The 112,365-nt window shown below is 68.7% G+C and carries 108 protein-coding genes, 4 tRNA genes, 1 rRNA gene and 1 pseudogene (1 of these 114 only partly in view); 49 read left to right on the plus strand and 65 right to left on the minus strand.

Annotated elements, in window-relative coordinates; translation table 11 throughout:
• A 16S ribosomal RNA gene (locus J2744_RS15615) occupies nt 1-62 on the minus strand; the annotation flags it as partial.
• Between the two features lie 662 nt (nt 63-724).
• On the opposite strand from J2744_RS15615, the gene J2744_RS02325 reads away from it, so the two are divergent.
• On the plus strand, nt 725-1,285 hold the full coding sequence (locus J2744_RS02325; RefSeq protein ID WP_015910251.1) for a TATA-box-binding protein: 561 nt from the start codon (nt 725-727) through the stop codon (nt 1,283-1,285).
• A 124-nt stretch (nt 1,286-1,409) separates the two neighbouring features.
• Here the strand turns inward: J2744_RS02325 and J2744_RS02330 are convergent, their stop codons facing one another.
• The 4 genes from J2744_RS02330 to J2744_RS02345 form a co-directional block, all read right to left on the minus strand.
• Nucleotides 1,410-2,615, minus strand: coding sequence for a Cdc6/Cdc18 family protein (locus J2744_RS02330; protein WP_209544010.1), 1,206 nt, complete (start codon nt 2,613-2,615; stop codon nt 1,410-1,412).
• Nucleotides 2,616-3,280: 665 nt separating this feature from the next.
• Nucleotides 3,281-4,093, minus strand: a complete 813-nt coding sequence (locus J2744_RS02335) for a DUF7839 domain-containing protein (protein ID WP_209544013.1) — start codon at nt 4,091-4,093, stop codon at nt 3,281-3,283.
• A 192-nt stretch (nt 4,094-4,285) separates the two neighbouring features.
• Complete coding sequence (locus J2744_RS02340; RefSeq protein WP_209544015.1) at nt 4,286-6,538, minus strand: NADP-dependent malic enzyme; 2,253 nt, start codon at nt 6,536-6,538, stop codon at nt 4,286-4,288.
• Between the two features lie 152 nt (nt 6,539-6,690).
• Nucleotides 6,691-7,791, minus strand: a complete 1,101-nt coding sequence (locus tag J2744_RS02345) for a DUF7544 domain-containing protein (protein ID WP_209544017.1) — start codon at nt 7,789-7,791, stop codon at nt 6,691-6,693.
• A 126-nt stretch (nt 7,792-7,917) separates the two neighbouring features.
• Here J2744_RS02345 and J2744_RS02350 point away from each other — a divergent pair, with 126 nt between their 5' ends.
• Nucleotides 7,918-8,751, plus strand: coding sequence for a DUF7117 family protein (locus tag J2744_RS02350; protein ID WP_209544020.1), 834 nt, complete (start codon nt 7,918-7,920; stop codon nt 8,749-8,751).
• Nucleotides 8,752-8,762: 11 nt separating this feature from the next.
• Here J2744_RS02350 and J2744_RS02355 read toward each other — a convergent pair whose 3' ends face one another.
• The 10 genes and pseudogenes from J2744_RS02355 to J2744_RS02395 form a co-directional block, all read right to left on the minus strand.
• The gene (locus tag J2744_RS02355) at nt 8,763-9,521 is read right to left on the minus strand and encodes a fumarylacetoacetate hydrolase family protein (RefSeq protein ID WP_209544022.1); all 759 of its coding nucleotides are present in this window, start codon (nt 9,519-9,521) and stop codon (nt 8,763-8,765) included.
• A gap of 75 nt (nt 9,522-9,596) precedes the next feature.
• Entirely contained in the window at nt 9,597-10,034 is a 438-nt protein-coding gene (locus J2744_RS02360; RefSeq protein ID WP_209544024.1) for a hypothetical protein, read from the minus strand.
• Nucleotides 10,034-10,420 (minus strand): hypothetical protein, encoded by a 387-nt coding sequence (locus tag J2744_RS02365; protein WP_321169783.1) that lies wholly within the window; start codon nt 10,418-10,420, stop codon nt 10,034-10,036. The genes J2744_RS02360 and J2744_RS02365 overlap by 1 nt, the downstream gene beginning before the upstream one ends.
• Nucleotides 10,394-10,672, minus strand: a pseudogene (locus J2744_RS15280) (ubiquitin-like small modifier protein 1); the annotation flags it as partial. The gene J2744_RS02365 and the pseudogene J2744_RS15280, both read right to left, overlap by 27 nt.
• 92 nt (nt 10,673-10,764) lie before the next feature.
• Nucleotides 10,765-11,148, minus strand: a complete 384-nt coding sequence (locus J2744_RS02370) for a hypothetical protein (RefSeq protein ID WP_209544027.1) — start codon at nt 11,146-11,148, stop codon at nt 10,765-10,767.
• Nucleotides 11,149-11,222: 74 nt separating this feature from the next.
• Complete coding sequence (locus tag J2744_RS02375; RefSeq protein WP_209544029.1) at nt 11,223-12,221, minus strand: phosphate signaling complex PhoU family protein; 999 nt, start codon at nt 12,219-12,221, stop codon at nt 11,223-11,225.
• Nucleotides 12,222-12,413: 192 nt separating this feature from the next.
• Nucleotides 12,414-13,361: a D-2-hydroxyacid dehydrogenase gene (locus J2744_RS02380; protein WP_209544031.1), complete on the minus strand. Its 948-nt coding sequence runs from the start codon at nt 13,359-13,361 to the stop codon at nt 12,414-12,416.
• A 78-nt stretch (nt 13,362-13,439) separates the two neighbouring features.
• Nucleotides 13,440-14,633: a cystathionine gamma-synthase gene (locus J2744_RS02385; RefSeq protein WP_209544033.1), complete on the minus strand. Its 1,194-nt coding sequence runs from the start codon at nt 14,631-14,633 to the stop codon at nt 13,440-13,442.
• 129 nt (nt 14,634-14,762) lie between these two features.
• Nucleotides 14,763-14,872: transfer RNA gene (locus J2744_RS02390), tRNA-Glu, on the minus strand.
• A gap of 105 nt (nt 14,873-14,977) precedes the next feature.
• The gene (locus J2744_RS02395; RefSeq protein ID WP_209544036.1) at nt 14,978-15,544 is read right to left on the minus strand and encodes a peptidylprolyl isomerase; all 567 of its coding nucleotides are present in this window, start codon (nt 15,542-15,544) and stop codon (nt 14,978-14,980) included.
• 103 nt (nt 15,545-15,647) lie between these two features.
• Between J2744_RS02395 and J2744_RS02400 the strand changes: the two genes are divergently transcribed.
• The 3 genes from J2744_RS02400 to truA all read left to right on the plus strand — a co-directional run bounded on the left by J2744_RS02400 (nt 15,648) and on the right by truA (nt 17,366).
• On the plus strand, nt 15,648-15,848 hold the full coding sequence (locus J2744_RS02400) for a XapX domain-containing protein (protein WP_209544038.1): 201 nt from the start codon (nt 15,648-15,650) through the stop codon (nt 15,846-15,848).
• A 106-nt stretch (nt 15,849-15,954) separates the two neighbouring features.
• Entirely contained in the window at nt 15,955-16,452 is a 498-nt protein-coding gene (locus tag J2744_RS02405; RefSeq protein WP_209544040.1) for a universal stress protein, read from the plus strand.
• Nucleotides 16,449-17,366, plus strand: a complete 918-nt coding sequence (gene truA, locus J2744_RS02410; protein WP_209544042.1) for a tRNA pseudouridine(38-40) synthase TruA — start codon at nt 16,449-16,451, stop codon at nt 17,364-17,366. Before J2744_RS02405 ends, truA begins: the two co-directional genes overlap by 4 nt.
• A 30-nt stretch (nt 17,367-17,396) precedes the next feature.
• On the opposite strand, the gene J2744_RS02415 is transcribed toward truA, so the two are convergent.
• On the minus strand, nt 17,397-17,930 hold the full coding sequence (locus tag J2744_RS02415; RefSeq protein WP_209544044.1) for an Rrf2 family transcriptional regulator: 534 nt from the start codon (nt 17,928-17,930) through the stop codon (nt 17,397-17,399).
• 484 nt (nt 17,931-18,414) lie between these two features.
• On the opposite strand from J2744_RS02415, the gene nadE reads away from it, so the two are divergent.
• Nucleotides 18,415-19,413: an NAD(+) synthase gene (gene nadE, locus J2744_RS02420; protein ID WP_209544046.1), complete on the plus strand. Its 999-nt coding sequence runs from the start codon at nt 18,415-18,417 to the stop codon at nt 19,411-19,413.
• Between the two features lie 49 nt (nt 19,414-19,462).
• On the opposite strand, the gene J2744_RS02425 is transcribed toward nadE, so the two are convergent.
• The gene (locus J2744_RS02425; RefSeq protein ID WP_209544048.1) at nt 19,463-20,896 is read right to left on the minus strand and encodes a M28 family peptidase; all 1,434 of its coding nucleotides are present in this window, start codon (nt 20,894-20,896) and stop codon (nt 19,463-19,465) included.
• Between the two features lie 111 nt (nt 20,897-21,007).
• A complete protein-coding gene (locus J2744_RS02430) occupies nt 21,008-22,264 on the minus strand; it encodes an RNA-guided endonuclease InsQ/TnpB family protein (protein ID WP_209544050.1) in 1,257 nt (418 codons plus the stop codon).
• A gap of 530 nt (nt 22,265-22,794) precedes the next feature.
• On the opposite strand from J2744_RS02430, the gene J2744_RS02435 reads away from it, so the two are divergent.
• The 8 genes from J2744_RS02435 (at nt 22,795) to J2744_RS02470 (ending at nt 28,710) form a co-directional block, all read left to right on the plus strand.
• Nucleotides 22,795-22,865: transfer RNA gene (locus J2744_RS02435), tRNA-Gly, on the plus strand.
• Nucleotides 22,866-23,156: 291 nt separating this feature from the next.
• Nucleotides 23,157-24,443, plus strand: coding sequence for an ornithine cyclodeaminase (locus tag J2744_RS02440; RefSeq protein ID WP_209544051.1), 1,287 nt, complete (start codon nt 23,157-23,159; stop codon nt 24,441-24,443).
• The gene (locus J2744_RS02445; protein WP_209544054.1) at nt 24,440-24,973 is read left to right on the plus strand and encodes a GNAT family N-acetyltransferase; all 534 of its coding nucleotides are present in this window, start codon (nt 24,440-24,442) and stop codon (nt 24,971-24,973) included. The genes J2744_RS02440 and J2744_RS02445 overlap by 4 nt, the downstream gene beginning before the upstream one ends.
• A 71-nt stretch (nt 24,974-25,044) precedes the next feature.
• Nucleotides 25,045-26,070 carry a Gfo/Idh/MocA family protein gene (locus J2744_RS02450; protein ID WP_209544056.1) on the plus strand — a complete coding sequence of 342 codons (1,026 nt, stop codon included), beginning with the start codon at nt 25,045-25,047 and terminating at the stop codon, nt 26,068-26,070.
• Nucleotides 26,071-26,139: 69 nt separating this feature from the next.
• Nucleotides 26,140-26,565: a universal stress protein gene (locus J2744_RS02455; RefSeq protein ID WP_209544058.1), complete on the plus strand. Its 426-nt coding sequence runs from the start codon at nt 26,140-26,142 to the stop codon at nt 26,563-26,565.
• Between the two features lie 143 nt (nt 26,566-26,708).
• On the plus strand, nt 26,709-27,581 hold the full coding sequence (locus J2744_RS02460) for a sulfurtransferase (RefSeq protein WP_209544060.1): 873 nt from the start codon (nt 26,709-26,711) through the stop codon (nt 27,579-27,581).
• Between the two features lie 369 nt (nt 27,582-27,950).
• Nucleotides 27,951-28,184: a YgaP-like transmembrane domain gene (locus tag J2744_RS02465; RefSeq protein ID WP_209544062.1), complete on the plus strand. Its 234-nt coding sequence runs from the start codon at nt 27,951-27,953 to the stop codon at nt 28,182-28,184.
• Between the two features lie 115 nt (nt 28,185-28,299).
• A complete protein-coding gene (locus J2744_RS02470) occupies nt 28,300-28,710 on the plus strand; it encodes a MaoC family dehydratase (RefSeq protein ID WP_209544064.1) in 411 nt (136 codons plus the stop codon).
• Between the two features lie 444 nt (nt 28,711-29,154).
• Here the strand turns inward: J2744_RS02470 and J2744_RS02475 are convergent, their stop codons facing one another.
• The 9 genes from J2744_RS02475 to J2744_RS02515 all read right to left on the minus strand — a co-directional run bounded on the left by J2744_RS02475 (nt 29,155) and on the right by J2744_RS02515 (nt 39,153).
• Complete coding sequence (locus tag J2744_RS02475) at nt 29,155-30,216, minus strand: 3-oxoacyl-ACP synthase (protein ID WP_209544073.1); 1,062 nt, start codon at nt 30,214-30,216, stop codon at nt 29,155-29,157.
• A gap of 161 nt (nt 30,217-30,377) precedes the next feature.
• Nucleotides 30,378-31,463: a branched-chain amino acid ABC transporter permease gene (locus J2744_RS02480; RefSeq protein WP_245203153.1), complete on the minus strand. Its 1,086-nt coding sequence runs from the start codon at nt 31,461-31,463 to the stop codon at nt 30,378-30,380.
• 253 nt (nt 31,464-31,716) lie between these two features.
• Nucleotides 31,717-32,775 (minus strand): branched-chain amino acid ABC transporter permease, encoded by a 1,059-nt coding sequence (locus J2744_RS02485; protein WP_209544075.1) that lies wholly within the window; start codon nt 32,773-32,775, stop codon nt 31,717-31,719.
• A complete protein-coding gene (locus tag J2744_RS02490; protein ID WP_209544077.1) occupies nt 32,772-33,470 on the minus strand; it encodes an ABC transporter ATP-binding protein in 699 nt (232 codons plus the stop codon). Before J2744_RS02490 ends, J2744_RS02485 begins: the two co-directional genes overlap by 4 nt.
• Nucleotides 33,467-34,387, minus strand: a complete 921-nt coding sequence (locus tag J2744_RS02495; RefSeq protein ID WP_209544079.1) for an ABC transporter ATP-binding protein — start codon at nt 34,385-34,387, stop codon at nt 33,467-33,469. The genes J2744_RS02490 and J2744_RS02495 overlap by 4 nt, the downstream gene beginning before the upstream one ends.
• Nucleotides 34,387-35,808, minus strand: coding sequence for an ABC transporter substrate-binding protein (locus J2744_RS02500; RefSeq protein ID WP_209544081.1), 1,422 nt, complete (start codon nt 35,806-35,808; stop codon nt 34,387-34,389). Before J2744_RS02500 ends, J2744_RS02495 begins: the two co-directional genes overlap by 1 nt.
• Nucleotides 35,809-35,977: 169 nt before the next feature.
• Nucleotides 35,978-36,679 (minus strand): helix-turn-helix domain-containing protein, encoded by a 702-nt coding sequence (locus J2744_RS02505; protein WP_209544084.1) that lies wholly within the window; start codon nt 36,677-36,679, stop codon nt 35,978-35,980.
• 55 nt (nt 36,680-36,734) lie between these two features.
• Nucleotides 36,735-38,345 carry a class I adenylate-forming enzyme family protein gene (locus J2744_RS02510; RefSeq protein WP_209544086.1) on the minus strand — a complete coding sequence of 537 codons (1,611 nt, stop codon included), beginning with the start codon at nt 38,343-38,345 and terminating at the stop codon, nt 36,735-36,737.
• A 1-nt stretch (nt 38,346) separates the two neighbouring features.
• On the minus strand, nt 38,347-39,153 hold the full coding sequence (locus J2744_RS02515) for an alpha/beta fold hydrolase (RefSeq protein ID WP_245203154.1): 807 nt from the start codon (nt 39,151-39,153) through the stop codon (nt 38,347-38,349).
• Between the two features lie 117 nt (nt 39,154-39,270).
• Here J2744_RS02515 and J2744_RS02520 point away from each other — a divergent pair, with 117 nt between their 5' ends.
• The 3 genes from J2744_RS02520 (at nt 39,271) to J2744_RS02530 (ending at nt 42,534) form a co-directional block, all read left to right on the plus strand.
• The gene (locus tag J2744_RS02520) at nt 39,271-40,581 is read left to right on the plus strand and encodes a phosphoribosylglycinamide synthetase C domain-containing protein (protein WP_209544090.1); all 1,311 of its coding nucleotides are present in this window, start codon (nt 39,271-39,273) and stop codon (nt 40,579-40,581) included.
• 119 nt (nt 40,582-40,700) lie between these two features.
• Complete coding sequence (locus tag J2744_RS02525) at nt 40,701-41,267, plus strand: helix-turn-helix domain-containing protein (RefSeq protein ID WP_209544092.1); 567 nt, start codon at nt 40,701-40,703, stop codon at nt 41,265-41,267.
• A 64-nt stretch (nt 41,268-41,331) separates the two neighbouring features.
• Nucleotides 41,332-42,534, plus strand: a complete 1,203-nt coding sequence (locus J2744_RS02530; RefSeq protein WP_209544094.1) for an HD domain-containing protein — start codon at nt 41,332-41,334, stop codon at nt 42,532-42,534.
• Between the two features lie 46 nt (nt 42,535-42,580).
• Here J2744_RS02530 and J2744_RS02535 read toward each other — a convergent pair whose 3' ends face one another.
• A complete protein-coding gene (locus J2744_RS02535; protein WP_209544096.1) occupies nt 42,581-42,985 on the minus strand; it encodes a universal stress protein in 405 nt (134 codons plus the stop codon).
• Between the two features lie 150 nt (nt 42,986-43,135).
• Between J2744_RS02535 and J2744_RS02540 the strand changes: the two genes are divergently transcribed.
• From J2744_RS02540 to J2744_RS02550, 3 genes are all read left to right on the plus strand, one after another.
• Nucleotides 43,136-44,428: an HD domain-containing protein gene (locus tag J2744_RS02540; RefSeq protein WP_209544099.1), complete on the plus strand. Its 1,293-nt coding sequence runs from the start codon at nt 43,136-43,138 to the stop codon at nt 44,426-44,428.
• 66 nt (nt 44,429-44,494) lie between these two features.
• Nucleotides 44,495-45,559 carry an amidohydrolase family protein gene (locus J2744_RS02545; RefSeq protein ID WP_209544107.1) on the plus strand — a complete coding sequence of 355 codons (1,065 nt, stop codon included), beginning with the start codon at nt 44,495-44,497 and terminating at the stop codon, nt 45,557-45,559.
• An 89-nt stretch (nt 45,560-45,648) separates the two neighbouring features.
• On the plus strand, nt 45,649-46,290 hold the full coding sequence (locus J2744_RS02550; RefSeq protein WP_209544109.1) for a thymidine kinase: 642 nt from the start codon (nt 45,649-45,651) through the stop codon (nt 46,288-46,290).
• A gap of 45 nt (nt 46,291-46,335) precedes the next feature.
• On the opposite strand, the gene J2744_RS02555 is transcribed toward J2744_RS02550, so the two are convergent.
• From J2744_RS02555 to J2744_RS02570, 4 genes are all read right to left on the minus strand, one after another.
• Complete coding sequence (locus J2744_RS02555) at nt 46,336-47,517, minus strand: PAS domain-containing response regulator (RefSeq protein WP_209544111.1); 1,182 nt, start codon at nt 47,515-47,517, stop codon at nt 46,336-46,338.
• A 70-nt stretch (nt 47,518-47,587) separates the two neighbouring features.
• The gene (locus J2744_RS02560; RefSeq protein ID WP_209544113.1) at nt 47,588-47,860 is read right to left on the minus strand and encodes a hypothetical protein; all 273 of its coding nucleotides are present in this window, start codon (nt 47,858-47,860) and stop codon (nt 47,588-47,590) included.
• Between the two features lie 65 nt (nt 47,861-47,925).
• Nucleotides 47,926-48,525: a transcriptional regulator FilR1 domain-containing protein gene (locus J2744_RS02565; RefSeq protein WP_209544115.1), complete on the minus strand. Its 600-nt coding sequence runs from the start codon at nt 48,523-48,525 to the stop codon at nt 47,926-47,928.
• On the minus strand, nt 48,522-49,193 hold the full coding sequence (locus J2744_RS02570; protein ID WP_209544117.1) for a class I SAM-dependent methyltransferase: 672 nt from the start codon (nt 49,191-49,193) through the stop codon (nt 48,522-48,524). Before J2744_RS02570 ends, J2744_RS02565 begins: the two co-directional genes overlap by 4 nt.
• A 60-nt stretch (nt 49,194-49,253) precedes the next feature.
• On the opposite strand from J2744_RS02570, the gene J2744_RS02575 reads away from it, so the two are divergent.
• Both J2744_RS02575 and J2744_RS02580 read left to right on the plus strand, forming a co-directional pair.
• A complete protein-coding gene (locus J2744_RS02575; protein ID WP_209544119.1) occupies nt 49,254-49,763 on the plus strand; it encodes a CinA family protein in 510 nt (169 codons plus the stop codon).
• Nucleotides 49,764-49,860: 97 nt separating this feature from the next.
• Nucleotides 49,861-50,280: a universal stress protein gene (locus J2744_RS02580; RefSeq protein ID WP_209544121.1), complete on the plus strand. Its 420-nt coding sequence runs from the start codon at nt 49,861-49,863 to the stop codon at nt 50,278-50,280.
• A 59-nt stretch (nt 50,281-50,339) separates the two neighbouring features.
• Here the strand turns inward: J2744_RS02580 and J2744_RS02585 are convergent, their stop codons facing one another.
• From J2744_RS02585 to J2744_RS02600, 4 genes are all read right to left on the minus strand, one after another.
• Nucleotides 50,340-50,543, minus strand: a complete 204-nt coding sequence (locus tag J2744_RS02585; RefSeq protein ID WP_209544123.1) for a hypothetical protein — start codon at nt 50,541-50,543, stop codon at nt 50,340-50,342.
• 911 nt (nt 50,544-51,454) lie between these two features.
• A tRNA-Thr gene (locus tag J2744_RS02590) sits at nt 51,455-51,528 on the minus strand.
• Between the two features lie 61 nt (nt 51,529-51,589).
• A complete protein-coding gene (locus J2744_RS02595; RefSeq protein ID WP_209544125.1) occupies nt 51,590-52,168 on the minus strand; it encodes a GNAT family N-acetyltransferase in 579 nt (192 codons plus the stop codon).
• Between the two features lie 66 nt (nt 52,169-52,234).
• Complete coding sequence (locus J2744_RS02600) at nt 52,235-53,056, minus strand: CBS domain-containing protein (RefSeq protein ID WP_209544134.1); 822 nt, start codon at nt 53,054-53,056, stop codon at nt 52,235-52,237.
• Between the two features lie 247 nt (nt 53,057-53,303).
• On the opposite strand from J2744_RS02600, the gene udk reads away from it, so the two are divergent.
• Nucleotides 53,304-54,002 (plus strand): uridine kinase, encoded by a 699-nt coding sequence (gene udk, locus J2744_RS02605; protein WP_209544136.1) that lies wholly within the window; start codon nt 53,304-53,306, stop codon nt 54,000-54,002.
• Between the two features lie 929 nt (nt 54,003-54,931).
• Here the strand turns inward: udk and J2744_RS02610 are convergent.
• Nucleotides 54,932-56,314: a DEAD/DEAH box helicase family protein gene (locus J2744_RS02610; protein WP_209544138.1), complete on the minus strand. Its 1,383-nt coding sequence runs from the start codon at nt 56,312-56,314 to the stop codon at nt 54,932-54,934.
• A 49-nt stretch (nt 56,315-56,363) separates the two neighbouring features.
• Between J2744_RS02610 and J2744_RS02615 the strand changes: the two genes are divergently transcribed.
• Nucleotides 56,364-57,341, plus strand: coding sequence for an alpha/beta hydrolase (locus J2744_RS02615; RefSeq protein WP_209544140.1), 978 nt, complete (start codon nt 56,364-56,366; stop codon nt 57,339-57,341).
• A 12-nt stretch (nt 57,342-57,353) separates the two neighbouring features.
• Here J2744_RS02615 and J2744_RS02620 read toward each other — a convergent pair whose 3' ends face one another.
• A complete protein-coding gene (locus J2744_RS02620; protein ID WP_209544142.1) occupies nt 57,354-57,803 on the minus strand; it encodes a universal stress protein in 450 nt (149 codons plus the stop codon).
• An 81-nt stretch (nt 57,804-57,884) separates the two neighbouring features.
• Between J2744_RS02620 and J2744_RS02625 the strand changes: the two genes are divergently transcribed.
• Nucleotides 57,885-59,516 carry an amidohydrolase gene (locus tag J2744_RS02625; protein WP_209544145.1) on the plus strand — a complete coding sequence of 544 codons (1,632 nt, stop codon included), beginning with the start codon at nt 57,885-57,887 and terminating at the stop codon, nt 59,514-59,516.
• 98 nt (nt 59,517-59,614) lie between these two features.
• Nucleotides 59,615-59,866, plus strand: a complete 252-nt coding sequence (locus tag J2744_RS02630) for a SelT/SelW/SelH family protein (protein ID WP_209544147.1) — start codon at nt 59,615-59,617, stop codon at nt 59,864-59,866.
• Between the two features lie 42 nt (nt 59,867-59,908).
• Here J2744_RS02630 and J2744_RS02635 read toward each other — a convergent pair whose 3' ends face one another.
• Together J2744_RS02635 and J2744_RS02640 are read right to left on the minus strand one after the other, a co-directional pair.
• Nucleotides 59,909-60,787, minus strand: a complete 879-nt coding sequence (locus J2744_RS02635; RefSeq protein WP_209544149.1) for an agmatinase family protein — start codon at nt 60,785-60,787, stop codon at nt 59,909-59,911.
• 5 nt (nt 60,788-60,792) lie between these two features.
• Nucleotides 60,793-61,170, minus strand: coding sequence for a translation initiation factor IF-5A (locus tag J2744_RS02640; RefSeq protein ID WP_049932521.1), 378 nt, complete (start codon nt 61,168-61,170; stop codon nt 60,793-60,795).
• A 234-nt stretch (nt 61,171-61,404) separates the two neighbouring features.
• On the opposite strand from J2744_RS02640, the gene J2744_RS02645 reads away from it, so the two are divergent.
• A complete protein-coding gene (locus J2744_RS02645; protein ID WP_321169779.1) occupies nt 61,405-62,052 on the plus strand; it encodes a hypothetical protein in 648 nt (215 codons plus the stop codon).
• 31 nt (nt 62,053-62,083) lie between these two features.
• Here the strand turns inward: J2744_RS02645 and J2744_RS02650 are convergent, their stop codons facing one another.
• Together J2744_RS02650 and J2744_RS02655 are read right to left on the minus strand one after the other, a co-directional pair.
• Entirely contained in the window at nt 62,084-62,368 is a 285-nt protein-coding gene (locus J2744_RS02650) for a hypothetical protein (RefSeq protein ID WP_209544151.1), read from the minus strand.
• Complete coding sequence (locus tag J2744_RS02655; protein ID WP_209544153.1) at nt 62,368-63,522, minus strand: aminotransferase class I/II-fold pyridoxal phosphate-dependent enzyme; 1,155 nt, start codon at nt 63,520-63,522, stop codon at nt 62,368-62,370. The genes J2744_RS02650 and J2744_RS02655 overlap by 1 nt, the downstream gene beginning before the upstream one ends.
• 676 nt (nt 63,523-64,198) lie before the next feature.
• Here J2744_RS02655 and J2744_RS02660 point away from each other — a divergent pair.
• Nucleotides 64,199-65,227, plus strand: coding sequence for an AI-2E family transporter (locus J2744_RS02660; protein ID WP_209544156.1), 1,029 nt, complete (start codon nt 64,199-64,201; stop codon nt 65,225-65,227).
• 89 nt (nt 65,228-65,316) lie between these two features.
• A complete protein-coding gene (locus tag J2744_RS02665) occupies nt 65,317-66,963 on the plus strand; it encodes a succinic semialdehyde dehydrogenase (protein ID WP_209544158.1) in 1,647 nt (548 codons plus the stop codon).
• Between the two features lie 35 nt (nt 66,964-66,998).
• Here J2744_RS02665 and J2744_RS02670 read toward each other — a convergent pair whose 3' ends face one another.
• A complete protein-coding gene (locus tag J2744_RS02670; RefSeq protein ID WP_209544160.1) occupies nt 66,999-67,925 on the minus strand; it encodes a DUF3267 domain-containing protein in 927 nt (308 codons plus the stop codon).
• A 119-nt stretch (nt 67,926-68,044) separates the two neighbouring features.
• Nucleotides 68,045-68,635 carry an FAD-dependent oxidoreductase gene (locus tag J2744_RS02675; protein WP_209544169.1) on the minus strand — a complete coding sequence of 197 codons (591 nt, stop codon included), beginning with the start codon at nt 68,633-68,635 and terminating at the stop codon, nt 68,045-68,047.
• 221 nt (nt 68,636-68,856) lie between these two features.
• Here J2744_RS02675 and J2744_RS02680 point away from each other — a divergent pair, with 221 nt between their 5' ends.
• Nucleotides 68,857-70,575 (plus strand): S8 family serine peptidase, encoded by a 1,719-nt coding sequence (locus J2744_RS02680; protein ID WP_209544170.1) that lies wholly within the window; start codon nt 68,857-68,859, stop codon nt 70,573-70,575.
• On the opposite strand, the gene J2744_RS02685 is transcribed toward J2744_RS02680, so the two are convergent.
• Nucleotides 70,556-71,407, minus strand: coding sequence for a hypothetical protein (locus tag J2744_RS02685; protein ID WP_209544172.1), 852 nt, complete (start codon nt 71,405-71,407; stop codon nt 70,556-70,558). The two genes, J2744_RS02680 and J2744_RS02685, sit on opposite strands and share 20 nt — an antisense overlap.
• A gap of 158 nt (nt 71,408-71,565) precedes the next feature.
• Here J2744_RS02685 and J2744_RS02690 point away from each other — a divergent pair.
• Nucleotides 71,566-71,639 (plus strand) — tRNA-Tyr (locus J2744_RS02690).
• 380 nt (nt 71,640-72,019) lie between these two features.
• Nucleotides 72,020-72,475, plus strand: a complete 456-nt coding sequence (locus J2744_RS02695) for a hypothetical protein (protein ID WP_209544174.1) — start codon at nt 72,020-72,022, stop codon at nt 72,473-72,475.
• A gap of 2 nt (nt 72,476-72,477) precedes the next feature.
• On the opposite strand, the gene J2744_RS02700 is transcribed toward J2744_RS02695, so the two are convergent.
• The 4 genes from J2744_RS02700 to J2744_RS02715 form a co-directional block, all read right to left on the minus strand.
• The gene (locus J2744_RS02700) at nt 72,478-73,182 is read right to left on the minus strand and encodes a hypothetical protein (protein ID WP_209544176.1); all 705 of its coding nucleotides are present in this window, start codon (nt 73,180-73,182) and stop codon (nt 72,478-72,480) included.
• A complete protein-coding gene (locus J2744_RS02705) occupies nt 73,175-74,143 on the minus strand; it encodes a hypothetical protein (protein ID WP_209544178.1) in 969 nt (322 codons plus the stop codon). The genes J2744_RS02700 and J2744_RS02705 overlap by 8 nt, the downstream gene beginning before the upstream one ends.
• A gap of 284 nt (nt 74,144-74,427) precedes the next feature.
• Complete coding sequence (locus J2744_RS02710) at nt 74,428-74,787, minus strand: PIN domain-containing protein (protein WP_245203155.1); 360 nt, start codon at nt 74,785-74,787, stop codon at nt 74,428-74,430.
• Between the two features lie 22 nt (nt 74,788-74,809).
• Complete coding sequence (locus J2744_RS02715; RefSeq protein WP_209544182.1) at nt 74,810-75,058, minus strand: antitoxin VapB family protein; 249 nt, start codon at nt 75,056-75,058, stop codon at nt 74,810-74,812.
• A gap of 119 nt (nt 75,059-75,177) precedes the next feature.
• On the opposite strand from J2744_RS02715, the gene J2744_RS02720 reads away from it, so the two are divergent.
• The 7 genes from J2744_RS02720 (at nt 75,178) to J2744_RS02765 (ending at nt 84,916) form a co-directional block, all read left to right on the plus strand.
• Complete coding sequence (locus J2744_RS02720) at nt 75,178-75,927, plus strand: hypothetical protein (RefSeq protein ID WP_209544184.1); 750 nt, start codon at nt 75,178-75,180, stop codon at nt 75,925-75,927.
• A 478-nt stretch (nt 75,928-76,405) separates the two neighbouring features.
• On the plus strand, nt 76,406-79,741 hold the full coding sequence (locus tag J2744_RS15285; RefSeq protein ID WP_245203156.1) for an LAGLIDADG family homing endonuclease: 3,336 nt from the start codon (nt 76,406-76,408) through the stop codon (nt 79,739-79,741).
• A 105-nt stretch (nt 79,742-79,846) separates the two neighbouring features.
• The gene (locus J2744_RS02745; protein WP_209544186.1) at nt 79,847-81,616 is read left to right on the plus strand and encodes a thiamine pyrophosphate-binding protein; all 1,770 of its coding nucleotides are present in this window, start codon (nt 79,847-79,849) and stop codon (nt 81,614-81,616) included.
• A gap of 90 nt (nt 81,617-81,706) precedes the next feature.
• Nucleotides 81,707-82,213 carry a hypothetical protein gene (locus J2744_RS02750; RefSeq protein ID WP_209544188.1) on the plus strand — a complete coding sequence of 169 codons (507 nt, stop codon included), beginning with the start codon at nt 81,707-81,709 and terminating at the stop codon, nt 82,211-82,213.
• Nucleotides 82,214-82,298: 85 nt separating this feature from the next.
• Nucleotides 82,299-83,363 (plus strand): Gfo/Idh/MocA family protein, encoded by a 1,065-nt coding sequence (locus J2744_RS02755; RefSeq protein ID WP_209544190.1) that lies wholly within the window; start codon nt 82,299-82,301, stop codon nt 83,361-83,363.
• A gap of 57 nt (nt 83,364-83,420) precedes the next feature.
• Nucleotides 83,421-84,623 (plus strand): DUF418 domain-containing protein, encoded by a 1,203-nt coding sequence (locus J2744_RS02760; protein WP_209544192.1) that lies wholly within the window; start codon nt 83,421-83,423, stop codon nt 84,621-84,623.
• A gap of 65 nt (nt 84,624-84,688) precedes the next feature.
• Nucleotides 84,689-84,916, plus strand: coding sequence for a DUF7385 family protein (locus J2744_RS02765; protein ID WP_209544194.1), 228 nt, complete (start codon nt 84,689-84,691; stop codon nt 84,914-84,916).
• Nucleotides 84,917-85,051: 135 nt separating this feature from the next.
• Here J2744_RS02765 and J2744_RS02770 read toward each other — a convergent pair whose 3' ends face one another.
• The 4 genes from J2744_RS02770 to J2744_RS02785 form a co-directional block, all read right to left on the minus strand.
• Nucleotides 85,052-85,459, minus strand: coding sequence for an HVO_A0114 family putative DNA-binding protein (locus J2744_RS02770; RefSeq protein ID WP_209544196.1), 408 nt, complete (start codon nt 85,457-85,459; stop codon nt 85,052-85,054).
• A 33-nt stretch (nt 85,460-85,492) separates the two neighbouring features.
• Nucleotides 85,493-85,810, minus strand: coding sequence for a toxin-antitoxin system TumE family protein (locus tag J2744_RS02775; protein ID WP_209544198.1), 318 nt, complete (start codon nt 85,808-85,810; stop codon nt 85,493-85,495).
• Between the two features lie 1,073 nt (nt 85,811-86,883).
• Nucleotides 86,884-88,485, minus strand: coding sequence for an MATE family efflux transporter (locus J2744_RS02780; RefSeq protein WP_209544200.1), 1,602 nt, complete (start codon nt 88,483-88,485; stop codon nt 86,884-86,886).
• A gap of 44 nt (nt 88,486-88,529) precedes the next feature.
• Nucleotides 88,530-89,612: a mechanosensitive ion channel family protein gene (locus J2744_RS02785; protein ID WP_209544202.1), complete on the minus strand. Its 1,083-nt coding sequence runs from the start codon at nt 89,610-89,612 to the stop codon at nt 88,530-88,532.
• 121 nt (nt 89,613-89,733) lie between these two features.
• On the opposite strand from J2744_RS02785, the gene J2744_RS02790 reads away from it, so the two are divergent.
• The 3 genes from J2744_RS02790 (at nt 89,734) to J2744_RS02800 (ending at nt 92,190) form a co-directional block, all read left to right on the plus strand.
• On the plus strand, nt 89,734-90,483 hold the full coding sequence (locus J2744_RS02790; RefSeq protein ID WP_209544204.1) for a proteasome assembly chaperone family protein: 750 nt from the start codon (nt 89,734-89,736) through the stop codon (nt 90,481-90,483).
• 98 nt (nt 90,484-90,581) lie between these two features.
• Nucleotides 90,582-91,634, plus strand: a complete 1,053-nt coding sequence (trmB, locus tag J2744_RS02795; protein WP_209544206.1) for an HTH-type sugar sensing transcriptional regulator TrmB — start codon at nt 90,582-90,584, stop codon at nt 91,632-91,634.
• An 82-nt stretch (nt 91,635-91,716) separates the two neighbouring features.
• Entirely contained in the window at nt 91,717-92,190 is a 474-nt protein-coding gene (locus J2744_RS02800) for a universal stress protein (RefSeq protein WP_209544208.1), read from the plus strand.
• A gap of 44 nt (nt 92,191-92,234) precedes the next feature.
• Here J2744_RS02800 and J2744_RS02805 read toward each other — a convergent pair whose 3' ends face one another.
• The 3 genes from J2744_RS02805 to J2744_RS02815 form a co-directional block, all read right to left on the minus strand.
• Nucleotides 92,235-92,885 carry a DJ-1/PfpI family protein gene (locus J2744_RS02805; protein ID WP_209544210.1) on the minus strand — a complete coding sequence of 217 codons (651 nt, stop codon included), beginning with the start codon at nt 92,883-92,885 and terminating at the stop codon, nt 92,235-92,237.
• A gap of 91 nt (nt 92,886-92,976) precedes the next feature.
• Nucleotides 92,977-93,666, minus strand: a complete 690-nt coding sequence (locus J2744_RS02810) for an SCO family protein (RefSeq protein WP_209544212.1) — start codon at nt 93,664-93,666, stop codon at nt 92,977-92,979.
• A 157-nt stretch (nt 93,667-93,823) separates the two neighbouring features.
• Nucleotides 93,824-94,336 carry a winged helix-turn-helix transcriptional regulator gene (locus tag J2744_RS02815; RefSeq protein WP_209544214.1) on the minus strand — a complete coding sequence of 171 codons (513 nt, stop codon included), beginning with the start codon at nt 94,334-94,336 and terminating at the stop codon, nt 93,824-93,826.
• Nucleotides 94,337-94,528: 192 nt separating this feature from the next.
• Here J2744_RS02815 and J2744_RS02820 point away from each other — a divergent pair, with 192 nt between their 5' ends.
• Complete coding sequence (locus J2744_RS02820; protein WP_209544223.1) at nt 94,529-94,879, plus strand: DUF7471 family protein; 351 nt, start codon at nt 94,529-94,531, stop codon at nt 94,877-94,879.
• 6 nt (nt 94,880-94,885) lie between these two features.
• On the opposite strand, the gene J2744_RS02825 is transcribed toward J2744_RS02820, so the two are convergent.
• From J2744_RS02825 to J2744_RS02835, 3 genes are read right to left on the minus strand one after another with little or no spacing between them, the layout of a single operon-like run.
• Nucleotides 94,886-95,749: a copper ABC transporter permease gene (locus J2744_RS02825; protein ID WP_209544225.1), complete on the minus strand. Its 864-nt coding sequence runs from the start codon at nt 95,747-95,749 to the stop codon at nt 94,886-94,888.
• Complete coding sequence (locus J2744_RS02830; protein WP_209544227.1) at nt 95,746-96,543, minus strand: ATP-binding cassette domain-containing protein; 798 nt, start codon at nt 96,541-96,543, stop codon at nt 95,746-95,748. Before J2744_RS02830 ends, J2744_RS02825 begins: the two co-directional genes overlap by 4 nt.
• Nucleotides 96,540-98,609, minus strand: coding sequence for a NosD domain-containing protein (locus tag J2744_RS02835; protein WP_209544229.1), 2,070 nt, complete (start codon nt 98,607-98,609; stop codon nt 96,540-96,542). The genes J2744_RS02830 and J2744_RS02835 overlap by 4 nt, the downstream gene beginning before the upstream one ends.
• A 104-nt stretch (nt 98,610-98,713) precedes the next feature.
• On the opposite strand from J2744_RS02835, the gene J2744_RS02840 reads away from it, so the two are divergent.
• A complete protein-coding gene (locus J2744_RS02840; RefSeq protein WP_209544231.1) occupies nt 98,714-99,316 on the plus strand; it encodes a nitrous oxide reductase accessory protein NosL in 603 nt (200 codons plus the stop codon).
• Between the two features lie 12 nt (nt 99,317-99,328).
• On the opposite strand, the gene carB is transcribed toward J2744_RS02840, so the two are convergent.
• On the minus strand, nt 99,329-102,556 hold the full coding sequence (gene carB, locus J2744_RS02845; protein WP_209544241.1) for a carbamoyl-phosphate synthase large subunit: 3,228 nt from the start codon (nt 102,554-102,556) through the stop codon (nt 99,329-99,331).
• Between the two features lie 243 nt (nt 102,557-102,799).
• Between carB and J2744_RS02850 the strand changes: the two genes are divergently transcribed.
• Complete coding sequence (locus J2744_RS02850) at nt 102,800-103,810, plus strand: hypothetical protein (protein ID WP_209544243.1); 1,011 nt, start codon at nt 102,800-102,802, stop codon at nt 103,808-103,810.
• 73 nt (nt 103,811-103,883) lie between these two features.
• On the opposite strand, the gene J2744_RS02855 is transcribed toward J2744_RS02850, so the two are convergent.
• From J2744_RS02855 to J2744_RS02870, 4 genes are all read right to left on the minus strand, one after another.
• Nucleotides 103,884-104,108, minus strand: a complete 225-nt coding sequence (locus J2744_RS02855) for a hypothetical protein (protein ID WP_209544246.1) — start codon at nt 104,106-104,108, stop codon at nt 103,884-103,886.
• Between the two features lie 139 nt (nt 104,109-104,247).
• Nucleotides 104,248-104,781 (minus strand): DUF5815 family protein, encoded by a 534-nt coding sequence (locus tag J2744_RS02860; RefSeq protein ID WP_209544248.1) that lies wholly within the window; start codon nt 104,779-104,781, stop codon nt 104,248-104,250.
• 82 nt (nt 104,782-104,863) lie between these two features.
• Nucleotides 104,864-105,112, minus strand: a complete 249-nt coding sequence (locus J2744_RS02865; RefSeq protein WP_209544250.1) for a hypothetical protein — start codon at nt 105,110-105,112, stop codon at nt 104,864-104,866.
• Nucleotides 105,113-105,172: 60 nt separating this feature from the next.
• Nucleotides 105,173-107,395 (minus strand): CDC48 family AAA ATPase, encoded by a 2,223-nt coding sequence (locus J2744_RS02870; protein ID WP_209544252.1) that lies wholly within the window; start codon nt 107,393-107,395, stop codon nt 105,173-105,175.
• Between the two features lie 227 nt (nt 107,396-107,622).
• Between J2744_RS02870 and larC the strand changes: the two genes are divergently transcribed.
• Nucleotides 107,623-109,014 carry a nickel pincer cofactor biosynthesis protein LarC gene (gene larC / locus J2744_RS02875; RefSeq protein ID WP_209544254.1) on the plus strand — a complete coding sequence of 464 codons (1,392 nt, stop codon included), beginning with the start codon at nt 107,623-107,625 and terminating at the stop codon, nt 109,012-109,014.
• 23 nt (nt 109,015-109,037) lie between these two features.
• Here larC and J2744_RS02880 read toward each other — a convergent pair whose 3' ends face one another.
• A complete protein-coding gene (locus J2744_RS02880; protein ID WP_209544256.1) occupies nt 109,038-109,385 on the minus strand; it encodes a hypothetical protein in 348 nt (115 codons plus the stop codon).
• A gap of 580 nt (nt 109,386-109,965) precedes the next feature.
• On the opposite strand from J2744_RS02880, the gene aspS reads away from it, so the two are divergent.
• The 3 genes from aspS to J2744_RS02895 form a co-directional block, all read left to right on the plus strand.
• Complete coding sequence (gene aspS, locus J2744_RS02885) at nt 109,966-111,270, plus strand: aspartate--tRNA(Asn) ligase (RefSeq protein WP_209544264.1); 1,305 nt, start codon at nt 109,966-109,968, stop codon at nt 111,268-111,270.
• Between the two features lie 228 nt (nt 111,271-111,498).
• Complete coding sequence (locus J2744_RS02890) at nt 111,499-111,807, plus strand: hypothetical protein (RefSeq protein WP_209544266.1); 309 nt, start codon at nt 111,499-111,501, stop codon at nt 111,805-111,807.
• A 1-nt stretch (nt 111,808) separates the two neighbouring features.
• Nucleotides 111,809-112,365: the 5' portion of a DUF4382 domain-containing protein gene (locus J2744_RS02895; RefSeq protein WP_209544268.1), read on the plus strand. It continues 187 nt past the right edge of the window; only the first 557 of its 744 coding nucleotides appear in the window; the start codon lies at nt 111,809-111,811; the stop codon falls past the right edge of the window.

Raw genomic sequence — 112,365 nt, forward strand, 5'->3', positions numbered from 1 at the left:
TGCGACTAGCATGGCTAAATCGGATCCCAATAGCAATGGCCTCCGGCAGGATCAACCGGAATGAATATCCTTCAGGCCTGATTCCCGGCCTGAAGGGGGTGTTGGCGGGTGTCAACGTAGTGTTGACACACCATTGCATTGGTCTGTGTGGTGTCCGGAACCAACCAGCGACTTGGATGGCACCGAACGACCACGGCTCACATCAGATCGCCGCTTACGCCGGAGCGCAGGGGGCGCGATCCTCATCAACTGAGTCGGACAGGCCGACTCTGCGAAACCGGGCCGAGTTGAACGGCCCGAGTCCGCGGTGCGTTCTTCGCGTATTGACCGAACGGGCTTATACACTTAAGCACGTCGGAACGCTTCGACCGGCCGCGTCTGCGGCTGGTCGGTGCCCCTTCGTCGGGGGCGCCTCGCATTTCTTCGAATGCTCGGGTTGTATTTAACCCCGTCGAACCATCTCCGCCACGTCATGCGGTTTCATGGAACAACTTTCGAGGATCAGATCCAGCGGGGAGAGTTGACACCGGCAGAGAATGGCAGTCGCCGAGCAGTCAGACAGAGACCTGCCGCCGGCAGATATGTCTGAAATATATCATAAGTTGTCGGCCGCGTTCTGGTGTCTCACGCGCGTGTAGAATCGAACGAAAACGCACTCTGGGGAGAGCCGGTCGTTTATACCACGGGCGTTTATAAGGGAGGGGGACACATATAAAAGCGAACGATGACGAACCCTGCAGACTCGATCGAGATTCAGAACGTTGTTGCATCGACGGGTATCGGCCAGGAGCTCGATTTGGAGGCGCTCGCAGAGGACCTTCCGGGCGCAGATTTCAACCCCGACAACTTCCCCGGACTCGTGTACCGTACTCAGGAGCCGAAGGCCGCCGCGCTCATTTTCCGCTCGGGAAAGATCGTCTGTACGGGGGCGAAAAGCATCGACGACGTCCACGAAGCGCTCGGCATCATCTTCGAAAAGCTCCGCGGCCTCCAGATCCCCGTTGAGGAAGACCCGGAGATAACCGTTCAGAACATTGTGTCGAGCGCGGATCTCGGACACAACCTCAATCTCAACGCCCTCGCGATCGGTCTCGGTCTCGAAGACGTGGAGTACGAACCGGAGCAGTTCCCCGGACTCGTCTACCGGATGGATGAACCCGAAGTCGTCATCCTCCTCTTCGGGAGCGGAAAGATCGTTATCACGGGCGGCAAGCGCACCGACGACGCCGAAGAGGCGGTCGAAGAGATCGTCGAACGTATCGAAGGGCTCGGGCTGCTCGGCTGACGCGGTCTCGTATCGATCGGTCTGTTCGGAGCCTCGTCTGGGCGAAGAAGTGGTAGCACGGTCGATAGTCAGTATCGATCGGCCGGAGATCAGTGTGTCGATCGGGTGATTGCGTGCGGTCCGGCTACGTTTCCTCGTCGTCCTCGGTGAGGACCTCTTTCACGACGCCCGGGTCCTCGAGCAGTTGGTGTTTCGTGTAACTTCCCTCGGCGCTACCGCCGCTGTGTTTCGACTGTTCGATGATGTCGAGAAACGCGTGTTCTTTCAGGAGGTCGCGGACGCGCCGCAGCGAGAGACTGTCGGAGCCCTCCTGTCGACAGATGTTCTCGTATATCTCGTACACGCGGCTGGTTCGGAACCCGTCCTGCCGACCGTTCGAGAGCGATAACAGTGCGAGCGCTTGGAGGACGTACCGTGAGTGAGGGGTAGATCCCCGGATGAGTTCCCGGAATCGATCGGTCTCCGCCCGCTCGCGTGCCTGCGTGACGAACTCCTCGCGGACTGTGGGTTCGGCGTTCGACTGTGCGATCTCGCCGGCGTACCGGAGGATATCGATCGCCTTCCGCGCGTCGCCGTGTTCACGTGCGGCGAGCGCTGCGGCGCGGGGGATCGTCGACGGTTCGAGCACGTCGTCGTGGAACGCGTCCGCACGCGCCTGCATGATCTCCCGGAGTTGGTTCGCGTCGTACGGCGGGAAGACGAACTCGCGTTCACAGAGACTCGATTTGACGCGCTCGTCCATTCGGTCCTTGTACTGAATTTTGTTGCTGATCCCGACGACTCCGAGCTTACAGTCGGTGATCTTCCCGGCCTCACCGGCACGAGACAGTTGCATTAGGATGGCGTCGTCGTCGAGCTTATCGATCTCGTCGAGGAGGATCAAGACGACGTCGTATCGCTGATCGAGGATCCGCCAGAGGCGTTTGTAGTACGTGGAAGTCGAGAGCCCCTTGTCGGGGACGTTGATGCCGGTCTCTTCGGGGTCGTTGACGCCTTCGGCGATCGTCTGAACCGCCTGCGTCTCCGTGGTGTCTTGGGCACAGTCGACGTAAGCGAACGTCGCCGTGACGCCTTCCTCGCTGGCGGTCGAGACGAGTCGCTTCGAGACGTACTTCGCACACAGCGATTTCCCCGTGCCCGTCTTTCCGTAGATGAGTACGTTGCTCGGACTCTGTCCGAAGATCGCCGGATTGACCGCCGTCGCCAGGTCGGCGATCTCGTCGTCTCGGCCGACGATGCGTCCTTCACCCGGCAGATGGCTGATCTCGAGGAGCTCCTTGTTCGCGAAGATGGGGTCCTCCCTCGTGAAGAGGTCGTCCGCTGCGTCCATGAGGGAGACACCGGGTTTCCGGTGAAATGCGTTCTGTTTCGTGACCGCGCGCGGCGCGATCGAAGCAGCTGATTGGTAGTCGAGACACACACCGTGTTTCCGGTGAAATGGGGGAGGCGGGTGGGGGACGTAGTGAGTGGGGTAAGCTCGCGGGCAAGCCAAGAGAGGCAATAGTCTGAGAACAAGCGGGACAAGCGTCTGAAGACGGGCAGGCCGCCGATCCGAGAGTGAGTACAGCTGCGACCCGAGAGTGAGTACAGCTGCGACCCGAGAGTATGATGGTCCGCTTGAGACTCAGAATTCGGATCTAATAGACGAAGACCGAATTCTAACGGAAACCTGGAAGCGGGCGCGAGGAAGAATCGACGAGAAAACGCCTAACCGCCTCATTTCACCGGAAACACGGTGTTCGATGTGATAGTCGAGCCAAGCGGTCGAGGGGAGACCGGGTTTCCGGTGAAACTCTAAGTATCGCTCAGCGAGCTGTCGCTCAATCCGCTTGACGAGCTTTACTCCGGAATAAGTGATAAAACCTGTTGTTTCAGATCGGTCACAAAGATCGAGCCAGCACTCCGACGACACCAACCCCACCCCACTACAGCCCAATTTCACCGGAAACACGGTGTGTCCCTCCAATCAGAGATCGACTCCGACCGCTCTTCGGGTCACCGTTCGAGAGAGTCTCGAACCTCGTACCGCACGCCGTCCTCGCGGAGTCGCGTCGTGTGCCGAGAGAGCTCGTCGGTCGACACAAGCAACAGCACGTCCAAGCCGCGAAGAGCGGCCTGCGAGACGCCCGCAGCCGAACCGAACCGCACGTCCGGCCGAACTCCCGCTCGGGTCGCGAGCGCGTACGCCTCCGTTCCGCCGACCGCGATCAAGTCCGCCCCCGCAGCACGATCCGTAATGACGTCGGCGGACGGCGGCTCTCCTTCAGTCACCGCCGGGACGGGAACGACCGTCACCACGCCCGGATCGTATTCCACGACCCCCTCGAAGTCGGTGACGCCGACCGCCTCTCCCGACTCACCGCCGGTGACTGCGACGGCGGTCGCCGATCCCCCCTCGGGAACGGCGTGTAACACGCCGTCGCGCATCGCGAGACCGACCTCGTCTCCCTCTTGGACCGTGTCGGTCGCCACCGCGGCGTCGACGTCGACGCTACCCAGAACGTCGTCGGACACGCGAGCGACGAACTCCGAGAGGGCGTCGGTCCGCGTGATGATCCAGTCGACCCCTTCTTTCGTCACCTCGTACCGGCCGCGACCGCGTTTCTCCACGAATCCCCCGTCGACCAGATCTCTGACGTAGTCGCTTACGGCCTGTGAGGTCACGCCGATGACGTCCGCGATCTCCTCCTGACTCACCGCCGGCTGTCGCGCGGCGATTTCGACGAGAACCCGGTATCGAGTCGCGTCGCGCCGGTTGTCGAGCACCCGCGGTGCGGTCGCCTCTCCCGAATCCTCGCTCGGTCCCATATCAATGCTGTCGTAGTTGGAAACAAGTAAAATTGGTGTGCCGATCGTCGTGTACGCGGGAACCCCTGTGAGGGAGAGTTGCCAAGCGCGAAAATCGTAATGTTCGCGAGAAACTCTCGCGAACAAACGGAACCCGAAACCGCACTGCGGTCGCGACCGGTGGCTACGAGATCGGAACCGAGATCGGGCGAATTACTCCTGCGCGTCGACGACGGCGACGCTGGCGAGGTTGACGATGTCTTTCACCTCGTCGCCGCGCTGAAGCACGTGGACCGGCTCGTCCATCCCGACGAGCATCGGGCCGATGGCCTCGGCACCGCCGAGTCGCTGAAGCAGCTTGTACCCGATGTTTCCGGCTTCGAGGTTCGGGAACACGAGGACGTTCGCGGCCTCGTCGAGTTCGGAGAACTCGTAGGTTCCGTTGAGGATGTCGTCGACGACCGCGGTGTCGGCCTGCATCTCGCCGTCGACGGGGAAGTCCACGCCGTCGTCGGACTGGAGAATTCCCACCGCGTCCCGCGGCTTCCGCGTCCCCGCGTTGTCGACGCTGCCGAAGTTGGAGTACGACAGCACCGCCGCGCGCGGTTCGACGTTAAACCGGCGTGCGAGGTCCGCGGTGTGGCGCGTGACCTCCGCCAGCGTCTCCGCGTCCGGATCCTGATTGACGGTCGTGTCCGCACAGAAGATGACCCGGTTCTTGAACGTGAGCATGTACACGCCGGCGACGGTGTCGGTGTCGGCCGCGGATCCGACGACCTGGAGCGGGGGTCGGAGCGCCGAGGGGTAATGGTGCGTGAGTCCGGTGAGCATCGCGTCGACGTCGCCGGTCTCTACCATCACGCTCCCGAGGTAGTTGGTGTCACGTTTGACCAGGTCGTCCGCCTCGCGTTTCGTGATCCCTTTTCGCTTGCGAAGCTCGTACAGCCGCTCTCCGTACGCGGAGACGTCTCGGTTGTCGGGGTCGACCACTTCGGGGCGGAACGAGAGGCCGAGCTCCGCCGCGGTCCGAGAAATCGTGTCTGCGTCGCCGAGCAACACCGGCTCCGCGATCCCCTGCTCGGAGAGCTGATAGGCCGCGCGGATCATCTTCTCGTCGGTTCCCTCCGCGAGCGCGATCCGTTTCGGGTCGCTCTTCGCTTTGTTCAACACGACTCGCATCATCTCGCGGGACTTCCCCAGGCGCGCTTCGAGCCGCTCTCGGTACTGGTCCAGGTCGATCTCGGTCCGAGCCGACCCCGACTCCATCGCCGCCTCCGCGACGCGCGGCGCCAGCTCGAACAGCACTCGCGGGTCGAGCGGCTTCGGGATGACGTAGTCGGGACCGAACTGGAGCGGGTCGTCGCCGTACGCCTTCACGACCGCGTCCGGGACGTCCTTGCGCGCGAGGTCGGCGAGCGCCTCCGCCGCGGCGGCCTTCATCTCCTCGTTGATCTCCGTCGCGCGCACGTCGAGCGCGCCGCGGAACAGGAACGGGAACCCGAGCACGTTGTTCACCATGTTCGGGTAGTCCGACCGGCCCGTCGCCATGATCACCGTGTCGTCGCGGGCGTCCTTCGCGTCCTCGTAGGTGATCTCGGGGTCCGGGTTCGCCATCGCGAAGATGATCGGGTCGGCGGCCATCGAGCGGACCATCTCCTGCGAGACGATACCGCCGACGGAGAGACCGACGAACACGTCGGCGCCCTCCATGGCGTCCGCGAGGTCCCCTTCCTCGACCGGTGTGGCGAACTGACTTTTGTACTCGTTGACCTCGCCCGCCTCGACGCGCGCCTCGGTGATGATGCCCGAGGAGTCGCACATCGTGATGTTCTCCTTGCGCGCGCCCAGGGAGACGTAAAACCGAGCCGTCGCGATGGCCGACGCGCCGGCGCCGGAGAAGACGATATCGAGCTCGGAGAGGTCCTTCTCGGAGATGTCGACCGCGTTCATCAGCGCCGCGCCGGAGATGATCGCGGTGCCGTGCTGGTCGTCGTGGAACACCGGCACGTCCATCTCCTCGCGGAGCCGCTCCTCGATTTTGAAACACTCGGGGGCCTTGATGTCCTCGAGGTTGATCCCGCCGAACGTCGGCTCCATCGCCTTCACCGCCTCGCAGAACGGGTCGACGGAGTCGATGTCGAGCTCGATGTCGAACACGTCGATGTCGGCGAACCGTTTGAACAGCACGCCCTTCCCCTCCATGACGGGCTTCGACGCGGCCGCGCCGATGTCACCGAGTCCGAGGACGGCGGACCCGTTCGACACGACGGCGACGAGGTTCCCCTTCGCCGTGTACTCGAAGACCGACTCGGGGTCGGCCGCGATGTCGCGGCACGGCGCCGCGACCCCCGGGGAGTACGCCAGCGAGAGGTCCCGCTGCGTGTTCGTGGGCTTCGTCGTCTCGATTTCGATCTTCCCGGGCGGCTCCTGTCGGTGATACTCCCGCGCGTCGTCGTCTAATCCCATGTCTCTCTCCATTCATGAACGGAGTAAAAAGCTATCCGATGGTGTCGAATATGTGATTCGACGTTCGACGATCCCCACTCGCTCTCCAGGGACGTGACGGAGCCCGTCTCGTACACTCTTCGCGTTGCCGGTGGCCCTCGATATCGGGCCCGTCAAGCCGAATTATCCCCGACCACCTCCGGCTCGGCACCCGAGACAAGCGCCGACCCCAGCGGCGCCGAATCCGGGTCGATACCGGCGAGCGTCGAGACCTCGTACGCGATCAGATACGTCCGCGCCACCAGCCGAACCGGGAGCGAGAGAGCCACGACCGCGGCGACTGCGCAAACGAGAACCGTCGCGAGGACGGCCGTCCCCACGGACGTTCCGATCAACGCCCCGAGTCCGCCGAGCGGAACCGCCGCGAGCGCGAGCGCGACGAGGGCGACCACGGCGACGACCCCCCCGACGAAGGCGACAGCGACGGCCTGAACGAATCCGACGCCGGCCGCGACGACCGCGTGGACCGCGAGGTAGGCGACGAGATCGATCCGCGTTCCGCGAAGGGAATCCCAGACGCGACGCCACCCGGCGAGCACGCCAACGTCGCGGGCGACCATCGTCGGCGCGACGAACTCGAACGTGAACCGACCGCCGAGAGCACCGATCACGCCAATCACAGCGCTGAACGCGCCGAGCGCCGCGATTGCGGCAGTCGACAGCCCGGAGAACCCGCCGACAGAAACGCCGAGAACGCGAACCGCGCCGGGACCGAGGGCGACGACGAACGCGACCGCGGGAATCGCGGACGCGACCGCGAGCGTCGTCGCGAACCCGAAGAGTCCCAGCGCCTGTCGAAACCGATCGCGGAGCGGTCGCCAGAGCGCGACCTCGGTCGCGGCGAGCGCGTCGTAGAAGACGAGCCGAAACGCGACCGAGCACACGGCGAGAGCGACGCCCACGAGCAGCGCTCCGATCGCGATCGCGACGATCAGCGCGTCGTCGAGACCGGCGACTCGCTCGCTCCAGGTACCGACGACGCGTTCGAGTCGCATTGGTCCGACTCCAGTCGGGGAAATCTCGGTCCACAGGCCGATGCCGGCTGCCGAAACACCGAGATGCGACGCGCCGACCCGCGACGCTCCGGCGGTCCCGCCCGCCATCACGAGCGCAAGGAACGCGAGCTTCACCCACCGCACCGCCTCGAAGGGGAAGAGAAACCGCCGCGTCGCGTCGACGGCGCGATCGAGCGCGTCGACGGCGAGCCAGTTCATACCGACCGTTCGCCGGAGAGCGTCAAATAGGCTGGCACCCGCGCGGTCAGCGAACGAGGAACCGATCCCGCGATCCGACGCCACCGACCCGCAGTCGTTTAGGGCGGACGCGACGAACCGGTACGCATGAAAGTCCGCGGCGAACGCGAGTGTCAGTCCTGCGGCACGCGGTGGTCGTACTACGAGACGGGCTCCGTCGCGTGTCCGAGCTGCGGCGACCTGCGCAGCGTCGGCGTGGACGCCCGCACCGCGCACACCGACGCTGCCGTCACGCTCGACCTCGCCGCCCACCGCGAGCGGGTCGGCGACGCGCCCGACACCCTTCCCCGGTCGGGAGTCGACGAACTCCAGTCGGACCTCCGGGAGTACTGCCGGAAACGCGGATTCATCGACGGCGGACGTCTCCTTTCCCTCGACGGTACCTATCTCGCTGCCCGCGAGCTGCTGGAGGCCGTCGACTGCTTCGAGCGGCTGCGGGACCCGACCGACGCCGACCGCGAGTACCTCCTCGAACTGCTCGCCGGCGCCGACGACGGCGAGCGACCGTCCGCCGACGAGGTCCCGACCGCCCTCCGCGAAGCCCGGGGAATGGCGGCCGTGCGCGCGGTCGAGGCGTACCGCGGCGACGCGCTCGACTTCCTCGACGAACTGGAAGCCGGCGCTAATCCGGATGAACCCGACGAAATCGACGTCGACGACGGGGCAGCCGTCTCCGCCGGGGGCGAACGGCCGGAAGCCAGAATCGGTCCGGCCCGAGACGCCTTCGAGCGCCTCCGCGACCGCGTCACGCGCGTCGACGCCCTCGGGGGCGACGTTCCGCCCGCGAGCGCGGACGCCCTCGTCGAGGCCGCCGACGCCCTCGGGGAGTACGTTCGGACCGGCGACGAGTCGACGCTGGCGGCCGCCGCCGACCTGATCGACGAGGCGAGCGTCGACGACCTCGACTCCACGGGTCGCTGAGTCCGACCGGGTCATCCGTCCGAACCGAACTCCTCACACGGGGTCCACACGGGGTCCGGCGCGACGACCGCGTTCGAGAGCGTACCGACACCTTCGTAGGTGATCTCGACGCGCTCGCCCGGTTCGACGAGACCGGGGTTCGCTGGGCTACCGAAGGCGATACAGTCGCCCGGCTCGAACGTGAACCGCTTCGAGAGGTACGAGACCACCTCTCGCGGGCCGAACAGCATCAGTTCGGTGTTGGCGTCCTGGCGCGTCTCCCCGCCGACGGTCGTTTCGATGTCGAGATTCGTCGGGTCCACGTCGGTCTCGATCCACGGTCCCAGCGGCGCCGACCCGTCGAACGCCTTGCGGGCGGTCCGTCCCTGCTGGTCGAGCGCGTCGACGTCGTTCATGACCGTGTAGCCGCGCACGGCGTCGGGAACGTCCGCGGGCGCGAGGTCGCGGCAGCGCTCGTCGATCACCGCGACCAGTTCGCCGGCGTAGGTCAGCTCCTCGGTCCACTCGGGGTACCGAATCGCCTCGCCGTGCGCCAGCAGGCTCGCCGGCGGTTTGACGAAGAAGTCCGGCTCCTCGGGGCGCTCGTAGTCCATTTGGTCGAGCGTCTCGGCGTAGTTCCGGCCGACGCAGTACAGCGCGGTGGGGTCGCACGGGGGGAGCAGTCGCCCGTCGCGACCGACCTCGTACCGACCGTCGTCGGCGACAATCGCGCCGTCGTCGTAGCGGCCGGCGACGGGACCGTCCGGCGTGAGCAGTCGAGCGAGTCGCATGCGGGCACCGTCCGCACAGCGACGTGAAAAAGCGTCGGTGGCGCCGCCGACGGCGACGGCACCGGCGAACCGATATCAGTCGCCGTCGCCGCCGTCCGCATCGACCCCGATCACGACGCCAGACCGGATCTCCAGCGCGGTGTCGAACTCCGTCCGTCGACCGCTCCCGGACCCGATCCGTTCGACGGCGGCCTCGTGGGCGCGGGCCACCGCGTCGCGCTCGCGCTCGGAGAGCCCGACGCGGTCGCCGACCGCCTCCCAGTGGTCGGGTTCGACGAGGAACGCCTCGCGGTCCGCCTCGACCGCGATCCGCTCGTAGCGCCGACGGTACGCGTCGATCCTGGGGCCGAGGTCGGCCTGAACGCGCGCGAGCAACTTCGGAACGCGCGCGGCCGGCACGCTCGCGAGCGCGGCGGTCTTCACCAGCGCGGTCCCCTCGATCGGATACGGGCCCGGGTCCTGCTCGGCGCCGTCCCCGCCTCCACGGGTCCCGCTGTCGGCGTCGTCGGACATCACCCGCCGGCGCGCATGGCTTTTTGCTTGTACTTCGGAAGCAGGTCGGCGAGCGCGTCGGGGTCGCCAGCGAACTCGGCGGTCACTTCCGTGATCCTGATGGCGGCCGCGGCGGTCACCTTCTCGGCGCTGAGGGTCGCGCGCCAGCCGTCGCCCTCCACGCGGGTCGCCTCCGCGGGGTCGTCGGTCCCCACCAGTTCGCCGCCCAAGTTCCGGAGGTAGTGGGCCGCGAGCCGACGCGAGATACCGCGGTACGCCACCGTCTTGCGCTCCCAGCCGTCCTCCGCGGGCGGGAGGTCGGTCGCGTCCGCCTTCGCGTCGCCGCCGGCCTTCTCCGCCGCAGCCGACCCGTCGTCTCCCGCGCCCCCCGCGACCGGCGGGAACACGGAGAGCCGGTCGCCGTCCGCCATCGGCGTGTCGAGGCCGTCGAGGTGGAGCACCTCGCGGCCGTTCTTCAGGACGTTGATCTGCGGCGCGAGGTCGCCGTCGACGATCAGTCGACCCTCCATCCCCTCGTACTCCGACTCCAGCTCGCGAAGCACGTCGCCGACGGTGGAGCCGTCGGCGAACTCCGCGTTCACCGTCTTCCCGCCGGCGGCCTCGCGAAACGTCGCGAAGAACCGCAGTTCCAGTTCCATACCAGTACGTCGGGTCGCGGCGGCTTAAAAGCGGCCGACCGCGGAACGCGATACGACGGCTGACCGCGGCCGGGGAGCCGGCGCGTCGCCGATTACAGATCTGAGAGCCGGATTCCGTCTTCGACCAGCCGGAAGTTCCGCTCGCGGTCGAGGTCGTCGGCGAGCCACTCGTGGTCGTACAGCTGACCGATCAGTTCGAGGTAGAGGTTCCGCCACGCGATGGCGTAGATGGGCGACTGCCCCCACGCGCGCAGCTCCGGGACGAACTCGTGGTAGGTGCTCGCCTGCGTCTCCATGCGCTCGACCGCGTCGGCGACGACCTCGGCCGCCTCGTCCGGGTCCGCCTCGTCGAGCGCGTCGTTCAGCCGCGACTGGATCCCCGCGATGGCGCGTCGCATGTCGCGTTCGGCGGTCCCCTCCTCCTCCGGAAGCGACTCGACGACGCCCTTCGGCACGCCGAGTTCGATCTCTGGCATGCGATCACCTCGGAGGAGCGCGGGCAAAAAACCCGTTCACCCGGCGGCGAAATCCGCGGCGAACCGGACTCCAGTTACGGCGTCGGCGCGGCCTTCTGAAGCGCCGTCTCCGCGATATTTCCGCCGTAGTCTGCCGACCGGAGGACGGAGTCGACGACCAGCCCGAGCAGCTGCGCCCGCGTCGGGTCGAGGTCGCGGAGGAGTTCGTCGATGGAGCGGACGCGCTCGTCGATCGCTCGTACGCTGGTCCGCGCCTCGTTTGCCCGGCGCGTCGCCGCATCGGTGTCGTCGTCGAACAGCGCGTCCATCGCCGTGTCGATCACGTCGGCGGCGTCCCCGTGGAGGTCGCTGACGGCCTCGACGACCTCGTCTGGCAGGGGTTCGTCGATGTTGAGCGTCAGGTGCGCGATCTTCGTCGCGTGGTCGCCGATCCGCTCTAACTGCCTCGCGCTGGAGTGGTAGTCGAAACACTCCTCGCGCGGAAGTCCCAGCTCTTCGGCGGCCTTCGGCGTCCGCAGCGTGGCGCGGAAGATCCGCGAGACGACGAGCCACAGTCGGTCGAGGTCGTCGTCGCGGCCGATCACGTCGCGCGCGAGGTCGTGGTCGCGCTCCGCGAGCGCGGTGATCGCGTCGTCGAGCATCGAAAGCGAGATCAGCCGCATCCGCGTGACCGCGTTGTGGATCGAAAGCTCCGAGGAGTCGAGCAAGTCCTGGACGACGACGCGGTCGCGAGTCTCCTCTAACACCTCCAGGCCGACGAGGCTCTGGACCGCGTCGCGGATCGTCGAGCGCTGCTCGGTGGTGATCTCCGCGGCCTCCAGTTCGATGACGTCGAAGCCGCTGACGTACATCGTCGTCACCGCCCGGCGGAGCGCCTGCCCGGTCAGGTCCGCGATGTCGAGCGTCCCCCGTGTCCGCTCCGAGTCGGATCTGGGCGTGAGAAACAGCGAGTCGCCGTCCGGGTGGAACTCGATTTCCGTCCCAGCCTCGACGTCGTTGTCGGTCGCCCACGTCTTCGGAATCGAGACCGTGTACGTCGAACCGCCGGTGACCTGGACCTTCCGCGTTTCCATATCAACCCCTCTGGAGCGGATCACCTTAATTTTGATCAAAATATATACCTCGGTACAGCCTCCGTTCCGGGCGGAGTACTCGGGATTCACCGAGCTGTCACTCGATGTCGGCGATATCTGGCGGCTGAGGGCCGGCAGAAGGAGTCTAATTATATAGAAATATATAGAAAGGGGTTTTGCCTACCGATCCGCTCACACCACCCGGTTTCGCAGGTCGTCGCCGGCGTCCAGGCGCGCGACGTTGTCCGCGAGGATGTCCGCGACGCGCTCGTAGTACTCGGGCGTGTGGCCGGCGTTGTGCGGCGTGATCGTCGCGTTCGATAGCCCCCACAGCGGGTGGTCCTCCGGAAGCGGCTCGGGGTCGGTGACGTCGAGCGCCGCGCCGCGGATGCGGTTGTTTCGGAGCTCCGTCACCAAGGCGTCGGTGTCGACGACCGGGCCGCGGGCGATGTTGACCAGAACCGCGTCGGGCCGCATCGTCCGGAGCGCGTCCGCGTCGACTAGCCCCCGCGTCGCGTCCGTGAGCGGGCACGCCAACACGACGTACTCCGCGTCGGTGACGGCCTCGTGGAACTCGTCGAACCCGTACACCTCGTCGGTCGGCCCGCCCTTCTCGGGGGAGTAGCGGACGCCGACCGTCTCGACGTCGAACGACTCCAGCCGGTCGACGACCGCCCGCCCGATGGCCCCGAGCCCGACCACGGCGACCGTCGAGCCGTACACCTCCGTCGTCTCGTAGGTGCGCCACTCGCGGCGGGACTGCTGGCGGTACGCCCGATGGAACTGCCGCGCGTGCGCGATCATCGACCCGACGACGTGCTCGGCGATGTTCGGCCCGTGGACGCCCGACGCGTTCGTCACGGCGACCCCGTGGTCGGCGAGCAGGTCCCGCGGGAGGTGTCCCGTGCCGGCGAACACGCAGGCGAAAAGCTCCAGCGCCTCGGCGGCGTCGAGCAGCTCCTCGTCGATGTTGAGACCGACGGCGACTCGGGCGCCCCGGATCAGGTCGCGCTCTTCCGCCGGCGTCCGCGCCCGCGCCACCTCGGTCCCGGGGAGTCGCTCGCGGATCGCGTTCGCCAGTTCGTCGGGACCGAGTCCGTGGATGGTCTGCCGAAGCACCAGAACGTCGGGATCGCTCATGAGGGCAGTCTCGTCGGAACCGATAAAAATGGTGTCAGTCGACCGGCGCTGGACGCGACCCCTAAGCGGACGAGCGGTCTACGACAGCGCGGCGTCGAACGCCGCCCGGAGGTCGGCCTTCATGTCGTCGACGTGTTCGATCCCCACGGACACCCGGATGAGCCCGTCGGTGAGACCGGCCGCGATCCGCTCCTCCCGCGGAATGGCGGCGTGGGTCATCGCGGCCGGCTGCTCGATCAGGCTCTCGACGCCGCCGAGCGACTCCGCGAGCGTGAACACCTCGGTCTCGCTCACGACCGTCGACGCCTCTTCGAGGGTGCCGTCCAGTTCGAAGGAGAGCATGCCGCCGAAGTCGTCCATCTGCTCGGCCGCCAGCTCGTGGTCCGGGTGGCTCTCTAAGCCGGGGTAGTAGACGCGTTCGACCGCGTCGTGGCCCTCCAGCCACTCGGCGAGCGCCATCGCGTTCTCGCAGTGGCGGTCCATCCGGACCGGGAGCGTCTTCGTCCCGCGGAGCACGAGAAACGCGTCGAACGGGCCGGGCGTCGCGCCGACCGAGTTCTGGTAGAAGCCGAGCCGCTCGTCCAGCTCCTCGTCGTCCACGATGAGGGCGCCGCCGATGGTGTCCGAGTGGCCGCCGAGGTACTTCGTCAGCGACTGGGAGACGACATCCGCGCCGTGTTCGAGCGGGCGCTGAAGGTACGGCGTCGCGAAGGTGTTGTCGACCGCACAGAGCGCGTCGCCCTCGTGGGCGATGTCGGCGAGCGCGCCGATGTCGTTGACGTTCATCAGGGGGTTCGTCGGCGTCTCGACCCACACCAGCTCCGTCTCCTCGCGCATCGCGTCCCGGACCGCGTCGTGGTCGGTGGTGTCGACGAAGCTGGTCTCGATGTCGTACTCGTCGTACACCTGGGTCAAGATCCGGTGGGTGCCGCCGTACACGTCGTCACCGGCGACGACGTGGTCGCCCGCGGACAGCAGGTTGAGGACGGTGTTGATCGCGCCCATCCCCGAGGAGAAACAGCGGGCGTGGCTGCCCGACTCCAGCGAGGCGAGGTTCGCTTCGAGGTCGGTGCGCGTCGGGTTTCCGGTCCGGCTGTACTCGTAGCCGCGGTGGTCGCCCGGCGCGTCCTGCTCGTACGTGGAGTTCGCGTGGATCGGCGTCATCAGCGCCCCCGTCTCCGGGTCCGGCTCCTGTCCGGCGTGGATCGCGCGGGTCTCGAAGCGGCGGTCGTCGGCGCTCTCGCCGTCGCCGGCGTCAGATCGATCGCTCATAAATAGGTCTCCGTCGCCGAGGCTGGTGATTCTTCCCCTTTGGATCGTCCACGGAAAGGAACGTGCCGCCCGCGAGACGGAACGGGCCGCCCGCGAGGCGAAGCGCGTCGCTCGCGGTGTGAGAGTGGATGCTCGGTCAGGGATTTGAACCCTGGTCGTCGGCTGACTTCCGAACCGGCGCCGAGGGCGCCGCGTCCGCCGAAAGGCCAACATGATTGGCCGGACTACACCAACCGAGCGCGAACGGTGCTTACGTCGGGGACAATTTAACTCTTCTTAACTCTTCACAGCGTGTGAGGCAAGCGCACGCGAAGAATTCCGCGACGGAGCGCGGAGTCCCGGTGCTACTCGTCGACGTCGACCTTCTCGATCTCGACGGCCTCGCGGGGGTCGTCGTTGCGCCCGGTCGGCACGCCGCCGATCTCCTCGACGACGTCCATCCCGTCGATGACCTGCCCGAAGACGGCGTGTTTGCCGTCGAGGTGCGGCGTGGCGTCGAGCGTGATGAAGAACTGCGAGCCGTTCGTGTTCGGGCCGGAGTTCGCCATCGAGAGGATTCCGGGGCCGTCGTGGGTGAGGTCGTCGTGGAACTCGTCGTCGAACTGGTAGCCGGGACCGCCGCGGCCGTTCTCCATCGGGTCGCCGCCCTGGATCATGAAGTCGTCGATGACGCGGTGGAAAACGATGCCCTCGTACAGCGAGTCGCCGCGGACCTCACCGGTCTTGGGGTCCTCCCACGTGTTCGTGTCGCGCGCCGGCTCCGCGTCGGCGGCGGGGTCGTGACGGGCCAGGCCGAGGAAGTTCTCGACCGTCTTCGGCGCGCGGTCGGCGAACAGCTCGACGACGATGTCGCCGTGGTTGGTCTGGAGCGTCACCTGCGGGTTGTCGGGGTCGGAAACATCTCGTGCCATGTCTTCGGGGAGGGACGCGCGTCGGAAAACCCTGCCCATCCGCGAGGGCGGGCCGTCGGGCGCGAACACCGGTCTTTTAACCGGACGCCGCCGACGCGTCGACATGAGTTCGACCCCCGTGTTGACCGCCGCGGCGCTCCTCGTCGGGGTGACGGTCGGCGCGCTGTTCGCGTTCCTCCGCGTCCCGATCCCCGCGCCCCCGGAGCTGCCGGGCGTGATGGCCATCGTCGGAATCTACCTGGGGTTCAAGCTCGTCGGCTACGCGGGCGTCGGCTTCGACCTGCTCGACGCGCTCGGGCTGTAACGCCCGTCGGCCCGATGCTCCCCGGTCCGACGCTCCCCGGCCCGACGCTCTCCAGCCCGGCTCCCCGGCCGGTATCGTTTTCCACCGGGCGCGAGCAGTGTCGCGTATGTACGACGACATCCTCCTGCCCGTCGCGCCCGGCGGCGAGGCGACCGACGCGATCACGCACGCGATCAGTCTCGCCGAGCGATACGACGCGACGGTCCACGTCGTCTCGGCCGCCGACACCGCGGCCGACACGCTCGCGGGGCCGCAGACCGGTGCGTTCTCCGACCGACTCGCGGACGCGGCCGAAGAGCGCGTGGAAGCGGTGACCGCGGAGCTGGAGGCCGCCGGCGTGGAGGCGGTCGGAAACGTCGTCCGCGGCGAGCCGCTGGACGTCATCGAGAACGCGGTCGACGACGGCGCCGACATCGTCGTCATGCCGAGCCACACCCGCCGGGGGATCCGCCGACTCCTCCTCGGTAGCGTGACGGAGAAGGTCATCCGCGTCGCGTCCGTGCCCGTGGTGACGGTTCCGATGGCCGACTCCGAGGAGACGGCCGACGACGCGAGCGATGTGACGGACGAAAGCGGCGCGGGCGGCGCGTCCGAGGTCCGGTGACGGGCGACTCGACCGCGCGGGAGACGGTCACCCGCGCGTTCCGGGTCGCGTACGACGGCCGGGAGTACGCCGGATTTCAGCGCCAGCCGCACGCCCGCACGGTCGCGGACGCGCTCCTCGACGCGCTCGCCGAACACGGCGTCGTCGAGCGGGGGGACGGCCCGACCCACGCAACGCCCCCCGACTACGCCGCCGCGGGTCGGACCGACGCGGGGGTCTCGGCGGTGGCCCAGACCGTCGCGTTCGAGGCGCCGACGTGGCTCACGCCGCGCGCGTTCAACGGCCACCTGCCGGGATCGGTCCGCGTGTGGGCCGCGGCCGACGTCGAGGACGGGTTCCACGCGACGCACGACGCGGTCCGACGGACGTACCGATACCACCTCTACGCGCCCGAATCCGGCGAAGGCGATCTCCCTGGCGCCACGTGCCGCGACCCGGAACACGCGGTCGACGACGACCGGTTCCGCGACGCGCTCGCGCGGTTCGACGGCGAACGCGACTTCCACAACTTGACGACCGACGACGCGGGGACGGTCCGCGACCTCGACGCGCGGACGACCCGAGAGGGGGACACGCTCGTCGTCGAACTCGCCGCGGACGGCTTCCCGCGGGCGCTCGTGCGTCGGGTCGTCGCCGCGGCCCGGGCCGTCGGTCGGGGAACCGCCGACCTCGCGTGGATCGACCGACTGCTCTCGGCCGAGCCGGTCTCGGGGGAGCGCGGCGTCGGTCCGGCGCCCCCGGAACCGCTCGTGCTCTGGGACGTGACCTACCCCGACGCAGAGTTCGCGGTCGACCCCGAGGCCGCGGAGAGCGCCCGCGTCGCCTTCGGCGAACGACACCGGGACGCCCGCCACGCCGCGGTCGCCACCGGCGCGGTGCGCGACAGGCTGTCCTCGGCTGTCGAGGAGCGGTAGCTCGGATCGCAACGGGGGGACGGTGTGTCCTTAGGCCGCCGATCCGCCCGCCGGCGTCTCCATCCCGTCGACGCGGACCAGCAGGCTGTTGCCGTCGACGTTCGTCGCGTCGACCACGCCCGAGAGCCGCAGGCCGGTGGCGGGCGTCGGGCCGACCGTCACGCGGTCGCCGGCGTCGAACGGACCGACCGGTCCGCGGATCACGAGCTCGGCACGACACAGCTCCGGATTCGCGACGCTCGACAGGTCGATCTCAGCGACGGTGACGTCCTCGACGGGGGCGCCCTCGCGCTCGACCGGAGTCGTCACCGCGTCCTTGAGCCGCTCGATGCCGAGCGTGTCGTACGCGTCGTCGGTGGGGACGTAACCGCCGTCCGGGCCGGCGACTCCCTCGACGAGACCGAGCGTTCGGAGGCTTCCCATCCGGTTCCGCACCGTCCCCGGGTTGCGGTCGATGGCGTCGGCTATTTCGTGTCCCTGTACCGGAGCGTCTCGGCCCTCGGAGAGGTTCACGAGCGCGGTGAGCACCCGACTCTGACTCGAACTCAACTGAATGTCGGACATAGGCAAACGGACACGAATCTGTTTGATAAATGTTCGTGTATAACGACATTATATGCTTAGAAATCTTTTCTCACGGAGTTATACTTTAGATACACAACTAAAATTGGAGATATCCGTCCAACATACTGTATCAGCGTGTTCTAAGCAACAATTAACCTGTCTATGTAGTGTTATCGCTGGTATCTCAAAATGAATATCGAGTTCTATCGTTGTTTATGAATAAGACAGGTAGTAGCGTACCAATTCCTTATACGATCTACACCGCAAGTATTTACCAACACGACCGGAAGCGGCGAGCGACAGATGACGATCCAACGTGACGATCGGGACCGGCCGCCGAGACGTACCGGCGCTTCGCGGCGAATCGACGGTGACCCGCCGAGACGGCGAGTGCGACGAACGGGCCGGACTGAGGGAACTAAATACCGGACTGAGAGAACGGAATGCCGAACCGAAAGGGTAGATCGTCGGACTGGAGGGCCGGATGGCTGACCGCGACTCGGCGTTCGATCTCGACGGGGACGCGGCGGCCGGGCGTTCGACGGGAGAGCCCGCGTCGAACGAGAGCCGTTCAACCGCCGCCGACCGGAATCGACCCCGTCTCGGCTCGCTCCTCCCGGATCGGGACCCCGGGGTCGAGCGGGATCGGGCCGGCTCGTTCATCGCCGAGCGAGTGGGCGCCGCGGGCGCCGACGGCGTGGTGGTGAACATGAGCGGCGGACTCGACTCGACGGTGACGGCCGCGCTCGCGGTCGAAGCGCTCGGCGCCGACCGCGTCTACGGGCTGATACTCCCGTGTAACAAGATCGGCGCGCCGCACGCCCGCGACGCCGAGGCGCTCGCGGAGGCGCTCGGTATCGAACACGACACGGTCCACCTCCAGCCGCTGTTCGCGCAGTTCGGCGCGGTCGTTCCCGACCGGTTCGACCTCCACGACGAGCCGGTTCGGTCCGGCAACGCGGTCGCGCGACTCCGGATGGCGGTCGCGTACCTCGCCGCCAACGCGACGAACCGCCTGGTCTGTGGCACCGCGAACCGGAGCGAACTACTCTTAGGCTACCTGACGAAACACGGCGACGGCGCGGCCGACCTGTTCCCGCTGGGTCACCTCTACAAGACCGACGTCCGGGCGCTCGCGGCCGACCTCGACGTACCGGAGTTCGTCGTCGAGAAGGCGCCCACGGCCGGGTTCCTCCCGGGACAGCGCGACGCCGACGACCTGGGCGCTCCCTACGAGGTCGTCGACCCCGTCCTCCACCTCGGCGTCGACCGCGGACTCGACCCGGAGTCGGTCGTCGAGCGGATCGCGGCGGCTGTCGCCGAAACCGACGCGGACACGGGCGACGACAGCGGTGGCGACGGGACGCCCGCCGGCGAACTCGCCGCCGTCGACCGCGAACTCGTCGCGGACCTCCTCGGCCGCCACCGCGCGACGGCGCACAAGCGGCTGCCGCCGCCGACGCCGGACGCGGACCTAAACTGACGGGCGGGCGGCGACGCGTCGGCGCCGGTCCCGCCGCGACGACGGCGCGTCAGTCCCAGTCGGCGGGCCAGAGGTCGGCGGCGCGCATCCCCGTCTCGAAGTCGGCCTCGCGGAACGCGGTCGCGAGTTCGTCCCGGTCGAGCCGCGGCAGATCGCGCTCCGCGGAAGCGAACTCGGCGACGAGTAGGGCGATCAGCATCGCGTGTTCGCGGACGTTCCGGTCGTCGACCTTGTCGCGGGTGTCCGCGTGGGTGTGGCCCCACCCTCGGCCGCGGTCGCCCGAGTCGCTGTGGAGCTGGAGCGCCGGCACGCCGCGGCGCACGAACGGCCACTGGTCGGAGAACGGGTGCGGCTGCGCGTCGACATCGATCGGCTGCCGAGTCGCGGTCGACACCGCCTCCGCGACCGACGCGGCCGCCGTGGAGGCGTGCGCGAGCGCGATCAGGTTGCGAAATCGCCCCGCGCCGTCGACGTTGACCACGCCCTTCACCCGGTCGAGGTCCAGGCGTTCCGCGAGGTGCTCCGCGCCGAGCAGCCCGACCTCTTCCGCGCCGACCGCGACGACGTCGACCCCGACCGGGAGGTCGGCGTCCGCGAGGATCCCGCCCGCGGTCGCGACCGTCGCGATGCCGCAGCCGTTGTCGAGCGCGCCCTCGGCGATGTCGTGGGCGTCGTAGTGGGCGAGCAGGAGGACGCGCTCGTCGGTGTCGGGTCCGGCGGTCCCGATCACATTGCGGCTCTCGCCCGGCGCCGTCGACGCCTCGACGGAGAGTTCGGCCTGCGCGACGGAGGGATTCCCACTCCCGTCCCCCCCGCCGACCGCGTACTCGCGGAGCCACGCGCCGGTCTCCTTCGAGACGCCGACGGCGACCGCCTCGGCCTCCTCGCCGAACGTGAGCGACCCGGTTGGGGGCAGCTGGCCGTCGAGGTGGTTGACGAACACGAAGCCGACCGCGCCGGCCTCGATCGCGTAACCGAACTTCTCCATCCGGTGGACGAACCGACCGCCGGAGGGCGTCGTCGTCGAGGCGACCGCGATCCGCCCCTCGACGTCGCGCTCGTCGATCTCCGCCGGGGTGCCGTAGCCGACGTCGACGAGTTCGCCGGCGACGCTCCCGGCCGGCGAGTACGGGAGCGCCAGCGCTTCGAACGAGCGCGTCGACGGCTCGCCGTCGCGGCCCGAGACGGTCACGTCGAGCGACGCCGACCCGCGCTCCCAGGCCGGGAGGTCGAACGGCTCCGTGCGCACGTCCGTGAGTCCGGCGCGCTCGAAGGCGTTCGCGACGAGTCCGGCGGCCCGGCGCTCGCCCTCGCTGCCGGCCATGCGGCTCCCGATCGCGGTGAGGTCGGTGAGGAAGCGCCACGGGTCGTCGTCGGTCCACGTCGCGCCGAGCGCGGGAGCGAGTTCGGCCGCTCGCTCGCGCACGCGGTCGACCGCGGCGGCCGCGTCCGATCGCGTCGCGTCTGCTGCGTCGTCGGTCATGAGCGTGCCTCCGTCGGTGACGGCTTAAGCGTGTGGCTCGCGGCACTCGGGCGTTCGAGTCCGGGCCGCGCCCGGCGAAACGCTACGGTCAACAACCCCACCCTACTTCGCTCACCCTGATGGGTTCGCTCGTTGAGGGAGGGGCTTGTCCGTGAGCTCAGCCTCGAACCTGTCCGGGTGGGCGGTGAATCCGCCACTTGGCGTCACTGTTCCAGACTTTAGGGCGAGTTGACTGTCGCCCGTCCGCCGAGACGACTGTTGGCCTCGACGGACATACCGCATCCCGATGTTCTTCGCCGCATTGTAATCCGCGTTCGCTTCTGACTCACACTTTACGCATCGGAAATCATTGCGAGTCGCGCGATTCTCCTCAGCTGTGAATCCACACTCGGCACACCGCTGTGACGTGTACGCCGACCCGACTTGCTTCACCGAGACGCCGGCTGCTTCGGCTTTGTATTCTACCTGCTCGTACAGGGTTCGGAACGCCCACTTGTGACCCCACGACGCACCCGTTCGGTCGCGGATGTCTGTCAAGTCCTCAAACGCAATCACGTCGCACTCGTATCGAAGTGCTTCGTCTACGATAGCGTTCGACGCCTGGTGGAGTACGTCACGGACATAGCGAAGCTCCCGACCACTTGATTGTTTGAGCGTTCGGTGGGCGCTTCGCGTTCCGGCCTGTTGGAGCCCGGCACGCACCTTCTCGAACTCGCGGAGATTATGGGTTAATTCCCGTCCGCTGAAGAAGTAGGCAGTGCTGGTGACGGCGAGGTTTTCAATACCGAGGTCGACCCCGAGAACCGTTCCGTCCTCGGCGGTGTCTCGCTCAATGTCGGTCTTGGGTCGGCGGAAGCCGATGTGTAAAAAGTAATCGCCGTCACGAGCGGTGAGTGTGCTTTCCGTGACGCTCCAGTTGTCGGCGTCGAGGTACTGCCGTTGGTAGCCATCCTCGGCTTCAGGGAGCGCAAGCTCGCATCGAACGCGACTCTCCGTCGTGGAGAGTGACACTGTATCGTCATCGAACAGCGTCATCGTTCGAGTGTCGTATGTTACCGTGGGTGCGGTGAACGTGGGTTTACTGGCCTGCTTGCCGTTCGAGCGGCGTTCGAGACAGCCGGTGATGGCTTGGGCGGCTTGGTGGGTGGCGAGGATCGCGTGCTGACTCCCGAGGTCGGTTTCTTCGCGCACGTCGTCGTAGGCGAGGGGTTGTACGTCGCTCTTGGCGTTACACTTCCCCCACGCCATGTCCGTGGCGAGTTGGCACCCACGCTTCCACTCGGAGATGGTTTCCTCAAGCAACTCGCGTTGCTCGCCATCTACCGAGAGGCGGGTGATTGCCGTCCGACGCACGTAGTCGTCTGCCACAGTTTCAATGTGTATGAGTGGCTATTTATAAACTGGTGTTTGTGACAGATACGAACGCGCTCCTCCCCTCCCTACTCGCTCCCTTCGGTCGCTCCTTGAGGAAGGGGACTCCGCGCTACCGCTTCAGTTGAATCGAGACACGATTCGCAGATTGAACGACACTATATCCCGAAGGATGAAGATACATACAGCGTTGAAAACTTCCAGCAGTTCTTGGATATACGTGAAGAACAAATTGTAAAGCAACTACTGGAGATGTCTGATCAGATTGAAGAGCAATTTGAGTCTGAGGGACAATCAATTACTGCTTCTGGGGAAGCTGCTGAATAAGAATCTCTGAATACTGTTTTCAAACTGTGCTGGAGATACAATTAGAGATGTCTACGCATTGAGGGGGAGATATTGTGTTCCGCCGGGATACTATACTGCCCCTCGTAGAAACACAATGAATGAGTTTATAACAGAGGATACGTTGTAGCCAGATGCGAGACGACAGAGAGGCAACATCCGGACCTTGTTGCCGATTGTAAGCACCGTTGGTCCAGTGGTAGGACATTAGCTTCCCAAGCTAATAGCCCGGGTTCAATTCCCGGACGGTGCATTTCTCGAACGTAGTGAGGGAAGTCTCCGGACGGGATTGAACCCTATCAGTCGCGCGCAGCGAGCGGGGCGAGGCGCGAGCGAAGCGAGCGCCTCGAAGAGCGAGCGGCGAAGCCGCGAGCAGTAAGCGAGCACGTCTGATTCCGGTTCAATTCCCGGACGGTGTATTCTCGCGGCGAGCAGTTCCGCGAGTCACAGGTGTGTCAAGGGCCACGCCGGAACGTGTTCCACGATTGGTAGTTCCCAGCAGGGCCAGGGAAACGCGTTTCCCCGGCGGGCGCGACGCCCCCGTATGACCCACTCGCGGACGGTCGAACTGGAGGGCCACATCATCGACAGCGGGACGATGCAGCGCTGCTTCGGCGCGGTGATGGACCTCGGCGGCTCGTTCGACGTCGAGCGGTTCGACGTCGGGAAACACGAGACCGAGGAGTCGTACTGCCGACTGACCGTCTCCGCGGACGACCCCGAGACGCTGCGGGCCATCCTCCACGAACTCCACCAGAACGGCGCGGTACTGGAGGATCCCTCGGAGGTGGAACTCGTCGCGGCGCCCGCGGACAAGGTGGTCCCGCCGGACTTCTACTCGACGACGAACCACCCGACCGAGGTGCTGTACGACGGCGAGTGGATCGACGTCGAGCGGATCGAGATGGACTGCGCGCTCGTCGTTGAACCCGAGCCGGCAGCGGACGCCGGTGAGGGGAACCGAGCGGATGCCTCGGGCGGTACGGACGGCACACCTCGCGCCCACACGAAGACGCTCAACGCGGTCGAGGAGGGCGACCTCGTCGCCACCGACGAGTCCGGGATCCGGGTGAATCCCCCGGAGCGCCCCCGGAGCGGCGGCGGCGCGTTCGGCTTCATGCAGGGCAGCGTCTCGGCCGAGCGCCCCTCGGAGTCGACGATCCGCGAGGTCGCCGAGGAGCTCCGCGCGGTGAAAGACGAGGGGGGTAACGTGATGGTCGTCGCCGGCCCCGCGGTGATCCACTCGGGGGCGGGCGACGCGCTCGCCGATCTGGTCGCGGCGGGGTACGTCGACGCGCTCTCGGCGGGCAACGGCTTCGCCACCCACGACCTGGAGCGCTCCATCTACGGCACCTCGCTCGGGATGGACGTCGAGACGCTCGAACACCCGCGGAAGGGCCACAAACACCACATCTGGACCATCTCGGAGATCATCCGCGCCGGCGGGATCGAGTCCGCCGTCGAGGAGGGTATCGTCACGGGAGGCGTGATGTACGAGTGCGTGGAACACGGCGTCGACACGGTCCTCGCGGGGTCGATCCGCGACGACGGGCCGCTCCCCGACACGATCACCGACGCGGTGGAGGCGCAGGACGCGATCCGCGAGCAGGCCCACGACGCCGACCTCGTGATCATGCTCGCCACGCTGCTCCACTCCGTCGCGGTCGGGAACTGCCTCCCGTCGACGACGAAGACCGTCTGCGTCGACATCAACCCCGCCACCGTCACCCAGCTGCTCGACCGCGGCTCCGCGCAGGCGATCGGGATGGTCACCGACATCGGGACGTTCGTCCCCACGCTCGCGGAGTTCGTGCTGGAGGGAGAAGAATGACCGTCGAACTCCGCCCGTACGACCGCGAGCGCGACGCGGACGGGCTGTACGAATCGAAGGTTGCCTTCGAGAGGGGCCTCGGCGAGAACACGGGCGGCGACGAGAAGGCGACCGCCTACGAGGGGAAGCTCACCGACGCCTACCGCGAGCGGTGGCTCGGCTGGGTCGACCGCTGCGTCGCCGACGACCCGCGGTGCGTGACCGTCGCGGTCGACGGGGTCGCCGCCGAGGACGACCCCGCGGAGGGACCGGTGGTCGGCTACGTCTTCGTCCTCCCGGAGCGGCTGGCGATGATCTGGGACGCCGCGGTCCTGAACGAACTGTACGTCGCGCCCGAGCACCGCGGCACCGGCGTCGCCGACGACCTGATGGACGCCGCGCTCGCGCTCGCGGCCGACCAGAATCTCCCGCTCGACCGGCTGGTCCTCGACGTCGACCCCGCGAACGAGCGCGCGAGGGGGTTCTACGAGCGCCATGGCTTCGAGCCGTGGGGCGAGATGGTCGCGCGGCCGCTGGACGAGGACGCCTGACGAGCCCCGACGTCGCGTCCGCCCGTTCCGACTCCCGAAGCTACAAGCGCGCTCGACGGTTCTCGACGGCCGTGATACAGATCGGTATCGTCGGCTGCGGCGTGATCGGGAACCGCCTCGCCGCGGCGATAGACGGCCACGAACGGTTCGAACTGGCGGCCGCCTGCGACCTCGACGCGGACCGCGCCGCGTCGCTCGCGGCCGACCACGGCACCGACCGCACCGCGACGACGACCGACCACGAGGCGCTCGTCGAGCGCGACGACCTCGACGCCGTCTACGTCGGCGTGCCGCCGCTCGCCCACCGCGAGGTGGTCGCGGACGCGCTCGCGGCCGACAAGCACGTGATCTGCGAGAAGCCCATCGCGGCCGACGCGGAGACGGGTAGGGAACTCGTCGCGCTCGCCGAGGAGACGGACCGCGTCACGGCAGTGAACCTCCCGTTCCGCTACACGCCCGGGTTCGTCCGGCTTCGCGAGGCGGTCGCCGCGGGCGAGATTGGCGACCCGCGACGGGTCGAACTCCGGTTCCGGTTCCCCGAGTGGCCCCGCGAGTGGCAGGACGTCGCGTGGCTGGAGTCGCGCGAGCAGGGCGGCCCGCTGCGCGAGGTGGGGACCCACTTCCTGTTCGGCGTTCAGGAGCTGTTCGGTCCCGTCGAGACCGTCTCCGCGGATGTCGGCTACTCGGGACCGGAGGCTTACGAAGACGACGTTGTCGGGACCTTCCGGGCCGACGGCGTCCGCGGGACGATCGACCTGCTCTGCGACCACGAGGGCGACGAGGAGAACGTCATCACGGTCGTCGGCGACGAGGCGTCGCTGTCGCTGACGGAGTGGCACCGACTCGTTCGGAACCGCGGCCGCGAGGACGAGGCGACGCTCGTCGGCGAGCGCGGCGACACCGTGAGCGCGCTCCTGACGGAGTTCGCGAGGAGGGTCGACGGCGACGGCGGCGACCTCGTCTCCTTCGCCGAGGCGACGCGCGTTCAGGAGGTGCTCGACGCGATCAACGCTTCGGGGGGCGACCGCGTTCGGCCGGGATTTGACGGCGGCGACGGCGACCGCGTTCGGCCGGGAGCGGACGACGGCGGGACGTAAGTCGGCCGCGGCGTCGCGGGACGGGAACGCCCGGCAGGAATTATGTGTCTCTCGGACCCATCTCCGCGTATGAGCTACCTCGTTGCGACCGACGGGTCGACGGAGAGCGACGAAGCCGTCCGGTACGCGGCGCGGCAGGCGGTCGCGTTCTACGAGACGCTCGAGATCGCCCACGTGTTGACGCCGGACTCGGAGCTCGTCGACGGGACGATCATCCTCCCCGGCGAGGAGGCCGCCGTCGAGGCCGGCCAGGGCGTCTTAGAGAGCGCCCGCAGCGTCGCGGCGGAGGCGGTCGGCGACGAGTCGATCGACGTGGAGACCCAACTGCTCACGGGGCGTCCCGCCGACGCGCTCACCGAGTACGCGGCCGACGAGGCCGTCGACGCCATCTACGTCGGCCACCGCGGGCTCTCGGAGGAGCGCGAGCAGGTCGTCGGCAGCGTCGCGAAGAGCGTCGTCGACAAGGCCGACGTGCCCGTGACGGTGATCCGATAGGCGTCGGGCGCTCTGCGACGGATGTCCCGAGCAGTCGGGATCACCGACGCGACCGTCCCCGAGAGCGACGGGTGCGTCAGAGACGCTGGCAAGGACCACCGTTATCGGGCCTTCAAAACCGGTTGGGGACCTAACGGGTACTGATGCCAGAAGACGTACTCGTCACGGCGGATTGGGTGGAATCGAACCTCGACGCGTTCCAGGACGACGACTCCGACCTCCGGCTCGTCGAGATCAATAACCCGACCGTCACCGACGAGTCGGAGTACACGCCCTACGAGGAGGGCCACATCCCCGGCGCGCTCAACTTCGAGTGGGACGAGGTCTTCACCGATGAGACGGAGCGCGACATCGTCTCGAAGGCGGACTTCGCGGCTCGAAACGGCGAGGGCGGCATCGACGCCGACACGACCGTCGTCGTGTACGGCGGCGGCCGCGTCCCGAACTGGTTCGCGCTGTTCGGCTACTGGATCTACAAGTACTACGGTCACGACGACATCCGCGTGATCGACGGCGGGAAGGGCTACTGGGTCGCGAACGACTACCCGCTCTCCACCGAGGCGCCCGACTTCACGCCCCGCGAGTACGAGGCTCGCGGTCCCTTCGAGAGCGTCCGCGCGTACAAAGACGACATCGACAACGCCATCGAAGAGGGGCTCCCGATGGTCGACGTGCGCTCTCCCGAGGAGTTCTCCGGCGAGGTCATCGCGCCCGAGGGACTCAACGAGACGGCCCAGCGCGGCGGCCACATCCCCGGCGCGAGCAACGTCCCGATCGGGACCACCCTGAACGAGGACGGCACGTTCAAGAGCGCGGACGAGCTCCGCGAACTGTACTCGGACGCCGGCGTCGACGGCGACGAGTCGACGATCGCCTACTGCCGCGTCGGCGAGCGCTCGTCGATCGAGTGGTTCCTCCTACACGAGCTGCTCGGCTACGACGACGTCCGCAACTACGACGGCTCGTGGACCGAGTGGGGGAACCTCGTCGGCGCGCCGATCGAGACGGGCGAGTAAGCAGCGGTCGCGGTCGCTGACCGCTGTGTCGTCTTTTTAACAGCGAGTCCGCACGAGCGTCGTCCGCCGGACGCATCTCCGTTCGACCGCCGACCGCTCCGGCGCGCGTCTCGAACCACCGCCCAGAAGACCTATTAGCGAACTCGATCGAGCGCAAACAGGTATCTCGCGCTGGCCCTTCTCCTCCTCGCGGTCGGGATTCCGCAGGCCGTCAGGCCGTACAGGGTTGCGCGACCTCGCCGTCGGTGAGCCCACGCCGACCGATCTCGACGGCTACGGCCGAGCGAGGGGTGAACGGACCGCGTGCGTCGCCGTGCTGTTCGTTCAGCTGTGGAAAGGTTCATACGGTTGTGTGCTGTATTGTGTATTATGAACCAGAACGTCGGTGCGGCGGACAAGCGAGTCAGAACCGCGGTCGGCGCCGTCGCCGGCGCCGCCTCGATAGCCACCCTCGCGGGCGCCGCGCCGCTCCCCGCGCTCGCGGCCCCGGTGCTGGGCGTCGTCGCGCTCGCGATGCTCGCGACCGCCGCGACCGGCACCTGCGGCCTGTACGCCCTGCTTGGCGTCGACACCTGTCCGGTCGACGCCGGCGGGTCGCGCTGAACGGCGCGTCGTATCCCCTTCCGGCCGCCCCTCCCGGCCGCTGTTTCCGTGACCCCCACACTGGGGTTCGAGGCTGAACCACGGGGTTGAGGCCCCGACAGCGCGACCGATCGGTATGCCAGTCGCGAACGTCGGCGAGACGGCGACCCACGAGGTACCGATCACCGAGGAGACGATCGAGACGTTCGCGGCGCTCTCGGGCGACGAGAACCCGATCCACCTCGACGACGAGTACGCCGCCGGGACGATGTTCGGCGGCCGCGTCGCGCACGGGATTCTCTCGGCCGCGGTCGTCTCCGGCGCGCTCGCGCGGCTCTCCGGCGACATCGTCTACCTCTCGCAGGAGCTGTCGTTCGAGAAGCCGGTGTTCCCCGGTGAGACGGTCGAGGCGACAGTCCGCGTCACCGACGACCTCGGCGACGACCGCATCGCCGTCGAGACGACCGCGACAGTCCCCGAGCGCGACGAGCGCGTCCTCTCCGGCGAGGCAACGGTGCTGTCGGTGCCGCACGGAAACCCTGAGTGACCGACGGCGGCAGATGTCCGACAGATACGGTTTATAAATAAGCGACGGGTCGAGGCAGTGGCGCGCGCCGACGAACGCCCGAAGGGCGTGAGTCGCACGCGCGAGGGAGTCGGCCGACCGCAGGGAGGCCGACGAGGCTGGGGAGGCGTGAGGTGCGGTTGTTGTGCGGGGCGGGACTCAAAGGGGCAGCCGGGAGGCGGGCGCAGGCGTTCACGAGAGCGGAGCTCTCGTGAGCCAATCAGAACGCGAAGCGTTCTGATGACGACGAAAGCACCGCAACGAGTGAGCGGAGCGAACGAGTAAGGAGCGCAGCGAGCGTGCGCCCGCCTCCCGGCTGGGGCTTTGGCGGTGTTCGTCGTCGATCCGCGGTCAACTATTTATAAGCGAGCGGCTTGGGCTTTGGCGGTGTTCGCCGTCGATCCACGGGTAACTATTTATAAGCGGTCAGCCGCACCACCGAACTACGGTCGCGGACCAGGTGTAGCCGGTGCCGGCCGCGAGCAGGCAGACGAGGTCACCCGGTTCGAGCCGACCCGTCTCGACGCCCCGTTCCAGCGCGAGCGCCTGGTCGACGCTCTGGACGTGGCCGAACTCGTCGAGGTAGTAGCCGTCGCTCGCGGGGTCGAGGCCGAGCTCGTCGAGGACGCGCTCGTGGAACGAGCGCTTCATATGCGTGAGCGCGACGAAATCGAGGTCGTCCCGGTCGAACCCCGACCGGACGAGGGCGGCGTCGGCCACCGAGAGGTACGCGGGCAGCGACACCGGCCCCAAGCGTTCCTTCATCCCCTCGGGGTCGGGCACGTCGAGCGTGTGAAGCCCCTCGCGGACCGTTTCCTCGCTCGGCGGGCGCTTCGACCCGCCCGCGGGCATCACCACGTCGTCGGCGAACGAACCGTCGGTCTCGGCCGCGCTGGCGTGAACGGTCGCCCGCGCTCGGCTGTTTAAGCGCGCGGCGTCTGCGCTTTCCTCGCCGTCCGACTCCTCTCCCGCCGCCTCGACGACGAACGCGCTCGCGCCGCTGCCGAAGTTGAACATGAAGGAGCTGTCCTCGTTGTCGTAGTCGACGAGGTCCTCCTCGCGGCTGGCGGCGACGAGCAGCGCCGCGTCGATGGGTTCGGTCTCCAACTGGGCGGTGATCTGCCGCAACGCAATCGGCGCGCCGGCACACAGCGTGTAGCTCTCGGTCGCGTACGCGTTCGTCGCGCCCAGCCGGTCGGTGATCGCGGCCGCCGCCGACCAGACGACGTGGTCCTTGTACTCGGAGCCGTGGTAGACGACGACGTCGAGGTCGGCGGGGTCCACGTCGGCGTCCGAGAGCGCGGCCTCGGCCGCCGTCACCGACATGTCGGTGGCGTGGTCGCCGTCCGGCGGGCAGACGCGCTTCTCGCGGACGCCCATCTTCTCGACGACGACCTCCTCGGGGATCCCGCTCTCGGCCGCGATGGTCTCCCCCGAGATGGTCTCGTCTGGGACGTACGTCCCGATGCCGGTGATCGAGACGGTCATGATGCTCCTCCGCGTCGCGTTCGGTCCGTTCCGTCGTGTCGCGTCCGTTCGGTTCCGTCGTGTCGCGTGGTTTCGGTCATGTTTCGTGTGTCAGATCTCCGGTTCGCCGCGTCGAGCACGCGTCGAAAGCCGCGGAGCCACGGAGTCGCGGGCCCGCGACGCTACCGGAGGTAGCGCCGCAGGTGGTCCGGGAGCCGCTTCCCGACGGTGCCGCCGAGCCGGTCGCGCAGCGTCCCGAGGATGCCGTTCGGGACGAACAGCACGAACAGCACGAAGACGATCCCGAGGTACAGCGGGGCGCGGCCGTCGACCGCGGTGTTGACGAACAGTTCGAGGCTGACCCCGAAGAGGTCGGCCTCGAGGGCGCTCGCCGGGAGTCCCTCGCGCAGCAGCGTCGCGATCCCGCCGCTCTCGGTCGAGAGGACGTCCTCTAACCCCTGATTGAACAGGGTCCCGTAGATCGGTCCCGCGAGGGTGCCGAACCCGCCGACGATCGTCGTGATCAGCGCGTCGGCGGTGACGAGGAAGTAGAACGTTCCGTCGGGCGCGACCGACCGCGAGTAGGCGGCGAAGATGCCGCCCGCGATAGCTCCGAAGAAGCCGCTGACGGCGAACGCGGCCAGCTTGAACCGGTAGGTCGCGTAGCCGACGGCGCGGGCGCGCTCCTCGTTCTCGCGGATCGCGATCATCACGCGCCCGAACGGCGAGTGAACGATCCGCTGCATCGCGAAGTAGCAAACGACGACGACGATCCCGAGCGCGTAGTAGGAGACCACCGTCGCCGAGAGGTCGATCCCCAGCCCGAGCAGGTTCTCGACGCTCTCGCCCGTGAGCCGTCCCACGTCGAGGCTGAGCGCGTCGACGTAGGGGACGCCGATCGCCAGCGCGTCGCCGCTCACCGTCGCGCCCTCGGTGGGGTTCGTCGAGACGTACCCCCACGACCGGATCAGCTCGTAGATCACCTGCGCGAACCCGAGCGTGATCATCGCGAAGTAGACGCCCGTGAGCCGGAACGACACCGACCCGATGACGAGCGCGAGCAGGCCGGCCAGCACCGCGCCCAACACGAGCGTGATCATGAACGGCGTCCCCCCGGGGATCCCCGGCACCTGCCCGTTCGCGGCGAGGACGACGAAGTACGCGCCGGTACCGTAGAAGGCCGCGTGGCCGAACGAGAGGTAGCCGGTGTAGCCGCTAACGAAGTCGAAGCTCATCGCGAACAGCCCCATGTACAGCACCACGACCATGAACGTGACCGCGGGCAGGAACGCCTCCGCGAGCGGCCCGGCCGGCGTCGCGAGCAGCGCCTCGTAGACGAGCGGGTACAGGAGGAACCCGAAGATGACGGCCGCGTGGACGGCGTGGTCCCGCAGGTACTCGCGGAGGCCGCCGGTCGCGGTCGGCGGGGCGATCGGTGAGTCCGCGTCGACCGGGGCGTCCGCGTCGACCGGGGCGTCCGCGTCGTCTGGAACGTCTCCGTCGACGGTGGAGTCGGGGTCGCTAATGGCCCCCCACCTCCTCGACGCCGTAGAGCCCCTGCGGACGGATGATCAGCATCACCACGAGCAGGAGGAAGATGGTCACCTCGGAGAGACCGGGGAAGGTGACGATGCCGGTCGTGAACAGCCACGTCGTCACCGAGTCGGCGATCCCGACGATGCCGGCCGCGGCGAGCGTCCCGGTGAAGCTTCCGAGTCCGCCGATGATGACGACGACGAACGCGTACAGCAGCACGTCGATGCTCAGGAGGACGCTCGGTCCCCAGATCGGGTCCCACATCAGGAGGACGCCGCCGACGGCGGCCAGTCCGGTGCCGACGCCGAACACGACGGTGAACGCCTTTCGCACGTCGACGCCGAGCGCCTGAACCATCTCGGTGTCCTCGCTGCCGGCGCGGATGTACAGCCCGTACAGCGTCTTCGTCAGGAACGCCCACACCGCGACCGCGACGACCGCGCCGATCGCGATCTCGAAGAGGTACAGCCGCCTGACGCCCACGCCGAACAGTTGGGTCCGGCCCAAGAGCACGTCCGGGGCGGTGGCCATCGGCGCCTGCCACTGCGGGTCCGGCTGGATCCCGCGGAGCGTCAAGACGATCCGGGCGACCTCCTCGATGATGAGCGAGACGCCGAACGTCAACAGGATCTGGTAGGTGGGCGTGCGGTCGTAGATCGGTCGGATGAGCGTCACCTCCATCGCGCTGCCGGCGGCGGTGGTGACGGCGAACACCAGCGCCAGCGCGACGAAGAAGACGAGTATCGTCGCCAGCGTCCCGGTGTTCGCGCCGACGACGATGACGAGCACCAGCCCACCGAGGTACGCGCCGACCATCGCGACCGCGCCGTGCGCGAAGTTGAGTACGCCCATCAGCCCGAAGACGAGCGTCAGGCCGACCGCGATGGTGAAGTACACCGCGCCCTTGCCGATCCCCTCGGCGAGCACGCGGGCGGCCGTCCGGAGGCCGTCGACCGCGCCGCCGGTCGCGAGCAGCGCGCTCGGGTCGAGGGCGGACGCGAGGGCCGCGGCGTCGACGACGGCGGGGAGCGTTCCGAGGCTCATGCCGTCAGGTACCTCCGAATGCGCTCGTCGTCGCTCGTGACGCCGGCCGTCTCGCCCTCCTCGACGACGACGCCGTGGTCGACGAGGTAGAAGCGGTCGGCGAGATCCATCGCCAGCCGGAAGTTCTGTTCGACGAGGACCATCGTCGTGTCCGCGGAGGCCGCGCGCAGCGCCTCGACCACGTCCTCGACGATCTGGGGCGCGAGCCCCTCGCTCGGCTCGTCGACGAGCAGTAGGTCGTTGTCGCCGACCATCCCGCGGGCGATGGCGAGCATCTGCTGTTGTCCGCCGCTCAAGTCGCCCGCCTCCTTGTCCGCGAAGCGGTCGAGCGCCGGGAACAGCTCGTACGCCTCCGCGATCCGAGCGTCCGGGTCGGCCGCCGAGTGCGCGGCGACGCGGAGGTTCTCCGCGACAGTGAGATGCGAGAACACGCGCCGCTCCTCGGGCACCCATCCCATCCCGCGGGCGGCGATCTCGTGGGGTTCCATCCCCGTCACGTCCGTCCCGTCGAACCGGACGGTCCCCTCGCGGGGCGGCGTCAGCCCGAGCGCGGTGCGGAGCGTCGTCGTCTTCCCGACGCCGTTCCGACCGACCAGGGCGACGATCTCGCCCGCTTCGACCGACAGCGACAGCCCCTGGAGGATGTGGCTCTCGCCGTAGTAGGTGTGGACGCCGTCGAGTTCGAGGGCCGTCACCGCGACTCACCTCCGGCGCTCGCGCGGCGTCCGCCGTCGGCGGCGGCGTCCTCGTCGCGGTCGGCGGCGTCGCCTTCGGAATCGGCTCCCGCCGCTTCGGACCCCTCGCGGCCGTACCCGCCGAGGTACGCCTCCTGAACGGCCTCGTCGCCGCGCACGTCCTCGGGCGGCCCGTCGGCGATCAACTCGCCGCGGTGGAGGACCGCGATCCGGTCGGAGATGTCCATCACCACCTCCATGTTGTGCTCGATGAGCATCACCGAGTGGTCCGCGGCCACGTCCTCGATCAGCGCGACGACGTCGTCGACGCCCTCGCTCGACACGCCGGCGGTCGGCTCGTCGAGCAGGAGGAGGTCGGGGTCGCCGGCGAGCGCGACGCCGATCTCGAGGCTGCGCTTCTCGCCGTGGCTGAGGTTCTCGGTGACGGTCTCGGCCTCCTCCGCCAGCCCGATCCGTTCGAGGATCCGCGTCGCCTCCGCGTAGTGGTCCTCGAAGTCGGCCACGTTGCGCCACAGCTTCCAGGAGTCGTTCCCGCGGCTCGCCTGCGCGGCCACCCGGACGTTCTCCAGCACCGACAGCGTCGGGAACAAGTTCGTGATCTGGTACGATCGGTGGATACCAGCCAGCGCCGTCTCGTCCGGCGAGGCGGCGGTGATGTCGAGCACCGAGTCGGTGCTGCCCGACCCGCCGCCGGCGAGCGCGCGGCGCTCGCCGTCGCCCTCGCCCGGCGGATCGAACCGGATGCGTCCGTCAGAAGGCTCCAACACGCCCGTGAGCAGGTTGAAGAACGTTGTCTTCCCCGCGCCGTTCGGGCCGATGATCGAGCAAAGCTCGCCGGTCTCCAACGCGAAGTCGACGCCGTCGACGGCGGTGATGCCGCCGAAGCGCTTCGTGAGCCCCTCGGTCTCCAGCAGCATTACAGCGAGCAGGTCGCGTCCTCTTCGGGCACCATCACGTCCTCGGCGTCGAGCCGCTGCTCCGGCTCGCCGGGCATGATCGGCGCGTCCCAGGTCTCGGCGTACTCGTCGCTCGTCGGCACCGGCCACGCGACCGTCATCTGCGAGGCCGCCTGGTTGTTGTGTTCCTGGAACGTGTACGCGTCCGCGCCCTTCGGCGTGTCCGCGACGGTCATGCCGCGCAGCGCGTCGGCGACGTCGGCGCCGTCGGTCGAGCCGGACTCGCTCACCGCCTGCGAGAGCGCGGAGGCCATCGTGAACGTCCCCGAACTGAACAGGTCGGGCACGATGCCGTACGCCTCCGTGTGCATGTCGATGAACGCGTCGTTGATCTCGTTGTCGTACTGGTTCCAGTGGTAGCGCGTGGTGAACGGGCCGAGTCCGGCGTCTCGGACGTCCTGCGCGGTGAAGTCCTCGCCGAGCGCCGACTCGATCGTCCCGCCGATGAGCTGGGTGGTCAGCAGCGCCGCGAAGCCGCCGAACACCTGGATGTCGTACGACACCGCGGCCGAGAGGAACTGCGGCAGGGTCGACGCCGTGAAGCCGCCGACGACGCCGGTCGCGCCGTCGGAGATCGCCTGCTCGAAGAGCCCGTCGAACTCGGAGTACCCCTGCTCGACGAACCGCGGTTCGAGGACGTCGACGCCCTCGGCCTCCAGCACCTCGGTGTAGTTGTTCGCGACCCCTTGGCCGAACGCGTTGTCCGACGCGAAGATCGCGACGGTGTCGATGTCGAAGTTCTCGGCGACGTACGTCCCCCCGGCGCGCGCGTCCATGGCCGTGTGTTCGCTCGCGCGGAACGCCAGCGGGTGACAGAACTCCTCGCTGACGGTGATGTCGGCGTCGGCGGCGGGACCGATGAGGAACGGCACGTCGGTCTCGTCGACGACCGTGTCGATTACGCGCCGCGCGCTGTCCGACGACGACGCCCCGAACAGCACGTCGACGTCCTCGTCGACCACGAGGTCGGTCGCGACGCTCTGGGCCGTGTCCGGGCTGAACCCGGTGTCCTCGACGATAATCTCGTAGGTCGGTCCGCCGTCGGGTTCGACCGTGTACGTCCCCGGCGTGGCCTCCTCGATCGGGTCGAGGTCGTGTTTGTACGCCAGCCCGGAGTAGAACCCGCGGAGACTGATCTGCCCGTAGTACTGGAGGTCCCCGGAGGTCGGCTGGATAGCGCCGATCCGAATTGTCTCGCCGGAGAGGTCGCCGCTCCCGCCGTCCGATCCGTCGCCGCCGCTGCCGTCGGAGCCGTCACCACCGTCCGATCCGTCGCCGCCGTCTCCGCCGCCGGAACAGCCGGCAAGTCCGGTGAGTCCGGCCGCGCCGACCGCGGCCCCGGTTCCTCGCAGATACGCTCGCCGTGTGTGTTCGTCTCGCATACACTATCCGAGGACGGACACCACCATGAAGGGCCGAGTTAAGATGTTAACTGCCGACGCGAAATCGGTAGACGGCGGCGCAACGGGGCGTCTCGGCGTCGTTTTCGCGCGTTCGATGCCGTCACCGCCGCGTCAGTGACTTCCCCTTCCGGCGATTTTCGCCCAGCACCTACTCCAGTCCGTCGAGCGCGGCGACGACGCTGCGGAGCAGCTTCTTCTCGCCGCGGCGCATGTTCTTCGAGACGGCTGCGGTCGAGACGTCGAACTCGTCGGCGAGCGTCGACAGCGTCGCCTCACGCGGCGACTCGAAGTACCCCGCGTCGGCCGCGGACTCGATGGTGTCGCGCTCGACGTCGGTCAGGTCGCGGCACGCGTCCAGCATCGTCGAGGCCGCGTTCGCGTTCCGCATGGTGTCGAACAGCGCCTCCATCGAGAGTTCCGACCGGTCCTCGACGACGAACTCGTTGCCTTTCTCGAGGTCGTGAAGCGCCGCCTCCGTCGTCGCCTCGTCGTCGAACCCGACCTGCCAGCGCTCGGAGCCGTCCTCGATCAGGAACGGGCCCGTGATGTAGCCGCCGTGGTCCGTGATCGTCGACATCGCGTTCGTCTCCTCGATGACGGTCCGGACGATCGCGGTCCCGTCCTCCTTCGAGAACAGCCGGTACTCGGCCATGTTCTCGTGGTCGCGGAGCGCCGAGAGCCCCTCGCCGAGCTCGTACCGGTCCGGCGACTCGACGAGCAGCCGCGTCTCCAGCTGTTCCGCCGCCGTGTCCAACTGCCAGTGCATCGCGGAGAAGGCGACGTCGTGGTCGGCGGAGGTGTCGATGAACGGGCAGTCGAACTGCTCCATATCCATCGTGACGTCGAGCATGCCACCTCCTTATCCCCCGCGTATATAATGGTTGTTCCTGTAGGATATGCGGCGTCTACTCACCGAACCGCTCTTTCAGCGCCGTCCGGTCGATCTTCGAGGGACCCGAGGTCGGCATCTCGTCGACGAACGCCAGCTCCTTCGGGACCGCGTACCGGGCGACGCGCGAGGCGAGGTGCGACTCCACGTCGTCGAGCGCGAGCGACTCGTCGCCGACGAGTATCGCCTTCCCGACCGTCCCCCACCGCTCGCTCGGGACGCCGATCACGACCGCCTCCTCGATTCCGGGGTGGTCGGTGAGCGCGTCCTCGACGCGGGGCGGGTAGACGTTCTCGCCGCCGGAGACGAACATGTTCTTCTTGCGCCCCTCGATGTGGTAGTACCCGTCCTCGTCGACGCGCGCGAGGTCGCCGGTCGACACCCAGTCGCCGAAGGTCGCCGCCGTCTCCGCCGGCTCGTCCCAGTAGCGGTCGGCCGCGGCCGGTCCCGCGAGTTCGAGCTCGCCGACCGTTCCGTCGGGAACGGGACCGTCCTCGTCGACGACGCGCGCGTCGACCGCGAGCGCCGGGACACCGACGCTCCCGGTCTTCTCCGGCGGGAAGCCGTCGGGCATCGCGAAGTTGTTCGGCCCGCACTCGGTGAGTCCGTACCCCTGCGATATCTCGACGCCGCGGTCGCGCCACGCCGCGATGACGCTCTCGCGGCAGGGACCGCCGCCGCTCTTCACGAACCGGAGCGAGGAGAGGTCGGTGTCGCCCCACTCGTCGTGGCGGGCCATCATCCGCAACACCGCTGGGACCGCGACGAGCGTCGTCGCCGACTCGCGCTCGACGTCGCGTAGGACGCGGCCGGGATCGACTTCCGGACTCAGCAGGATGCGCCCGCCCATCTGGAAGAAGGGGACCGTAAGCACGTTCCAGCCGCCGGTGTGGAACATCGGGAACACCATCGGCGTCACATCGTCCTCGCGGAGCCCCCACGCGGTGATCGTGTTGAACGCGTTCCAGCGGACCGCGCCGTGGCTGATCACGGTCTCCTTCGGCGTGCCGGTCGACCCCCCGGTGTGCAAGAAGAGGTGCGGGTCCGCGAGCGAGACGTCAGCGGTCTCGACGGGCGAGCCGTCGACGGGCAGATCCCGCGTGTACGGCCGCCACGCGTCGTCGCCGTCGGTCGGGATCGAACGGACCGCCGGCTCGACGTCGGCCCGCTCTAAGGCGTCGATCGCGTCGCCCTCGAACGGCGTCTCGACGAGGAGCAGTTCGGGGTCGACGGTGCCCAACACGGCCGCGAGGTCGCGTTCCGCGAGGCGATGCGAGAGCGGCGCCAGCACCGCCCCGGTCTTCCCGGTCGCGAAGAACAGGTCGACGAGTTCGACGCGGTTCCGCGAGACGACGGCGACGCGGTCGCCCGTCTCGACCCCGGCGTCGCGGAGGAAGCGCGCGGTGCGGTTGGCGCGCTCCTCTAACTCCGCGTACGTGTACTCGGCGTTCGCGGCAGTGTCGGTGACCGCGACGCGGTCCGGCGAGAGGCGAGCGCGGCGGGCGGAGAGCGAGCCGACCCATTCGTAGTCGCGGTCGCCGTGCGGGTGCGGCCGGGGGTCGGTGTCGGACTCGGCTCCGGTGCCCTCCGTACGGTCGTCGCTCCGCGGGTCGTCTTCGGCCGCCATCTCAGGCGACCCCGCCGAGGAACGACCGGACCCGGTCGTTGACGCGCTCGCGCTCCTCGATGAAGAAGAGGTGCGGTCCCCCCTCGAACAGCTCGACCTCGGCGTGCGGGAGGAGTTCCGCCAGCAGCTCGGCGTTCGCGACCGGAAGCACGCGGTCCGCCGTCCCGTGGAGGACGAGCGTCGGCACGGACAGGTCGCCGAGCCGGTCGCTCGCGTCGAACGCCGCCACCGCGGCCGCCTGCGCCTCGCGGCCGACCGGCGTCGCGTCGCCCGCCAGCCGCCAGTCGACGATCCGGTCGACCAGCTCCGGCTCCCGTTCGTAGAAGCCGTCGGAGACCGCCGGCTCCATCAGGTAACGGACCCGCTCGCGGGGGTCGGCGTCCTCGGGCGCGGAGAAGATGTGCTCTTGGACCTCCGGCGGCGTCTGTGCCGCGTCCTCGCCGCCGGGGGAGGTACAGAGCAGCGTCAGGGAGGCGACGCGGTCGTCGTCGAGCGCCAGCTCCTGGGCGATCATCCCCCCCATCGACGCGCCGCAGACGTGGACCGCGTCGACGCCGCGGTCGTCGAGGACCGCGGCCGCGTCGGCCGCCATCTCGCTTATCGTGTACGGTCCCGCCGGGACGTCGGAGTCCCCCGTTCCGCGGTTGTCCGGGCGGAGGACCTCGTAGTCGTCGGCCAACGCCTCGGCGAGCCACCGCCACATCCACCGACCGTACCCGAGACCTTCGAGCAGCAGCACGGTCGGTCCCGTCGGGTTCCCGTCGACGGCGTACTCGATCGCCACGCCGTCCCGTGTCACGCTTGGCATACCCGGATCGACCACGCGGTCCTCCATCAACCCGAGCGTTAACGTTTCAACCTCTCCCGAGACGACCGGACGCGCGCGCCGGAACACACTCAAGTCCCTCCCCGACGACGCCCCCGCATGGACACCGCCAACTTCCTCTTCGTCTCGGCCGACGCGGCGCTGATAACGGACCTGGCGTGGCAGGTCAGCCGCGAGGGCCACGCCGTGAAGTACTACGTCGAGGCCGAAAGCGACCGAGAGATCGGCGACGGGTTCGTCCCGAAGACGGACGACTGGCGCGCCGAGGTCGGCTGGGCCGACGTGATAATCTTCGACGACATCTGGGTCGGCTCCGACGTCGGGACCGGCGCGCTCGCAGAGGAACTCCGCGAGGAGGGCAAGGCCGTCGTCGGCGGGACGCCGAACACCGACCGCCTCGAGGAGGACCGCGGCTACGCGATGGAGATACTCGAAGAGCACGGCGTCAACACCGTCGAACACCACGTCTTCGACAGTTTCGACGCGGGGATCAAACACGTCCAGGAGAACCCCGCGCCGTACGTGATCAAACCGCTCGGCGAGGTCCAGAACGTCAAGCGCCTGCTGTACGTCGGCAACGAGGACGACGGCGGCGACGTGGTCGACGTGCTTCGGGCGTACAAGAAGGCGTGGGGCCACCGGATGAAGGGATTCCAGCTCCAGCGGAAGGTCGAGGGCGTCGAAGTCGCGATCTGCGGCTTCTTCGACGGGGACGAGTTCGTCGACCGAGTCAACTTCAACTTCGAGCACAAGAAGCTGTTTCCGGGGAACATCGGCCCGTCGACCGGTGAGATGGGGACTTCGATGTTCTGGGCCGGACGGAACAGGCTGTTCCAAGAGACGTTCGGGAAACTCGAAGGCTGGCTCGCCGACGAGGGGTACGTCGGGAGCATCGACATCAACTGTATCGTCAACGAGACCGGGATCTATCCGCTGGAGTTCACGCCCCGGTTCGGCTACCCCACCATCGCGCTTCAGGAGGAGTCGATCGAGTCATCCACGGCGGAGTTCTTCTACGACCTCGCGCACGGCAACGGTCCCGATCCGGAGGTCCACGGCGGCTACCAGATCGCCGTCAGGGTCGTCCTCCCGCCGTTCCCGTTCGACGACGAGCAGACGTACGACGAGAACTCGCGGAACGCGGCGGTCGTCTTCGAGACCGAGAACCGGGACGGAATCCACCTGGAGGACACGAAGCGGGTCGACGGCCAGTGGCGCGTCGCCGGCGGGAGCGGGATGCCCCTCGTCGTCACCGGAAAGGGCGAGACGATGCAGGCCGCACGCGAGCAGGCGTACGACCGCATCGACGGGGTCGTGATGCCGAACATGTACTACCGCGACGACATCGGCGAACGCTGGGTCGGAGGCGACGGCGACCGACTACAGTCATGGGGGTATCTCGGCCCGTGACGCCGTAGCGAACCAGCCACACCGGCGACACCGACAACTCCCGACTCGCGTCGACGACCCCGGCGACGCCGAGCGCTTCTCTCCACGACTTTTTAACGGCCCGGCCCTCTACTCGGGGTATGCCGAAGTACTCGACGGGCGGCGGCGGCGGCGGCGACGACGGCGACGCGTGCGAGCTCTGCGGCCGCGAGACCACGGCCCTCCGGAAGGCGACGGTCGCCGGCGCGAAGCTGCTCGTGTGTTCGAACTGCCGTCCCCACGACGACGCCGGGAACGCCCCGAGCGACCGGGGCGGACCGAGCGGCGGGTCCCGCGGCGGGAGTTCGGGCGGAAGCTCGGGCGGCACCGGATCCGGCTCGGGGGCGACCGAGAGCCGGAACAAGGAGCTCGCGCGGAAGCAGGCGAAGATGTACGACTCCGCCACCGGCGACTCGAAGCGCTGGGAGGAGGAGGGGACGAGCTACGAGTCCGACCGCCTCCCGTACCTCGTCTCCGGCTACGGCGACCTCGTGACCGAGGCGCGACAGGACGCCGGGCTGACGGTCGAGGAGGTCGCGGCCGAGCTGGAGCTCGACGAGGACGACCTCCTCGCGGTCGAGGACGGCCGGGCCGCGACCGCGAACGTGGGCGGCTCCGTCGTGCGCGCGCTCGAAGAGCGGTTCGGGATCGACGTCGTCGACGAGTGACTCGCCGCGCCCGCCCGCCCGTCGAGTCGAAACGACCAACTCGGACCGGGGCGACCACCCGCCAATGAAGGCGATCAAGGACAGCGTCCACGGCCACGTCCGGCTCGGCGACCTCGCCGTCGAACTGGTCGACACGCCGGCGTTCCAGCGGCTGCGACACATCAAACAGCTGTCCACGGTCCGGCTCGTCTACCCCTCCGCGAACCACACGCGGTTCGAACACAGCCTCGGCGTCTACCACCTCGCGCGCAGCGCGATCGAGGGACTCGGCGTCGACGAGGACACGGCGGCGCACGTCCGCGCCGCGGCGATGCTCCACGACGCCGGTCACGGCCCGTACGGCCACCAGACCGAGGGGATCATCCGGCGCGCGACCGGGCGCGACCACGACGACGTGGAGTGGCTGCTCACCGACGCGGACCGCGGGGTCTGTCAGGTCCTCGAACGCAACGGGCTCGACCCCGAGCGCGTCGCCGCCCTGATCGACGGCGAGGGGGCCTTGGGACCGCTCGTCTCGGGGGAGCTGGACGTGGACCGCATGGACTACCTCGTGCGCGACGCCCACCACACCGGCGTCCCGTACGGCACCGTCGACACCGGCCGGCTCGTCACCGAGCTCCGGCTCGTCGGCGGCGACGGCGCGGGCGGGGCCGCCGACCTCGTCCTCGACGAGGGGAACGTCGCCACCGCCGAGAGCCTGCTCGTCGCGCGCTCGCTGATGAACGCCGTCGTCTACCGGCACCACGTCTCCCGGGTCGCGGGCGCGATGCTGGAGCGCGCCTGCGAGCGGTACCTCGACCGCACGGAGACCGACGTCGAGGCGTTCCGCCGGATGGCGGACCACGACCTCCTCGTCGAGCTGCGCGACCGCGTCCCGGCGCTCGGCGAGCGCATCGAGCGCCGCGACCTCTACAAGCGGGCGGTCTGGGCCGAGCTCGACGAGGTGCCGACCGGAACGGTCGACGCCGGGCGCGCGGAGGAGCGCGCCGCCGAACGCGAGATCGCGGAGACCGTCGGTATCGACCGCGACGCGGTCCTCGTCGACATTCCCTCGCGCCCGGCGCTGAAGGAGTCCGGCTCGGCCGTCGTCGTCGACGGCGTCCCGCAGCGGCTGGAGGACGCCTCGGAGCTGGTGGCCGGACTCCGCGCCGCCGAGCGCCGCCGCTGGACGCTCGGCGTCTACTGTCCCGCCGAGCACGTCGACGCCGTCGCGACCGCCGCGCGAGATGTGCTGGGACTGCGCGCGACGGGGCGACCGTCGGCCTGAGCGACCTGGTCGGCTTCGCGACCGAACGCCGCGCGTCGGCGCCGCCTCACTCCCCGTCCGGTCCCGGAACCGCCAACACCGGCCGGTCCGCGTTCAACACGAGCGCCTGCGTGGTGCTGCCGAAGACGACCTTCCCGGCCGGGCTCCGCTTGCGGCCCGACACGCAGATCGCGTCGGCGCCGACGTCGTCCGCGGCCGCGAGCAGCTCGTCGCCGGGGTCGCCGCTGGCCTCGTAGTGGACGCAGTCGACGCCGGCGTCTTCCAGTACCTCGCGGGCGCGCCGCACCGTTCCGAGCTGGTGGACCGACGCCCCCTCCGGGTTGTCCCGGAAGACGTGACAGAGGTGCGCGGTCACCTCGTCGGAGGCTCTCGGCAGGTCCACGACGGCTTCGGCCTGTGCGATCGCGCGCGGCTCGTCGTCGAGACCGATCCCGAGGAGCACGTCGTACATATGCGGCGGTTCGCGCGGTCGGCACATAAATCGTGCCGCGGATTCGCGGGCGGCGGCAGCGGCTCCGGAATCGACGTCCGCTCTCCCCCGGCCCGTGGCGCCCCGCTCGACACTCACAGTCTTTTATCCGGTGCCGCCGAAAGCCGACGCATGATCACGGTCAAGGACACCGTCCACGACCACATCGAAATAGACGGCGTCGCCGCCGACCTCGTCGACACGCCCGCCGTCCAGCGGCTCCGCCACGTCAAGCAGCTCGGGACGGTCCAGCTGGTCTACCCCTCCGCGAACCACACGCGGTTCGAGCACAGCCTCGGCGTCTACCACCTCGCGAGCCGCGCGCTCGATCACCTCGGGATCGAGGGGAAACGCGCCGACCGCATCGAGGCGGCCGCCATGCTCCACGACGTCGGGCACGGCCCGTTCAGCCACAACCTCGAGTCGCTCACCCACCGCCGGACCGGGAAGTACCACGACGACGTCGGCGAGCTGCTGGAGACCGGCGCGGTCGGCGACGTGTTACGGGACCACGACCTCGACCCGGACCGGATCGCCGAGATCGTCGCCGGCGAGGGACCGTACGCCGGGCTGGTCTCGGGGGAGCTGGACGTCGACCGCATGGACTACCTCGTGCGCGACGCCTACCACACCGGCGTCCCGTACGGCACCATCGACACCGAGCGGTTCGTCCGCGAGCTGACGTTCGTGGAGCGTGGCGGGGTCGCGGACGGCGACGGTGCGGATCGTGACGGTTCGGACCGCGACGGGACCGGCCGTGACGGCCCGGAACTCGTCTTAGACGAGGGGAACGTTCAGACCGCCGAGAGCCTGCTCCTCGCCCGAGCGCTGATGAACCCGGTCGTCTACACCCACCACGTGGCGCGCATTTCGAAGGCGATGCTGCGGCGGGCCGCGAGCGACCTGCTCGACGCGACCGCGACGACCGCGGCCGAACTACGGCGGATGGACGACCACGACTTCCTCGCCGCGGTCCGCGACTGCCGGGAGACGGCCGAACTCTCCCGGCGGTACGACGAGCGCGACCTCTACAAGCTGGCGGTGTGGGCCGAGTACGACGACGTCCCCGACCGGGTCCACGAGGCGGACCACGCCGCGGAGACGGCGCTCGAACGCGAGATAGCCGCGGAGGCTGGCGTCGCGCGCGACCACGTGATCCTCGACGTGCCGCCCGAGCCGACGATGCGCGAGTCGACCGCGCGCGTCACCGTCAACGGTGATATCAGGCGCCTGGAGCGACAGTCGCCGCTCGTCTCGGCGCTCCGGACCGCCCAGCGGGACCAGTGGCGCCTCGGCGTGTACGCCCCGGCCCCCGCCACCGACCGCGTCGGCCGAGCGGCCGCGGACGTGCTCGGTCTCGACCCCGACGGCCTCGTGACCGAGGTGCGCGGCGCGATGCCGACGACGCTCGACGAGTTCGAGTAGGCGAGCGGGGCGCCCCCAGCGGACCCGTTCCCGTGACGTTTTAACCTCGGCTGGCGAGGCTCGGATATGCATCTCGAGGGGACCATCCTGGTCGGTCCCGACTTCGAGCCGGTCGAGGGCCGGGTCGTCGTCGCGGACGGCGAGATCGTCCGGGTGGAAGCGGAATCGGTCGAGAGCGACGACGTGATCCTCCCGGCGTTCGTCAACGCCCACACCCACATCGGCGACTCCATTGCCAAGGAGGCGGGCGAGGGACTCTCGCTCGACGAACTGGTCGCCCCGCCGGACGGGCTGAAACACCGGCTCCTGCGGTCGGCCAGCCACGAGGAGAAGGTGGCCGCGATGGCCCGCACCCTGCGCTACATGGAGTCGACGGGGACCGGTACCTTCCTGGAGTTCCGCGAGGGCGGCGTCGACGGCGTCGCCGCGCTCCGCGACGCGCTCGCGGGCGAGGGGGTCGAGTTCGGCGAGCGCGCGATCGAGTCGGTCGTGTTCGGCCGCGACGACCCGGACGTCCTCTCCGTCGCCGACGGGTACGGCGCCTCCGGCGCGCGAGACGCCGACTTCGACGCGGTCCGGTCGGAGACGCGAGAGGCCGGCAAGCTGTTCGGGATCCACGCGGGCGAGCGCGACGCCGACGACATCAACCCCGCGATGGACCTCGACCCGGACTTCCTCGTCCACATGGTCCACGCCGAGTCGATCCACCTCGAACGCGTCGCGGACCGGGGGACGCCGGTCGTCGTCTGCCCGCGGTCGAACCTCGTGACGAACGTCGGCGTCCCGCCGATCCGCGAGCTGACCGAGCGGACGACCGTCGCGCTCGGCACCGACAACGTGATGACCGACTCGCCGTCGATGTTCCGCGAGATGGAGTTCGCGGCGAAGCTCTCCGATCTCCCGGCGCGGGAGATCCTGCGGATGGCGACGCGCAACGGCGCCGAGATCGCCGGGCTGAACCGCGGCGTCGTGCGGAAGGGGGCCGACGCCGACCTGCTCGTGCTCGACGGCGACTCCGACAACCTCGCCGGCGCGCGAGACCTCGTCCGCGCGGTCGTCAGGCGCGCCGGCCACGCCGACGTCTCGCGGGTCGTGATCGGCGGCGAGCCGGTCGTGCCCCGCGACGACTGAGTCGCGAACCGGCCGGTGATCCCGGCGTCGGCGTCGACCGACGCGCCGGGAGAGAAACGGTTTAGTCGCTGGCTCCGGCCCGATCGGGTATGCACGCCATCACTCGATCCGGCTGGATCGAGGTCATCTCCGGGTCGATGTTCTCGGGCAAGACGGAGGAGCTGCTCCGCCGGCTCCGGCGGTCCGAGATCGCCGGGCAGTCGGTCGCCGTCTACACGCCCGCGGTCGACGACCGCTACGGCGAGACGACGATCGGCAGCCACACGGGGCGACAGTGGGAGGCGACCGTCGTCGACAACGAGGGCGACGGCCCCCTCGACATCCTCGACGACGACCCCGCGGAAGTCGTCGCCGTCGACGAGGCGAACTTCTTCTCGAACGCGCTCATCGAGACCTGTAACGCCCTCGCCGACCGCGGCAGCCGGGTGATCGTCTCGGGCACCGACCAGACGTTCCGCGGCGAGCCGTTCGAGCCGCTCCCGCAGCTGATGGCGACCGCCGAGTACGTCGACAAGCTCCAGGCCATCTGCTCGGTGTGCGGGGAGCCGGCCTCCCGAAACCAGCGCCTCATCGAGGGGGAACCGGCTCACGTCGAGGACCCGACGATCCTCGTCGGCGCCGAGGAGTCCTACGAGGCGCGGTGTCGCGACTGCCACGTCCTGTTGACGGGCGACCGACCCGACGAGGAGCGGCCGTTCGAGGACACCGAGGCGGACCCCGCGAACGACTGATCCGGTCTCGTGGTCGGCCGCGGCCGCCCACCGCGGAGCGTCGGCTCAGTCGGCCCGACCCGCCGTCCTGTAGGCCCACAGGTGGCCGTCGCCGTCCGGCAGGTCGATCGGCCGGTACGTCAGAATCAGCGTGTCCCCGTCGGCGAGCGCGAGCCGCTCGTCGTCGACCGGGCGCCGGTTCTCGACGAGCGTCTCGATACGCTCGACGAACCCCTCGGGGTCGGCGAACCGCTGGCTCAGTTCGACGGCGAGTTCCCGACAGTCGCGGCCGGCGGCGGTCGACGGATCGCCGTCGAGTTCGAACTGATCGTACAGCCGCTCGTTCACCTGGATCACCTGTCGGTCGCCGTCCTCGATGAGCATCCCCACCGGGAGCGTGTCGAGCGCGGTCGACAGCACGGCGTTCGTCCGCTCGATCTCGCGTTTCCGCGCCTCCGCCTCGGTGACGTCCTCGAACTGCGAGAAGACGCCGATCACCTCCCCGTCGGCGTCGGTCACCACCTGGTTGTGCCACGCGCAGCGGATCCGCTCGCCGTCGCTGCGGACGTTCTCGTTGACGCTCTGGTAGCCGCCCTTATCGGAGAGCAGGTCGCGTTCGAGCGCCGCCACGTGTCGGTGCGCCGGTTCGGGAACGAACGGGAGCCACGTCCCCCCGAGCAGTTCCGACTCCTCGTAGCCGAGGATCTCCTCGGCGGCGGGGTTCACCCGAACGATCCGAAACGCGTCGTCGTACTCGATCGTCCCCAGCGGCGACTGGTCGATGAACCGCGAGAGCCGCTCCTGGCTGGCCGCGAGCGCGACCCGCGACCGGTGTTGGTCGACGGCGTTGCGAACCCGGTTGGCCAACACCTCGTACCGGTCGTTCCCGCCGCGCTTCTGGATGTAATCGGTCGCGCCCGCCGAGATGGCCTCGCTCGCGATCTCCTCGCTCCCCTTCCCCGTGAACAGCACGAACGGGACTTCGACGCCCCGGTCGCGGACCCGCTGGAGGAGCGAGAGTCCGTCCGTTCCGGGCATGTCGTAGTCGGAGACGACGCAGTCGATCGGCTCCGTCGCCAGGGCGTCGAGCGCGCCGGCGAGGTCCCTCTCGGACTTGACCTCGAACGCGTCGTCGATCCGTTCGAGGTACGTCGCGGTCAGATCGAGGAAAGCGTCGTCGTCGTCGACGTGAAGGACCCGAACCGTCGCTGCGTCGTCCGACCTGGGGTCCGCGAGAGGCCCCGTCATGCTACTCGGTACCGAGACCTGACAAATATACGTTCGGGTCCGGTCGGTCGGGTTCGGGCGGTCCGCCGGATTACGCTTCGTCGCCGCCGTCGTCACGTCCGCCCTCGGCCGCCGCTTCGTCGACCGCCTCGTCGTCCGCGGTCGCGAGCCGGAACAGCCCGACGAGCGCGCCCGCGGCGACCACCGCCCCCTCGGCTTTCGCGGCGGCGTACACCCACTCTCTCGGCTCCGCCTCGCCGGCGTTCCGGTAGCACGCGCGCGTCCAGACCGCGACGGCGCGCCGCGGCGCGACCGCCTCGATCAGTCCGCCGATTCCGGCCACTAACAGCAGCAGCGCTTTCATACGCGCCCTTCGGCGGCGACCCTCAAAAGCGGACCGGGGACCGTCACCGTCCGGAGGAGATCCGCTCAGTCGTCGGTCACCGACTCGGCCGCGGCGAGGTAACGCCGACAGGTCGCGGCCGCCCACTCGCGGACCGCCGGCGCGTCGGTCCGTAACAGCGCCGAGATTCCGTCGCCGTCGATCAGTCCGACGGCGGCGCGGTCGTCGGCGAGGACCACGGCCACCGGCGACTCGCCGTCGTGACGGTACGCGTCGACGCCGCGGTCGGCGAGCGCGCGCCGGACGACCGGGCCGGTCGCTCCGGAGAGGCGGTCGCTCGCGGCGTCCGTGAACACGACGCGGACGTCGCCCGGGACGGTCGCGTCCCTCTCGGAGCCGTTCGAGTCGCCCGCGTCCCCGTCGCCGTCCGTCGCCGCCAGCGAGGCGTTCAGCCGACGGGCGAGGTCGGCGTCGAACCGCGGGACGACGGCGACGACGCTGTCGGCCGAACCGACGAGTCCGGCGAGCCGTTTCGCGGGATCCGCGGTAACGCCTTCGTCCGCCGCTCCGCCGCTCCGCTCGACGACCTCGACCCGATCGTCGAGGGCCGCGAGGTCGGCTGCGACCGCGCTGGCGACGAGCGCGCGGAGGACCGCCGCGGGCGACGACGAGTTGTCGTCGCTCACGCGTCGCTCTCGTCTGGATCGGTCGAGCCAACCGCCTCGGTCGACCACCGCTCCGACGCGTCCGGGCGCGAGGGGTACGACTGTCGCCCGCCCGTCGACTTCTGCGCGAGCAGTCGGGCCGTGGCGCGCTCGCGGCCGCCCGGGCGCTCCGTCGTCGTCTCGTCGTAGTAGCGCACGCTCAGCCCCAGCCCCGCGCGGAGCAGTTCGTTCGCCGCGTAGCGGTAGCGGTCGCCGCTCGGTCCCGACTGCGAGGGCGACGCCGACCGGAGGTGTCCCTCCACGAAGAGGTACCCGTCCGGCGCGAGCGACTCGACGAGGTCGGCGAACCGGTCGAGCGCGTGGAAGTAGCTCATCGCGATCACGTCGTACGTCTCGCTCGGAAACCCGTACGTCGAGGCGTCGGCCCGGATCGCCTCGATCCGGTCGCCGATCCCGCGGTCCGCGGCGCGCTCGCGGACGATACGGAGGCCCTCCGCCGAGGCGTCGAGCGCGTCGACGTCGCGGCCGCGGTCCGCGAGGAACACCGCGTTGCGGCCGGTTCCGGCGGCGACGTCGAGCGCGCGGCCGTCGGGCAGCGACGGCTCGTAGGCGCGGAGCACAGGGGACGGCTCCGGCGCGCGCGGGTACTCGCCCGACGCGAACCGCTCGTCCCAGTCGGTGTCGGTCACGGTCGCCCTTCGACGCGGCGGGGCGTAAACCTCAGGGGCGCTTCGCTCGGAGTGAGGGGTATGGACGAGACGACGGACCCCGCCGAGCGCTTGAACGAACTTCTCTCAGGCGGCGACGAGACGGTCGCGACCGCGGAGTCGCTCACGGGCGGACTCGTGGGGTCGCGGGTGACGGACGTGCCGGGCGCGAGCGGCTACTTCGACCGCGGGTTCGTGACCTACACCTACGACGCCAAGCGCGAACTGCTCGGGGTCTCCCGCGAGTCGCTCGACGCTCACGGCGCCGTGAGCGACCCGGTGGTCCGGGAGATGGCGGCGGGCGCGCGAGACCGAGCGGACGCGGACTGGGCGGTCGCGACGACCGGAATCGCCGGACCGACGGGCGGCACCGGCGAGAAACCCGTCGGACTGGTGTACTTCGGGGTCGCGCACGCCGCGCCGTGGGGTACCGAGGAGTCGTTCGTCCGCACCGAGCGGGCCGTCCTCGACGGCGACCGCGACGCGGTGAAGCGGGGCGCGGCCGAGCGCGCGCTCGACGCGCTCGTCCGAGCGATCGAGAACGTCGACTGAGAGCGTCGAGGACGCAGACGGGTGAGCGCGGAGTCGAGCGGGCCGTTCCGCCCAGCCCACCAGATGCGTTTATCCGGTGTCGGCGCGTACCGCCGGTATGATAGAGCGCGTACTCGTCGCGATGGACGGCTCAGATCTCTCCGAGCGCGCGCTCCGATACGCGCTCGACGGCCACCCAGACGCCGAGATCACCGTGTTACACGTCGTTGGCGGGGCGTCGCCGATGATGGGACAAGCGGCTGGGATCGCCCTGTCGGAGGCCGGGGAAGACGGCATCCATGACGCCGCCGAGCCGGTGTTCGAGCGGGCACACGAGATCGCCGCCGAGTACGACGCGGCGATCGAGACGATCGTCGAGGCGGGGCGGCCCGCCCGGCAGATCATCGACCACGCCGAGGGGTTCGACGTCGTCGTGTTGGGCACCCACAGCGGGTCGCTCGCGGACCGCCTGTTCGTGGGGAACGTCGCCAAGACGGTGTTCCAGCGGTCGCCGGTGCCGGTCACGGTCGTTCGGTGAGTCGGGGTCGCGTCAGGCGGCGCACGCGTTCCCGCCCTGCGGCGCGGCCGCTCGGGTCGCTATTCGATGTAGGCGTTCCCCACGACCGCGACGACGAGCGCGGCGATCACGATCCACGTGAGGGGTTCGACCGCGAGGAGTCGTATCGGCCGCACGGCCGACTCGTCGAAGCCGAAGAGGGCGCCGCCGGCGAACGCGACCGCCAACACGAGCGCGCCGACGATTCCGGCCACGCCGAGCAGGGCGGCGTCCGACGAGTCCATACCCGACGTGGATGTCGGGGCTACTTAAAAAATGTCCGCGGGACGGTCGCGGGGAGAGACCTACTTGGAACGCTTCGCGACGGTCGTACCATCATATCACTCGGAGCCGAAGTGGCAGGGTACGGCAGGTGGTCGACTACGAGAACGCGTGAAGGTGTACGGCAGGCTTCACGAACTCGTCGACGATCTGCGTGAGGAGGACTACTTGTCGTCCAGACGGAGACGTGGTGTCTCTACAGGCGTCGACATTGAAGCACGGGAGAGCGGCAACTGGTGGGAGCGGGGATGACCTACGCCCACCCCGAACCGGAGGTTCATACGTGATGACAATCAAGCGGGGATAGCGGTCGTGTCAAAGCGGTCGCAAGTCGCCGATGAGCGGCGGTCTGTGTGGATGAAATACCACGCAGAAGGGTATAATATGAATGGGATTTCGCTCTTTCCCGGTGTTACAGCGCCGGGATTTGCAGTTCTGATGGGAGCATGGCTCGTTCGCAACGGCCATCCCACGATCGGCGCCGGACTTGCCGCCGCTGGTCTCGTGGCGTGGTCGTATGTGAACTGAAAAAGTAGCCGCCAGCTGACCACTGGCGGCACTATTCATGTATTGAAAGGGTATAATGGGATTTCGCTCCCTGATTGGAGCAGGCTTACTCGCCGTTACAGCGGCGAGGCACCGTCGCTCTGATGGTCATTGGGGATAGGCACATTACTGCCACGTCCCGTGGTGCGTGTGACAATAGAGGTGCGATGATACAAAACAGTTACTACTACCACTACTATTAGAGGTCACGCCGAGATCCTGATTTGTGACACTCGATCGTGGTTTCTATATAATCATCCAACTGTCGACAGGACACACAACCTCACTTGGTGCCGGTCTGCCGTGGAATCATTCAGAAACTTGATAGAGCCAGGGCAGGGATTTGAACCCCGGAAGTCTCGATTACAAGTCGAGTGCATGAACCACCCATGCTCCCCTGGCGCGTGCGGCCGTACTCGGTCCTCCTATGTGTGCGTGTCGCTTTCCGCGAACCCGGCCGGCGTCAGTCGCTTTCGTCCGGCGCGTCGGAGTCCTCGCCGTCCGGAGTACCGGGATCCTCGCCGTCGCGTCCGCCGGCGGCCTCGTCGCTCAACGACTTCGTCAGTTCGACGCGGTGGGGGTCGTACCCGTGCGCCGCGTAGAACGCCCGGGCGCGGTCGTTGTCGGCGAGCGCCTCCAGCGCCACGCGTTCGGCGCCCGCCTCGTCGAGGGCGCGCTCGGCGGCGTCGAGCAGCGCCGCGCCGACCCCCTCCCCGCGACGCTCCGGGACCACGAAGAGGTTGCTGACGGTGCCGCGGGTGGCGTCGCGCTCGTAGTCGCCGCGTTCGAGCGAGAAGCCGACGAAGCCGACGACGTCGGTCTCGTCGCTCTTTCCCGCGTCGGTCTCCGGATCGCGAGCGACGAACAGGTCGCCCGTGACGACCGACTGCGCGACCCACTCGCGGACCGTCGCGCGGTTCGCCTCGGCGCGGAGCGTGGCGCCGTGCTCGCGCTGGCCCGCCGCGAGCGCCACCCACATGTCGGTGACGGCGTCGACGTCGTCGGCGCTCGCCGGCTCGACGCGGGGGTCCGTCTCGGCCATACGGCCGACTTCGGCTCGCGGCGTGTTGAGGCTGCCGGCCGTCGGATCGACCGCTCAGAAGCCGACTCAGATCTCGCGGCAGTTCGGGCAGACGGCCTGCCCGTTAGCGGTGACGAGGTCGGGAACGAGCGCGCCGCAGTTCTCGCAGACGCCCTGCGTCGAGGCCCCGCTCGGCGCTCCCGCAATCGGGTCGGTACCGCCGTCCGTCCCCGCGGTTTCGTCCCGGGACGCGGCCGCTGTGCGGTCCGCCGTCGACCCCGGACCGATCGTGGTCCCGGCGCCGCGTTCGGCGTCGGAGTCCGCGGCGGCGGCCGAGAGCACCGTCCCGTCCGGCCGCGTCTCGCCGGTCGCGGTCTCGTCGCCGAACCCGTCGGTCCCCGTGCCCGTCCGCGGAGCGCCGGCGGCGAGCACGTCGCCGTCCGTGACGACGCCGACCGCCTCACCGTCGTCGACGGCGACGACCCGGTCGGTCCCTTCCGCGATGAGTCGCTCTTCGACCGCCGACAGGGAGTCGTCCGGAGACACCGTCGGTAGCGGCGGACCCATCGCGTCGCCGACGGTGCGTTCGTCGGCTGCGCGGTCGTCGGTGCTGCGTTCGTCGGCTGCGCGGTCGTCGGTGCTACGTTCGTCGGCGGCGCGGTCGTCGGCGGTACGTTCGTCGCCCTCCGTTCCCGCCCCGGACTCGTCGGCGTCTCCGGTCATGTCCAACAGCGCGTCGAGCGCGTCGCGGGACTCCAAACGGCCGACCGGTTCGCCGCCGCGCACGACGACGAGGCAGTTCGTCTCCTCTTCGACCAACAAGGCGGCCGCGTCCGAGAGCGAGTCCGACTCGCTGGCGCCGAGGAACTCGCGGTGCATCACGTCACGAACCGTGGTGTCTGTTCGCATACCTCTCGAATTTGCTCCGATCGGCTAAAAGGTGCCCCCGACACCGTTATATCGGCACCGTACGTAGCCTTGCGATCGGTTCGCACACTGAGCGACGCAAGGTCACGCGCGACACTCGCGCGAGTCGCTCGCGGCGGACTATCGCGGAGTCGTGCGCGACGATTCACGGGTCGGGCCGCGACGGCTCGCGGATCGGTCGCGACGACGAAAAGGGAGCGTTCAAACCCGCCGGCGTTCGAACGCCAATATGGCTATTCCCTCGTTCGTGATCGGGATCGCGGGGGGGACGGGCGCCGGGAAGACGACGGTCTCCCGGCTCGTCACCCGCGACCTCGGCGACAGCGTCACGCGGATCCCCTTGGACAACTACTACGAGGACCTCTCGCATCTCGACTTCGAGGAGCGCCAGGAGGTCAACTACGACCACCCCTCGGCGTTCGAGTGGGAACTGCTCCGCGAGCACCTCGAAGCCCTCCTCCAGGGACAGTCCGTCGAGATGCCCCAGTACGACTTCGAGATCCACAACCGGGAAGACGAGCGCGTCACCGTCGAGCCGACCGACGTCATCGTGCTGGAGGGGATCTTAGCGCTGTACGACGAGGAGATAAACGACATGATGGACCTCCGGCTGTTCGTCGAGACCGACGCGGACGTTCGGATCCTCCGGCGGATCCGGCGAGACGTGATCGACCGCGGCCGCGACCTCGAAGGCGTCATCGACCAGTACCTCTCGACCGTGAAGCCGATGCACGAGCAGTTCATCGAACCCTCGAAGAAACACGCCGACGTGATCATCCCGGAGGGCGCCAACAGCGTCGCGGTGAACCTCCTCGAAGAGAAGCTCCGCGCCGAGGTCGAGGGCGACGCGGTCCGCAGCTGGGAGCGCGGCAGCCTCGAAGCGGAGCTGGGCGAGAAGCGCTCGCTCGACATGGACGGCGACGATTGATCTCGGTGGGCTGTCGCGGTTGGCGGAACTGACGGGAGATCGATGAGGACTGCTTCAGAAACCGCGGCCGCTCGTTTACAAATAGCCGGCTTCGTTGGACCTTGTTTACAGGTGTGTTCTCGTTCGAAACGACCGGTCGTTAACACGCGTATATCGGCCGCAGAAGGCTCTACTAGCTTAGAGAGGTGTTCAGAAGGCTTGCGGGACACGACCGGGATAGTGAAGCTACAATTTATAAATTCAGATATCTAACGAAAAACATGGAGCCGAAAGATATCGTCGCGGCCGGTATCTTGCTTGTATTCGTCTCCCTTCTTTTGGCTCTGTTAACTAGTGTCTGGATTATTCCGTTAGGCCTGTTTGTATCGTTCGTCGGGCTTCTGCTGTATTTATTTAAGAGACATCACGAGAGACGGATGGATTCTAAGCGGAATCAGGTCGAATAGACCGCTACGAGAACTGTCGGACTTAGCCATTGTGTCACGCAAGGCGTTTCTCACAGATGTGAGAGAGGTGTCGACCGACTCCAGTCTGTGGGTTCTCTGTGCTGGCCGGAATTGGGGTAGAACGTGTCTCTCACCGCGGATTCCAACAGGCCAGATAGCTAATCGCGCATCGGCAGTGAACGCCGCCAAAGCCCCAGTCGCGAGGCGGCAGTACGCTCGTTGTCGTTCGAGACGCCGAAGGCGTCTCGTGATGACGAAACGGCTTCGTCGTTTCGAACCACGCTCCTCGTCACTCGCTGCGCTCGTTCCTGCGGTGCTTACGTCACCTACTGCCGCCTCGCGACTGCCCCTTTGAGTCCCGCCCCGCACAGCAGCCGCACCTCACGCCTCCCCAGCCTCGCCGCTCGCTCCGCTCGCGGCGTCCCTCGCGCGTGCTGACTCGCGGCCTGTCGGCCGCTCGCAGGCACGCGCCACCGCGTTCGGTCAGCGTCGTCGACTCGCCACGCGCTCCTCGGCGGTCTCTGCGCTGACGAGTTCGTAGAGGGTCGCCCGGCCGCCGTCCTCCTTCGGCCGGAGCACACGGCCGAGCCGCTGGGTGAACTCGCGCTCGCTGCCCGAACCCGAGAGCAGGACCGCGACGTTCGCGTCGGGCACGTCGACGCCCTCGTCGAGGACGTTGGCGGCGACGACCCGCCCGTAGGTGCCGTCGCGGAAGCGTTCGAGGATCTCGCGGCGCTCCGTCGCGCCCGTCTCGGCGGTGATCGCGGGCAGGAGGAAGCGCTCCGAGAGGCGGTAGACGAGGTCCGTGTGGGCCGTGAACACGATTACGCGGTCGTCGCGGTGCCGGTCGAGGATTTCGGCCAGCCGGTCGACCTTCCGCTCGGCGTTCATCATGATCTCGCGGGCATCCTGCTTCGCGAGGAGCGCCTCGCGGGCGGCCGGGTCGTTGCCCGATCGCTTGACCAATTCCTGATAGTCGCTCCCGCTCGTGAACGTGATCCCGGCGTCGCGGACGTACTCGACGAAGGTGCCCTGTTTCTCGTCGTAGCGCTCGCGCTCCGCGTCGGTCAGCGCCACCTCGATCCGCCGGATGTCGTAGGGCGCGAGGTGGCCGCCCGCGAGGTCGTCCACGTCGAGTGCGTACACGCGGTCGCCCACGAGGTCGGCGACGACCTCGTGCGCGCCGTCCGGGCGCTCGAAGGTGGCGGTCAGCCCAAGTCGCGCGGGGGCGGCGAGCAGGCGCGCGGCGTCGCGGTACCCCTCGCCGCCGAGGTGGTGGACCTCGTCGAAGACGACGAACTCGAAGGCGTCGCCGACGCCGTCAGCCTTCAGGTACGCGGAGTGGTACGTCGACACCGTGACCGCCTCGCGGCGCTGCTCGCCCCCGCCGAAGCGGCCGATCGGGAGGTCGAACTCGCGCTCCAGCTCGCGCTGCCACTGGTCGAGCAGGTCCACCGTGGGGACGACGACGAGCGTCGGCACGCCCAGTTCGACCATCGCGCGGATCGCGATCACGGTCTTGCCGGCGCCGGTCGGGAGCTCGATCACCCCGCGGTCGCCCGCGTCGCGCCACGCGTCGAGCGCCTCGCGCTGGTACTCGCGGAGGTCGTAGTCGGTGACGAGCGCGTCCGGCAGTCCGGCCTCGCTCGCGGCGCGGTCGCTCGCCGCGAGGACCCGGTCGTCGACGGAGACGCCGGCGACCCGGAGCGCCCGCCGGAGTTCGGCGTAGCGGTGGGCCGGCGCGCGACCGGTCCCGGTTCGGGGGTCGGTCTCGACGCCGGGCAGCGGCGGCAGCGCGTCGGGCGCGAGGTCGGCGTCCGCGTCGACCCGGATCGTCCCGTCCTCGTAGGTCAACCGGACGTCCATCGCCCGGAGTTGCCGACCGACTTACAAAGTCCCACCGCCTCGCCCCGGTATGCGCGCGGACGAACTCGACCCGGACCTCGCCGCGGCGATCGACGAGACCGAGTCGCTGGGACCCCCCGCGTGGAGCGACCTCTCGGTCGAGACCGCGCGCCGCCTCGAAGACGAACTGTTCTCCGGGCCGCCCGAACCGCCCGTGGCCGAGGTGCGCGACCTCGCGTTCGACGGTCCCCACGGCGAGGTTCCAGTCCGGGTGTATCGGCCCGAAAGCGCCGTCGGAACGGCCGAAGGCGCATCGACCGGCCGCGCCCTCGTCCACTTCCACGGCGGCGGGTGGACGCTCGGCACGCTCGACTCGGTCGACGGGATCTGCCGCGAACTCGCGGTCCGCGCCGACGCGGTCGTCGTCTCGGTCGACTACCGACTCGCTCCGGAACACCCGTTCCCGGTCGCGGTCGACGAGGCGGCCGCGGCGGTCGAGTGGGTCGCGGAGGCGGCGGGCGCGCTCGACGTCGACCCCGACCGGGTCGGCGTCTCGGGCACCAGCGCCGGCGGCGCGCTCGCGGTCGCGTCGTCGCTCCGCGCCCGGGCGACCGACCGGCTCGACCGCGAGTCCGCCGACCGCCCCGAGCCGGCCGGGCAGTTCCTGCTCTATCCGATCGCCGGCTACGACTTCGAGACGGACGCCTACCGGGAGAACGCCGACGGCCCGCTGCTCACCCGCGAGGACATGCGGTGGTTCTACGAGCAGTACCTCCGCAGTCCGGTCGACGCCGCGAACCCCTACGCGGTCCCGCTTGGCGCAGACCACCTCGGGGGCCTGCCGCCCGCGACGGTCGTCACCGCCGGGTTCGACCCCCTGCGCGACGACGGCGTCGCGCTCGCGGAGCGGTTCGAACGCGAGGGGACGCCGGTCGAACACCGGCACTACCCGGCGATGGCGCACGGCTTCTGTAGCCTCGCGGACCGCGTCGACGCCGCGGAGGCGGCGCTGTCGGCGGTCGCGGCCGACGTGCGAGACTGCCTATAAAAGACGCGAGGGTCAGGCGTCGACCGTCGTCTTCACGATGCTCACGGGCGCTGCCGACTGTCTGGAGACGCGCTCGGTGACGGAGCCGAGCATGCGGCGGTAGTCGCCGGAGCGCGTCTTCGACCCCATCACCGTGAGGTCGACGTCCGCCTCGTCAACGTACCGGAGGATCTCCTCGTGGGGGACGCCGTACCGGAGGGCGGTGACCGCCTCCACGCCGGCCTCGCGGGCGCGCTCGGCCACGGTGTCGAGCGCCTCGCGACCGGTCTCTTCGAGCGTCTCCTCGGCGCCCTCGGCGCCGTCGACGAACTCGTCGCCGGAGTAGGCGTTCACCACGTCGCTGTCGACGACGTAGAGGACGTGGAGCGTCGCGTCGTAGCGGTCGGCGGCGTCGATCGCGTGGTCGATCGCGCGGTCGACGCCGACGCTTCCGTCGGTGGGCAGGAGGACGTTGTCGTACATACGCGGCGGTTCGCCGGCCGAGCGAATAAATCGGTCGCCGTTTCCCGAACGGTTAACACGCTGTGTGCCCCCCGAGTTCCCATGACCGAGGCCGCGGACCGGATCTTCGTGAACGGGGAAGTACACACGCTCGCGGACCCGGACTCGGGCGGCGACGCGGTCCGCGAGGCCGTCGCCGTGCGCGACGGCGAGATCGTCCGGACCGGGCGGACTCACGACGTGGAACTACTCGCCGGCGTCGACACCGACGTGGTCGACCTCGACGGCCGCGTCCTCCTCCCCGGGTTCGTCGACGCGCACACCCACCTGACCACCGTCGGTCGGTACCTCGTCCACGCGGACCTCTCGGCTGCGGACTCGCCCGAGGCGGCCGTCGACCTGCTCGCCGAGCGCGCGGCGGAAGTGGAAACCGAGGAGAGCGGCGGCGACGCGGCGGACGACGAAAGCGACCCGGCCACCGACGAAGCCGAGACGGGCGACTGGGTGCTCGGCTACGGCTACGACGAGTCGACGTGGGACGAGTCGCGCTACCTGACGCGCGACGACCTCGACCGCGTCTCTACCGAGCGCCCGGTCGCGGCGTTCCGCGAGGACATGCACGTCGCGGCCGTCAACGGCGTCGCGCTCGACCGCTTCGCGGATGCGCTCGACGACGCCCCCGACGAGACGGTGCCGACCGACGCCGACGGCGAGCCGACCGGCGTCCTCCTCGAAGCCGCTATCGACCCGATCTACCGGGCGGTCGAGCCGGGTCCGGCCGAGACGCGCGCGGTCGTCGAGGCCGCGCTCAAACACTGCGCCGCCCGCGGGATCACCGGCTTCCACGACATGGTCCGGGACTCGCACGCCCCGCGCGTCTACCGCGACCTCGACGCGGCGGGAAAACTCACCGCCCGCGTCCGGATCAACTACTGGAGCGACCACCTCGACGCGGCGCGCGAGGTCGGTCTCGCGACGAACGCCGGGGGCGACCGCGTCGAGACCGGCGCGATCAAGTCGTACACGGACGGGAGCCTCGGCGGCCGGACCGCCCGGCTCTCCGAGCCGTACGCGGACGACCCCGACGAGACGGGCCAGTGGGTCGTCGACCCCGCGGAACTGCGCGAGACGGTGGCCGCGGCGACCGAGGCGGGCTTCCAGTTCACCGCGCACGCCATCGGCGACGAGGCGGTCTCGGCCGTGTTGGACGCCTACGAGGAGGCCGCGGCGACCGACCCGGGCGAGGCCCGCCACCGGATCGAACACGTCGAGCTGGCCGACGACGACGCGATCGAGCGCCTCGCGGAGACCGGCGTCGTCGCGAGCGTCCAGCCGAACTTCCTGAAGTGGGCCGGGGAGGGCGGACTCTACGAGGAGCGACTGGGTCCCGAGCGCACCGCGGAGACGAACCGCTACCGGGAGCTGCTCGACGCGGGGGTCGAACTCGCCTTCGGCTCCGACGGGATGCCGATGGACCCGCTGTTCGGGGTCCACCACGCGGTCAACGCCCCCGCCGAGTCCCAGTGGCTCACCGTCACCGAGGCGCTGCGCGCGTACACGAGCGGCGCCGCCTACGCGGGCTTCGACGAGGATCGACTCGGGACGGTCGAACCCGGAAAGCGAGCCGACCTCGTCGCGCTCGACGCCTCGCCGTGGGAGAACGCCGACGCAGTCCACGAGATCGACATCGCGCTGACGGTCGTCGACGGCGAGGTCGTGTTCGACGGGCGGTAGGTGGCGGCGGAGGGTCGACTCGCGACGAACCGACCGCGAAACCCGCAATCGCTGCCAGAAAACAGCAGTTATTAATCGTGTAGTTCCAACCAGAGCGTATGGCAGAGATAGCCATCGAGTACGCCGCGGGGGACCGCCTCCGCTCCGAGGCGGAGACCGCGCGACGACTCATCGACGCGTACCTCGGCGACCGCCCCGACGTCGACCGCGTCACGCTGTCGCCCTCCGGCGAGTCCGTCTTCTGCGTCAGCGTCGAGGGGGACCGCATCTGGTGTACCGACCCCCGCGAGTGGATCGACGCGATGGAGGCGGTGACCGCCGCGCGGCGGCGACTCTCCGAGGTGTCGTAGGAGCCGAGACCGTCGAGCGCCTCGCGTTGCCCGCGTCGCCCGTTACTCCGAGCCGCCGGTCCGCCCCTCGGCGACCGCGCTCGCGTGCGAGTGCGCGAACTCCCGCAGCAGTTTCCCCGCGAGCGCCGCCGCCTGCCCGTCGTCGCGGTCGTTCACCTCGACGACGTCGAACCCGTCGGCGCGGGGCGCGACCGCCCGGACGAGGTCGCGGACCTCTCGGGGGTCCAGCCCGAACGGCTCCATCGTCCCGGTCCCGGGAGCGTAGGCGGGGTCGAGGCCGTCGATGTCGACCGAGCAGTAGACGGACTCGTCCGCGGCGAACGGTCGGTCGTCGGCGTCGCCCGCCGAGCCGTCGCCGAGCGCGTCGAGCCACTCGCGGGCGTCCTCGGGGGCGACGACCTCCACGTCGGCGTCGGCCGCGCGGTTCCACTCCGCCTCGGAGCCGGTCCGCGCCCCGACGATCACCGCTCGGTCGACGCCGAGGTCGTCGAGACACCGGCGCGTGACGCAGGCGTGGTTCCACGGGTTCCCGTCGTACGCCTCGCGGAGGTCGAGGTGCGCGTCGCAGACGACGAGCACGTCGGGGTCGACGGTCTCGACGCCCGCGTACGTGACCGTGTGCTCGCCGCCGACGAGCAGCGGGACGGCGTCGTCGTAGGCGACGCTCCGCAGTTCGGCAGCGAGGTGGTCGAGGTACGCCGGCACGTCGTCCCACGGGCGCACGTCGCCCGCGTCGTGGACGCCCAGCGCGGAGAAGCGGCTCTCGGTGCGGGGGTCGTAGTCGTCGTACGTCTCGGCAAATCGCCGGACCCGGTCCGGTCCGAACCGGGTGCCCGGCTGAAAAGTGGTCGTGGCGTCGAGCGGAGCGCCGACGACCACGTAGGAAGCAGCTTCGCGGTCGGTCGTCGCCCCGGGGAACATGCCGATTACCCGATGATCTTCCGTTGGCCCTCGTAATCGAGGTACTCGATGTTGTCGTCCGAGGAGAAGTCCTCGCCCTCGGGAATTCGCATCGTGAAGGTGTCGTAGGTGTCCAGATCCATCACCTGGACCTCGTCGCCGCTGACGTTGACGACCTGTCCCTGCTTGCGCTGGATGATCGGGACCCACACCTTCGCGTCGACCGGCTGCGAGAGCGAGCGCTTCTTGTCGTCGAAGACGCCCTTCCCCTCGACGCGGGCCTTGGCGCTGCCGTGTTTACCGGGTTTGGCGGTGCTGTAATGGTTGATCTTACAGGGCGCGTCGTCCATCATCACGTAGCTGCCCTCCTGGAGTTCGCGAACCTGCTTCTGCTCTCGCGGCATAGCCGCTAATTCCGCCGGGGCGGGTATAAACGGTTTGGAACGCCGTCGGGCGGGCGCTCGCGGGTCGAGCGGGCGGGCCGGTCGACAAAGTGGAAAGCGGCCGAAGTCGGGAAAACGTTCAACACGAGACCCGACGAAGACGGCGCGTATGTCCCCGGTTCAGATCTCCCCAATCGCGGGTCAGGTCCCTCCAGTTCCGATCCCGATCCAGATCCCCCCATCGACGCCGCTCACGTGGCGGTCGACGCGCTCCCGGCGCTCCCGCTGATCGGCGGCGGGATCGCGGCGGCCGTCAGCGCGGCCGCCGTCACCGGAGCGATACTGCTCGGAAGCATCGGCGTGTACGTGTACGGTTCGGGCGACGAGCGGGTCGACCGCGTCGCCGACGCGCTCGGCGACGACCTTCCCGCCCCCACCGACGCGCCGGTCCGTGAGGGAGCCGACGTGCCGTCGGCGGCCGACCTCCACGAAGTCGCCGAACACGAGGACGGCGACCCGGTGTACGTCCCGGTGATCCGGGTCCCGCTCGGGACCGCCGATCCAGGCACCGACGGCGTGTACCGCCACGCCGCCCGCGCGGCCGCGGCCCTCCACGACGAGTTCGAGGACGCCCACGTCCGCGGGTACGACGTGGAGTTCGGACTCGACGACGGCTCGATAGGCGGCGTCGGACGAACGGTGAAACGCGTCGCGGTCACGCCCGAGATCGCGGAGCGACTCCGCGACCGCGACTACGACCACCGCGACCTCCGGAGCGACGTGGCGGACGCCGACGACGGCGACCCCGGCGTCCCACCCGTCGACTGGGGCGACGCGGTGAACTACGCGAACGGCGACGGCTCTGCGGCGGCGGCCGGCGCGGCGGCGACCGCGGCGACGTAGCGACGACGGAGTTCCCTCCGAAAAAGGGGATCTACGGGTCGAGCTCGTCGACGTACTCCTCGCGTTCGCTCTCGTCGTCGACGTTCCCGTCCGGCGGGACGAGCTGTCCCGTGTACAGGTAGCTGACGACGAACATGACGATGAAGCCGACGCCGACCGCGGCCGTCGTCCGGACGACGAACGGGATATCGTTGAAGTAGAGGTACCGGTCCGCGACCGCGATGGCGACGAACGTCACCAACAGCACCTTCTGTTCGTCGGTCGGGTCGCGAACGAACCCGACCACGTCGTCCTTGAGGTCGCCCAGCAGGCCCATCAGGCGTCACCCCCGGTCGTCGCGGCCGAGTCGGATTCCGCCGTATGATCCTCGATCACGCGGCTCACCCGGTCGAGACCGTCTTCCAACTCCTCGGTCGGGAGGCCGAACCCGATCCGGAAGCGGTCCGGGAAGCCGAACAGGTGTCCGGGCGCGAGGACGACGCTCGCCTCCTCGACGACCGTCCGGCAGAAGTCCTCCGCGTCCGCGAAGCCGTCGGGGACCGTCACGAAGGCGTTGACGCCGACGGGGTCAAGCCAGTCGAGGTCGTGCTCGTCGACCCAGGTCGCGACGCGGTCGCGGTGGTCGCCCGCCAGCTCGCGGTTCTCCGACAGGATTCGGTCCTCGCGCCGCCCGAGCGCCTGCTTCGCCACGTGCTGGCCGAAGAGGCTCGGCGAGATGGTGGTGTAGTCCTTCCAGCGCCACGCGCGCTCGACGACCGGTTCCGGGCCGGCGATCCAGCCGAACCGAAGCCCTGCCAGCCCGTACGCCTTCGTGAGGCTGGTCGTCGAGATCCCGTGCGCGCCGTAGCTCGCGACCGGCGGCTGCGGCTCCGCGGCGAGCAGGCGGTACACCTCGTCGCAGAGCAGGTAGGCGTCGCGCTCGACCGCGACGTCGTAGGCCGCGCGCATCGCGGCCTCGTCGTGGTACCGGCCGGTGGGGTTGTTCGGGTTGTTGGCGACGATCACGGCGGTGTCGTCGCGGGCCGCGTCGGCGACCGCCTCGGGATCGAGCTCCCACTCCGGCGGCTCCAGTTCGACGCGGGTCACGTCCCCGAACGCGTCCGGGACGGCGTGGAGCGCCTGATAGGTGGGGGTGACGACGACGGCGTGGGTGCCGGAGCCGACGCCCGATTCCCCGCCGTCTCCGTCGACGGCGCCCTCGTCGCCGAGCAGCGAGAGGAACGTCAGGAAGTTCGCCTCCTGCGTGCCGCAGGTGAACAGCACCTCGTCGGCCGAGCGGTCGTAGCGGTCGCCGACGGACGCCCGGAACTCGGGGTCCCCGTTCGTCGGGATGACGTAGCCGAGCTTCCCCGGGTCGAGGTCGAACCGACTCGCGTCGAGCGACCGGATGCCGCTCTCGGCCAGCATGATGTCGGCCTCGTGTTCGTGCTCCGCGAACCAGCGTTCGAGGCCGAACGGGTCGATGCGCATACCCGCGTTCGGGCGGCCGCGAGGTTAGGTGCTGTGGTTGCTGGTGGCGGCGCCGTGGTTGCGGGTGGCAGTCGCGGGGCGGACCGACGTGTTCCGCGTCGGTGCTCCGACGATTCGACAGGGGGCGCTTCCAAAGCCTCAGCCGCGAGGGCGGCGCACGCTCGCTGCGCGCTTCACTCGGTCGCTCACTTCGTTTGCTCCCTCGTTCCAGTGCTTACGTCGCCTGCGCCGCCCTCGCGGCAGCGTGGCGCTACGCGCCACGGGCAACCGGCGGCTTTGCCGCCGGTGACTGCCCCTTTGAGTCCCACCCCGCACAGCGCCTCACGCCTCCCCAGCCTCGTCAGTCGCCCGGAGCAACGCGGAGGGCGACTGACTCCAGCGAGGGACCTTCGGTCCCTCTGGCAGCCGGCGCGTCGCGCCGGCGACAGTGCGAGAGCGAAGCTCTCGCTTGAAACCGGACGGAGTCCGGTGACAGCGAGGCGCGACGCGCCTCTGGCAGTCGGGCGAAGCCCGACGACCTCGCGCGTGCGACTTCGCGCCCTGCGGGCGCTCGTCGGCACGCGCCACCGCATTGATTTATAAGTTACCGTCGCCGCCGGCCGAGGCTGTTTAAGTATCTCCTCGCGGTCGCCGCCCCCACCACAACGACTTTGCTCGCCGATCGCGACACGACGGCATGGTTCTCAACCGGCAACGCTTGTTGGGCGTCCTGCTCGTCGCCCTGGCGACGCTCGCGGCGGCCGTGCTGGCGGAGGTGTTACGGACGGTGGTGTTCGCGGTCACCGTCGCGTACGTCTTGTATCCCATCCGGCAGCGGCTCGTCGGCCGCGGCCTCTCTCGCCGGATCGCGTGCGCCGCCGCCACCGCCGTCGCGTTCGTCGGTGCCACGCTCCTCGTGGCGCCGCTTTTGTACGCGCTGTACCGACGGCGGTCGGAGCTGATCGAGATCATCCGCCAGATCCCCGACTCCGTCCCGATCAGCGTCGGCGGGTTCGAGACGGTCGTCGAGATAGCGCCGTTCGTCGCGGCCGCCGAGACGTGGGTCCGGGGGGTCGCGCTCGCGGTCGCGGGCGCGGCACCGGTGCTCGTCTTGGAGCTCGTCGTGTTCACGTTCCTCGTGTACGGGATCCTCTACCGGCCGAGCGCGGTCGAGACCGCCGTCTTCGGCGTCGTGCCGGCCGAGTACCACGACATCCCGACCCGGCTCCACGAGCGCACGCGGCAGACGCTGTACTCGATCTACGTGCTTCAGGCCGCGACCGCGGCGGGCACGTTCGTCCTCGCGTTCGCGGTGTTCTGGGCGCTGGGATACGGTTCGCCGGTCCTGTTGGCCGTCATCGCGGGGGTTCTCCAGTTCATCCCCATCGTCGGTCCGAGCGTCCTGATCGTCGCGCTCGGGGCCGGCGACTTCCTCGTCGGGGAGACCGGGCGGGCGGTCGCCGTGCTGGTGATCGGGCTGGTCGTCGTCGCCTTCGTCCCCGACGCGGTGATCCGGACGCGACTCGCCGACTGGACCGGGAAGATCTCGCCGGGTCTCTACTTCGTCGGGTTCGTCGGCGGCATCCTCACGCTCGGCGCGGTCGGCGTGATCGTCGGTCCCCTCGTCGTCTCGCTGCTGCTCGAAGTGATCGACATGCTCTCGGAAGGCGGCGCATCGTCGGAGGCCGTCGCGGCGGCGGCCGAGTCAGTCGAAGGGGGGCGATGACTCGCCGAACTGACCGGCCACCGAGCGACTGAACTCACACCCCGCCGCCGGTACGGCTTTCCCTCCGCCGGCCGTCCCTCCGGTAGCTGATGTCCTCGACGGATCCCCCTACGGCTGTCGGCGACGCCCCGGCGCTCGCGGCCCGACGGTTCGACGCCCTCGCAGACCGCGTGGCGCGCTCGCGGCCCGCGGACGACGGCGACGGCCCGAGCGGCGAGCCCGACGCGCTCGACGTGTTCGCCCCGGCGACAGCCGAGCGGATCGGGAGCGTCCCGGCCTGCGACGCGGCCGACGTCGGGGGCGCGGTCGAGCGCGCCCGAGCGGCCCAAGAAGAGTGGGCCGAGACCCCCGTCGACGAGCGCGCGCGGATCGTCGACCGGTTCGGCGACCTCGTCGTCGACCGCCGCGAGGAGCTGCTCGACGTCCTCCAGGTCGAGACCGGGAAGTCCCGTCGCACCGCAGTCGAGGAACTGTTCGACGTCCCGAGCGGCTGCTCGTACGTCGCGAGCGAGGCGCCCGACGCGCTCGCCGAGGAGCGGCGCCGGGGCGTGGCGCCCGGGATCACGACTGCGACGGTCACGCGCGAGCCGGTCGGCGTCGTCGGGGTGATCTCGCCGTGGAACTACCCCCTCACCCTCTCGATGGCCGACGCGATCCCGGCGCTGGCCGCGGGCAACGCGGTCGTCCTCAAGCCGGACGAGAAGACCCCGTACGGGGCCTTGCTTCTCTCCGAGCTGCTGGAGCTCGCCGGCCTCCCCGACGACCTCTTTCAGGTCGTCACGGGCGAGGGACCGACGGTCGGCCCGCCGCTGATCGACGCGGTCGACTACGTCGCGTTCACCGGCAGCACGGAGACGGGCCGGACGATCGCGGAGCGCGCGGGCCGGAACCTGATCGGCTGCTCGCTGGAGCTCGGCGGCAACAACCCGCTCGTCGTGCTCGGCGACGCCGACGTCGACGAGGCCGCCCGCGGCGCGGTCCAGGCCTGCTTCTCGAACGCGGGCCAGCTCTGCCTCTCCGCCGAGCGGGTCTACGTCGTCGAGTCCGCGTACGATGCGTTCCTCGACGCGTTCGTCCGCGAGACCGAGGCGCTGACGCTCGGGACCGGCTACGACTACGGCGCCGACCTCGGCTCGCTCGTCGACGCCGACCAGCTGGCCCGGGTCGAGTCGCACGTCGCCGACGCCCGCGAGCGCGGCGCGACCGTCGAGACCGGCGGGCGCGCCCGTCCGGACGTCGGATCCTACTGCTACGAACCGACGGTGCTGACCGGCGTCGACCCGGACGCGACCGTCGCTTGCGAGGAGACGTTCGGGCCGGTGGCCGCGGTGACGCCGGTCCCGGACGCGGACGCGGCGGTCGCGGCCGCGAACGACTCCCCGTACGGACTCAACGCGAGCGTCTGGACCGCGGACCGCGAGCGCGGCGCCGAGCTCGCCCGCGATATCGACTGCGGCACCGTGAACGTCAACGACGCGTTCCTCGCGACGTGGGGCGCCGTCGACGCGCCGATGGGCGGGTTCGGCGACTCCGGGCTCGGGCGTCGACACGGACCGGAGGGAATTCAGCGGTACACGGAGACGCGGACCGTCGGCGTCTCGCGGGTCGGCCCGCTGACCTTCCCCGACCGGGTCCCGACCGACTGGTTCGTGCGGGGCGCGTTCGGGGCGATGCGGGTCGCTCGCGGGGCGCGGCGCGCGGCGAGGGGAGTGCGGCGACGCCTGTCGCGTCGCTGACCGGGCGACCGGGCGACCGGTCGGTCGCTCCCGACTCAGCGCCCGGCACCCGCGTTCGACTCCGCGGACGACACGGGCTCTCTCGCCCGCCGGTACCCCATGGCGAGCGCGTACGCCAGGCCGACGGCCGCGCCGACGGTGAGGACGCCCGGCCCGACGCTCAGGGAGATCTCCGTCGGCGTCGACGCGAACGAGAAGAGGTAGGTGAACGTCCCCTCGGTGCCGATCGTGAGCGAGTCGACGCCGAGGTAGTCCAGCGCGAACGGGCCGACCACCGCCAGCAGGACGAACACCGCGACGGCGGCGACCGCGGCGCCCGCGAGTCCGTCCCAGACGAGCGCGGTCACCGACACACGGCGCGGCCGGTCGTCTGCGTCGCCGTAGATCCGGACGCCCTTCGGGTGATCTTGGAGCCGCGCATCCGCGGGCACGCCGAGCAGCGTCAGCGTCATCCAGAGATCGGCGACCGCCCCGGCGGCGTTGGCAGCCAGCGGCACCACCAGCCACCCCCACTCGAAGACGAGCATCAGGGGGACGCCGACGGCGGTCATGACGACCAGCGGCGTCAGCAGGACGACGATGAACTGATCGCGGGAGAACTCGTGGTCCGTCGTCGCGTAGGCGTACGGCAGGATGAAGTGCGCGACGCCGAACCCGTACCGCGGCTCGCCGCCGTAGTACCGGATCGCGAGCCCGTGGAGCCACTCGTGCGGGACGAGGAACACGGTCGTGAGGAGGAGGATCACGAGGACGTCGAGCGCGCTCGTCCACCACTCAACGCCGACGGGACCGAACTGGAACGTCGCCGGGGCGCCCGTCACCGTCTCGTACAACCCGCCGAGCGCCGACGCCGCGACGATCAGGCCGAGGGTGCCGAGACACGTCATCTGGATCGTCAGCGCCCGCGTCAGTTCGAGGTCGGCGAGCAGCGTGTCGGACTCGGCGGAGGGCGTCGATGTCATAGGCTACAACTGGTTGGAGGCGTGATATACCTGTCTCCGAGGTGCTGACGGACGCACGGCTCTCCGGGAGCGAAAAAGTCCGAGACGGGAAAGCGCCGTGTCGGTCGGCGTCGGGACCGTTACTCCTCGTCGTCGATCAGGTCGCCGAACACGGACGCCGCGGTGTCGGGCACGTCGAAGTCGTGGTAGTGCTCGCCCTTCTCGTTCGAGAGGATGTTGAGCGCGGCGGCGGCGCCGTCGCCCGCGGAGATGACCGCCTGCCACTCCTCGGCGCGGGCCATCGCCCCGGTCGCGTAGACGCCCTCGACGCTGGTCTCCATCGAGACGCCGACGCTGACTGTGTCGTCGTCGTCGAACTCGCAGCCCAGCGACTCCGCGAGGTCGCGGTTCGCGCCCGTCGCGAGGACGACGTAGTCGGCGTCGTACTCGCCCTCCTCGGTCGTCACGGCGAAGCCGTCGCCGGCCGCCTCGACGCCGGTCACCTTCTCTCCCTGGTGGCGGTCGACGCCGAAGTCGTCGACCTGCTGGCGGGCGGTCGCCATGAACTCGCTGCCGCCGACGGAGCCGACGCCGAGGAAGTTGAACAGGTGCGCCTTGTGCATCCACGTCCCGTCCGTGTCGAAGAGGGTCGTGTCGAGTCCGTTCTTGCTCGCGAACAGTCCGGCGCTCAGCCCCGCCGGTCCACCGCCGACGATTACGACGTTTGTCATGGTCGCCATAACGCAGCCCGGCCCATAAGGGTTGACGGAAGCGGGGATCGACGGCGACCGACCGGACGGGGATCGACGGCGACCGACCGGACGGGGATCGACGGCGACCGACCGAACGGGGAGACGACGGCGACGGGGCGGGTCGCGCCGATCGGTCGGTCGCGACCGTCCGCGACTCCCCGAGCAGAAGCTATTTGCGCCGACACGAGGAGGATCCGTCTATGATCGACGGCCGGCCGCGGCACGAGTCGGTACGGGGGTCGTCCGAGACCGAGAGGTCGCGCGCCCCCGATCGGCGGATCCGTGCCGCGGTCGCGGTCGGCGTCGTCCTCGTCGCGCTCGCAGCGGGAGCCGGCGTCGTCGCGGGTGCCACTTCCGCGGCCGCCAGCCCCGGCGCTGCGACCCCCGGACCGGTCGACGGCGGACCCGGTTCGGCGGCGGTCGCGCAAACCGGGTCTCCGCTCGACGGCGAGAACGGAACGGTCGAACTCGTGGTGCGGTTCGATCCGGTCGACGACCCCGCGGCGCTCGGCGCTACTGACGGCGTCCCCGCGGCGGGCGCGAACGCGAGCGCGACGGTCGCGGACCTCCGAGAGCACGCCGCCGCCGAGCGGGACGCCTTCGAGTCGTTCGCGGCCTCGCGGCCCGGAATCACGGTCGAACGCGAGTTCTGGCTGGCGAACGCGCTGCTCGTCTCCGTCGACGCGGAGACCGTGGCGGCGAGCGACCTGCGCGCGGTCGAGAACGTCACCCGGATCCACGAGAACGTCGCCGTCGAGCCGATCGAGACGGCCGCCGAGGGTCCGGCCGCACCGACCGCCAGCCCGCAGATCGACGCCGATCCGAGCGGGCGGGCCGTGGCCGGGGTGCGGCAGATCGGCGCGCCGACCGCGTGGGAGCGGTTCGGCACGCGGGGCGCGGGCGCCACCGTCGCGGTCGTCGACACCGGCGTCGACCCCGCCCATCAGGACATCGACCTCGCGGGGTGGGCGTCGTTCGACGCGAACGGGACGCTCGTGAGCGACGACGTCGCGGACGCGAGCGACCCCGACGGCCACGGGACCCACGTCGCGGGGACGGTGGCGGGCGGGAACGCCTCGGGGACGTACATCGGCGTCGCGCCCGAGGCGAGCCTCTACGGCATCGACGCGTTCGGGGAGAACGGGACGGCGACGTTCGCGGGGGTCGTCGCCTCGATGGAGCACGCGACGACGGCGGCCGACGCCGACGTGCTCCAGCTGAGCCTCGGCGCCAACGGTACCTTCCGCGGGTTCATCACCCCGGTCAGGAACGCCCGGGCGACCGGGACCGTCGTCGTCGCCGCGGTCGGAAACGAGGGAGCGAACGCCTCCTCGTCGCCCGCCAACGCCTACGACGCGGTCGCCGTCGGCGCTGTCGACGGGGAAGGGCAGGTCCCGCCGTTCTCGGGCGGGCAGCGGATCAACGCGAGCGCCGCGTTCGGTTCCCACCCGGACGACTGGCCGGCGTCGTACGTCGTCCCCGACGTGACCGCACCGGGCGTTCGGATTCCGAGTGCCGCCGCGGGCACCGAGGACGGCTACGTCTTCCAGCAGGGGACGAGCATGGCGGCGCCGCACGCCAGCGGCGTCGCGGCGCTCTCGGTCGCCGCGACCGACGGGCGGGTCGCTCCCCCGGCGATCGAGTCGGCGCTCGCAGACACCGCGGTCCCCCCCGCGAACGCGACGGCGCCTGACTACCGGTACGGACACGGCGTCGTCGACGCGCCGGCCGCCGTGGAGGCCGCCGTCGACGCGACGCCGCCGGAGTCGGAGCCGACCGGTTCCGGCGGTACCGAGGAGGGCCGCTCGGAGACGGGAGACGGAGAGACCGACGGCCGGACGCCCGGGTTCGGTGCCGTCGCCGCGGTCGTCGCCGTCGCGCTGGCGAGCCTGAGCGCGGTCACTCGGCGAAGTCCGTGAGCGAACCGGTTCCGTCGCCCCCGGAATCGTCGTCGCTTTCGGAGTCGTGACCGTCCTCGTCGACGCCGTCCGACTCCCCCCACGGGTCGTCGGGGTCGACCGGCTCGACCGCGCGGTCGAGTTCCTCGGCGTCGTACTCGATCTCTTCGTCGAGCAGCATCGCGAGCCGCTGCCAGCGCGCGCTCTGCTCGTCTTCGCCCTCGGGGCCGACGCGGGCGCCGTGGGTCTTGAAGAATCGGGTGCCGCGCCCGCGCTTCGACCCCTCGCCGGTGTGGCCGTCGAAGACGGCGTCGAACTCCCCCTCCGGTTCGAGGTCGCCGACGGGAAAGTCGTGGGCCGGCTCCTCGCCGCGCTCGCGGGCCTCGGCGCGGATCTCGGCGACGGCGCCGAAGTAGGCGTCGGCGTTCGACGCCTCGCGGGTCGAGCGGGCGCGGGCGGCCGCGAGCGAGGCGTGGACCGCACAGAGGCGACCCTTCCACGCGTCCGGCTCCCAGCGCTCGGTGGCGAGCGCCTCGTAGCGCTCGATGGTGAGCGCCACGTCGCTGCCCGCCCGGAGGTCCTCGACGACGTAGAGGTTCAGGCGGTCCCAGAGGTTCCAAGCGTAGCCGGAGCGGGCCAGCTCCCAGGCGGCCCACGCGGCGACCTCCTCGTCGGAGCGCCGGACCGCCTTCTGGAGGAGGCTGGAGACGACGTACCGGCTGTAGCCGCCGTCGGTCTCGTTGGGTTCCTTCTGCTCGCCGAAGTCGTTCTCGCCCGTCGCGTCCGGGGTCGTCTCGGTTTCGAGGCTCCCGTCCGACCCGAACGTCGCCTGTCTGTCGTCGCCGTCGGCCATGTCCTCGCTCCCGCCGCGAGCGACTTAACAGCCCCGCGGCGAGCACGGTCGGGACGCGAGGAGATCTCCGAGTCGGTCGATCCGCCCCGCGGTACGGCGGATCACACCTGCGTTGAAAGGGAACCCTTAAGTCGAATCCGGCGGCTACGTTACGGTAACCGCCCTTAGCTCAGCCTGGTAGAGCAGTCGACTGTAGATCGACTTGTCCCCCGTTCAATTCGGGGAGGGCGGACTGAATTTCTACACTTGTGAGCGACAGCGAGCGGTTGACGACTTTCCTCTCGGGGAGCGATTAGTTCGGGTGTGCTGGCGCCGTACCACTTCTACGGGGGCGTGGCGCTGTCGCTGATCGGCTTTGCGTCGATCTGGCCTACTACCCGGCGACCGGCGCGGGATTCGCGTTCATCGGCTTGTTGGTCGCGCTCGACGACGTGATCGAGCACATGACGCCGTGCTCAATGCCACTTGATCAGGTATGGAAGAAAGCTGTATTCCCGATAAGGAAAGAGATCGAGAATAGGTATTCGTAACAAATATTGATCCACCACCCTCGGATGTGAATTTTATATTTCGGCCGATATTCTAATATTCCACAGTACAATTAGTCGAGATATGACCGGAGTTTCCGGAGCAATCTCTGGCTTTGTATTAAGCGTTGTAGTGAACCTCGGTTCAATATGGTATCAAAATCGCAAGAGGAAAGAGCGAGAACAAGTGATCAAGGAGAAAGAGTGGTACCGGGACCTGTTACGGACCAGTCGGAATTTGGAAAGAGAAGCGTATCTGATTGATCCAACATCTGATGTGTCGGTAGGAAGAGACGGTTTTCAGTCAGATGATCCCAGTATCAAACAGATTGATGAACTGTTAAACGAGCTAGAGGGCTTAGTTGATAAGAGACCGGAAACAGTAGAAAGCAGAGAAGCCAGCAGACGAATTTCAGAGATCGAAGCCTGGCACAGGCGAAATCAAGACGGTGATTCAATCTCCCCAATTGACATCAAGGAAAGAATTATTGATGATTCAAGACTTATCAAAAATCTGTCAAAAAATCAAATCCCAGATTAGGACTATATTCTCTCCTCGATCTCTTCTGGGGAATAGGCACTGACTGGTCCTGTTGTAATCTCTTCGACGGCGCTCAATAGCTTATCCCTCTTTTCATGTGGGCTCGAACCGTGCCTGATCAGAATCTGGTTTCCTTGGGTCTGACACCAAAATGCCGCATCTACGAGACTCACTTCCTGAGCCTCGTACTCTGCAATACCTGAGATAGTGATCCGCAGCATAGTTGCACTCTGTCCACCTTTGCTGTATAAACCCTTGTCAGCAAAAAACCGCTTCCGTAACTGTCTTCTCTGTATTGAGCCCTGCCTCATGAACCGGTCCACTTCATTTCTAAAATCGGAGAGACCGACTTCATCAAAGTAATCATGCAGACTTTGGATATCAGGGAGGAGGGACTCGTCAACGTCGAAATCGACTGTTTGGTTGATGCTGGTATAATTTAACACGTCATTCTTATAATCTGCTGCCGTCAGTTCTCGATCATTCATATATTCCGTACAACTATCTACTAAATGTTTAAATAAGCGTTGCCGATTGGAAATCATTTCGTTCAAATCTGCGTAAGCGTCTTCGCTGGCAACGATAGATCCACCTCGATCGCTTATTTCTTCGAAAACGACGTTAGCACTCTCTTGACCATCGTTGTACACTAGACAGTAATCAAGAAGCACAGAGATATCCGCGAAGATTCGGTCAACTTCAGTCATTCATACCGCTCATCACCAGACCTCTCTCAAGTTCTCCCAGTTGCGTGCTGACCTCTCCACGAGCATTTTGATAGTCGCCCAAGCTTGGGCTCAGGCCGACACTAGCAACCTCATCTTCCCAGCTTGTCCTCTGCTGTGGGAATGTCTCACGGAACTGGGACAGTATATCCCTGCCCTTCATACGGAATTGATCTATCTCGTCTCTAGGAGCTTCAGCTTGGTCAAGCGAGATCTGCATCGCTCCCCAAGGCCAAATGTATCCATGGTAAAGATTCCTTGAACGCCTCACTGTCTGAAATGACAATCCTTCACCTTCAGAGGCTTCAAGAGAAACTAATGCATCCTGTAGTGTTTCTAAGAAACCAATAATGTGACTCTGTATGTTAGTGTCAAATACGTCTATCTTCTCCAACTCGTATCTAAGATCGAGGGTTGATGACTGTAGATCGTCGATCGCATCACCAACCGAGTCTCTCAGTTCTCTGTTGGAACTGACGGCCACTGAATCTAGAATATCAAGTATGTCTAAGTTGGATTGGTATATTTGCTTGTATCTAGCCGGGGCCCATTCATTATAATTTTCATTGAGAAAGTCAAATAATGGCATTTTCCAATCATCCTCAATATTGTTTGTTAGGAAGTAACTCTTGATCTCTCTGCGAGTGTAGTCTGCGTGAACAAGTCTCTCGGGATCCTCAAGTGGAGAAATATCTAGATATTGAGGGCGAAGATTTTCGTAGGGTTCGAATTGACCGTAACGATACCAGGTTCGAATGATTGGTAGCCCCCAATCCTCCGACACCCGATAGACCTCCTTTTGAATCTTGATATTCTTGTCACTAAACCCTTCCTGAGGGTCTGGTTCTTCAATTCCCTCTTCATATAGGGCCGCTTCTAATCCGGCCTTGATGCCTTTAGCGACATCATGTGAATCTCCGTCTACGCTAAAGTTTGAAACCATTTTGACAGTGACTTGTGACAGTCAGCCGCACCGTTCTTGTTATAGACCGATTTGATACATCCACTAATAGTTCTTTCCTCTATCTATCATATAGGGTAATGGGATCTCTGAGACACCATACTCATACAAACGCCTGTGTCCGTTCCTCAGTATGCTCACTAACGACCTCGTCAACGCCCTCCCGCTCGACCATCGCCTCGTGTAGCGGTCCCCAGTCGCCATCAGTTCGCTCATCTGAAGGTCGCAGAGTAAACGCGCGCCACTCACGCGGCGTTCTCGACCCCTCAGTACTCGCGGACTCCCACGTCGGGGATCCGATTGAAGTCGTTCGGATTGCCGGTGATAACCGGCTCGTTGTGACGTATCGCGGTCGCCGCGATCCTGATGTCTCCCTGTCCGATCCGACTACCGTCGCGGCGGAGCTGCCCGTCGATGCATCCGGCCTGTTTCGCAACGTCCTCGGTGAAGTCGATGATGGGACGAGTCTGTAGCACAGAGCGGATGGTTTCCGCCTCTCGGGAGGTTCTCTCCGAGTGGCCGACGCCGACGTACAGCTCGTAAACGACCTGTGTCGGCACTTTCTGGGGAACGTTGCTGCGTTCGATTTCGCGGGCGGCGTCGATCGCCGCCTCGTCGCCGTTCATCAGATCGACGAGAAACGACGAGTCAAGAATCATCGTCACCGTCGAACCGGTCGACCAACTCGTCGATCTCTCGCGTGCCGGCCGCGTCGGATCTGTCGATAGCGCGCCGGAACTCGTCGGCCTCCTCGTCGTTCAATATCCCGGCCAAATCGAGCAGGGACGACCCGCCAATCAGCCGGTCGACGGCATCGGAGAACGTCTCGTCCGGCCGCTTCTCGCTTTTAATCCGCTCGTAAACGTCCTCGTCGAGCCGAACGTTACGGGTCCCCATACGTATACGTCGTATACGGAACCCTTTGAAGTTTCCTCTGAGAAAGGCGTAGGCTGACATCCCCCGACTCCCCTGTGCCGCCGTAACACACTTAAGAGCGCGCTCGATACGGTGTCGTAGTGGCATCCCGACAGGGCGGGTCGGGGGAGGCGGAACCCCTCGCGCCCGGATCGACGGAGCGTCGGACCGCTTCCACGACCGCCGCCGCGAACCGGCAGGCCGACGCGCGGCCCCGGTCGCCGCCGGAGTCGCCCGCGCGCCGCCGCGCTCGGGCCGGCCGAACCGACCGATCCGCAGAGTATCGATCGGTCGATTCGCGCCACGGCGGGGAGTCCGCCGCCCGGACGCCGGAGGACCCACCGGTACGCGATCCGGGTCTCTACGCGCTCACCGACCACTTCCGCGAGCGCCTCGAACAGCCCGGTCGGTACGTCTCGACGCGGACCGTGAGCGACGCGATCCGGAGCGGCCAGCTCCGCTGGAACAGCACCGACGGCTGGCGGTTCGCCCTGGTCGAGGGCGGCGTCCGGTTCGTCGTGGTCGTGAGCGACACGGAGACGAACTCGCCGGTCGTCGTCACGGGGTGGACGGAAGTCGCGGACCGCGAGGCCGCGCTGGCGGCCTCGCGGTGGGACGGGGTCGACGTCGACACCATCGCCGTGCGCGCCGCGCTGAGCGAGTCGGCGTCGACGGCGATCCCCGACCGGATCCGCCCCCGGACCGTGACCCGCCCGTTCGAGGTGGGTGAACACCGCCTCGAAACCGAACCAGGCGAGCCGTTCGTGCGCTGTACCGACTGCGGCTGCCGATTCCGCTCGAAGGAGGGGATCACCTCGCGGCGGTGTCGGCAGCGGTCGCCGGGTCGGTAGTCGGCGGACTTCCTTTATAAACGACGTTCGAGTTCGCACGCTACTCGTGAGTGCTCACGCGAGTGCGATGGCGCGTGCCTGCGAGCGCCCGACGGGCGCGAGGAGCGCGCGCGAGGGAGCGGTGAGCGCTCGCAGAGCGCGAACCGCGAGGCTGGGGAGGTGTGAGGTGCGGTGCGGTGCGGTGCGGTCGCGGTCGGGTGGGACTCAAAGGGGCAGCCGGGAGGCCGCCGTAGGCGACGCAAGCACCGCAGGGAGCGAACGAAGTGAGCGACCGAGGAGCGCAGCGAGCGTACAGCGGCCTCCCGGCTGGGGCTTTGGAGGTGTTCGCCGTCGATCCACTGTCTGTCATTTATAAACGAGCCGCCGAAGCATCGGAGGTGACCCTCGCAGCGGCGACCCTTCTCGACTCGCATGCCGTCGCCAATTCCTCGCGCCCGGTGACGCTATCCATTTCCGCGTCGCGGCCGAAGCGGCGGTGATGACCGATGACACCGGCGACGACGACGCCGGAAATGATCCTGAGAACCTCTCCTTGGATCGCTTCCACGAGGCGCTCGAAGCCGAGGAGCGCCCGGTCGCGACCGCGAGCGAGGTCGCCCGCCGACTCGGGACCACGCAGGCCGCGGCCCGCGACGCGCTCGCGACGCTGGTCGACCGCGGCGACGTGGACCGGCTCAACGTGGAGACCGACCCCGTCGTCTTCTACCCGCGCGACTGGGGCGCGCTGGCGAGCCGCGAGCGCGTCGTGGTCTTCCCGAAGCGCCGCGAGATCGTCGTCGACCGCCCCACGCAGTACACCCGCGCGCGGCTCTCGCAGTTCGCGAACCTCGTCGACACCACCGGCACCGAACCGGGGACCCGCGGGTACCTCTACCGGATCCGGCAGGAGGACGTGTGGGCCGCGCCGTTCGACGACGCCGACGCGCTCGTCGACGCGCTCCGCTCGGTGCTGCCGCGACGATACGACCACCTCGAGGAGTGGGTGCGCGACCAGTGGCGGCGCGCGCACCGCTTCCGGCTGTACACCCACGCGGACGGCTACGTCGTCCTCGAGGCCGCCTCGGAGAGCCTGATGGGGAACGTCGCCGACCAGCACCTCGACGACGACCACCTCCGCGCGCCCATCTCGGACACCGAGGCGTGGGTCAACGAGGCGGCGGTCGCCGCGGTGAAGCGCGCGCTCTACGACGCCGGCTACCCCGTCGAGGACGACCGCGACCTCGAAACGGGCGACCCCGTCGAGATCGAACTCACGACCGACCTCCGCGACTACCAGGCGACGTGGGTCGATGAGTTTCTCGACCGCAAATCGGGCGTGTACGTCGGCCCGCCCGGCTCCGGCAAGACGGTCGCCGCCATCGCGACGATCGCGGCCGTCGGCGGCGAGACGCTGGTTCTCGTTCCCTCCCGCGAGCTCGCCGGCCAGTGGCGCGAGGAGCTGCTCGACCACTCCACGGTCGACCCCGCCGACATCGGGCTATACCACGGCGGAACCAAGGATATCCGCCCCGTTACGATCGCGACCTACCAGATCGCCGGGATGGACCGCCACCGGCGCCTCTTCGACTCCCGCGAGTGGGGGCTAATCTGCTTCGACGAGTGTTTGACCGGGGATACTATCGTTGAAACGCCCTCCGGAAGGACGACATTCTACGAGCTTGATGAGATATACGAGTTGGAGGACGGGTGGACGACGGATATCGATCTCTCGGTTCGCACGTTCGACCGTAAGCGGGGAACGTACCGATTCACTCCCGTCACAGGTATATACAAATCCACGGCATCGGTCAAACAGATCGAAACACGTCAGGGATATCCGATAACGGCGACCGAGGGACACACTCACTTCGTCTTCGATCCCGAGACCGGGCGTATCTCGGAACAAAAAGGCGTCTCGGAGGGTGAATTCGTCGTTAGACCGCAAACGGAGTCAGGGGGGTATACCGATACGGACGCGTCCGACATCGAATCTGCTGAACTGCTCGGTTGGTTTCTCGGAGACGGGCACCGAGATCGCCACGGGCACGTGAAATTCTCGTTCGCACGGAACAAACGGGAACAGATAGATATTCTTGAAAAGCTGTGTAACCGGGCCGAGATCGACTATTCGGTCTTTGAGAACAGCAGGGGCGACCTCACGTTATGGTCGAAACGATTTGCGGACCGACTGCCGTGGGATCTCCCGTCCGGGAGTAAGGCACGGAGAGTGACCGTCCCTCCAGCGGCATACGGATGGCATCCGAATCGAGCCGGTGCGTTGTTGAGAGGGCTCTTTGATGCCGAGGGATCCGTCGATAAGAAGGGTCGGATACAGTTTAACACAGTCTCAGAGGGCCTCGCAAAGGACGTTATCCTGCTTCTACAGCATCTCGGCATTCCATCAAGTTATCTTCAGATAGACAGAGAGGGCTCCCACAGCGATCAGCACCGAGTACTGATAGCATCCCGGTACGGTGTGCTGTTCGCTGAGAAAGTCGGATTCAGGCTACAACACAAATCGGAGCGAATCTCTCTCGGCGAGACTCCTGTGGCGGGGGTACCCGTTGGAACATACCTCGAACGGATCAAAGAGGACGTGGAGCTTTCGAACGAACAGATCGCGGATATGATTGGTGTCGCTCGACAGACGATCGGAGATATCATCCGTGGAGACAACCGTCTGGGCCAACGACATCTAAGTTCTCTCGTCGAAGGGCTTCGAAGGTACGCACAGACGGATCCGATCTCGGTTAATGCGATGCGTGAGGATGACGGAGTCACGTACGCAGAGATCGGCGACGAACTAAACGTCTCGACCAGTCACGCGTATACCTTGGTTTCCCGAGCGGATGAGAGAACAGAGAAAGTGATCGACGAACGCGAACAACGCTGTCGTATGAAGGCGGCACAGCACGCAGATCGGTTGGAGAAGCTCGAAGGTTTACAGATTACCGAGGTCACCTCGGTCACGCAAAAAGGTGTTGAGACAGTTTATGACTTCGAGACTCAGGATCATACGTTCGTCGCCGACGGGTATCTGACACACAATTGTCACCACATCACGGCGCCGGTCTTCTCTCGGTCGGCGGAGCTACAGGCGAAACACCGGCTCGGTCTCTCGGCGACGCCCGTCAGCGAGACGGGCAGCGAGGAGGAGATATACACCCTGATCGGCCAGCCGATCGGCGCCGACTGGGACTCGCTCTTCGAGGCCGGCTTCGTCCAGGAGCCGGAAGTGGAGATCCGGTACGTCCCGTGGCGCGACGAGACGGCGCGCAACGAGTACGCCGTCGCGGACGGCCGGGAGCGCAGACGGCTCGCGGCCGAGAACCCCGCGAAGATCGAGGAGATCCGCTACCTGCTGGCGGCCCACCGCGAGAAGAAGGCGCTCGTCTTCGTCGAGTACCTCGATCAGGGCGACGCGATCGCCGACGCGCTCGGCGCTCCCTTCATCAGCGGCGAGACGCCGCACCACGAGCGCGCGGAGCTGTTCCGGCGGTTCCGAGCGGAGAGCGGCGGTGACGGCGACGCGGCCGACGACGGTCCCGACCGCGGCGGCGCCGCCGGCGACGACCTCGACGTCCTCGTCGTCTCGCGGGTCGGCGACGAGGGGATCGACCTCCCGAACGCGGAGCTCGCGGTCGTCGCGAGCGGTCTCGGCGGCTCCCGGCGACAGGGCTCGCAGCGCGCCGGGCGGACGATGCGCCCGACCGGCTCCGCGCTCGTCTACGTCCTCGCGACGCGCGGGTCGAGCGAGGAGGAGTTCGCCCAGCGGCAGATGCGCCACCTCGGTCGGAAGGGCGTCCGCGTCCGCGAGACGAACGTCGCGGAGTGAGAGGAAGACGGACGCCGCGGCCGCGAGACGGCGGTCGCGGACGACGGGACGACCGGCCGGCCGGCGCGCCGAAGGCTTCAACACCCGCTCGGTCGACGTCGCGGTATGGACGCGGACGACCCCGCCGCCGGCGACGACAGCCGCGACGAGAAGCCTCCGACGGTCGCGGAGGCCGTCGTCGACGCGATGCTCGACCGCGGCGTCGAGACCGTCTTCGGTATCCCCGGGAAGCAGACCCTCCCGCTGAACCGGGCGCTCGCCGACCGTGACGCGCGGTTCGTCGTCGCCCGCCACGAGACCGCCGTTCCCCATCAGGCGTGGGGATACGCCGAGACGAGCGAGCCGGGCGAGATGGCGGCCACCTGCGTCGTCCCCGGCCCGGGCGACACGAACGCGATGAACGGGCTGAAGAACGCCCTGAACGACTGCGCCCCGATGCTCCACCTCGCCGTCGAGACGGAGCGATCGGTCCGCGGCGGCGACGGGATCCACGAGACGCCCCCCGAGACGTACGACACGGTCGTCAAGGAGAACGTCCTCGTCGACTCCCCCGCGGGCGCGGTCCCGGCCGTCGTCGAGGCGATCCGGACCGCCCGCGAACACCCGCAGGGACCGGTCCGCGTCGGGATCCCGAAGGACGTCCTCGCGAGCCGCACGCCCCAGCCCGCGGTCGGCGGCCGCGACCCCTCCCCGCCGCCGACCGCACCCGCGGACGCGGTTCGCGAGGCCGACGACCTCCTCGCCGACGCGAACTCCCCCGTCCTCCTCGCCGGCGGCGGCGTCAGGCGATCGGGCGCGAGCGACGCGCTCCGCGCGGTCGCCGAGGGGCTGGACGCGCCGGTCGTGACGACGTACAAGGGGAAGGGGACGCTCCCGGAGACGCACCCGCTGTCGGCCGGGGTCCTCTGTGGCGGCGCCAGCGCGGAGCTCCGCGACCTCCTCGCGGACGCGGACGTCGGTCTCGTCGTCGGTTCCGACCTCGACGCCGTCGCGACCGCCTCGTGGTCCGTCTCGATGCCCGAGTCCCTGGTCCACGTCACGCTCGACGGCGACGACGTGGGGTTCGGCTACGAGACCGACCTCGGCGTCGTCGCCGACGCCGATCGCTTCCTGCGCGCGCTCGACGACCGCCTCGACGGCGGTTCGGCCGCCGGCGAACGGGCGGCGTCTCGCGACCGCACCGGGACCGAGCGCGCCGAGTCGGTCCGCGCCGCCGACCGCGAGCGGTTCGCGGCGCTGTCGGAACCGGCCGACGGCGACGGCAGCGACGGCAGCGATGGCAGCGACGATCGCCCCCTCCGCTCCGTCGAGGTCCTCTCGGCGGTGCGCGACGCGGTCCCTGAGGAGGCGGTCGTCACCGCCGACGCGGGCGGATTCCGGCTGTGGACGCTCGTCTCGTTCCCCGCCTCGGGACCGGGGTCGTACGTCAACCCCGGTTCCTGGGCGACGATGGGCACCGGTCTCCCGTCGGCGATCGGCGCCAAGCTGGCGAACCCGGACCGCGACGTCGTCGCGCTCACCGGCGACGGGGGACTCATGATGTGCGTCCACGAGCTCCACACGCTCGCGAGCGAGGGGATCGACGTGACCGTCGTCGCGCTCAACAACGACGACTACGCGATCATCAGCGAGGAGGCGTCGCGCTCGTACGAGTTCCCCGAGAGCGCCTACGGCTGGGCGGAGACCGGTCTCGACCTCGTCGCGGTCGCGGCGGGGATGGGCCTGCCGGCGGAGCGCGTCCGCGAGCGCGACGCGGTCGGCGACGCCGTCGAGCGCGCTCGGAACCGAGACGGGCCGGCGCTCGTCGAGGTCGTCACGGACCCGAACGAGCCGCAGGCGAGCGAGTGGATGACCGGCCCGCGACCCGAGGAGTGACCGCGGCCTCCGCCGGGAGACCTCGGTTTCACGGTACGCGTTTCCGAGATCTGAAGCGATCTATATGAGCGCCCGACCCCGAGTTCGCGTATGCGAAACCCGTGGGTCCACGACGACGTTCCTGACGACACCGGGAGGGGGTACGACGGTCCCGTCCGGCTGTTGGCGGCGTTCATGTGGGGATCGTTGGCCCTCGCCGTCGGCGGGTTCGTCCTGCTCTCCGGGTCGGGGGTCATCGACCTCGCCGACGGCGGGTCGTTCGGAGAAGTCGTCACGGGGGTCGTCGCCGCGCTCGCGCTCGCGTTGGCGCTTCCGGTCCTGTTGAAGCTGCTCGCGATCTCGCGGGCGCTCGCCCTCCTCGCCTTCCTCGGGACCAGCGCGGCCGTCGGTCGGTTCGTGATCGCCCGCGAACCGGAGCAGTTCCGGACCCTGCTCGACGCCCGCGACGAGCTCGCCGAGAACGCCGGCTCGCTCGGCGGTCTCTTCGACTTCGTCGACTCGATGTCGCCCGCGGTGGTCGACGGGGTCGTCGTCGACGGCGCAACGGTGATCGTCACCCGGGCGCTGGCGCTGATCGCCGCCGTCCCGGCCGCGTAACGCGTAAAATCCGGCCCCGTGTGCCGGGTTCTCTCCGCGTTCGGGTAGACGGGAGCCTTAACAACGCCCGTCGTGACTCCCATCCATGACGCATCCGAACGACGTCGCGGTCGGGATCGTCGGACTCGGCGGCATCGGGTCCCACCACGCGACGAAGCTGACGGAACGCGGCGCGAACCTCGTCGGCGGGATGGACGTCGACGCGGACGCCCGCAAGCGGTTCCGCGAGGAGTTCGGCGTTTCCGTCTACGAGGACGAAACCGCCCTCTACGACGACTGCGACGCCGTGTTGGTCACCACGCCGAACCGCTTCCACGAGGAGTACGCCGTCTCGGCGCTCTCGGCCGGACTCGACGTGCTCATCGAGAAGCCGCTCGCGCACACGCTCGAAAGCGCCGAGCGCATCGCGGACGCCGCCCGCGACGCCGAGGGGTTCTGTATGGTCGGGTTCAACAACCGGTTCGCGGCGCCGGTCCGAGTGATCAAACACTACCAAGACGAGGGGCGATTCGGCGAGACCACCCACGTCGAGGCGAACTACGTGCGTCGGCGCGGCGTTCCCGGCCGCGGCTCGTGGTTCACGTCGGCGGAGGTCGCCGGCGGCGGCGCGCTCATCGACATCGGCGTCCATGCGATCGACCTCGCCCTCTACTTCCTCGATCACCCCGAGGTCGTCGAGGTCTCCGGAGAGACGCGCTCGGAGTTCGGCGGCCGCGACGACTACGCGTACGTCGACATGTGGGGCGACGACGCCGGTCCCGAGGGGTTCGACGTCGACGACTCCGCGTCGGCGTTCCTCCGCGCCGCCGACGGCACCACCGTCTCGCTGGAGGTCGCGTGGGCGACGAACCGCCCGGCGACCGACGAGTTCGTGGTCCGGGGCACCGAGGCGGGCGCGACGTTCGACCGCGGCGGCGACGACCTCACGATCCACGAGGCGTCGGTCGGCGGCGGCCACCACCTCTCGGACGCGACGGTCGAAACCCGAGAGGGGGACAGCCACGCCGCCGAACAGGCCGCGTTCCTCGAAGGGGTCGCCGCGGGCGAGACGCCCGCGATCAACACCGTCGAGGAGGGACTGCGAGTTCAGCGCGTCATCGACGCTATCTACCGGTCCGCCGAGTCCGGCGCGGCGGTGCGGCTGGACTAACGGCTCGTCCGCGATGGGAACCTATTCGGTCCTGGGGACCGTTCTCGCGGACAACTCGTGACCCGCGACTCAGGCCCGACGCCGCCCTCCGAACGGATCACCAGCCTCGATGCGCTCCGGGGGTTCGCGCTGCTCGGCATCCTCGTCATCAACATCAGGGTCTTCTCGATGCCGGAGCAGACCCTGCTCAACCCCAACGTGTACGGCGACTTCACCGGTCTCAACTACTGGACGTGGTTCGTCGGCCACGTGTTCGCGCAGTCGAAGTTCATCACGATATTCTCGGCGCTGTTCGGCGCGGGCGTCCTCATGTTCATCGAGAGCAAAGCGGAGAAGGGACAGGACGCCGTTCGCCTCCACCTCCGCCGGACCGCGGTGCTGATCGCGGTCGGTCTCCTCCACGCGTACCTGCTGTGGTACGGGGACATCCTGGTCACGTACGGTCTCACCGGGATCTTCCTGCTTTTCGTCCGCGACCTCGACGCCCGTCAACTCGCTGGGCTGAGCGCGATCTTCCTGCTTTTCGTCCCCGTGCTCGAACTGTTCGCGGCGGTGTCGATCGGCGGCGAGGCGATCGCCGGCCAGTGGATGCCCGCGGCGGACGCCATCCAACAGCAGGTGGCCGCCTACCGCGGCGGGTGGCTCGACCAGATGAGCCACCGCGTCTCCTCGTCGTTCCAGCGACAGACCAGCGGCTTCATCGGATCGAGCTTCTGGCGGGTCGGCGGCGTCATGCTGCTCGGCATGGCGCTGTACAAGCGGGGCGTGCTGACCGGCGAGCGCTCGACGGCGTTCTATCGCCGGCTCGTCGCTGGTGGCGTCGTCGGCGTCGGCATCGTCGTCGCGGGCGTCGCCTACATCGAGGCGAACGACTGGAGCGCGGGCGCCGCGCTGTACTGGCGGCAGTTCAACTACGTCGGGAGCCTCCTCGTCGCCGGCGGCTACGTCGGGCTCGTCACCCTGTTCGTCCGGTGGCGCGGCGAGGGGATCGCGACCACCGCCCTCGCCGCGGTCGGCCGGACCGCGTTCACGAACTACCTGCTCCAGACCGTCGTCGCGACGACGATATTCTACGGCCACGGGCTGGGGCTGTTCGGCTCCGTCAGCCGGTTCGAGGCGATGGGGATCGTCGTCGGGATCTGGGCGGTCCAGATCGTCCTCTCGGTGGCTTGGCTGCGCTACTTCCGGTTCGGCCCCGTCGAGTGGGTGTGGCGAACGCTCACCTACGGGGAAGCGCAGCCGATGCGGGTCGAAAGCTGAGGTCGCGTTCTCCGAACTGAGACTCGCGAGGACACGTTCAACACCCTCCCGCCGAACCCCCGCGTATGACCGGATTCGACGTTCACGACCACCGCCACGAGCTGAAACAGCTCCGCGATTCGGGCGCGACGAGCCTCTGGGAGAACCGCGAGGGGATGGGCTGTCCGGTGTGCGACGACGTCTTCTCGCGGCTGTTCGTCACGCGGCAGGCCGGAACGACGTTCCCCGAGAACGACGGCGCGCGGTTCTGCCTGCTCCGCGACGACGACGCGGTGTACCTGTTCCGGCACTGAGCGCACAGGCGATCGGTTATACGGGGCGTCGGCTCCGTTGGAACCCCTTCTTCAGACGTATATTCGTCTGAAACGGCTGGTCGCTGAAGAGTGTAGATTGATCGCTGAGAATCCTCCCAGCCTGAGACGAACCGACTACGCACTCGCGGGGGCGCTGTCGGCATCGCCGTCATCGATGAGCGGGTAGTCGATGTGGACTTCGATGCGGTCGAACGGGACGACCGGTTGTATCGCACCGCCGGGGCCGCCCTCTTCGAGCGTAAGGATGCCCAGTACTTCCAGCTGCTTCAGATCGGAGTGGACGTCGGACACGTCTCTCTCGACGAGCCGCGCCGCTTCGCGCATGCTTTCGGGAGCTTCTTCGGCGATCGCTCGGATGAGATTCAGGCGGAGCGGCGTGAGGCTGTCGACGAAGTCGTCGTAGGTTCCGAACTGGAGCGTCGCCTTTCCGTCTTGGTCGTCGTCCTCGACGTCCTGGACGAACTGGAGTGCGTCCTGACGGACCTGTTCTCGGTCGCCGACGGTGATGTGGAGTGTGGTCATGGTTGGGGTGGCGGTGGGTCGGGTGGTGTTCGATCAGCCCGGTCGGGGTGGGTCGCCGCCGACGGCGTCCCAGTACTCGTCCGCGCTCGCCCAGAACTCGACGAGCAGCTCCTCCATCCCAGGGAACCCGACGCCGTCGAGATCGCCAGCTGCGGTGTGATGCTCGTGCCCCTTCGTCTCCTCGTGGGAGTTGTCGTACCGGACGAGCGTGAGATCGTCGAGGGTGCCCAGATGGAGCGTGTACTTCCAGCCCGAGGGGTACGTCTCGGTGTCGTCGGTCGGTCGAAGCACGACGTTCTCGACGAGGCCGGCTTCGACGTGCGTGTACTGGAAGAACGGCTCTGCGGGCATCCCGTACGTGTTGGGACACGACCCAACGGCATAAGCGTTGGGCAGAAGTCCAACGCCGAACGAGAACGTCGCTCGTCAGCGACATCCTTAGTGGATGTTCCCTGGGCCGTCGGTTACTGATCTTCGAACAACGGATTCTACGGCTCTGTTAAAACCATATCCTTCTGACATATTCTCGAATGAAACTACCGTTCGCTGAAGCGTGCGAATCGGGCAAATGAACGTTCGTGTAGGGGTGAGTGACCGTAACAGTATTTATAGAAAATCAAGGAGAATACCTGCGCGTTTAGGCGCAGGATGAATCCGACAGTACGTTCAACAGCCTCCGTTTGACGACAGTTCGGAGTTTCCAATCCGTACTTTTACTCACTAGTGCATCGTGCATACCGGTAGGGTCAGGTCGGAACGGAGCGATTCCGAACGACCTTTGGAGGCGGTCTCCCCGCCACTAATGAGACAATATCCGAAACGCCAACACGGTGAACACGAATGCTAGACGCGTTCGTCTCGTGCCTGTTGGTTGAGCAAGCCTCACGATAACTCTGAGTCCGCCGACGTGTCAGCGACTCCCTGCTGGCAAAAACAACAGATGGAAGTCACCGATACTGAGGATAGGAGTATCGGCGGTTTGGCACCGCCAGACAGCCACTGACTACGACGACTGGGTTAAACGGGTTCCCGCAAAGTGGCAGAAATCATGGTTGCAAACCTGAAACGCCCACCGCTCGGGATTCCTCCGCCTGAAGGCGGAGGAGGATGTCAACAAGGCGAACCCGTTTACGCGATATGGAGCGTCGAACGCAAGCGATTCTCATTGGAATAATCGGCTTCGCTGGCGCACTCCTTCTACTGGGGTTAACCGTCTATCCGTTCCAGTATGGGCCCACAGAGAGCCTTCTGCTCGTTGGGGATTCATCATTTTCGCCCTATTGGAGACTGTACTCGATGAAACATCGTTCTGATTGAACACTCTCCGCGACCATTCGATAGCCGCTCGGTCGGTAGTCAGGCTGTATTGAGCGCGATCGGGTCAGAATATCTCACTTGCGACGGATCGCAACGGATCCGGGGCGTCAGTCGTCGCCCGCGGGGTCGACGCCGGGGTCCGGGTCGTCGATGTACCGCTCGGTCCACGTGCCGCGCGAGAACCACGCGACGCCGACGATCGCGCCCAGGATGTTCCCGAGCGCCATCCCGACCCAGACGCCGGTCTCGCCCCACCCGGCGACGAAGACGAGGTACGCCACGCTCGCGACCCGGCCCACCCAGAGGGTGAGGATCGAAATGACCATCGCGGTCTTCGTGTTGCCGGCGCCGCGGAACGCGCCTAAGATTACCTGCGAGACACCGATGAAGGCGAACTCGACCGAGCGGATCCGGACGTACTCGACCGCGTAGCCGATCGTCGCGAGCGCGTCCGGCACGTCGCCGAGGAACGCCCCGACGATCGGCTCGGTGAACGCGACGGCGACGACCGCGACGAGGAACATCACGCCCGCGCCGGTCGTGGCGGCGAACTTCACCGCCTTGGCGGCGCGGTCGGCGCGGTCGGCGCCGAGGTTCTGCCCGACCATCGTGTCGATGGCGCGGCCGAGTCCCATCGCCGGCAGGAAGACGAGGGAGATGAGCCGGTTCCCCAGCCCGTAGGCGGCGACGACGGGCGGCGAGAACGTGACGATCATCGCCGTGAGCGTGATCATCGCGAGCGCGCTCGTCGTCTGCTCGACGCTGGAGGGGAGACCGAGCCGGAAGATGTCCCGGATAAAATCGAGGTCGGGCGCGAGGTGCGAGACCGTCACGTTCGGACCGTACCCGGTTCCGAACAGGATCCAGAGTCCGATCGCGGTCGCGACGCCGCGCGAGAGGATCGTCGCGAGCGCGGCGCCCCTGATTCCGAGTCCGGTGATCCCCGTCGCCGAGAGCAGGGTCGCCTCCAGCGCGACCGGGTCGAGCGCGGCGAGGCCGGGTACCGCGGCGAGCCACTCGAACAGCGGGTTCCCGTCGAACCCGAAGATGAAGAACGGGTCCAGCAGGACGTTCACGAGGACGGAGACGAACATGACTGCCATCGGCGTCCGGGTGTCGCCGTAGCCGCGCATCAGCGCCGAGAAGACGAAGAAGCCGAACATCAGCGGGATCCCGGCGAAGATGACTTCCATGTAGTCGGCCGCGAGCGGTATCACGGTCGCCGCGGTGTCCGCGTCGCTCGGGAGGATCTCGAGGGCGGGGCGTGTGTAGAAGTAGCCGGCGATACCGATGAACACGGACAGCACCGAGACGGTGAATATCGTCTGTCCCGCGACGAGCCCCGCGGAGCCGTCGCCGTCGGCGCCGGTGTACTGCGCGACGAGGATCGCGCCCGCGGTCGTGAAGCCGCCGGCGACCGCGATAAGCAGGAAGATGAGGGGGAACGCGAGGCTGATCGCGCCGACGGCCTCCGCCGAGAGCCGGCCGAGGTAGAGGGTGTCGACGATGTTGTACGTCACCTGTAACAGCTGGATGACGACGATCGGCCACGCGAGGCGGAACAGGGGACGGAGGAGGCTCCCCTCGGTGATCGACCCGTCGTCGAGGGGGCCGTCGTCGTCGCCGCGCTCGTCGGGCGGACCGCCGGCGAAGGGTTCGTCCGAGCCGTTGGAGGGTTCCTCCGGGTCGGCAGCGGGGTCGTCGCTCACTGGCGTAGAAACGCCGGGCACGCTCTATCAGGCTTCCGATCCGGTCACTGCCCGCTCCCGTCGTCGCGGTCGGTTTCGGGGACGCCGTCGCCGCTCGATTCGGGGGACGCGTCGCCGCCGAGAGGCGCCGACTCCGTCGGTGCGTCGTCGCTGAGGTCCGGGGTGGCGGCCGCGGGCGCGTCGTGTCCGCCGACCGCCGCCGCGTCGGATCCGGCGTCCACGCGCGCGACGCCGGAGGTGTCGTCGAAGACGAGATGGCGGTGGGGGTACGCCATCGTGACGTTCGCGTCCGGGTCCCCGAGCCGCTCGCGGATCTTCGTGTTCACGTCCGACTGGACCTTCGCCAGCTTGTAGGGCTTCTTCACCCAGTACCGGAGCCGGAGCAGGATCCCGTCGTCGCCGAACTCGTGGAGCCGGCAGTCGGGACCCGCCATGTACCGCGCCACGCCGATGCGGATGTCGGGACCGCCGTCGATGACAGCCTCGCAGTCGCGCGCCGCGCGCTCGATACGGCGGCGCGCCTCGGGAATGTCGCTCTCGTAGGTGACCAAGACGTCGATCGACCGGCGGGTGCGCTCGTCCTCGGCGGAGAAGTTCGTCACGTCGCGCTCGCGCATCGTCCCGTTCGGCACGACGAGGAAGGTGTTATCGAGGGTGAAGATCTTCGTGTACCGGATCGTGATGTCCTCGACGAACCCCGTCGTCCCGTCCTCCAGCTCGATCATGTCGCCGATCTCGAACGGCTGGTCCGCGAGGATGAACACGCCGTTGATGAAGTTCCCCACCAGCGGCGCGAGGATGATACCGATGACCGCGGAGAACACCGCGGTCCCGAGGAGGAGGTCGGCGAACTGGAACCCGACGGCGTCGAGTCCGACGAACAACGCGACCCCGATCGTCCCGGCCCGAACCCCGCGGACGATCGTCTGCGCGACGCTCTGGCGCGCCACGCGGCGCGCCACGGGGCGGCCGATCAGTCGCACGAGGAAGTTGGCGACGACGACGCCGACCGCGACCGACGCGACGACCGTCAGGAGACTCGCTCCCGGGAGGTTCCCGAGCCGAGACCCGATCTCGGCGAGCCGCGAGACGACCCCCGATATCGGCGTCCCCTCCGGAAAGACCATAGCGGACCGCCGTCGGCCATCCGAAAAAGCGTTTCTCCCCGCGGACGCTCGGCGACGGACGCGGGCCCCGGACGCGGCGGACGGGGACAACCACTATGACGCGGCTGAGCGAACGGGGAGTATGTCACGCCAGCCCGCGGATCCGACGGGACCGAGGTTCAGCGTCGAACACGACTCGCAGCCGGGAGACGCGGTGATCGCCGGGTTCTCGTCGTTCGGACTCGCCGGCCTGACCGCCGTCGACTACCTGGTCGACGACCTCGACCTCGAGGAGACGGGCCACGTCCGGATCGACGGACTCCCGTCGATCACGCCGTTCACCAAGGGGACGCCGCGACACCCGATCCGACTGTACTCCGCGCCGGATCTCGATCTCACCGTCTTGATCGCCGAGCAGTTCGTGCCGCCGATGCCCGGCGAACTGCTCGCCGACGCCCTCCTCGACTGGACGGAGGCGAACGGGACCGAGGAGATCGCGGTGTTGGCGGGCGTCCCCGTGGCGCACGGTCCCGACGCCCATCGGACGTTCCACGTCGCCACCGAGGACTACCGCGCCGCGCGCTTGATCGACGGGACCGACGTTCCCCCGATGGAGTCCGGCTTCCTCGACGGAGCGAACGCCGGGCTGCTCGAACGCGGGCTGGAATCGCCGCTCGGCGTCGGGGTGTTCGTCACCCCGGTCCACGCGCAGGCGCCCGACGTCGACGCCGCGGTGCGGCTCGTCGACACCGCGAACGCGATATACGAGCTCGGCGTCGACGCGGCCCCGCTGGAGGCGTTCGCGGAGGAGATCCGCCGCCGCTACGAGGACCTCGCCGAGCGGATCGAAGAGCGAGAGCCGGAGGGGAGCTACGACCGAATGTACATGTAACGGCCGCCGGTCGACCCGCGTAGAGGAGTCCGCTCCGAAAACCCGTACAACTCGGCTCATAGTAAAAAGCTATAATCCCCGCCCCCGTTTCTCGCCACATGACCGACGATCTCCGGGACACGCTCGACCGCGTCGGGGACCGATTCAACCTCGGCGAGTACGAGATCGACGCGTACCTCGCGGTGTTGGAACACGGGGAACTGACGGCGAGCGACATCGCCGACCGGACCGATATCCCGCAGCCGCGCGTGTACGACACCGTCCGGAGCCTCTCGGACCGCGGCCTCGTCGAGCTCCGCGAGTCGCGGCCGATGAAGATCGTCGCCGTCGACCCCGACGACGCCTTCGGCGACCTGCGCTCGTCGTTCGCGGAGATGGTCGACGAGCTGGAGGCCCGCTACACCGCGCCGACCCGCGAGACCGAGGCGGTGTCGCTCGTGAAGTCGCGCTCGACGATTCTCCGATACCTCGAAGAGGTGATCGAGAACGCGGAGTACGAGCTGGCGGTGTCGCTCACCCCCGGACTCCTCCGGCGGTTCCGCGACAAGCTCGCCGGGAAGGTCGCCGCGGGCGTCAGCGTCGAACTCCTCGTCACGCCCGCGTCGAACGCGCCGGACCCGTCGACGTTCGACTACCTGGAGGTCGCGACCATCGCCCGCGCCCGCCGCGGGATCACCACGCCGGTCCTCGCGGTCGGCGACGGCGAGTACTCCGTGTACGCCACCCAGGACGCCCTGCGAGACGACCGCGAGCGCTACGGCGTCATCTTCAACCGCTCCGCGCTCGGTTTCCTCGTCTCCGGCTTCTTCGGGACCGTCCTGTGGACGACCGCGGAGACGCTCGCCGCCGACGGAGCGGAGCGCCCCTTCCCGCGCCGCTACGCCTCGATCCGGCGCGCCGTGAAGGACGTCCGCGAGTTCGACGACGAGGAGTTCTACGCGGCCGTCGAGGGGCGCGACATCGAGACGGGCGCCGACGTGACCGTCCGCGGAAAGGTCGTCGACGTCGCGTTCGTCGACACCGAGGAGGTGGCGTCGCTGGTCGTCGAGACCGAGGACGGCCGCGTCGAGATCGGCGGCCGCGTCGCCGCCCTAGAGGACGTCGAGGGACAGGAGATCGTGATCGGACGCGGCGAACCGCCCGCGTTGTGAGGCGATCCGCGCCCGCCGCCGCCCGCGCCCGCCGCCGCCCGCACCGACAGCGTATTTACGCCCGGGTACCCACCGGTTCGACATGACCCTCGTCGTGGTCCCGGTCCGGTTCCCCCCCTCGTCGCACTCGGCGGCGACGCTCCGAGAGGCGGCCCGCGTCGCCGAGGAGCGCGGCGCCGACCTCACGGTCCTTCACGTCGATTTATATCAGCGGTCTGGCGGCGTCTCGCGAAGTGATCTCAAACGGGCGGTCGAAGAGCGGATCGGCCGGATAGACCGCGCGCGGTACGTCGTCCGCCGCGGCTTCCTCGTCGAGGAGACGATCCTCGAGGAAGTCGTCGCCGAGGGCGCCGACATCGTCGTCATCGGCTCGAAGCAGGCCGGACGGTGGCGGCGGATGGTCCAGAAGCTGCTCTCCGACCCCGACATCGACTCGTTCCTCCGCGGCGAGCTCGACTGTACCGTGGTCACCGTCGACGCCGACGGCGAGACCACGACCGACGAGGCGGGGAACGGCGACGCCGTGCCCCTCCCGGACGAGACCGACGACGACTGAGCGCCGCCGGCTCGCCGAGCGAGCGAGACTGTCGGCGCGGCGGGCTACGCCGCGACCTCGTACCGCCGCTCGTACTCGATGACCGTCGCCACCCGGTCGGCTATCTGCTCCCCGAACTCGCGCTCGACGACGTACAGCGCCAGGTCGATGCCGGAGGTGACCCCGCCCGCGGAGAGGAGGTCGCCGTCGTCGACGACGCGAGCGTCGACGACCTCAGCGCCCGACTCGCGGAGCTCCTCGATCGCCGAGGCGTGCGTGACGGCGCGGCGCCCGTCGGTGACGCCCGCCTCCGCGAGGAGCATCGAGCCGGTACACACCGAGGCGATCCGCGTGCCCGCGGCGTGGTGCGCCGCGAGCGCGCGCGGGATGTCGCCCTTCCGCGCCTCCGCCCACGCGCTCGCCGCCTCGTCGCGCGCGCTCCACCCGCCCCCGGGGACGACCAGCAGGTCGGGCGCGTCGTCGGCGTCCGGATCGGGAAGCGTTCCGTCGACCCCGGCGCGAGTCCCGTGGCTGGCGGTCACCCGTTCGCGTTCGTCGAGCGCGACGTAGCGGACGCGGCCGGCATCGCCGCTCGACTCGCTCTCGGTCGCACCGCTTCCCTCGGCGGCGTAGCCGAGCGCGTAGTCGAACACCTCGTACGGGCCGATCGCGTCCAGCTCGTCGAAGCCGTCGTACAGCAGAATGTCGACGTTCATACCGGTTCGGAGGAGGGCGGGCGGCTTGTGCGTTCCCCTCCGACCGAACGGGAATCGCGCCCGCGCGGTCGTCCCGACCGCTCGTCGCGCGTCACTCGTCGGCGAACGCCGACACGACCCGCTCGATGTCCGCGGTGACCCGGTCCGGATCGACCCGCTCGCCGCGGTACGCGCGCTCGACGACCCCGTCGGGGTTGACGAGCAGAGTCAGCACGAGGTGCGTGAAGTCGTACCCCGGGAGCCGGTCGCTTTCCGTCGTCCGCTCAAAGCCGATCCCCAGCCGGTCCTCGACCACGGCCTTCGCGCGGGCCGGCGTTTCGGGCCGGAGGTACAGCCAGTTGCCCGCGTCGAGGTCGGCGCCGATCGACTCGGCGTTGTCGCGGAGCGCGGCCGCGTCGTCGCGCTCGGGATCGAACGTGATCGGGAGGAAGTACACGTCGTCGGTCAGTCCCGCGTCCGCGACGCGGCGCTGGACCGTCACCCACTGTCGGAGCAGGATCGAGCACTCCGCGGGGCAGAAGGTGAACACGCCGGTCACGAGGGCCGTCCGGTCGAGCGCGTCGCTGTCGGCCGTCTCGTCCGCGAGCGGGGCCGGCAGTTCGAACGACGGGAGCGACTGTCCGTACGCGGGGTACGCGAGGTCCTCGCTGTCCGCGATCTGGTCCTCCTGCGGGTCGAGCACGACGCCCTCCGGCCCGCCGCCGAACAGGCGCGAGGCACAGCCGGCGACGGCGCCGGTTGCGACCGTTCCGACGCCGGCGAGCAGCGGTCGGCGCTTCATACTCGGCCGATCGGTCGAGCGGCGCATAACGCGTCTGGTGCGATCGACGAACGACCTCGGCGCGGGCTCGGGGAGTGGGCGAGCGGCGGTTCGACTCGGCACCGCACCTCTCAGAACGGCGACAGCGACGTTCAGTCCGTCCGCCGCCTCGACGGGGTCAGCCGTCGGCGTCAAAGAGGGAGTCGACGGTGCGGGCGAAGCGGTCGACGAGCCGGTCGGGCAGCGACGGCGACACCTCGTCGAGCAGCTCGGCCGTGCGCTCCGGACGGGCCAGTGCGACGGTCATCGGTCGGTCGGGGGACTTCTCGACGATCCCGTGGTCGGCAAGGGTCGAGACGTGCCACGACACCGTGCTCTTCGCGAGGCCGAGGTCGTCCGCGAGCGCCGCCGGCCGGGTCGGCCCCGCCGCGTGGAGCCGGACGACGATCTTGCGCGCCGTCTCGCGTCTGAGGAACGCGAGGGTCCGGCGGTCCCACGCGTCGACGCTCGGGTCGAAGTAATGCGCGCGCCCGCCGATCCGTTCGACCGCGAGTTCCCCGTCCCGGACCAGTCGCCGGAGGTGGTACTGCGTCTGCCCCGTCGCGATGTCGAGGTCGCGGCCGATCCGGTTGAAGTGGGCGCCGGGGGTGTCGCGGACGTGGCGCCGAATCCGGGCTCTGGTGTCCGGCATCGTTCTCGCTCGTGCTAGCCGGCTGGGAGCTAAAAAGCGCGCGCGGTGTCTCCCGTCGTGGGAACGGTGGGGCGCGACCGGAGCGCACCGCTCGGCGGGCGAAGACGCCCGGAGGAAGGACGCTACCCGGGAACGGGCCGACACCCGACGAAGAGGAGTCTTCTTGTCGCTCGCGTCGAAAGGGACGGTGTCATGCAGGCGCCGTTCTCTCCGCCGGTCGCGCTCACCGGATGGGCGGTGGAGGGGTCGCTGCCGATCCTGGCGGTCGTGGTCGTCGCCGGCGTCGGCACGGGCGTCCTCTTCGCCGTCAGCCTCGTGGCCTACCGGCGGCGGCGGACCGCCCAGTACCGACTGATCGCGCTCGCGGTCGGTGCGCTGTTGGCGCGGTCCGTCGTCGGCGGCGGGACCGTCCTCGGCGTCGTCCCGATGCCGGTTCACCACCTGCTCGAACACTCCCTCGACTTCCTGATCGCGGCGCTCGTCCTCTACGCGGTGTACGCCCACGCGCCGGGCGCCGTCGGCGATGACGCCGCGACCGAGTGAGCTGCCTCACCGCCGGACCTGCTCGCGGACCCGCTCGACCGCCACGTCGACGTGCGACCCGAACGCGAGGAGCGCCGCGGCGACGGCGACCCCGCCGACGGTCCACCCGACGAGCGACGCGACCGCCCGACCGCCGTCGACGAACCCGCCCTCCGGCGCGAATGCGACGCCGATCACGTGTTCGAAGACGAGGCCCCTGAACGCCCCGTTGGGCGTGAGCGCGACCGATCCCCCGATCCCGCTCGGCGAGGCGCCGACCGACAGCGAGCGGAGGACCGCGAGGTCGCCGCCGAGGATGCCCGCGAGCAGCGCGAGGACGGCGAGCGCAATCGCGCTCCGCCGGCTCGTCGCGACCGCCGACACCGCCGCCGACAGCGAGAGGTACGCCGCCCCGAACAGGAGAACGAGCGCGAGGAACCGCACGAAGAGCACCGGGGAGTCGACGCCGGCGTGCGTCGCGAAGATCCCCGTGTCCGGGGCGGCGGTGAGCCAGACGTACGCGCCGACGAGCGCGAACGGTCCGCCGACGAGGGCGGCGAGCGCGACCGTCCGCGCCAGCAGCACCCCGAGGACGTACTCGGCCGCGCTCACGGGGTACGTTCGGATCACGGCGAGTTCGCCGCTCGCGGCGTCCGCGAACAGCGCGCGGTAGCCGAGCACCACCGCGAGCAGCGGGACCAGCACCTCGGTCGGCAACAGCAGGTCGACGACCGCGGGCACGAACCCGGTCGCGCCGCCGCCGCCGACCGCGACGAGACCCCCGAGGACGACGAGCAGTCCGACCGCGAGGACGGCGTAGCCGGGCGTCCGTCGCACCGTCGCCAGCTCTCGACGGAACACGAGCCAGACGCCCGCGAGCGCGCTCGTCACCGGTCGGACACCCCCGCGACGTGAACCGACTCGCCGTCCGTCCCGCCGCCGCCGTCGTCCTCGCTCTCCTCACCGTCGGGAGTCGTCGGTCGACCGGCCGAACTCCCCGCGACGGCGCGGTACAGCTCCCGGATGTCGTCGACGTCGTGGTCAGCGAGGAGCCGCTCGCGGGCCCCCGCCGCGGCGACCCGCCCGCGGCGGAGGACGACGACGGCGTCCGCGTGTGCGTCGACGAGGTCGAGGTCGTGCGAACTGACGACGACCGCGGCGTCGTCGCCCGCGCGGGCCGCCGCGCGGAAGGCCCGCTCGCGCATCTCGGGGTCGAGGCCGCTGGTCGGCTCGTCGAGGACGACGACGGCGGGGTCGCCGAGCGTCGCCTGCGCGATCCCGAGCAGCCGCCGCATCCCGCCGGAGAGCGCCTCGACGCGCCTGTCTGCCGCGTCGGAGAGCCCGACCGCCGCCAGCGCGGCGTCCGGGTCGCCGCCGACGAGCGCCGCGTAGAAGCCGAGCGTCTCGCGGGCGGTGAACCCGTCGCGGAACGGGACCCGCTGCGGGAGGTAGCCGACGCGCTTCTCATCGCCGTCGCGCGGGCCGCCGTCCCGGTACCGAACTGACCCCGCCGTGGGGTCGACCGTCCCGGCGAGCGCGCCGAGCAGCGTCGACTTCCCCGAGCCGTTCGGGCCGACGACGACGGTGACCCCCGGTCCCACGGACAGCGACACGTCGGCGAGGACGGGGACGCCGCCGTACGTGCGCGTGACCCCGTCGAGGGTCGCGAGCGGCTCGTCGGTCACGCTTCCCCTCCCGCCGTCGCGGGACGGTCCGCGCGGCGCCACTCCGTCGAGTGTCGGAGCGCCGTGGCGTTCCCCGTCCGGGCGAGCGCGGACCGCCACCCCGTCGGAACCCGTCGGTCGGTGTCGGCCGTCGTCGCCGCGTCGACTCGGTCCGGGTGGTAGGGCTCGGTCGCCGGCGCCGGGTCGACGATGCTCCCGGACCGGGCCCCGGGGACGGTCCCGCGGAGGCGGTCCAGGAGCCGCGCGGCGGGCGACTCGCGCACTGTAACCGCGCTCACCTCTCGGTGGAGCGCCGCGTCGACCGGCGACGTCGGGCGGTACGCTCGGCTCCCGGAGTCGTGCGGCCCGACGTTCGCGCCCTCCCAGTAGTTCCCGCGGTCGCCGTCGGCCCACACGCGCAGCGCGCCGGCCCCGGCGGCCGCGTGGTCGCCGTTCCGGACGAAGTCGTTCGCGGCGACCCGGCTCGACGGGACGACGGTCGTCGCGCGCGCGCCGAGCTCGTTGTCGACGACGACGTTGTGCTCGTACAGCGATCCGCGGGCGCTCGTGGAGAAGCCGAGTTCGTTGCCGACCAGCGTGTTGTAGCCGATGTACGTCCGCGTCCCCGACGCCTGGATCCCCGCGCTGGAGTTGCGAACGTCGTTGCCGACGATCGCGTTCCCCGCCGGCCGCGTCATCACGGTGACCCCGGCGAACAGCTCGTTCCGGAAGGCGTTGTCCGCGACCAGCGCGTCGCCGGTGTACATGAGATGCGTCCCGTACCGGTTGTCGGCGAACGTCGAGTTGCGGACGATAGAGCCGTCGGCGCGGTGGAGGTAGATCCCGTCCCGGCCGCCCTCGAACCGGCTGTCGCTGACGGTGACGCGCGACTCCATCCCGGTGATGCCCATGAACCCCTCCTGCCACTCGTCGGTTCCATCGACGACGAGCCCGCTCACGGTCGCGTGCGAACCCTCCCGCAGCAGGATCCCGCTCGCGTTCGTGTCGACGACGACGTCGTCGACGACGAGTCCCGGCGCGCCGACCGCCTTGACCCCGGCGTCGCCGTGGCCGTAGCCGAGCTGGATGTTCGTGTCCCACGTGCCGCCCTCCGGGTCGCGGGACTCGCGGGCCGCGTCCGGGTCTCGGGTCCGGTTCCCCGTCCCCGCGATCCGCATCCCCGCGAGCGCCACGTCGGGGGCGCGGACGGTGATCACCGACCCGGTCCCGTTGCCGACGACGCGGGTCACGCGCTCGTCGCCCCGCTCGCTGCCGGTGCCCGCACCGGCGATCGTCACGGACCGGTTCACCGTCACGGTCTCCTCGTAGGTTCCGGGGGGAACGCGGACCGTCGTGTTCGGCGGCGCGGCCGCGACCGCGGCGTCGATGGTGGGGGCGTCCTCGCCGACGACCACGGAAACCGGGCGGTCAGCGCGCCGCTCTGCCGCCGCGAGCCGCTCGTTCGCCGTCCGCCAGCGGTCCGGGGCGAGCGCCCGCACGGTCGCCGCGGAGTCGACGTCGAACGACCGGCCCCGGACCGCCTCCCACCCGACGACCGACCCGCCGTGGTCGTCGGCGAACGCCGCCGCGGCCTCGTGCTCGGCGAAGGGGACGACGACCGCCCCGGCCGGCGTCCGAGCGTCGCTGTCGACGACGTATCGTGCCTCTCCGACCGGCGTCCACCCGCCGGCGCCGCTCGCGGAGAACAGCCCCGACTCGGTCGTGCCGGCGTCGCGATGGTCGAACGTCTCGACGTACGCGATGAGCGGATACCCGAACTGTCGCTCCGTCCGGCCGTCCGACAGCGACTCGACGAACGAGGCGATCCCGTTGTAGCCGACGACGTACTGGAGCTGCGAGTAGAACACCTGGACCCGCGGCAGCGTCGCGTCGTCCGCCATCAGCGCGTCCGTCTCCGAGGAGAGCCCCAGCTCGACCGCGTCGTCGAACCGCACCGGTTCGGGAACCGACTCGCTCGGGTCGGCGGTGAACGCGCCAGCGGTCCCGACGGCCGCGACGGCGACGAGCGCGACGGCCGCGAGACGGAGGCGACGCGACCGGGCGGAGTCGGTGTCGAAAACTGCCACGCGTCCGCTTCGATCGGCGGCGACTTAGCGCGTCTGGTTCGTTCCTCGAACGCGCCGCTGAACGAGTCCAGAGGGGCTAATAGCCGGGTATCCGAAATCAGACTATGACGAGAAGTCACCCGTCGACGAGGGCACTCGACCGACGCGAAAGCGTCCCGCGGCGACGCCTGCTCGCGGGAATCGCCGCCGCCGGCGCCGCCGGCACCGCCGCCGTCGCCGGCTGCGCCGGCGGGGGGTCGGACTCGATCGCTCCCGTCTCGATCGACGACGACCAGGCCTGCGACCAGTGCGGGATGATCGTCGCCGACCACCCCGGAACGGTCGGGCAGGTCCACTTCGAGGACGCCGAGCCGGAGGGCGGGCGCCCGGCGCAGTTCTGTAGCGCCAACTGTGCGTACACGTACCGGTTCGACGCGGAGGACGCGGGGCGGACGCCGCTCGTGACATTCCTCACCGACTACTCGGCGGTCGATCAGGAGGTGTTCGAGGAGGGAGGCGACACGATGTTCTCCTCGCACGTCGGACGCGAGGCGTTCGTCCGCGAGTCGGTCCTCACGGTCGTCGCGCGCAGCGAGGTGATCGGCGCGATGGGACCGGACCTGATCCCGTTCAGCGACGACGGCGACGTCGAGGACTTCGTCGACGAGTACGGCGGGGAGACGATGCCCGCGACCGAGGTTGACCGCGGGACGCTGGAGGCGCTGTGAGGGCGGGGGCGCCTACTCCGCGCCGCCCCACTTCGCGACGCGCTTCGGGCGGTCCGACACCGCCATCACGTCGAGGTCGTCGCCCGCGTGGTCGAGCGCCTCCAGCGCCGCCTTCGCGGAGGCGTGCGTCGAGAAGTAGGTGATCTCCTCTTCGACGGCCACTTCGAGGAGGTCGCGCTGGCGCGAGACGATGAGGTCGAGCTCGCCGCGCTTGGCCGCCTCGATCAGGTCCGTCGCCTCGCTCAGCTCGAAGTGCTCCGCGTACCCCGCGACGAGCGCTTCGCCCGCCTCGGTGCCCGGGTCCGGGAACTCCTCGGCCGAGAGGTCGACGACGGCGGTGCCGGACTCCGGGATCGGCTTACCCGTAGAGTCCTGCGCCTTGTCGTACGCCTTGCCGAAGGAGGTTGCGGTGCCCATCACCTCGCCGGTGGACTTCATCTCCGGGCCGAGCCGCGGGTCCGAGCCCGGCAGCCGGTCGAACGGGAGGACGACCTCCTTCACCGAGCGGTGCTCGGGGATCTGCTCGTCGACGTCGAGGTCGGCGAGGGTCAGGTCGTCGGTCATCACCTTCGCCGCGAGCTTGGCGATGGGGACGCCCGTCGCCTTCGAGACGAACGGGACGGTCCGCGAGGAGCGCGGGTTCGCCTCCAGCACGTACACCTCGCTTTCCGCCTCGCCCTCGACGCCCGTCACCGCGAGCTGGACGTTGAGCAGGCCGATCGTGTCGAGCGCGCGGGCGATGTCCTCGGTGACCTCGCGGACCCGGCCGAGCGTCTCGTCGCCGAGCGAGCGCGGCGGGATCATACACGCGGAGTCGCCGGAGTGGACGCCCGCGCTCTCGACGTGCTCCATCACGCCGCCGAGCAGGACGTCCTCGCCGTCGGCGACGGCGTCGACGTCCAGTTCGACGGCGTCGTCGAGGAACTGGTCGACGAGGATGGGCTTGTCCGGCGAGACGCGGACCGCCTCCTCGATGTACTCCTCAAGCTCTGCGTCGTCCTCGACGACCCGCATCGCGCGCCCGCCGAGCACGTAGGAGGGGCGCACGAGGACGGGGTAGCCGATCTCGTGGGCGAGTTCGAGCGCCTCGGCCTCGCTGGTCGCGGTGCCGCCCTCGGGCTGGGCGACGCCGAGCTCGTCCATCAGGACGTTGAAGCGGTCGCGGTCCTCCGCCAGATCCATCGCCTCGACGCTCGTGCCCAGAATCTCGCAGTCGAGTCCGCGGCGGTCGATCTCATCCTTGAGCGGTTCGCCCACGTTGACGGAGGTCTGCCCGCCGAACTGGACCATCACGCCGTCGGCGCCGGTGGTCTCGATCACGTCGGCGACCTCCTCGGCGGAGATGGGTTCGAAGAACAGCCCGTCCGAGGTGTCGTAGTCCGTCGACACCGTCTCGGGGTTGTTGTTGATCACGTGCGCGTCGATGCCGAGCTCGCGGAGCGCGCGCACCGCGTGGACCGCACAGTAGTCGAACTCGACGCCCTGCCCGATGCGGATCGGGCCGCCGCCGACGACCACGACGCTCTCGACGTCGGGGTCGACGCGGACCTCGTTCGCCGCGCCCGCGGTGTCCGCCCCCTGTAGGAACTCCGGCAAGCGCGCGGAGTAGTAGTAGGGCGTCGACGCCTCGAACTCGCCCGCGCAGGTGTCGACCTGCTTGTAGGTTCGGTCGGGCACCGCGCTCTCGACTGTCCCCACGTCGGCGTCGACGCCGCCGGCGGCCGCGGTCGCGGCGATCTCGGCGTCGGTGCGGCCGACCATCGCCGCCTCGGTGAAGTCGCCCTCAGCGGCCGCCGCGGTGCCGTCGGCGATCTTCTCGAAGCGCTCGACGTACCAGCGGTGGATGCCGGTGAGATCGATCACGTCGTCGACGGCGTAGCCGCGGTCGAACGCCTCGAACATCGCGTACGGACGGTCCGGGCTGGGGCGTTCGAGGTACTCCGACTCCAGTTCGTCGTCGTCCACCGCCTCGAAGTCGACGGCGGGGTCGTACTCGGAGGAGCGCAGCGCCTTCACCATGCTCTCCTCGAACGTCCGGCCGATGGACATCGCCTCGCCGGTCGACTTCATCGCCGTGCCCAGCTCGAAGTCCACGTCGTCGAACTTGTCGATGGGCCACCGGGGCACCTTCGTCACCACGTAATCGATCGCCGGCTCGAAGGCGGCGGTCGTCTCGCCGGTGATCTCGTTTTCGATCTCGTGGAGCCGCTTGCCGAGCGCGACCTTCGCCGTGACGCGGGCGATCGGGTAGCCCGTCGCCTTCGAGGCGAGCGCGGAGGAACGCGAGACGCGCGGGTTCACCTCGACGACGCGGTACTCGCCGCCGGGGGTTCCGTCGTCGTGCCACGCGAACTGGATGTTACAGCCGCCCTGGATGCCCAGATCGCGGATGACTTCGAGCGCGGCGTCGCGCATCTCCTGGTGACCGTCATCGGGGATCACCTGCGAGGGGGTGACGACCGTCGACTCGCCGGTGTGGATCCCCATCGGGTCGATGTTCTCCATGTTACAGATGATGATACAGGAGTCGTCGGCGTCCCGCATCACCTCGTACTCGAGTTCGACCCAGCCCGCGATGGACTCGGTGATGAGCACCTCGCTGTTCCGGGAGAGCCGCAGTCCCTTGCGGACGCGCTCGACCAGCTCCTCGAACTCGTCGACGACGCCGGAGCCGGAGCCGCCGAGGGTGTACGTCGTCCGGGCGATGACGGGGAGGCCGCCGACCGAGTCGACCGCCGCCTGGACGCGCTCGCGGAAGGCCGCCTCGTCGAAGTCGGTGACCGACTCGCCCTCGTCTAAGGAGATGGTCGTCGACTTCGGCACCGGCTGGCCGAGACCCTCCATCCGCTGGCGGAACAGGTCGCGGTCCTCCGTGGCGTAGATGGTGTCGAGCGGCGTCCCCATCACCTCGACGTCGTGTTCTTCCAGAATTCCCTCCTCGGCGAGTTCGGCGGTTACGTTGAGTCCGGTCTGGCCGCCCAGGCCCGCGATGACGCCGTCCGGCTCCTCGATGCGGATGACCTCCGCGATGGCCTCGGGCGTGATCGGCTCGATGTACACCCGGTCTGCCGTCTCGGGGTCGGTCATGATCGTCGCGGGGTTCGAGTTCACCAAGACGACGCGGGCGCCCTCCTCCTGGAGCGCGCGACACGCCTGCGCGCCGGAGTAGTCGAACTCGGCCGCCTGTCCGATCTGGATCGGTCCGCTGCCGATGAGTAGAATCGTCCGGTCCTCGCTCATTACGCGGACGGAATACGCTCATCGTAATAAGGTCGGCGGTAGAGTACGAATCTCGCAGCGAGTTTGCGATTTTCGCAAGTGAGAGCGTACCACGGTGGTCGGTACTACACGACACGACGCGCCGACGCCCGCCGCGAACGCGCTCGCCGACGCCCGACGTGTTCGACGCGCCACCGTCGAATGGGCGGTTCGAACCGCCCACCACAAGGGATTTATCGAGATGTCGAGCACTCCGAGACGGCTATGACCTGTTCCCGCCGCCGTGCCCTCCAACTGCTCGGCGCCGCCGGCGCGACCGCGGCGACCGCCGGGTGTCTGAGTCCCGGCAGCCTCGATTCGTACGCGCTCATCGCTGACGAACTGGATCTCTCGTCGATCGGTCGCCCCTACCTGTGGCCCGACCCGACCGAGATCGACGCCGTGACTCGCGTCGACTTCGCGACCGAGACGAAGACGGCGCATCTCTCGGAGCTGTTCGAAACGGGGAGCGTGACCGTCCAACAGTGGCCGCTCGTCGGCCGCGACGCGTGGGGGTCCGAGACGAGACCCCGCCCGACGTTCCTCGAACGCGACGGGACCTTCTACGAGGTTCGAATCGTATCGGAGCGTTCCCTCGAACGGGAGCGGTGGCACTTCGCGCTCGAACGGGTCTACGAGACGCCGCCCGACGACGCGACGGTCGCGGAACCACCGTTCGACCTCTCCGAAGGGGACGGGCGCGTGCTCGACGCGGCGCTCGACGCCGTCTACGCGGGCAACGACGGCTTCCTCGGCGACCCCGAGTTCGACGAGCTTCAGACGGTCGAGTTCCACCGCGAACTCGACGCCGAGGCCAGCGACCTCGTCCCGTCGCCCGCGTTCGAGTTCGTCGAGTACGAAGACGAGTACTTCCGGGTGGTCACCGAGCGTCGGACCGTCGAGGTCCCGGAGTGGACGTACGCGATCACCGAGATCAGCGACACGCGGAGCGAGTTCACCGCGCACGCACGGGAGAAGATCGTCGAACGCGACCTCGCCTCGAGTGAGCTCTCCGAGTCCGCCCGACAGGTGTTAGACGACGCGATCGCCGAGGACCCGCGCCGCTACGAGGAGGGCGCACCGCCGTCGGAGGAACTCGACGAGGCCCTCGGCGCGCTCGGCATCGCCGAGGACCTCGAACCGATAGCGAACTACGACGACCGCGTCGACTTCCGGAACGTCGTCGTCGAATATCGAGACGGCGTCTATCGGTTCGATCTGATCGTCACCCCGTAGAACGCTCGCGGGTCCCGTCGAACAACCCCTCACACGGCCGCGGACGGCCGCGTTCCGGGCCGCTGGACGCCTTTCAGGTATCGAGCCGGTACCGGTACGGCTGCCCCGCGATGACCTCGATCTCGCCGCGCTCGGCCCGGCGCCCGAGCACCGTCGCGACTCGGTGCGGGCTATCGATCTCCTCGCACTCGTCGCACTCGTCGACGAGGGCGAGGATCTCCCGCGCCGTCAGCGGCTCGTCGGCCTCGGCGAGCACGCCGCGGATCCGGTCGTACCGGTCGTATTCGCCGGCGCTCATGTGTCTTACGCACGGTCTCCGAACATATAGGGTTCAGTGAGACAGGAGTCGGACGGTTGTCTGACACGAGGCGTGAAGCGGCCGTTAACCGGTGTTTGAGCGGGTCATCGGGGCGCGATCGAACGGGACTCGATCCCCCTCAGGCGTACGGGTCCTCGGCCTCGAGGTCGCGTTCGTCGCGGTACTGCTCGACGAACTCGCTCACGTCGAACTCGACCATCTCCCGCTCGAACGCCGACAGCGCCTCGTCGTCGTCGGCGTGGCTCACGGCGTGTTCCATCAGTTCGACGACGAGTTCGACGACGACCTCGTGGAGGCGACGGGAGTCGAACTCCGTCACCCACGCCATCGCGTACCCGACGTCGGCGTTCTCGCTGGCGTCGTGCGCGACGACGGCCTCCGGGAACTCCTCTAAGACGACGCCGAGCAGGTGCGGCGTGTCGAACTCCGGCATCTCCTCGCTCGTCGTCTCGATCGCCTCGCGGAGGACTTCGACGAGGAAGTCCGGGAGGAACCGCTCCGGGGGATGAACGTCCATCACGACCGCGTGCGCCTCGCCGCAGTCGCACTCGTACTCGCGCATCCCGAGGTCCAGTTCGCCGACGCCGATCGCCTCCCCGCAGGGCAGCTCCAGCGCGTTCTCGTCGCCGCCGGGGACGCGGGGCTGAGACATACCTCCGTTTGGTCGCTGGCGAGGTTAAAAGGAGCGAAACGGGGCGGTGCGGCGGCGGGAGAGACGGCGGTCTCGACGCTCGCTACTCGAAGTCCTCGTAACCGGACTCCTCGTCACCGTCGTCGGATTCCCCGTCGCCCTCGCCGTACTCGTCGCCCTCGCCGTACTCGTCGCCCTCGCCGTGCGTCTCCACCTCCGCTTCGACCGCGATCTCGATCCCGTTCGCCTCGTAGGTCGCCTCTATCGTCTCGGCGTCGCTGCGTTCGACCTCCAGTTCGTCGCGGTCGACCTCGACTTCGACCTCCACGTCGACGGTGATGTCGTCGGACATGGCTGCGCGTACGCGCGCACCGCTGAAAATATCCCCGCAGGCGAACGACGGTCGGCCGCGTTACTGGAAGCCGATCCGGCCGCCGGTGTCGCGGAGCGACTCGCCGCCCCCGCCCTTGAACTGCTCTTTGACGTCCTCGTAGTACGCGAGGATGTCGTCGTTGATCGTCGGCCGCACCGACTCCATCGCGCGCCGGAAGTGCTTCATCTCGACCTCCTCGGCGTCGTCGTCGTCGCGAAGCGCCTCGATGGCTGCCTCGCGGGCGATCCCCTCGAGGTCGGAGCCGACGTAGCCGTCGGTGATCTCGGCGACCTCGCGGAGGCTCACGTCGGGCGCGAGCGGCGTGTCCTGCGTGTGGATGTCGAGGATCTGCTCGCGGCCCTCCTGGTCGGGCTGGCCGATCATCACGAGGCGGTCGAACCGGCCCGACCGCAGCAGCGCGGGGTCGATCATGTCCGGGCGGTTGGTGGCGCCGATCACCATCACGTCGCCCATGTCCTCCAGCCCGTCGAGCTCCGTCAGGAGCTGGTTGACGACGCGCTCGGAGACGTTGTTCCCCATCTCCTGTCCGCGCGAGGGCGCGAGGCTGTCCAGCTCATCGAAGAAGATGATCGTCGGACTCACCTGCCGGGCCTTCCGGAAGGTCTGTCGGATCGCCTTCTCCGACTCGCCGACCCACTTCGAGAGCAGCTGCGGCCCCCGCACCGAGATGAAGTTCGCGTTCGTCTCGTTGGCGACCGCCTTCGCCATCAGCGTCTTCCCGGTGCCCGGCGGGCCGTACAACAGCACCCCCTTCGGGGCGTTGACGCCCATTCGGTCGAACTTCTCCGGCGAGGTGAGCGGCCACTCCACCGACTCCTGAACCTGCTGTTGGGCCTCGCTGAGTCCCCCGACGTCGTCCCACGATATCTTCGGCAGCTCGACGAGCACCTCGCGCATCGCCGACGGCTCCACCTCGTTCAACGCGCCGGAGAAGTCGTCACGCTTGACGATCATCCGGTCGATGAGGCTCGGCGGGACCTCCTCCTCGTCGAGGTCGATCTCGGGGAGGTACCGGCGGAGCGCCTTCATCGCGGCCTCCTTCGTGAGGCTCTCGATGTCGGCGCCGACGAAGCCGTGCGTCTCGTCGGCGAGGTGATCTAAGCTTACGTCGTCGGAGAGCGGCATCCCCCGGGTGTGGATCTGGAGGATCTCCTTGCGGCCCACCTCGTCGGGGACGCCGATCTCGATCTCGCGGTCGAACCGGCCAGGGCGGCGGAGCGCGGGGTCGACGCTGTCGACGCGGTTCGTCGCGCCGATGACGATCACCTGCCCGCGGGTCTCTAACCCGTCCATCATCGTCAGTAGCTGGGCGACGACGCGGCGCTCGACCTCGCCGGTCACGTCCTCGCGCTTGGGCGCGATCGAGTCCAGCTCGTCGATGAAGATGATCGAGGGGGACTCCTCTTTGGCGTCCTCGAAGATCTCCCTGAGCTGCTGTTCGGACTCGCCGTAGTACTTCGAGATGATCTCGGGACCGGCGATGGAGAAGAACGACGCCGACGTCTCGTTGGCGACCGCCTTCGCGAGGAGGGTCTTCCCGGTGCCCGGCGGGCCGTGGAGCAGGACGCCCTGCGGCGGCTCGATGCCGAGCTTCGAGAAGATCTGCGGGTGCTTCATCGGCAGCTCCACCATCTCGCGGACGCGCTGGATCTCCGACTGGAGGCCGCCGATGTCCTCGTAGGTGATCCCGCCGCCGGTCTTCTCGAACCCGGAGATCGGCTCCTCGCGCAGTTCGACCTCGGTGTCCTCCGTGATGAGACAGACGCCGTCAGGCTCCGTCTCGACCGCGATCAGCGGGATCGCCTGCCCTGGCGACCGCATGAACGGGTGGTTCGTCGACGACATCACGGGGACGATGTCGCGCTCGACGACCGGCCGCTTGAGGATCTGGCGTTTCACCATGCCGGCGGCGTCGGAGCCGAACTGGACCGACGCCTCCTCCGGCGGGGCCAGCACGAGCTTGTCGGCCTTCTCGGCCTCCGCCTTCCGGATCGTGACGCGCTCGCCGATGCCGACGTCCGCGTTCTGTCGGGTGAAGCCGTCCACCCGCACGGTGTCGGTGTTCCAGTCCTGGCGGTCCGCGCGCCAGACCTTCGCGGCGGTGGTCTCCGCGCCCTCGATCTCGATGATGTCGCCGGGCGAGAGCTTCAGGTGTAGCAGGGTGTCGGGGTCGAGTCGGGCGATGCCGCGCCCCGAGTCGTTCGGGTACGCCTTCGCCACTTCGAGTTGGACTTCGTTCATGGTTCCTCGCGGGGGTTGTTCCTATCTCCTTCCGGTTCGGGAATAAGCCTGTTGCCCGTCCCGGCGCCGCCGCTTCGCACCGGCCGACGGGCGACCGCGGCAGACTGTGTGATCATATAGCACGGTACGGAGTCCGCTCTTAAAACCCCGTCGTAAGCGTGCGTTTTCGCCGTCTACTCCGGCTGCCGATCCGGGGGTATTTGTCCGCCAGTCGCCTCGGACGCACCATGCGAACGCTCGTCTTCGACGGTCGGACCGGGGCCGCCGGCGACATGATCTGCGCCGCGCTGATCGCGGCCGGCGCCGATCCCGACGTCCTCGCCCCCGTGAGCGACGCCCTCCCGGTTCGGTATGAGGTCGGCGAGACGGAGAAAACCGGGATCCGCGCGACGACCGTCGACGTGCTCGTCGACGGGAACGACACCGAGAGGGTCGGAACTGATCCGGGTCACGACCACGGCCACAGCCACGATCACGACCACGATCACGACCACGACCACAGCCACGACACGGAATCCTCCGGAGGCGACGATCACGCCGAGGGCGCCGGCGTCCACCGCACCTACCGCGAGGTGGTCGACCTCGTCGAGTCGATGGCCCTCCCCGCTCCGGTCGAGTCGACCGCGCTCGACGCCTTCGAACTGCTCGGTTGCGCGGAGGCGTCGGTCCACGGCACCGATCTCGACGAGGCGCACTTCCACGAGGTGGGCGCGGACGACGCGGTCGCCGACGTAGTCGGCGCGGCGCTGCTGCTCGAGGACGTCGACCCGGAGCGCGTGGTCGCGACGCCCGTCGCCGCCGGCGGGGGGACGGTGGAGATGAGTCACGGAACGTACCCGGTCCCGGCCCCGGCGACGACCGAGATCGCGACCCGGTCCGAGTTTCGGATCGTCGGCGGGCCGATCGACCGCGAACTGCTCACGCCGACCGGCGCCGCGATCCTCGGCGCGGTCGCCGAGGGCGTCGACGCGGTCCCGGACCTCGCGGTCGAGCGCGCCGGCTACGGGGCCGGCGACGCCGACTTCGACCGCCACCCGAACGTCTGCCGCGCGCTCGTCGGCGACGGGGGTCTGCCGGACTCCGAGGAGGAGGAACACGACGCGCAAGCGGACCACGCTCACGCAGACCACGCCCGCGACGGCGGACTCGTCCACGACGACATCGCCGTCTTAGAGACGAACCTCGACGACGCCGCGCCGGAGGTCCTCGGGGGACTCCAGGAGACTCTCACGCGCGCCGGCGCGAGAGACGTGACAATCGTCCCGACGACGATGAAGAAGTCCCGGCCCGGCCACCTCGTGAAGGTGATCTGTAAGCCGGACGACGCGGAGGCGGTCGCGGAGCGGCTCGCCCGCGAGACGGGGACGCTCGGGGTGCGCCAGTCGGGCGCGAGCCACCGCTGGATCGCGGAGCGCGAGTTCGAGACGGCGACGCTCCGGGTCGACGGCGCGGACCACGAGGTGGCCGTGAAGGTCGCCTCGACGACGGACGGGGAGGTCTACGACGTCAGCGGGGAGTACGACGACGCGGCCGCGGTCGCGGCGGCGACCGGGCTTCCGGTCCGAGAAGTGCTCCGGCGCGCCGAGACCGACGTGCGGGAGCGACTCGCGGACGAGTAGAGGAACGGGATACCGGTCCCCCGTCAGTCGGGCGGGTCGATCCGCTCGACGCGTTCGGGGTCGACGCCGAACCCGTCGGCGAGGCGCTCCCGGACGCGGTCGACGACGAACCCGTCGGTGGCGTCGTCGATCCCCTCGGCGAACTCGGCGTCAGGCTCCGGCTCCTCGCCGACCGCGAGGGTCGCGACCGCCTCGACCGTGGTGTCGTTGAGACCGGGCCGGAGGCCGGCGATCTCGATCTCCTCGACGCGGAGACCGTCGATTCGCTCGATCTGTGCTCTGGCGCCGGCGACGAGGTCACCGGCGGCCGCCTGCGAGACGCGGACGGTCACCGTCGCCTCGACCGACGGCGTGTGGATGGCTGCCGCCATACGCCCTCGCCGCGAGTCGAACGCGGGGCGGACGGTCGGGTCCCGGACGAAGCCGGGATTGCGACCGGTCCGCGTCCTCGAACGCGCCGACGGCGGGCCACCGACTGGGGGCACCAGCGGAAGTCGCCGGCGGCGCTCGCGAGGGATACGGTCGTCCGACTCGACGCGCGCGACGGACAGCGGCGGCTGGAGAGAACGGGAGATGGTCCGTCCCGCGGGGAAACCTCCCCAGCCGACGCGCGTCACGCGGTCGGGCGGACGGACCGTGGGTTCGGAGTCCCGTAGCCGATCCCGATCCACCCGAGGAACGCGACGCTCGCGGACCGCGCGAGCGTCGAGCGGGTGGAACGGGTCATGATCGGGCTCCGAGACGCGGGATGCGCCGGTATCGACTCCGTGTGGCGGTTTCGTATTAAAATTATGTTAGTTATGCTACAACGTGTCACGCCGTTTCCGCCTCGGGAGCGCCGCCGGAGTTCCCCGAGAATCCGCCGGAGCGGCCGCGGGCGCCGCGTTCCGTCGACGCCGAGACGACAGGCCTATGCCGAACGCCCGACCAGTTGCGCGTAAGCAGCCCGTCATGATCGAGCGAATTCACACGTCGGACGTCGAACCGGACGCGGACGAGGTCGCCATCGCCGGCCACGTCCACGAGATCCGCGACCTGGGAGGCCTCGTCTTCCTCATCGTGCGCGACCGCGAGGGACTCATCCAGATCGTCTTCAAGGAGGAGCGCGAGCCGGAGCTGTTCGAGGCCGTCCAGGACGTCGGCGCCGAGGACGTGGTCCGCGTCGTCGGCGAGCCGCTGGAGAGCGACCAGGCGCCCGGCGGCGTCGAGATCGCGCCCACCGAGTACGAGGTCATCGACGAGGCGGACTCCCCGCTTCCCTTGGAGATCTCGAAGGACATCGAGGTCGACCTCTCCACCCGGCTCGACAACCGCGCGCTCGACCTCCGGAAGCCGGAGACGCTCGCGGTGTTCACCCTGCGCTCCGAGCTGATCACCGCGATGGAGGAGTGGTTCGAAGACGAGGGGTTCGTCGACATCAAGACGCCGCTGATCTCGAAGGGCGGCGCGGAGGGCGGCGCGGAGCTGTTCCCGATCCTCTACTACAACCAGGACGCGTTCCTCTCGCAGAGCCCGCAGCTGTACAAGCAGATGCTGATGGCCTCGGGCTACGAGGCCGTCTACGAGACCGGCACCGCGTTCCGCGCCGAGGACTTCGCGACCTCCCGCCACGTCTCCGAGATCGCGATGTTCGACGTGGAGCTGGCGTACATCGACGACGAGGACGACGTGATGGACGTCCAAGAGGAGTCGCTGCGCTACGCGCTCCGCGAGGTCGCCGAGAACGCCGAGCGCGAGCTGGACCTCCTCGACGTCGACCTCGACGTGCCCGAAGACGACTTCCCGCGGATCACCTTCGACGAGGCGCTCGACATCCTCGAGACCGAGTACGGCCATTTCCCGGACGACCCGACCGACCTCGACACGAAAGGCGAGAAGCTGCTCGGCGAGCACTTCGAGGAGCAGGGCCATCCGGCGTTCTTCGTCGTCGGCTACCCCGACGAGAAGTTCTACTACATGCAGGACGTGCCCGAAGACGATATCGCCTCCCGGAAGTTCGACCTCATCTACAAGGGCCAGGAGCTCTCCTCGGGCGGCCAGCGCGAGCACGACGTCGAGCGCATGGTCGAGGTCATGGAGGAGGAGGGCGTCGAGACCGCGAACTTCGAGTTCTACATCGAGGCGCTGAGCTACGGCACGCCCCCGCACGGCGGCTACGGGCTCGGTATCGACCGCCTCGTCCAGAAGGTCGCCGGCCTCAGCAACATCAAGGAGGCGATCATGTTCCCGCGCGATCCGAACCGGCTGGAGCCGTAGGCGGCCCGATCCCCCGCCCAGTTGCGCGCGTCGGAATCGGACTTCGATTCGCCCCGCGACCGCGCCGCCCGCTCGGCGGTCAGAGCTGTTCTTTTATAAGCAGAGACCGATTTTAGACGAATCCGCTCGTCAGACTCTCTTCCGGCGGTTAAACTGGGTTAAATCGGGCGAAAATGGGCTGAACGGCTTGCGCCATTAAAGGGCGTCGGGCACCGAGGGGGAGTCGCTATGAACGCACTCCGAACGACGCTGCTCGTGGCGCTGGCCACGGTGGTACTGATCGGGACCGGCGCGGCCGCCGGCGCCGTCGCGGCAACTCCCGGGCCGGGGGACGCGCCCGGCGACGCGGGACCGCCGAGCGACCTCCCGGACCAGGTGCCGGACTTCGTCGGCGACATCCTCGATAGCGTGAACGAGTTCCTCTCCGGCGGCGTCGATGATCTCAGCGAGACCGTGAGCGAGATCGCCGGGAACGGCGCCGGCGAGGGCGGCGATTCGGGTGCGAGAGACGGATCCGACGCGGACGAGGAGGCGTGACGTGACGGACCGCACGCCCGACCGCGTCACGCTCGACCGCCGGACCTACCTCCAGGCGACCGGCGTCGCCGCGCTGGGCGCGGTCGGTCTCGCCGGCTGCGTCGGCCGCGCGACGGGGACGCTCGCGACGCGGGTGACTGACCAGCCCGCCGACATCGGTGACTTCGAGTCGCTCGTCGTCACCGTCGAGGGGTTCTGGCTCGGGCCGGAGGGGGCCGAGCCGGAGGACGGCGAGTCCGACGGCGACGGCAACGAGACCGACGCCGGCGGTGACGACACCGCAGACGGCGACGACGAGACCGCGGACGGCAACGAGACGGACGGGGACGAGGACGCCCCCGACGGCCGCGAGTACTTCGAGTTCGACGAGCCGCAGGAGGCGGACCTCGTGGAGCTTCAGAACGGCGAGACCCGGCTGATCGACGAGCGCGAGCTACAGACGGGCGAGTATCCGTACCTCCAGCTCGACGTGTCGGCGGCCGACGGGACCCTCACCGACGGGAGCGACGCGACCGTCGACCTCCCGGGCAACGCGCCGCTGAAGTTCAACGCGCCGTT

It is taken from the genome of Halorubrum trapanicum (assembly GCF_017873555.1).
GTDB classification, from domain to species: Archaea; Halobacteriota; Halobacteria; order Halobacteriales; family Haloferacaceae; genus Halorubrum; species Halorubrum trapanicum.

Bases quoted from the DNA above. Each gene is read 5' to 3' on its own strand.
- J2744_RS02370 (WP_209544027.1), bottom strand. From the start codon at position 11,148: ATGCCAGAGATCGAACTCGGCGTGCCGAAGGGCGTCGTCGAGTCGCTT.
- J2744_RS02440 (WP_209544051.1), top strand. From the start codon at position 23,157: ATGACCCACTCGCGGACGGTCGAACTGGAGGGCCACATCATCGACAGC.
- J2744_RS02580 (WP_209544121.1), top strand. From the start codon at position 49,861: ATGATAGAGCGCGTACTCGTCGCGATGGACGGCTCAGATCTCTCCGAG.
- J2744_RS02495 (WP_209544079.1), bottom strand. From the start codon at position 34,387: ATGCTGCTGGAGACCGAGGGGCTCACGAAGCGCTTCGGCGGCATCACC.
- J2744_RS02375 (WP_209544029.1), bottom strand. From the start codon at position 12,221: ATGGAAACGCGGAAGGTCCAGGTCACCGGCGGTTCGACGTACACGGTC.
- J2744_RS02810 (WP_209544212.1), bottom strand. From the start codon at position 93,666: ATGAAGCGCCGACCGCTGCTCGCCGGCGTCGGAACGGTCGCAACCGGC.
- J2744_RS02745 (WP_209544186.1), top strand. From the start codon at position 79,847: ATGGACGCGGACGACCCCGCCGCCGGCGACGACAGCCGCGACGAGAAG.
- J2744_RS02695 (WP_209544174.1), top strand. From the start codon at position 72,020: ATGACCGGAGTTTCCGGAGCAATCTCTGGCTTTGTATTAAGCGTTGTA.
- J2744_RS02465 (WP_209544062.1), top strand. From the start codon at position 27,951: ATGAACCAGAACGTCGGTGCGGCGGACAAGCGAGTCAGAACCGCGGTC.
- J2744_RS02865 (WP_209544250.1), bottom strand. From the start codon at position 105,112: ATGTCCGACGACATCACCGTCGACGTGGAGGTCGAAGTCGAGGTCGAC.
- J2744_RS02815 (WP_209544214.1), bottom strand. From the start codon at position 94,336: ATGCCGGACACCAGAGCCCGGATTCGGCGCCACGTCCGCGACACCCCC.
- J2744_RS02575 (WP_209544119.1), top strand. From the start codon at position 49,254: ATGGACGAGACGACGGACCCCGCCGAGCGCTTGAACGAACTTCTCTCA.
- J2744_RS02330 (WP_209544010.1), bottom strand. From the start codon at position 2,615: ATGGACGCAGCGGACGACCTCTTCACGAGGGAGGACCCCATCTTCGCG.
- J2744_RS02675 (WP_209544169.1), bottom strand. From the start codon at position 68,635: ATGACAAACGTCGTAATCGTCGGCGGTGGACCGGCGGGGCTGAGCGCC.
- J2744_RS02840 (WP_209544231.1), top strand. From the start codon at position 98,714: ATGACGAGAAGTCACCCGTCGACGAGGGCACTCGACCGACGCGAAAGC.
- carB (WP_209544241.1), bottom strand. From the start codon at position 102,556: ATGAGCGAGGACCGGACGATTCTACTCATCGGCAGCGGACCGATCCAG.
- J2744_RS02380 (WP_209544031.1), bottom strand. From the start codon at position 13,361: ATGAGCGATCCCGACGTTCTGGTGCTTCGGCAGACCATCCACGGACTC.
- J2744_RS15285 (WP_245203156.1), top strand. From the start codon at position 76,406: ATGACCGATGACACCGGCGACGACGACGCCGGAAATGATCCTGAGAAC.
- aspS (WP_209544264.1), top strand. From the start codon at position 109,966: ATGATCGAGCGAATTCACACGTCGGACGTCGAACCGGACGCGGACGAG.
- J2744_RS02790 (WP_209544204.1), top strand. From the start codon at position 89,734: ATGTCACGCCAGCCCGCGGATCCGACGGGACCGAGGTTCAGCGTCGAA.
- J2744_RS02360 (WP_209544024.1), bottom strand. From the start codon at position 10,034: ATGTCCGACGACGCCGACAGCGGGACCCGTGGAGGCGGGGACGGCGCC.
- J2744_RS02685 (WP_209544172.1), bottom strand. From the start codon at position 71,407: ATGGCCGACGGCGACGACAGACAGGCGACGTTCGGGTCGGACGGGAGC.
- J2744_RS02445 (WP_209544054.1), top strand. From the start codon at position 24,440: ATGACCGTCGAACTCCGCCCGTACGACCGCGAGCGCGACGCGGACGGG.
- J2744_RS02785 (WP_209544202.1), bottom strand. From the start codon at position 89,612: ATGGTCTTTCCGGAGGGGACGCCGATATCGGGGGTCGTCTCGCGGCTC.
- trmB (WP_209544206.1), top strand. From the start codon at position 90,582: ATGACCGACGATCTCCGGGACACGCTCGACCGCGTCGGGGACCGATTC.
- J2744_RS02520 (WP_209544090.1), top strand. From the start codon at position 39,271: ATGGACACCGCCAACTTCCTCTTCGTCTCGGCCGACGCGGCGCTGATA.
- J2744_RS02525 (WP_209544092.1), top strand. From the start codon at position 40,701: ATGCCGAAGTACTCGACGGGCGGCGGCGGCGGCGGCGACGACGGCGAC.
- J2744_RS02455 (WP_209544058.1), top strand. From the start codon at position 26,140: ATGAGCTACCTCGTTGCGACCGACGGGTCGACGGAGAGCGACGAAGCC.
- J2744_RS02625 (WP_209544145.1), top strand. From the start codon at position 57,885: ATGACCGAGGCCGCGGACCGGATCTTCGTGAACGGGGAAGTACACACG.
- J2744_RS02475 (WP_209544073.1), bottom strand. From the start codon at position 30,216: ATGACCGTCTCGATCACCGGCATCGGGACGTACGTCCCAGACGAGACC.
- J2744_RS02405 (WP_209544040.1), top strand. From the start codon at position 15,955: ATGTACGACGACATCCTCCTGCCCGTCGCGCCCGGCGGCGAGGCGACC.
- J2744_RS02355 (WP_209544022.1), bottom strand. From the start codon at position 9,521: ATGCGACTCGCTCGACTGCTCACGCCGGACGGTCCCGTCGCCGGCCGC.
- J2744_RS02505 (WP_209544084.1), bottom strand. From the start codon at position 36,679: ATGCTCGACGTCACGATGGATATGGAGCAGTTCGACTGCCCGTTCATC.
- J2744_RS02535 (WP_209544096.1), bottom strand. From the start codon at position 42,985: ATGTACGACGTGCTCCTCGGGATCGGTCTCGACGACGAGCCGCGCGCG.
- J2744_RS02385 (WP_209544033.1), bottom strand. From the start codon at position 14,633: ATGAGCGATCGATCTGACGCCGGCGACGGCGAGAGCGCCGACGACCGC.
- J2744_RS02540 (WP_209544099.1), top strand. From the start codon at position 43,136: ATGATCACGGTCAAGGACACCGTCCACGACCACATCGAAATAGACGGC.
- J2744_RS02335 (WP_209544013.1), bottom strand. From the start codon at position 4,093: ATGGGACCGAGCGAGGATTCGGGAGAGGCGACCGCACCGCGGGTGCTC.
- J2744_RS02710 (WP_245203155.1), bottom strand. From the start codon at position 74,787: ATGAACGGCGACGAGGCGGCGATCGACGCCGCCCGCGAAATCGAACGC.
- J2744_RS02700 (WP_209544176.1), bottom strand. From the start codon at position 73,182: ATGACTGAAGTTGACCGAATCTTCGCGGATATCTCTGTGCTTCTTGAT.
- J2744_RS02660 (WP_209544156.1), top strand. From the start codon at position 64,199: ATGGTTCTCAACCGGCAACGCTTGTTGGGCGTCCTGCTCGTCGCCCTG.
- J2744_RS02670 (WP_209544160.1), bottom strand. From the start codon at position 67,925: ATGACATCGACGCCCTCCGCCGAGTCCGACACGCTGCTCGCCGACCTC.
- J2744_RS02600 (WP_209544134.1), bottom strand. From the start codon at position 53,056: ATGCGAACAGACACCACGGTTCGTGACGTGATGCACCGCGAGTTCCTC.
- J2744_RS02715 (WP_209544182.1), bottom strand. From the start codon at position 75,058: ATGGGGACCCGTAACGTTCGGCTCGACGAGGACGTTTACGAGCGGATT.
- J2744_RS02460 (WP_209544060.1), top strand. From the start codon at position 26,709: ATGCCAGAAGACGTACTCGTCACGGCGGATTGGGTGGAATCGAACCTC.
- J2744_RS02480 (WP_245203153.1), bottom strand. From the start codon at position 31,463: ATGGTCGTGGTGCTGTACATGGGGCTGTTCGCGATGAGCTTCGACTTC.
- J2744_RS02630 (WP_209544147.1), top strand. From the start codon at position 59,615: ATGGCAGAGATAGCCATCGAGTACGCCGCGGGGGACCGCCTCCGCTCC.
- J2744_RS02325 (WP_015910251.1), top strand. From the start codon at position 725: ATGACGAACCCTGCAGACTCGATCGAGATTCAGAACGTTGTTGCATCG.
- J2744_RS02855 (WP_209544246.1), bottom strand. From the start codon at position 104,108: ATGAGCGCCGGCGAATACGACCGGTACGACCGGATCCGCGGCGTGCTC.
- J2744_RS02890 (WP_209544266.1), top strand. From the start codon at position 111,499: ATGAACGCACTCCGAACGACGCTGCTCGTGGCGCTGGCCACGGTGGTA.
- J2744_RS02775 (WP_209544198.1), bottom strand. From the start codon at position 85,810: ATGCCCGCAGAGCCGTTCTTCCAGTACACGCACGTCGAAGCCGGCCTC.
- J2744_RS02555 (WP_209544111.1), bottom strand. From the start codon at position 47,517: ATGACGGGGCCTCTCGCGGACCCCAGGTCGGACGACGCAGCGACGGTT.
- J2744_RS02400 (WP_209544038.1), top strand. From the start codon at position 15,648: ATGAGTTCGACCCCCGTGTTGACCGCCGCGGCGCTCCTCGTCGGGGTG.
- J2744_RS02350 (WP_209544020.1), top strand. From the start codon at position 7,918: ATGAAAGTCCGCGGCGAACGCGAGTGTCAGTCCTGCGGCACGCGGTGG.
- J2744_RS02850 (WP_209544243.1), top strand. From the start codon at position 102,800: ATGACCTGTTCCCGCCGCCGTGCCCTCCAACTGCTCGGCGCCGCCGGC.
- J2744_RS02345 (WP_209544017.1), bottom strand. From the start codon at position 7,791: ATGAACTGGCTCGCCGTCGACGCGCTCGATCGCGCCGTCGACGCGACG.
- J2744_RS02340 (WP_209544015.1), bottom strand. From the start codon at position 6,538: ATGGGATTAGACGACGACGCGCGGGAGTATCACCGACAGGAGCCGCCC.
- J2744_RS02765 (WP_209544194.1), top strand. From the start codon at position 84,689: ATGACCGGATTCGACGTTCACGACCACCGCCACGAGCTGAAACAGCTC.
- J2744_RS02705 (WP_209544178.1), bottom strand. From the start codon at position 74,143: ATGGTTTCAAACTTTAGCGTAGACGGAGATTCACATGATGTCGCTAAA.
- J2744_RS02860 (WP_209544248.1), bottom strand. From the start codon at position 104,781: ATGTCTCAGCCCCGCGTCCCCGGCGGCGACGAGAACGCGCTGGAGCTG.
- J2744_RS02560 (WP_209544113.1), bottom strand. From the start codon at position 47,860: ATGAAAGCGCTGCTGCTGTTAGTGGCCGGAATCGGCGGACTGATCGAG.
- J2744_RS02620 (WP_209544142.1), bottom strand. From the start codon at position 57,803: ATGTACGACAACGTCCTCCTGCCCACCGACGGAAGCGTCGGCGTCGAC.
- J2744_RS02545 (WP_209544107.1), top strand. From the start codon at position 44,495: ATGCATCTCGAGGGGACCATCCTGGTCGGTCCCGACTTCGAGCCGGTC.
- J2744_RS02820 (WP_209544223.1), top strand. From the start codon at position 94,529: ATGCAGGCGCCGTTCTCTCCGCCGGTCGCGCTCACCGGATGGGCGGTG.
- J2744_RS02665 (WP_209544158.1), top strand. From the start codon at position 65,317: ATGTCCTCGACGGATCCCCCTACGGCTGTCGGCGACGCCCCGGCGCTC.
- J2744_RS02880 (WP_209544256.1), bottom strand. From the start codon at position 109,385: ATGGCGGCAGCCATCCACACGCCGTCGGTCGAGGCGACGGTGACCGTC.
- J2744_RS02755 (WP_209544190.1), top strand. From the start codon at position 82,299: ATGACGCATCCGAACGACGTCGCGGTCGGGATCGTCGGACTCGGCGGC.
- J2744_RS02395 (WP_209544036.1), bottom strand. From the start codon at position 15,544: ATGGCACGAGATGTTTCCGACCCCGACAACCCGCAGGTGACGCTCCAG.
- udk (WP_209544136.1), top strand. From the start codon at position 53,304: ATGGCTATTCCCTCGTTCGTGATCGGGATCGCGGGGGGGACGGGCGCC.
- J2744_RS02750 (WP_209544188.1), top strand. From the start codon at position 81,707: ATGCGAAACCCGTGGGTCCACGACGACGTTCCTGACGACACCGGGAGG.
- J2744_RS02870 (WP_209544252.1), bottom strand. From the start codon at position 107,395: ATGAACGAAGTCCAACTCGAAGTGGCGAAGGCGTACCCGAACGACTCG.
- J2744_RS02595 (WP_209544125.1), bottom strand. From the start codon at position 52,168: ATGGCCGAGACGGACCCCCGCGTCGAGCCGGCGAGCGCCGACGACGTC.
- J2744_RS02770 (WP_209544196.1), bottom strand. From the start codon at position 85,459: ATGACCACACTCCACATCACCGTCGGCGACCGAGAACAGGTCCGTCAG.
- J2744_RS02470 (WP_209544064.1), top strand. From the start codon at position 28,300: ATGCCAGTCGCGAACGTCGGCGAGACGGCGACCCACGAGGTACCGATC.
- J2744_RS02640 (WP_049932521.1), bottom strand. From the start codon at position 61,170: ATGCCGCGAGAGCAGAAGCAGGTTCGCGAACTCCAGGAGGGCAGCTAC.
- J2744_RS02655 (WP_209544153.1), bottom strand. From the start codon at position 63,522: ATGCGCATCGACCCGTTCGGCCTCGAACGCTGGTTCGCGGAGCACGAA.
- J2744_RS02680 (WP_209544170.1), top strand. From the start codon at position 68,857: ATGATCGACGGCCGGCCGCGGCACGAGTCGGTACGGGGGTCGTCCGAG.
- larC (WP_209544254.1), top strand. From the start codon at position 107,623: ATGCGAACGCTCGTCTTCGACGGTCGGACCGGGGCCGCCGGCGACATG.
- J2744_RS02415 (WP_209544044.1), bottom strand. From the start codon at position 17,930: ATGTCCGACATTCAGTTGAGTTCGAGTCAGAGTCGGGTGCTCACCGCG.
- J2744_RS02550 (WP_209544109.1), top strand. From the start codon at position 45,649: ATGCACGCCATCACTCGATCCGGCTGGATCGAGGTCATCTCCGGGTCG.
- J2744_RS02515 (WP_245203154.1), bottom strand. From the start codon at position 39,153: ATGCCAAGCGTGACACGGGACGGCGTGGCGATCGAGTACGCCGTCGAC.
- J2744_RS02485 (WP_209544075.1), bottom strand. From the start codon at position 32,775: ATGAGCCTCGGAACGCTCCCCGCCGTCGTCGACGCCGCGGCCCTCGCG.
- J2744_RS02500 (WP_209544081.1), bottom strand. From the start codon at position 35,808: ATGCGAGACGAACACACACGGCGAGCGTATCTGCGAGGAACCGGGGCC.
- J2744_RS02800 (WP_209544208.1), top strand. From the start codon at position 91,717: ATGACCCTCGTCGTGGTCCCGGTCCGGTTCCCCCCCTCGTCGCACTCG.
- J2744_RS02635 (WP_209544149.1), bottom strand. From the start codon at position 60,787: ATGTTCCCCGGGGCGACGACCGACCGCGAAGCTGCTTCCTACGTGGTC.
- J2744_RS02425 (WP_209544048.1), bottom strand. From the start codon at position 20,896: ATGACCGACGACGCAGCAGACGCGACGCGATCGGACGCGGCCGCCGCG.
- J2744_RS02530 (WP_209544094.1), top strand. From the start codon at position 41,332: ATGAAGGCGATCAAGGACAGCGTCCACGGCCACGTCCGGCTCGGCGAC.
- J2744_RS02585 (WP_209544123.1), bottom strand. From the start codon at position 50,543: ATGGACTCGTCGGACGCCGCCCTGCTCGGCGTGGCCGGAATCGTCGGC.
- J2744_RS02610 (WP_209544138.1), bottom strand. From the start codon at position 56,314: ATGGACGTCCGGTTGACCTACGAGGACGGGACGATCCGGGTCGACGCG.
- J2744_RS02805 (WP_209544210.1), bottom strand. From the start codon at position 92,885: ATGAACGTCGACATTCTGCTGTACGACGGCTTCGACGAGCTGGACGCG.
- nadE (WP_209544046.1), top strand. From the start codon at position 18,415: ATGGCTGACCGCGACTCGGCGTTCGATCTCGACGGGGACGCGGCGGCC.
- J2744_RS02510 (WP_209544086.1), bottom strand. From the start codon at position 38,345: ATGGCGGCCGAAGACGACCCGCGGAGCGACGACCGTACGGAGGGCACC.
- J2744_RS02650 (WP_209544151.1), bottom strand. From the start codon at position 62,368: ATGGGCCTGCTGGGCGACCTCAAGGACGACGTGGTCGGGTTCGTTCGC.
- J2744_RS02615 (WP_209544140.1), top strand. From the start codon at position 56,364: ATGCGCGCGGACGAACTCGACCCGGACCTCGCCGCGGCGATCGACGAG.